The sequence below is a fragment of the Rhodococcus sp. NPDC078407 genome, assembly GCF_044542515.1.
Lineage (GTDB): Bacteria > Actinomycetota > Actinomycetes > Mycobacteriales > Mycobacteriaceae > Rhodococcoides.
In genome coordinates this window covers 1-103349 of sequence record NZ_JBITUQ010000021.1, presented here as the reverse complement: position 1 = coordinate 103349, position 103349 = coordinate 1, and the positions used below count along the sequence as shown (strand labels likewise).

The 103349-nt window shown below is 64.6% G+C and carries 93 protein-coding genes and 1 pseudogene; 50 read left to right on the top strand and 44 right to left on the bottom strand.

Annotation, left to right across the window (positions count from 1 at the left end):
* Window positions 1-133 precede the first annotated feature (133 nt).
* Window positions 134-370 (top strand): phosphotransferase family protein, encoded by a 237-nt coding sequence (locus tag ACIGGF_RS19535; RefSeq protein WP_397522808.1) that lies wholly within the window; start codon window positions 134-136, stop codon window positions 368-370.
* Here ACIGGF_RS19535 and ACIGGF_RS19530 read toward each other — a convergent pair.
* Window positions 322-1560 (bottom strand): polysaccharide biosynthesis protein, encoded by a 1239-nt coding sequence (locus tag ACIGGF_RS19530; protein WP_397522807.1) that lies wholly within the window; start codon window positions 1558-1560, stop codon window positions 322-324. The genes ACIGGF_RS19535 and ACIGGF_RS19530 overlap by 49 nt on opposite strands.
* Window positions 1561-1585: 25 nt before the next feature.
* Here ACIGGF_RS19530 and ACIGGF_RS19525 point away from each other — a divergent pair, with 25 nt between their 5' ends.
* Window positions 1586-3322, top strand: a complete 1737-nt coding sequence (locus tag ACIGGF_RS19525) for a hypothetical protein (protein WP_397522806.1) — start codon at window positions 1586-1588, stop codon at window positions 3320-3322.
* On the opposite strand, the gene ACIGGF_RS19520 is transcribed toward ACIGGF_RS19525, so the two are convergent.
* A complete protein-coding gene (locus ACIGGF_RS19520) occupies window positions 3269-4489 on the bottom strand; it encodes a glycosyltransferase family 4 protein (protein WP_397522820.1) in 1221 nt (406 codons plus the stop codon). The genes ACIGGF_RS19525 and ACIGGF_RS19520 overlap by 54 nt on opposite strands.
* Window positions 4490-4559: 70 nt before the next feature.
* On the opposite strand from ACIGGF_RS19520, the gene ACIGGF_RS19515 reads away from it, so the two are divergent.
* Both ACIGGF_RS19515 and ACIGGF_RS19510 read left to right on the top strand, forming a co-directional pair.
* On the top strand, window positions 4560-5399 hold the full coding sequence (locus ACIGGF_RS19515) for a class I SAM-dependent methyltransferase (protein ID WP_397522805.1): 840 nt from the start codon (window positions 4560-4562) through the stop codon (window positions 5397-5399).
* 9 nt (window positions 5400-5408) lie between these two features.
* Window positions 5409-6287, top strand: coding sequence for an ROK family protein (locus ACIGGF_RS19510; RefSeq protein WP_397522804.1), 879 nt, complete (start codon window positions 5409-5411; stop codon window positions 6285-6287).
* Between the two features lie 67 nt (window positions 6288-6354).
* Here ACIGGF_RS19510 and ACIGGF_RS19505 read toward each other — a convergent pair whose 3' ends face one another.
* The 4 genes from ACIGGF_RS19505 to ACIGGF_RS19490 all read right to left on the bottom strand — a co-directional run bounded on the left by ACIGGF_RS19505 (window position 6355) and on the right by ACIGGF_RS19490 (window position 11348).
* Window positions 6355-8184 (bottom strand): phosphoenolpyruvate carboxykinase (GTP), encoded by a 1830-nt coding sequence (locus ACIGGF_RS19505; RefSeq protein WP_397522803.1) that lies wholly within the window; start codon window positions 8182-8184, stop codon window positions 6355-6357.
* Window positions 8185-8493: 309 nt separating this feature from the next.
* The gene (locus ACIGGF_RS19500; RefSeq protein ID WP_397522802.1) at window positions 8494-8799 is read right to left on the bottom strand and encodes a DUF6802 family protein; all 306 of its coding nucleotides are present in this window, start codon (window positions 8797-8799) and stop codon (window positions 8494-8496) included.
* A 33-nt stretch (window positions 8800-8832) separates the two neighbouring features.
* Complete coding sequence (locus ACIGGF_RS19495) at window positions 8833-10290, bottom strand: hypothetical protein (protein ID WP_397522801.1); 1458 nt, start codon at window positions 10288-10290, stop codon at window positions 8833-8835.
* Window positions 10291-10307: 17 nt separating this feature from the next.
* Window positions 10308-11348, bottom strand: coding sequence for a hypothetical protein (locus ACIGGF_RS19490; RefSeq protein WP_397522800.1), 1041 nt, complete (start codon window positions 11346-11348; stop codon window positions 10308-10310).
* 210 nt (window positions 11349-11558) lie between these two features.
* On the opposite strand from ACIGGF_RS19490, the gene trmB reads away from it, so the two are divergent.
* From trmB to ACIGGF_RS19470, 4 genes are all read left to right on the top strand, one after another.
* Window positions 11559-12317, top strand: a complete 759-nt coding sequence (gene trmB / locus ACIGGF_RS19485; protein ID WP_397522799.1) for a tRNA (guanosine(46)-N7)-methyltransferase TrmB — start codon at window positions 11559-11561, stop codon at window positions 12315-12317.
* Between the two features lie 14 nt (window positions 12318-12331).
* The gene (locus ACIGGF_RS19480) at window positions 12332-13018 is read left to right on the top strand and encodes an NYN domain-containing protein (protein WP_397522819.1); all 687 of its coding nucleotides are present in this window, start codon (window positions 12332-12334) and stop codon (window positions 13016-13018) included.
* Window positions 13019-16090, top strand: a complete 3072-nt coding sequence (locus tag ACIGGF_RS19475) for an MMPL family transporter (protein WP_397522798.1) — start codon at window positions 13019-13021, stop codon at window positions 16088-16090.
* Window positions 16091-16254: 164 nt separating this feature from the next.
* Window positions 16255-18408 carry an MMPL family transporter gene (locus ACIGGF_RS19470; protein WP_397522797.1) on the top strand — a complete coding sequence of 718 codons (2154 nt, stop codon included), beginning with the start codon at window positions 16255-16257 and terminating at the stop codon, window positions 18406-18408.
* Between the two features lie 117 nt (window positions 18409-18525).
* Here the strand turns inward: ACIGGF_RS19470 and ACIGGF_RS19465 are convergent, their stop codons facing one another.
* The 3 genes from ACIGGF_RS19465 to ACIGGF_RS19455 all read right to left on the bottom strand — a co-directional run bounded on the left by ACIGGF_RS19465 (window position 18526) and on the right by ACIGGF_RS19455 (window position 22291).
* On the bottom strand, window positions 18526-20427 hold the full coding sequence (locus tag ACIGGF_RS19465; RefSeq protein ID WP_397522796.1) for a DUF2339 domain-containing protein: 1902 nt from the start codon (window positions 20425-20427) through the stop codon (window positions 18526-18528).
* A gap of 79 nt (window positions 20428-20506) precedes the next feature.
* A complete protein-coding gene (locus tag ACIGGF_RS19460; protein ID WP_397522795.1) occupies window positions 20507-21157 on the bottom strand; it encodes a DUF1707 domain-containing protein in 651 nt (216 codons plus the stop codon).
* 21 nt (window positions 21158-21178) lie between these two features.
* Entirely contained in the window at window positions 21179-22291 is a 1113-nt protein-coding gene (locus ACIGGF_RS19455; protein WP_397522794.1) for a glycosyltransferase, read from the bottom strand.
* Between the two features lie 110 nt (window positions 22292-22401).
* Here ACIGGF_RS19455 and ACIGGF_RS19450 point away from each other — a divergent pair, with 110 nt between their 5' ends.
* A complete protein-coding gene (locus ACIGGF_RS19450) occupies window positions 22402-22791 on the top strand; it encodes a MarR family transcriptional regulator (protein WP_397522793.1) in 390 nt (129 codons plus the stop codon).
* A gap of 2 nt (window positions 22792-22793) precedes the next feature.
* Here the strand turns inward: ACIGGF_RS19450 and ACIGGF_RS19445 are convergent, their stop codons facing one another.
* Genes ACIGGF_RS19445 through ACIGGF_RS19430 form a run of 4 tightly spaced genes read right to left on the bottom strand, consistent with a single transcriptional unit; the run spans window position 22794 to window position 26037 of the window.
* The gene (locus ACIGGF_RS19445; RefSeq protein WP_397522792.1) at window positions 22794-23015 is read right to left on the bottom strand and encodes an autophagy-related protein 2; all 222 of its coding nucleotides are present in this window, start codon (window positions 23013-23015) and stop codon (window positions 22794-22796) included.
* A gap of 37 nt (window positions 23016-23052) precedes the next feature.
* Complete coding sequence (locus ACIGGF_RS19440; RefSeq protein ID WP_397522791.1) at window positions 23053-23712, bottom strand: response regulator; 660 nt, start codon at window positions 23710-23712, stop codon at window positions 23053-23055.
* Entirely contained in the window at window positions 23709-24860 is a 1152-nt protein-coding gene (gene macS / locus ACIGGF_RS19435) for a MacS family sensor histidine kinase (RefSeq protein ID WP_397522790.1), read from the bottom strand. The genes ACIGGF_RS19440 and macS overlap by 4 nt, the downstream gene beginning before the upstream one ends.
* Before the next feature lie 4 nt (window positions 24861-24864).
* Window positions 24865-26037 carry an AI-2E family transporter gene (locus ACIGGF_RS19430; RefSeq protein WP_397522818.1) on the bottom strand — a complete coding sequence of 391 codons (1173 nt, stop codon included), beginning with the start codon at window positions 26035-26037 and terminating at the stop codon, window positions 24865-24867.
* A gap of 142 nt (window positions 26038-26179) precedes the next feature.
* On the opposite strand from ACIGGF_RS19430, the gene ACIGGF_RS19425 reads away from it, so the two are divergent.
* The 3 genes from ACIGGF_RS19425 (at window position 26180) to ACIGGF_RS19415 (ending at window position 29457) form a co-directional block, all read left to right on the top strand.
* Complete coding sequence (locus ACIGGF_RS19425) at window positions 26180-27655, top strand: adenylate/guanylate cyclase domain-containing protein (protein WP_397522817.1); 1476 nt, start codon at window positions 26180-26182, stop codon at window positions 27653-27655.
* A gap of 9 nt (window positions 27656-27664) precedes the next feature.
* Window positions 27665-28795, top strand: a complete 1131-nt coding sequence (locus ACIGGF_RS19420; protein ID WP_397522789.1) for a YbhN family protein — start codon at window positions 27665-27667, stop codon at window positions 28793-28795.
* A gap of 110 nt (window positions 28796-28905) precedes the next feature.
* On the top strand, window positions 28906-29457 hold the full coding sequence (locus tag ACIGGF_RS19415; protein ID WP_397522788.1) for a YceI family protein: 552 nt from the start codon (window positions 28906-28908) through the stop codon (window positions 29455-29457).
* Window positions 29458-29550: 93 nt separating this feature from the next.
* Here ACIGGF_RS19415 and ACIGGF_RS19410 read toward each other — a convergent pair whose 3' ends face one another.
* Window positions 29551-30729: an IS30 family transposase gene (locus ACIGGF_RS19410; protein WP_397522816.1), complete on the bottom strand. Its 1179-nt coding sequence runs from the start codon at window positions 30727-30729 to the stop codon at window positions 29551-29553.
* 294 nt (window positions 30730-31023) lie between these two features.
* On the opposite strand from ACIGGF_RS19410, the gene ACIGGF_RS19405 reads away from it, so the two are divergent.
* The 11 genes from ACIGGF_RS19405 (at window position 31024) to ACIGGF_RS19355 (ending at window position 40810) form a co-directional block, all read left to right on the top strand.
* A complete protein-coding gene (locus ACIGGF_RS19405; protein ID WP_397522787.1) occupies window positions 31024-31407 on the top strand; it encodes a DUF3054 domain-containing protein in 384 nt (127 codons plus the stop codon).
* Window positions 31408-31556: 149 nt separating this feature from the next.
* On the top strand, window positions 31557-32873 hold the full coding sequence (gene nhaA / locus ACIGGF_RS19400) for a Na+/H+ antiporter NhaA (RefSeq protein WP_397522786.1): 1317 nt from the start codon (window positions 31557-31559) through the stop codon (window positions 32871-32873).
* A gap of 218 nt (window positions 32874-33091) precedes the next feature.
* Window positions 33092-34339 carry an APC family permease gene (locus tag ACIGGF_RS19395; RefSeq protein ID WP_397522785.1) on the top strand — a complete coding sequence of 416 codons (1248 nt, stop codon included), beginning with the start codon at window positions 33092-33094 and terminating at the stop codon, window positions 34337-34339.
* A 31-nt stretch (window positions 34340-34370) separates the two neighbouring features.
* Window positions 34371-34733: an ArsR/SmtB family transcription factor gene (locus ACIGGF_RS19390; RefSeq protein ID WP_397522784.1), complete on the top strand. Its 363-nt coding sequence runs from the start codon at window positions 34371-34373 to the stop codon at window positions 34731-34733.
* Window positions 34730-35809, top strand: coding sequence for an ACR3 family arsenite efflux transporter (gene arsB, locus ACIGGF_RS19385; protein ID WP_397522783.1), 1080 nt, complete (start codon window positions 34730-34732; stop codon window positions 35807-35809). Before ACIGGF_RS19390 ends, arsB begins: the two co-directional genes overlap by 4 nt.
* Window positions 35809-36231 (top strand): arsenate reductase ArsC, encoded by a 423-nt coding sequence (locus tag ACIGGF_RS19380; RefSeq protein WP_397522782.1) that lies wholly within the window; start codon window positions 35809-35811, stop codon window positions 36229-36231. The genes arsB and ACIGGF_RS19380 overlap by 1 nt, the downstream gene beginning before the upstream one ends.
* The gene (locus ACIGGF_RS19375) at window positions 36228-36644 is read left to right on the top strand and encodes a low molecular weight phosphatase family protein (protein WP_397522781.1); all 417 of its coding nucleotides are present in this window, start codon (window positions 36228-36230) and stop codon (window positions 36642-36644) included. Before ACIGGF_RS19380 ends, ACIGGF_RS19375 begins: the two co-directional genes overlap by 4 nt.
* 5 nt (window positions 36645-36649) lie before the next feature.
* Window positions 36650-37705: an ArsO family NAD(P)H-dependent flavin-containing monooxygenase gene (locus tag ACIGGF_RS19370; RefSeq protein WP_397522780.1), complete on the top strand. Its 1056-nt coding sequence runs from the start codon at window positions 36650-36652 to the stop codon at window positions 37703-37705.
* Window positions 37702-39018 (top strand): FAD-dependent oxidoreductase, encoded by a 1317-nt coding sequence (locus ACIGGF_RS19365; RefSeq protein WP_397522779.1) that lies wholly within the window; start codon window positions 37702-37704, stop codon window positions 39016-39018. The genes ACIGGF_RS19370 and ACIGGF_RS19365 overlap by 4 nt, the downstream gene beginning before the upstream one ends.
* 155 nt (window positions 39019-39173) lie before the next feature.
* A complete protein-coding gene (locus ACIGGF_RS19360) occupies window positions 39174-40085 on the top strand; it encodes a fumarylacetoacetate hydrolase family protein (protein WP_397522778.1) in 912 nt (303 codons plus the stop codon).
* Complete coding sequence (locus tag ACIGGF_RS19355; protein WP_397522777.1) at window positions 40082-40810, top strand: TetR/AcrR family transcriptional regulator; 729 nt, start codon at window positions 40082-40084, stop codon at window positions 40808-40810. The genes ACIGGF_RS19360 and ACIGGF_RS19355 overlap by 4 nt, the downstream gene beginning before the upstream one ends.
* Here ACIGGF_RS19355 and ACIGGF_RS19350 read toward each other — a convergent pair.
* The 3 genes from ACIGGF_RS19350 to ACIGGF_RS19340 form a co-directional block, all read right to left on the bottom strand.
* Window positions 40795-41541 (bottom strand): sulfite exporter TauE/SafE family protein, encoded by a 747-nt coding sequence (locus tag ACIGGF_RS19350; RefSeq protein WP_397522776.1) that lies wholly within the window; start codon window positions 41539-41541, stop codon window positions 40795-40797. The genes ACIGGF_RS19355 and ACIGGF_RS19350 overlap by 16 nt on opposite strands.
* A 31-nt stretch (window positions 41542-41572) precedes the next feature.
* Entirely contained in the window at window positions 41573-43234 is a 1662-nt protein-coding gene (locus ACIGGF_RS19345; RefSeq protein ID WP_397522815.1) for an NTF2-like N-terminal transpeptidase domain-containing protein, read from the bottom strand.
* A 107-nt stretch (window positions 43235-43341) separates the two neighbouring features.
* Window positions 43342-45171: a penicillin-binding transpeptidase domain-containing protein gene (locus tag ACIGGF_RS19340; RefSeq protein WP_397522775.1), complete on the bottom strand. Its 1830-nt coding sequence runs from the start codon at window positions 45169-45171 to the stop codon at window positions 43342-43344.
* Window positions 45172-45260: 89 nt separating this feature from the next.
* Here ACIGGF_RS19340 and ACIGGF_RS19335 point away from each other — a divergent pair, with 89 nt between their 5' ends.
* The 3 genes from ACIGGF_RS19335 to ACIGGF_RS19325 all read left to right on the top strand — a co-directional run bounded on the left by ACIGGF_RS19335 (window position 45261) and on the right by ACIGGF_RS19325 (window position 48394).
* Complete coding sequence (locus ACIGGF_RS19335) at window positions 45261-45806, top strand: hypothetical protein (protein WP_397522774.1); 546 nt, start codon at window positions 45261-45263, stop codon at window positions 45804-45806.
* Between the two features lie 133 nt (window positions 45807-45939).
* The gene (locus tag ACIGGF_RS19330) at window positions 45940-47544 is read left to right on the top strand and encodes an ABC-F family ATP-binding cassette domain-containing protein (RefSeq protein ID WP_397522773.1); all 1605 of its coding nucleotides are present in this window, start codon (window positions 45940-45942) and stop codon (window positions 47542-47544) included.
* Window positions 47545-47608: 64 nt separating this feature from the next.
* A complete protein-coding gene (locus ACIGGF_RS19325) occupies window positions 47609-48394 on the top strand; it encodes an alpha/beta fold hydrolase (RefSeq protein WP_397522772.1) in 786 nt (261 codons plus the stop codon).
* 170 nt (window positions 48395-48564) lie between these two features.
* Here ACIGGF_RS19325 and ACIGGF_RS19320 read toward each other — a convergent pair whose 3' ends face one another.
* A complete protein-coding gene (locus tag ACIGGF_RS19320) occupies window positions 48565-50253 on the bottom strand; it encodes an AMP-binding protein (protein ID WP_397522771.1) in 1689 nt (562 codons plus the stop codon).
* Between the two features lie 104 nt (window positions 50254-50357).
* Between ACIGGF_RS19320 and ACIGGF_RS19315 the strand changes: the two genes are divergently transcribed.
* Complete coding sequence (locus tag ACIGGF_RS19315) at window positions 50358-50831, top strand: DUF3995 domain-containing protein (RefSeq protein WP_397522770.1); 474 nt, start codon at window positions 50358-50360, stop codon at window positions 50829-50831.
* Here ACIGGF_RS19315 and ACIGGF_RS19310 read toward each other — a convergent pair.
* Genes ACIGGF_RS19310 through ACIGGF_RS19290 form a run of 5 tightly spaced genes read right to left on the bottom strand, consistent with a single transcriptional unit; the run spans window position 50828 to window position 56160 of the window.
* Window positions 50828-51949, bottom strand: coding sequence for an ABC transporter ATP-binding protein (locus tag ACIGGF_RS19310; RefSeq protein ID WP_397522769.1), 1122 nt, complete (start codon window positions 51947-51949; stop codon window positions 50828-50830). The two genes, ACIGGF_RS19315 and ACIGGF_RS19310, sit on opposite strands and share 4 nt — an antisense overlap.
* Before the next feature lie 11 nt (window positions 51950-51960).
* Window positions 51961-52845, bottom strand: coding sequence for a carbohydrate ABC transporter permease (locus ACIGGF_RS19305; RefSeq protein ID WP_397522768.1), 885 nt, complete (start codon window positions 52843-52845; stop codon window positions 51961-51963).
* The gene (locus ACIGGF_RS19300) at window positions 52845-53795 is read right to left on the bottom strand and encodes a carbohydrate ABC transporter permease (RefSeq protein WP_397522767.1); all 951 of its coding nucleotides are present in this window, start codon (window positions 53793-53795) and stop codon (window positions 52845-52847) included. The genes ACIGGF_RS19305 and ACIGGF_RS19300 overlap by 1 nt, the downstream gene beginning before the upstream one ends.
* Window positions 53792-55144, bottom strand: a complete 1353-nt coding sequence (locus tag ACIGGF_RS19295; protein WP_397522766.1) for an ABC transporter substrate-binding protein — start codon at window positions 55142-55144, stop codon at window positions 53792-53794. The genes ACIGGF_RS19300 and ACIGGF_RS19295 overlap by 4 nt, the downstream gene beginning before the upstream one ends.
* On the bottom strand, window positions 55141-56160 hold the full coding sequence (locus ACIGGF_RS19290) for a sugar-binding transcriptional regulator (protein ID WP_397522765.1): 1020 nt from the start codon (window positions 56158-56160) through the stop codon (window positions 55141-55143). The genes ACIGGF_RS19295 and ACIGGF_RS19290 overlap by 4 nt, the downstream gene beginning before the upstream one ends.
* Window positions 56161-56276: 116 nt before the next feature.
* Between ACIGGF_RS19290 and ACIGGF_RS19285 the strand changes: the two genes are divergently transcribed.
* Together ACIGGF_RS19285 and ACIGGF_RS19280 are read left to right on the top strand one after the other, a co-directional pair.
* Window positions 56277-57299, top strand: coding sequence for an NAD(P)-dependent alcohol dehydrogenase (locus tag ACIGGF_RS19285; RefSeq protein ID WP_397522814.1), 1023 nt, complete (start codon window positions 56277-56279; stop codon window positions 57297-57299).
* Window positions 57296-58771 (top strand): mannitol dehydrogenase family protein, encoded by a 1476-nt coding sequence (locus ACIGGF_RS19280; protein ID WP_397522764.1) that lies wholly within the window; start codon window positions 57296-57298, stop codon window positions 58769-58771. The genes ACIGGF_RS19285 and ACIGGF_RS19280 overlap by 4 nt, the downstream gene beginning before the upstream one ends.
* Here the strand turns inward: ACIGGF_RS19280 and ACIGGF_RS19275 are convergent.
* Both ACIGGF_RS19275 and ACIGGF_RS19270 read right to left on the bottom strand, forming a co-directional pair.
* On the bottom strand, window positions 58755-59420 hold the full coding sequence (locus ACIGGF_RS19275; RefSeq protein WP_397522763.1) for a potassium channel family protein: 666 nt from the start codon (window positions 59418-59420) through the stop codon (window positions 58755-58757). The two genes, ACIGGF_RS19280 and ACIGGF_RS19275, sit on opposite strands and share 17 nt — an antisense overlap.
* Window positions 59413-60726: a TrkH family potassium uptake protein gene (locus ACIGGF_RS19270; protein WP_397522813.1), complete on the bottom strand. Its 1314-nt coding sequence runs from the start codon at window positions 60724-60726 to the stop codon at window positions 59413-59415. The genes ACIGGF_RS19275 and ACIGGF_RS19270 overlap by 8 nt, the downstream gene beginning before the upstream one ends.
* A gap of 286 nt (window positions 60727-61012) precedes the next feature.
* Between ACIGGF_RS19270 and ACIGGF_RS19265 the strand changes: the two genes are divergently transcribed.
* Window positions 61013-62281, top strand: coding sequence for an EAL domain-containing protein (locus ACIGGF_RS19265; protein ID WP_397522762.1), 1269 nt, complete (start codon window positions 61013-61015; stop codon window positions 62279-62281).
* A 16-nt stretch (window positions 62282-62297) separates the two neighbouring features.
* On the opposite strand, the gene ACIGGF_RS19260 is transcribed toward ACIGGF_RS19265, so the two are convergent.
* The 3 genes and pseudogenes from ACIGGF_RS19260 to ACIGGF_RS19250 form a co-directional block, all read right to left on the bottom strand.
* Complete coding sequence (locus ACIGGF_RS19260; RefSeq protein WP_397522761.1) at window positions 62298-63497, bottom strand: mandelate racemase/muconate lactonizing enzyme family protein; 1200 nt, start codon at window positions 63495-63497, stop codon at window positions 62298-62300.
* Window positions 63498-63569: 72 nt separating this feature from the next.
* Window positions 63570-64522: pseudogene (locus ACIGGF_RS19255) on the bottom strand (2-hydroxyacid dehydrogenase).
* On the bottom strand, window positions 64522-65868 hold the full coding sequence (locus ACIGGF_RS19250; RefSeq protein ID WP_397522760.1) for an enolase C-terminal domain-like protein: 1347 nt from the start codon (window positions 65866-65868) through the stop codon (window positions 64522-64524). The pseudogene ACIGGF_RS19255 and the gene ACIGGF_RS19250 overlap by 1 nt, the downstream one beginning before the upstream one ends.
* Window positions 65869-66154: 286 nt before the next feature.
* Here ACIGGF_RS19250 and ACIGGF_RS19245 point away from each other — a divergent pair, with 286 nt between their 5' ends.
* From ACIGGF_RS19245 to ACIGGF_RS19235, 3 genes are read left to right on the top strand one after another with little or no spacing between them, the layout of a single operon-like run.
* A complete protein-coding gene (locus tag ACIGGF_RS19245) occupies window positions 66155-67753 on the top strand; it encodes an aldehyde dehydrogenase (NADP(+)) (RefSeq protein ID WP_397522759.1) in 1599 nt (532 codons plus the stop codon).
* A gap of 31 nt (window positions 67754-67784) precedes the next feature.
* Window positions 67785-68711, top strand: a complete 927-nt coding sequence (locus tag ACIGGF_RS19240) for a 5-dehydro-4-deoxyglucarate dehydratase (RefSeq protein ID WP_397522758.1) — start codon at window positions 67785-67787, stop codon at window positions 68709-68711.
* Window positions 68711-69979, top strand: coding sequence for a glucarate dehydratase family protein (locus tag ACIGGF_RS19235; RefSeq protein WP_397522757.1), 1269 nt, complete (start codon window positions 68711-68713; stop codon window positions 69977-69979). The genes ACIGGF_RS19240 and ACIGGF_RS19235 overlap by 1 nt, the downstream gene beginning before the upstream one ends.
* On the opposite strand, the gene ACIGGF_RS19230 is transcribed toward ACIGGF_RS19235, so the two are convergent.
* The 4 genes from ACIGGF_RS19230 to ACIGGF_RS19215 all read right to left on the bottom strand — a co-directional run bounded on the left by ACIGGF_RS19230 (window position 69980) and on the right by ACIGGF_RS19215 (window position 74406).
* Window positions 69980-70633, bottom strand: coding sequence for a TetR/AcrR family transcriptional regulator (locus ACIGGF_RS19230; RefSeq protein ID WP_397522756.1), 654 nt, complete (start codon window positions 70631-70633; stop codon window positions 69980-69982).
* Entirely contained in the window at window positions 70630-71475 is an 846-nt protein-coding gene (locus tag ACIGGF_RS19225) for an SDR family NAD(P)-dependent oxidoreductase (RefSeq protein WP_397522755.1), read from the bottom strand. The genes ACIGGF_RS19230 and ACIGGF_RS19225 overlap by 4 nt, the downstream gene beginning before the upstream one ends.
* Entirely contained in the window at window positions 71472-72962 is a 1491-nt protein-coding gene (locus ACIGGF_RS19220; RefSeq protein ID WP_397522754.1) for a flavin-containing monooxygenase, read from the bottom strand. The genes ACIGGF_RS19225 and ACIGGF_RS19220 overlap by 4 nt, the downstream gene beginning before the upstream one ends.
* 91 nt (window positions 72963-73053) lie before the next feature.
* Window positions 73054-74406, bottom strand: coding sequence for an MFS transporter (locus ACIGGF_RS19215; protein WP_397522753.1), 1353 nt, complete (start codon window positions 74404-74406; stop codon window positions 73054-73056).
* A 62-nt stretch (window positions 74407-74468) separates the two neighbouring features.
* Between ACIGGF_RS19215 and ACIGGF_RS19210 the strand changes: the two genes are divergently transcribed.
* Window positions 74469-75032, top strand: coding sequence for a TetR/AcrR family transcriptional regulator (locus ACIGGF_RS19210; protein WP_397522752.1), 564 nt, complete (start codon window positions 74469-74471; stop codon window positions 75030-75032).
* 49 nt (window positions 75033-75081) lie between these two features.
* Here ACIGGF_RS19210 and ACIGGF_RS19205 read toward each other — a convergent pair whose 3' ends face one another.
* From ACIGGF_RS19205 to ACIGGF_RS19195, 3 genes are all read right to left on the bottom strand, one after another.
* Window positions 75082-76266, bottom strand: a complete 1185-nt coding sequence (locus ACIGGF_RS19205; protein WP_397522751.1) for an MFS transporter — start codon at window positions 76264-76266, stop codon at window positions 75082-75084.
* Between the two features lie 97 nt (window positions 76267-76363).
* Window positions 76364-77905 carry a SulP family inorganic anion transporter gene (locus ACIGGF_RS19200; RefSeq protein WP_397522750.1) on the bottom strand — a complete coding sequence of 514 codons (1542 nt, stop codon included), beginning with the start codon at window positions 77903-77905 and terminating at the stop codon, window positions 76364-76366.
* A 12-nt stretch (window positions 77906-77917) separates the two neighbouring features.
* Window positions 77918-78073, bottom strand: coding sequence for a hypothetical protein (locus ACIGGF_RS19195; protein WP_397522749.1), 156 nt, complete (start codon window positions 78071-78073; stop codon window positions 77918-77920).
* An 89-nt stretch (window positions 78074-78162) separates the two neighbouring features.
* On the opposite strand from ACIGGF_RS19195, the gene ACIGGF_RS19190 reads away from it, so the two are divergent.
* Window positions 78163-79872, top strand: a complete 1710-nt coding sequence (locus ACIGGF_RS19190; RefSeq protein WP_397522748.1) for a ribonuclease J — start codon at window positions 78163-78165, stop codon at window positions 79870-79872.
* Window positions 79873-79884: 12 nt separating this feature from the next.
* Here the strand turns inward: ACIGGF_RS19190 and ACIGGF_RS19185 are convergent, their stop codons facing one another.
* Window positions 79885-80289, bottom strand: a complete 405-nt coding sequence (locus ACIGGF_RS19185) for a MerR family transcriptional regulator (RefSeq protein ID WP_397522747.1) — start codon at window positions 80287-80289, stop codon at window positions 79885-79887.
* 301 nt (window positions 80290-80590) lie between these two features.
* Here ACIGGF_RS19185 and ACIGGF_RS19180 point away from each other — a divergent pair, with 301 nt between their 5' ends.
* A complete protein-coding gene (locus ACIGGF_RS19180) occupies window positions 80591-81772 on the top strand; it encodes a glycosyltransferase family 87 protein (protein WP_397522812.1) in 1182 nt (393 codons plus the stop codon).
* A gap of 8 nt (window positions 81773-81780) precedes the next feature.
* Here the strand turns inward: ACIGGF_RS19180 and ACIGGF_RS19175 are convergent, their stop codons facing one another.
* Window positions 81781-83271, bottom strand: a complete 1491-nt coding sequence (locus ACIGGF_RS19175; RefSeq protein ID WP_397522746.1) for a SulP family inorganic anion transporter — start codon at window positions 83269-83271, stop codon at window positions 81781-81783.
* A 149-nt stretch (window positions 83272-83420) separates the two neighbouring features.
* Between ACIGGF_RS19175 and ACIGGF_RS19170 the strand changes: the two genes are divergently transcribed.
* Together ACIGGF_RS19170 and ACIGGF_RS19165 are read left to right on the top strand one after the other, a co-directional pair.
* Window positions 83421-84488, top strand: coding sequence for an acyltransferase family protein (locus ACIGGF_RS19170; RefSeq protein WP_397522745.1), 1068 nt, complete (start codon window positions 83421-83423; stop codon window positions 84486-84488).
* Between the two features lie 48 nt (window positions 84489-84536).
* A complete protein-coding gene (locus ACIGGF_RS19165; RefSeq protein WP_397522744.1) occupies window positions 84537-85430 on the top strand; it encodes a LysR substrate-binding domain-containing protein in 894 nt (297 codons plus the stop codon).
* 58 nt (window positions 85431-85488) lie between these two features.
* Here ACIGGF_RS19165 and ACIGGF_RS19160 read toward each other — a convergent pair whose 3' ends face one another.
* From ACIGGF_RS19160 to ACIGGF_RS19145, 4 genes are all read right to left on the bottom strand, one after another.
* Window positions 85489-85653 (bottom strand): hypothetical protein, encoded by a 165-nt coding sequence (locus tag ACIGGF_RS19160; RefSeq protein ID WP_243595268.1) that lies wholly within the window; start codon window positions 85651-85653, stop codon window positions 85489-85491.
* A complete protein-coding gene (locus ACIGGF_RS19155; RefSeq protein ID WP_397522743.1) occupies window positions 85650-85988 on the bottom strand; it encodes a hypothetical protein in 339 nt (112 codons plus the stop codon). The genes ACIGGF_RS19160 and ACIGGF_RS19155 overlap by 4 nt, the downstream gene beginning before the upstream one ends.
* Before the next feature lie 292 nt (window positions 85989-86280).
* Window positions 86281-86676, bottom strand: a complete 396-nt coding sequence (locus ACIGGF_RS19150; RefSeq protein WP_397522742.1) for a universal stress protein — start codon at window positions 86674-86676, stop codon at window positions 86281-86283.
* Entirely contained in the window at window positions 86673-87668 is a 996-nt protein-coding gene (locus tag ACIGGF_RS19145; protein ID WP_397522811.1) for a 2-hydroxyacid dehydrogenase, read from the bottom strand. The genes ACIGGF_RS19150 and ACIGGF_RS19145 overlap by 4 nt, the downstream gene beginning before the upstream one ends.
* A 338-nt stretch (window positions 87669-88006) precedes the next feature.
* Between ACIGGF_RS19145 and ACIGGF_RS19140 the strand changes: the two genes are divergently transcribed.
* Genes ACIGGF_RS19140 through ACIGGF_RS19110 form a run of 7 tightly spaced genes read left to right on the top strand, consistent with a single transcriptional unit; the run spans window position 88007 to window position 95377 of the window.
* Window positions 88007-89584: an ABC transporter substrate-binding protein gene (locus tag ACIGGF_RS19140; protein WP_397522741.1), complete on the top strand. Its 1578-nt coding sequence runs from the start codon at window positions 88007-88009 to the stop codon at window positions 89582-89584.
* Between the two features lies 1 nt (window position 89585).
* The gene (locus ACIGGF_RS19135) at window positions 89586-90515 is read left to right on the top strand and encodes an ABC transporter permease (RefSeq protein WP_397522740.1); all 930 of its coding nucleotides are present in this window, start codon (window positions 89586-89588) and stop codon (window positions 90513-90515) included.
* 8 nt (window positions 90516-90523) lie between these two features.
* A complete protein-coding gene (locus tag ACIGGF_RS19130) occupies window positions 90524-91510 on the top strand; it encodes an ABC transporter permease subunit (protein ID WP_397522739.1) in 987 nt (328 codons plus the stop codon).
* Window positions 91507-92532 (top strand): ABC transporter ATP-binding protein, encoded by a 1026-nt coding sequence (locus ACIGGF_RS19125; protein WP_397522738.1) that lies wholly within the window; start codon window positions 91507-91509, stop codon window positions 92530-92532. Before ACIGGF_RS19130 ends, ACIGGF_RS19125 begins: the two co-directional genes overlap by 4 nt.
* Window positions 92525-93520, top strand: a complete 996-nt coding sequence (locus tag ACIGGF_RS19120; protein ID WP_397522737.1) for an ABC transporter ATP-binding protein — start codon at window positions 92525-92527, stop codon at window positions 93518-93520. Before ACIGGF_RS19125 ends, ACIGGF_RS19120 begins: the two co-directional genes overlap by 8 nt.
* A gap of 11 nt (window positions 93521-93531) precedes the next feature.
* On the top strand, window positions 93532-94257 hold the full coding sequence (locus ACIGGF_RS19115) for a TSUP family transporter (protein ID WP_397522810.1): 726 nt from the start codon (window positions 93532-93534) through the stop codon (window positions 94255-94257).
* A 46-nt stretch (window positions 94258-94303) separates the two neighbouring features.
* Window positions 94304-95377 (top strand): SDR family oxidoreductase, encoded by a 1074-nt coding sequence (locus tag ACIGGF_RS19110; RefSeq protein WP_397522736.1) that lies wholly within the window; start codon window positions 94304-94306, stop codon window positions 95375-95377.
* 41 nt (window positions 95378-95418) lie between these two features.
* Here ACIGGF_RS19110 and ACIGGF_RS19105 read toward each other — a convergent pair whose 3' ends face one another.
* Window positions 95419-96831 (bottom strand): xylulokinase, encoded by a 1413-nt coding sequence (locus ACIGGF_RS19105; RefSeq protein WP_397522735.1) that lies wholly within the window; start codon window positions 96829-96831, stop codon window positions 95419-95421.
* Window positions 96832-96921: 90 nt separating this feature from the next.
* Here ACIGGF_RS19105 and ACIGGF_RS19100 point away from each other — a divergent pair, with 90 nt between their 5' ends.
* The 5 genes from ACIGGF_RS19100 to ACIGGF_RS19080 all read left to right on the top strand — a co-directional run bounded on the left by ACIGGF_RS19100 (window position 96922) and on the right by ACIGGF_RS19080 (window position 101672).
* Window positions 96922-97572: a TetR family transcriptional regulator gene (locus tag ACIGGF_RS19100; RefSeq protein WP_397522734.1), complete on the top strand. Its 651-nt coding sequence runs from the start codon at window positions 96922-96924 to the stop codon at window positions 97570-97572.
* Window positions 97573-97711: 139 nt separating this feature from the next.
* The gene (locus ACIGGF_RS19095; protein ID WP_397522733.1) at window positions 97712-98869 is read left to right on the top strand and encodes an acyl-CoA dehydrogenase; all 1158 of its coding nucleotides are present in this window, start codon (window positions 97712-97714) and stop codon (window positions 98867-98869) included.
* Window positions 98870-98874: 5 nt separating this feature from the next.
* Complete coding sequence (locus ACIGGF_RS19090; RefSeq protein ID WP_397522809.1) at window positions 98875-99723, top strand: 3-hydroxybutyryl-CoA dehydrogenase; 849 nt, start codon at window positions 98875-98877, stop codon at window positions 99721-99723.
* 114 nt (window positions 99724-99837) lie between these two features.
* Complete coding sequence (locus tag ACIGGF_RS19085; protein WP_397522732.1) at window positions 99838-100632, top strand: SDR family NAD(P)-dependent oxidoreductase; 795 nt, start codon at window positions 99838-99840, stop codon at window positions 100630-100632.
* 146 nt (window positions 100633-100778) lie between these two features.
* The gene (locus ACIGGF_RS19080; RefSeq protein ID WP_397522731.1) at window positions 100779-101672 is read left to right on the top strand and encodes an SDR family oxidoreductase; all 894 of its coding nucleotides are present in this window, start codon (window positions 100779-100781) and stop codon (window positions 101670-101672) included.
* Window positions 101673-101753: 81 nt separating this feature from the next.
* Here ACIGGF_RS19080 and fabG read toward each other — a convergent pair whose 3' ends face one another.
* On the bottom strand, window positions 101754-102512 hold the full coding sequence (gene fabG / locus ACIGGF_RS19075) for a 3-oxoacyl-ACP reductase FabG (protein ID WP_397522730.1): 759 nt from the start codon (window positions 102510-102512) through the stop codon (window positions 101754-101756).
* 58 nt (window positions 102513-102570) lie between these two features.
* A complete protein-coding gene (locus ACIGGF_RS19070; RefSeq protein ID WP_397522729.1) occupies window positions 102571-103248 on the bottom strand; it encodes a hypothetical protein in 678 nt (225 codons plus the stop codon).
* Between the last annotated feature and the right edge of the window lie 101 nt (window positions 103249-103349).

The window sequence follows — 103349 nt, the reverse complement described above, 5'->3', positions numbered from 1 at the left end:
TCCCCCCACCCCCCCCCCCCCCCCCCCCGGGCGGCGGGGGGGGGGGGGGGGGGGGGGGGGGGGGGGGGGGGGGCCCCCCCCCCCCCCCCCGCCACTGGTCTATGCGGAGACGAGGCATCGCGCAGAATGTGGTGTGGCCGAGCAGATGGTCGACGCTTGGCGAGGTGCCCGAACACCATCCCCGACGTGCGTGGTTCATGGCGATCCGAGTGCGGAGAATGCGATCATCGACGAGCGCGGCCGCTGTGTGTTGATCGACTGGGACGAGGCGCGCGTCGATCAGCCCCACTACGATCTGCCGGCAGGTCCCGCCAAACCCGATTACGCCAAGTCCTTGGTGCGGGACTTCATGCGTCCGGCCCCCCGTTGATCTCCGCGCAGCACCAGTGCACACACGACCACCATCGTGACCGCCGCGGTGACGGCAGCGACGGTGACGAATTGAGCGAGTGTCGACGCCACGAACAGCAGTAACAGCACCTCGGCGGCGAGGGCGAACCACGCCACGAAGGCGAGGTGGGTGCGCTCACCGGCAATGGCCCACAGCAGCGCGCTCTGCAGCACGGCCAGACATGCACCCTGCAGTACGAACAGCCAGACATAGTTCTGCACACCCGAATACGTGTCACCGACCACCAACGGCAGCAGCGGCGACGCCAACGCCCCGCCGATGACCAATACCGTGCCCAGACCGGCGACGACACTCAGCGCCGATCGCACCGCAGACGCAGAATGCAGCGGGTTCGCCATTCGCGGATACAGCACCACCCCTACGGCCTGCGGTAACCAGAAGGCCGCCTTGGACGCAACGGCCCCGACTGCGTACAACCCGGCCTCGTTCGAGCTGAGCAGAGCCCGGGCGAGCACCAAGTCCAGCGCCGACATCGCAATCAACACCAACTGCACCTGCGAGGCCTGCAGCACGGCCAGAACGGTGACCTTTGTTTCCGACACCGAGTTCACCGGCACCCCGGCAGTCAACCGGGCACCCAAGGCGACCGCCCCGATGCCCGCGGCCGTGGCCAGCAGAACCGAACCCGGACCACCGCCGAGCACCAACACCACCACTGCCGGTGCGACCTTGCCGAAACCGGCTGCAGCCAGGACGACACTCAGAGCCCCGAATCGCCCACGTCCCTGCAACAAGCCCTGTTCGGCGGCCAACAGCACCAGCACCGGTGCCGCGATGACCGCCGACAGCGTCGCCGCCATCGAGACGTCCATGGCAGCGGACAGAGCGGGAGCAAGCGCCACCGCCAACACACCCACCACCGCGGCACACCGGTACCCGACGGTCCGCAATTCCCGAGAACTGCGACCGCGCACCACTTCCCGGGCGACGACGGACTGCAACGCCAACGCCGGAACCGCGAGAACCAGTTGCGCGGCAAGCAGACTCGCGAATTCTCCGTAGCCCTCGACACCGAGCATCCGACTCGCGAGCACCTGCAGCAGATACGCCGCAACGTTCGCGAACATCGAACCCGCCGTCACCATCCCCATCCCGGCGACCGACGCGCCCGCTGTGTGGTCTGCCTCGGACGAGGCGCGGAAAGACATGTGCCCACGGTATAGGGTGCCGATCATGGCGTCGTCGAGGTCGAGCTGGACGCCGCCGCTGTACAGCCTGCTGCTCGCCGTCGTGATTCTCGGACCACTTCTCGGCCCCGGGTATCTCCTGCTGCGCGACGCCGTGAGCACTCCCCGTTCCTACTTCACCGACTCCGCCTGGGGAATCGCCGACGCGGCGGCGCGGGCCGTCCCGCAGGACGCCGCTATCGCTGCATTGTCGACGGTGTTCGACGGTGGCCTGGTCGTCAAGACAATCCTGCTGCTCGCATTGTGGATGGCCGGCTGGGGCGCGGCGGTCATGGCTCGTGCGGTGTTGCCGACGGCTCCACTGCCCGCCCTGCTCGTCGCGTCGACGGTGGCCGTGTGGAACCCGTACGTCGCCGAGCGCCTGCTCCAGGGTCATTGGAGTCTGCTCGTCGGATACGCAGCCCTCCCATGGACGGTGGTCGCTGCACTCGCGGTCAGGCAGGGCCGTTCCTGGTGGGCCCTCGCAGCGTGTCTCGCCGCTGCCGGGCTCACGCCCACCGGTTCGTTGCTCGCCGCAACCATCGCTTTGGTGGTGCTCGCCCTCCCCGGGGGTGCCCGACGCGGCCTGCGCGTGGTCGGCACCCTCGGGCTGGCGGCGGTGGCATCGGCACCGTGGCTGGTGGCGACGGCGGTGTCCGGCAGTGGCGTCGAGCAGGCGGATCCAGCTGGGTGGGCCGCATTTGCGGCGCGTGCGGAGCCGAGCCTGGGTACGTTCGGCTCGTTGGCCGGCCTGGGCGGTATCTGGAATTCGGATGCTGTACCCGCTTCTCGCACCGGCCTTTTCGCTGCGATGGGCACTGCGTTACTGCTTGCGGTGGTTGCGTTGGGGGTGCGGCCGTTGATGAGGCGTCGACGGAACCCGGTGATCGTGGGTCTCGGTGTCGTTGCCCTGCTTGCCATTGCGGTCCCTGCGTTGGCAGCAACGGGACCGGGGTTGGCCGTCGCCCGCGCCGTGGGTGAGACCGTCCCGGGTGCCGGTCTGCTTCGCGACTCCCAGAAATGGGTTGCGTTGGCGATGCCGATGTACGCGTTGGCCGCTGCGGCTGCGTTTTCTCCCCGGCGTCGAGCGAATCCGGTGCGACCAGCCGCGCTGAGCGCGGTCCAGCGCACCCGATTCGGCAGCGCCGTTGCGATCCTGGCCCTGCTGATCGCGTTGCCGGACCTGGCCTGGGGCGTCGGCAACGCGCTAAAGCCGGTGGCGTACCCAGCATCGTGGCAGGCGGTCTCGGCCGAACTTGATGGTCAGAACGGTGACGTTGCCGTACTACCCGCCGGCATGTTCCGCCGCTTTCCCTACAGCGGCACGGCCCCGGTCCTGGATCCGGCCCCGCGCATGCTGCCACTGGACGTACTGCAGACCGGTGAGCTCATCGTCGCGGGCGGCACGGTGCGAGGCGAGGGGACCCGCGCCACCGCAGTCGAGAACGCTTTGCTCGCGGGCGAACCCTCGGACGTGATCGCGGATCTGGGTGTCGGCTGGGTGTTGGTGGAGAACACCACCCCCGGCGAACTCGGCTCTTCCGCGCAAACACTCGAGCCGCTGGACATCGTGTACTCCGACGAGCACCTGACGCTCTACCGCGTACCCGATCCGGCATCCACCGACAGTCGCTCGACCACGGCCGTCGCCATCGCCCACCTGGCCTGGGCACTGCTGCTTCTCGGGGGACTAGCGGTAGGACTGCTGGGCCGCATCCGAGCGCGGCGCACCCACCAGCCCTGACAACCACCCGCCCTGCGTCGTCGCGTCGAGCACCGAATAGACACCTTCGGCGCACTGTTCCCAGGAGAATTCCGCTGCGCGCACTCGCGCCTTTTCACCCAGACGGGTTCGGGCTTCGGCGTCCTGCAGCAGTTCCGACACGGCAGCGGTCAGACCGGCGACGTCCCGATCCTCTTCGCCGTCGGAATCCCCGCCCACCAGAACACCGGTGACGCCGTCGATGATGGAATCGGTGAGGCCTTTGGAACTTCGATAGCCGACGGTAGGCACGCCGTGCTGAGCTGATTCGACGACCGCGAGACCCCATCCCTCCTTGCGCGAGGGCATCACATGCACCCACGAACGGCCGAGCAGCTCGTGCTTGCGATCCTCGTCGACGTGCCCGTGGAAGGTGACGTACTGCTCGATCCCGAGTTCGCCCACGTAGTCGCGCAGGTTCTGCTCCCACCAACCGCCGCCGATGACGTCGAGGTGGATGTTCGGTATCCGGCCCCTCAGTGCGGCGACGACGTCGAGAGCGTCCTCGATCTGCTTGTGCGGAACCAACCGAGACAACACCGTGAGCGACGGGTGGGGGGTGCGGGTGCTGTCGTCACCCTCGGGGACCGATGGCGGGATCTCGTCGGCTCCGTTGCGCACCACGGCGATGCGCTCGCGGTCGACACCCAGGGCCACCAACTCGTCCGCGGACGGTAGCGACACCGTCAGATACTGGTTGCGGCGGTGGACCCGGGGAGACACCGTCGATTCCAGCCACCAACCGAGCTTGGCCATCATGGGACCGGCGACCGGCCACTGCTCGCGATGACAGTGATGCACCAGCAGCGTCACCGGCACACCGAGCGCGGCGCGTGAGAAGAAGGGAATGCCGTTCTGGGTGTCGATCACCGCGTCGGGTGCAATGCCTTTGAGCGGGCCGAATCCGAGCCGCCCGGCAGCAATGGCAGCCAGCGCGCGGGGATATACCGACAGGCGGCCACCACCGCGACTGATGCGAATGCCGTCGACGATCTCCTCAGCGGGAGCACCGGGATACGACGCCGTCCTCAGCGTGACGCGGACGCCGCGTCGAGCCAGACCTGCGCCCACCTGCTCGAGGTATCGCTCGCTGCCGCCGCCCTGCGGGTGCCCGGTATCGCGCCAGCACAGCAACAGAACCTCGCGCACAGCTCGCTTCACCCAATTTCCGCATGCTCGTCGATTACCGCTGCCACAGTAACCGCTAGGGTTCGTTTTCGTGACTTCCGCCGTGACACGTCTGTTCGCCTCCCGCGCGACCCTGCGCCGCTCGGTGAGTCTGCTGAAGGACTTCGGCCACGAACAGAGCGCTCCCGACATCTTCTACGGGGCCCTCGCACGCGATTCCGTCGAGCTGATCGGCGACCTGCACCGAGGCCTGACCGGCACCGATATGGCTGCGGCCACGGTGCTGGACGTGGGCGGTGGACCCGGCTATTTCGCCGAGGTATTCGGGGCGAGCTGTGCGCGCTACCTACCCGTCGAACCCGACGCCTCCGAAATGCATGCGGCGGGACTGCAGATCCCCGGTTCGGTGCGCGGCTCCGGCATGGCACTGCCGTTCCGGGACGACAGCGTCGACATCTGCTTCTCGTCGAACGTCGCCGAGCACGTGCGCGAGCCGTGGACCATGGCCGAGGAGATGCTGCGAGTGACCAAGCCCGGCGGGTTGACCGTGCTGTCGTACACGATCTGGTTCGGCCCGTTCGGTGGCCACGAGACTCGGCCCTGGCACTATCTCGGCGGCGAGTACGCTGCCCGCCGCTACACCCGCACCACCGGGCACGAACCGAAGAACCGCTTCGGCGAATCACTGTTCGACATCAGCGCTGCAGACGGATTACGTTGGGCGCGAAGCACTCCCAACGCGACGCTGCTGGCGGCCTTTCCGCGGTACCACCCGCGTTGGGCATGGTGGATGATGCGCGTGCCGATACTCCGCGAGTTCTTCGGGAGCAACCTGGTGCTCGTCCTGAAACCAAGCGAATCTCCGATGGGTCATTCCGCAGGCTCCACTGATCCACAAGGTCATTCCGCGGGCTCCACTCCCGGCGCCTAGTCTGGATCGATGACGGCACTCGCACTCGACATCGGCGGCACCAAGATGACGGCGGCGCTCGTCGGCGACGACGGGCGGCCCGAGAAGCCGGTGACGATGCCCACCCCGGAGTCCGGGGTGTGGCCGGCGTGCGCGTCGTTGCTTCGCAAGATTGCTCCTGGGCAGCACATCGACCGCATCGGCGTCGCCTGCTCCGGGCCGGTGAATCTCGAGACCGGGTCGGTTGCACCGATCAACATCGAGGAGTGGAAGAACGGCTTCGGCCTACGCGATCACATCGACAAACTCTTCCCCGACGCCGACATCCGACTCGCGATGGACGGCAGCGCAGCGGCATTGGGCGAGCACCGTTTCGGTGCCGCCGTCGGGGTACCGGACGTGCTGAGTCTGGTGGTGTCCACCGGCATCGGCGGTGGGTTGGTGTTGGGCGGGAAGATCGTCGCCGGTGCCAGCGGCAATGCCGGTCACATCGGCCACATCGTCGTACCGGGCTCCACGACCCCCTGTGCCTGCGGCGGTATCGGCTGCGTCGAGACCGTCTCGAGCGGGCCGTCGGCGGTGCGATGGGCGCGCGAGCAGGGCTGGCCGGGGAGTACCGGTGTCGAATTGGCCGCAGACGCCGCCGCAGGCGAAACGCGCGCCACCACCGCGCTGCAGCGCGCCGGCGTGGCCCTGGGTCAGGCAATTGCCTCTGCCGTCGCGCTGACCGATGTGCGGATGGTGGTGATCGGGGGCGGCTTCGCTCAGGCCGGCCCGCCGCTGTGGAATCCGATTCAGGAGTCGATCGGACTACACGCCCGATTGAAATTCCTCGAAGGCCTCCAGGTGGTACCCGCCGCTCTGGGCGGTCTCGGCACCCTGCACGGCGCAGCAGCACTCACTGCCTGAGATCTTGCGTCCCGGAAAGCCAGAACGGGGCCCACCCCTCGGTGAGCCCCGTTCCGTGTCGTGAATACTACGCGCCCAAACGCTGCTTGAGGGCGTCGAATTCGTCCTGAATTCCGGTGGGCAGCTTCTCGCCGACGAAGTCGAACCACTCCTGGATCAAGGGGATTTCGGCCTTCCACTCGTCGGTGTTCACTGCTAGCGCCTCGGCCACGTCGTCGACGGTGGTGTCGAGGCCGTCGATATCGAGGGCATCGGCGGTGGGAACGACACCGATCGGCGTCTCGGTGCCCGCGGCCTTGTGCTCGATGCGCTCGACGATCCACTTGAGCACGCGCGAGTTCTCACCGAATCCGGGCCACAGGAAGCGCTTGTCGTCGCCGCGGCGGAACCAGTTGACGTAGAACACCTTCGGCAGCTTGGACTCGTCGGCGTTCTTGCCGAGGTCGATCCAGTGCTGGAAGTAGTCGCCCACGTTGTAGCCGAGGAACGGCAACATCGCCATCGGGTCGCGTCGAACGGTACCGACGGTGCCCTCGGCGGCGGCGGTCTGCTCGGAGCCGACGGTGGCTCCCATGAACACTCCGTGCTGCCAGTCGCGAGCCTCGGTCACCAACGGAACGGTGGTCTTGCGACGTCCACCGAACAGGATGGCCGAGATCGGCACACCCTTCGGATCGTCCCACTCGGGAGCCATCGACGGGCACTGAGCCATCGGCACGCAGTACCGCGAATTGGGATGAGCGGCATCGGTTCCGGACTCGGGCGTCCAGTCGTTGCCCTTCCAGTCGATCAGGTGATCGGGCTTGCCTTCGAGGCCTTCCCACCACACGTCTCCGTCGTCGGTGAGACCGACGTTGGTGAACACCGAGTTGCCCTGATCGATAGTCTTCATCGCGTTCGGGTTCGAGTCCCAGTTGGTGCCGGGCGCGACGCCGAAGAAACCGAACTCCGGGTTGACCGCGTACAGGCGGCCGTCCTCGCCGAAGCGCATCCACGCAATGTCGTCACCGACGGTCTCGGCGCGCCATCCCGGGATGGTCGGCTGGATCATCGCGAGGTTCGTCTTGCCGCATGCGGACGGGAATGCCGCGGCGATGTAGTAAGCCTTGTCCTCGGGGGAGATCAGCTTGAGGATCAGCATGTGCTCGGCGAGCCAGCCCTCGTCGTGGGCCATGGCCGACGCGATACGCAGCGAGTAGCACTTCTTACCCAGCAGCGCGTTGCCGCCGTAACCGGAGCCGAAGCTCCAGATCTCGCGGTCCTCGGGGAAGTGGGTGATGTATTTGGTGTCGTTGCACGGCCACGGTACGTCGGCCTGACCCTCGGCGAGCGGTGCACCGAGCGAGTGCAGCGCCTTGACGTAGAACCCGTCCTCGCCGATCTTGTCCAGTGCGGCCTGGCCCATGCGGGTCATCACCCGCATGGAGATGACGACGTACTCGGAGTCGGTGAGCTCGACGCCCAGCTTGGGGTCGGTAGCGTCCAACGGTCCCATGCAGAACGGCACGACGTACATCGTCCGACCGCGCATGCAGCCGCGGTACAGATCGGTCATCAACGTCCGCATCTCGGACGGATCCATCCAGTTGTTGGTGGGACCGGCGTCGATCTGTTCCTTGGAACAGATGTACGTACGCGATTCGACGCGGGCGACGTCCGACGGGTCGGAGTTGCCGAGGAACGAATTGGGCTTCTTCTCGTCGTTCAGACGGGTGAACGTTCCCGCCTCGACCAGCTTGTCGGTCAGGCGCTCCCATTCGGCGTCGGATCCGTCAGCGAACACCACGGAATCCGGTTCGGTCAGTTCGGCTACCTGGGCTACCCAGGCAAGCAGTTCTTTGTGTCGAGTCGGCACATTGTCTGTGCTGCTCAAACCGGGAATGGTGGCTGAGGTCATCTAACTCTCCTGGGGTTAGCCGGAACCGGGAAGAATCCGCACGATCGCTGTGGGCAAGCGCGCACGAGTAGATCTCGGTTTTCCCCTCTCGGCGGGGCGCTGCTCGGCCGTTCGAGCTGCAGTACACCATGTTACTGGGTACGGCAAGCCGAGGACCGAGCGCCGGGTGTCCTGATCACCAGGTTAACGCCGAGCGACCTGAATCCAGAAACAGGGTGTTGTCCGATTGGTCACAAGACCGATTCAGAACAGGAAAGATTCGCGCAAGAAGGCTGTGAGCAGGGGCGATGTTCGGTGCACCCAGTCGCGCTACAGCTCTCCTGATTCGGTCATTTCACCCCGGCCGATACCGTTCGCCTCCCGAAAAATTTCCCAGGTTCGGTATTGCCCGTCACGTCCGACGGCGGTGAACTTATCTGTCACACCATCCCCGTCGACGTCGGTCGCCACCGTGATCCCGGCGTCGCTGTGCCGCACGGATGTCTCGTAGTGGCCGTCTGCATCGAGGTCGAAGAGGTCCGCCGAGACGCGGGACGCATCCGCGCCGTCGAGCTCGTCTTGTGCCACGTCCTCCATCGGAAACCCATCCGCTGCGAAACCCTCCACCGCGATCATCGCCGCCCCCACCTCTGTCCGCCCGACCTGCACCTACCGACTTCGACGCACCAACACATCGAACGGTTCCACAGGTACTTGGAATCGCTCGAGCCCCCGCTCGAGTACGAACAGATCACGATCGCATGCAGACAACAGCGTCGATCGATGGTCGGCGAGTCTGCGCAACTCGACGTCCACCTCGGCAAGCTCGGCGTCTATTCGGGCGGCGGCGTCCCGATCCGCGTCCGCGACGGCAGCCGCCAGAGCGGATTCTGCTTCGAGAATGCGGGAGAGCATCTGCTGTTCCACCACAGATTTGACCCGGGCCAGGGATTCCTGCGTCCAACCCCGTGCGTGTGCCCGATCGGCCAACAACGACCGCGAGCGCGTCAACCACCATGCGAGGGCCCCGCCGAGAACGAGAGTGATCACGGTGCTGAGCACCGTCCATGCCGGCATCAGCGCCAGCGGGGACACCACCAAGCGCCCGAGACCCACACCCGCCGAGGCCCCGACCACAATCATGATGGCGTCTTCGATGCCGCGACGCCGAGACGGTGCCCCTATGTCGAGCGGTGCATCTCCCACGTTCGACTGGGTCGTCGTCGAGGTGATCCCCAGATCGGACTCCACTGCTCGCAGGCCCGCGGTCAGCGCCGCGTGCGCCCGACTGCGCGCACCGAGAACGGACTCGGCGACATGCGCGGGGAGATGCTTCAGCTCCGGCCGGCGGGCCCGATCGATCGACTGTCTCAACCCGACGCCGAGTTCGCGCACATCTTCACCCGCGGCATGGAGTGTCTCCACCCGGACCCGCTGAATCCGGTTGCGCAACAGCGCACGCCGATCACCACCAAGGTTCTCCCGTTCCCCGACGAGCGCGGCTCGCCGCGCTCGAAGCGGTGCGGACTCGCTCCCCCCGTTCACTGCGCGAGCCTTCGCGACGATCGTCGACCTTGCTTCGGATGCGCAATGCTGCACCGCTGCAACATATTTGCGCTGCGCTCCGAGAGCCGCGGAGCCCAGCAGCAGCACTTCGAGCCGATCCGCCACAGCCCCCAGGCCCGATTCGGTCCACAGCGCCGCGTCGTCACTTTCTCGCCCCGCCCGCGCCAGCCGGACCGAGGTCGGGTGAAAACTGCACTCCACCGCGCGCGGAACATATTCGGCAACGACGTCACCGTCAGTGACAACCACCTCACGCCAGCGCCTGTGCACGTCGATCTTGTTCACCACGAACACGACCGGCGTGGATTCGAGTGCCCGACGCCATTGCTCTACGTCGACACGACCGATCGGAGCCGACGCGTCGACGACGATCAGTACGACGGCCGAATCTGCTGCCGAATCCGTGAATTCGATGCCCCGGAACCGGGAGAGCTCTCGGCGCAGTTCGGACTTCCCCGACCCGGCCGTGCCCGTGAGATGAACCCCGGCGGGTCGAGATTCCCGCGCCAGTGCAATCGTGTCGAGAGCATCCGAATTCCAGCGCCGGAGAATACTTTTCATGTCCTCCGACAGCGGCGTCATCGCGGCAGCATCCGCACGTAACCCCGACACAGCGCGAGTGCCGAGCGACGCACGTCCGCATCACCGGCCGCGGTCGCGCGCTGCTTCCACAGAGCTACCTGCTCCTCTACGACCTGCTGCGAACCGGTCTCGATCGGGATCCCCAAGCTCAGCGCTGCACACCGCATGTCCGCAGCCACTGCCTCGTCGGACGCCAGGTACAACTCGACGGCACCGCGCACCTTCCGATGTCGAGCGGCGATCTGCTGCAGATTCCGGTGCAGGTCAGCGTCGCGGCTCGCTGCCGCCGCCGACACGGCCGTCGCCACCGCGGCCAGCATCGGAGCCACACCGGAGGCCTCGGCCAGTTCGCGCAGCGCATCACCGTCGGACGCGTCGGTCCGCTGTCGCAACATGTCCACGAGCAGGGCCACGCCCCGCAGTTCGATGGACTCGATCAGCGCTTCTCTGCGCCGCGTGGAGAGCGCGATGTCGGCGGCGAAGAATCGATCCACGGTGAGCAGGTCTGCCGAGCCGACCTCACTCGCAGCGACGGCGCGCACGTCGGCCAAGACCAGGGTCACGCCCTTGCTGCGCAGACCCGCTGCAATGGAACCCATCACCGGCACCACCGTCCGCGTGAGCTGTTCCGAGGCCGCCGTGGCCGCTACCGCAGGATCGTCGAGAGTGTCCGCTTTGGTGAGTACGACGACGGTGCCGTCCCGTGCGCCCGCGGAAGAAGTACCGAGGAAAGCAGTGTCGACCGGCGATACGCCGCCGGCGATAACGAAGACGAGAACATCGGACTCGGCGCTGTCGACCACACCGTCCTCGCGCACTCGAACATCGAGGCCGTCCGCGTCGAGACGCGTCGACTCGAGCACGGCGACTATCGCGGACTTCCCCACTCCGGGGCGGCCCGTTACGCGAACGGTCAAAGGCCTGAGCCGAGACCCCACCGCGACGTCGACGGCCTCTCGCGCGTCGTCGTCGATCGATACTTCGCTCGAGCTCGCAACGGTGTGGTCACGTAGTCGGCCCAGACTTGCCTCGCTCATCTTCGCTCCCCCCAGAACGCCCGTCGTCTACTCCCCGGACGCGGCCAACAGCCCCCTGCTGCGGCACCGATTCTGGCACAGGAAGGCGTCGTACAGCCCGTCGAAGGGAATTGCACCGTTGTAATTCGTGGGGTTCATTCCGTCCCTGATCAGCGGTAGAGCAAGAAGTCTCAACTTCAACTCGAGACCCACCTGTCACACGCCCCGCCGATGCGCGACAATGGACAGGTGAACGAGCCCCAGGACACCTCTGTCGACACCGAGGAGAACGCAGTGCGCACCCAGGAACGGGGCTCACGGCTGTACCCGCGAGTGACGAGCTTCCGCTCTCGGCGCGGGGCGCTGACCGACGCTCAGCAGAGCACCTGGGACAGTCTGTGGCCGCGGATCGGCCGCGACGTCGCCGACGAGCAGATCGACATCGACGCCTGGTTCGGCCGCGGCGGTCCGGCGATTCTCGAGATCGGGTCGGGAACCGGAACCGCCACTACGGCGATGGCCACCGCGGAGCCGCACGTCAACCTCATGGCCGTCGAGGTCTACCGTCCCGGCCTGGCGCAGACTCTGCAGCAGATCGAGCGAGAAGGCATCGAGAACATCCGGTTACTGCGCGGTGACGCGATGGACGTGCTCGAGAACATGCTGTCGTCGGAGTCCTTGACCGGCGTTCGTGTCTTCTTCCCCGATCCCTGGCCCAAGGTGCGCCACCACAAGCGTCGTCTCCTACAGGGCCCGACGTTCGCGATGATCGCCGATCGTCTGAAGCCGGGCGGCGTTCTGCACGTGGCCACCGATCATGCCGAATACGCTGAGTGGATTGCCGAGGCCGGGAACGCCGAACCCGGCTTGACCGTTCTCGATTGGGAATCGCCGATGACACACGAGCGGCCGGTGACCAAGTTCGAGGGCAAGGCACAGCAGGTCGGCAGCTCGGTGACGGAATTGATCTGGGGAAAGAAGACAGCATGAGCGTCAGTACAGACATGCCCGACACCGTGGTCGACCCCTCCGAACTCGGCTCCATCGGTGAATCGCGCCACAGCAAGCGCGTCCTGCTGGTCTGGGACGCACCCAACCTGGACATGGGTCTGGGCGCAATTCTGGGTGGCAGACCCACCGCCGCCTACCGTCCACGGTTCGATGCGCTGGGCCGTTGGCTGCTCAGCCGCACCGCCGAGCTGTCCACCTCGGGCACCGCGAACCTCGAGCCCGAGGCAACGGTGTTCACCAACATTGCACCCGGCAGCGCCGACGTCGTCCGCCCCTGGGTCGAAGCATTGCGTAACGTGGGCTTTGCGGTGTTCGCCAAGCCCAAGGTCGACGAAGACAGTGATGTCGACGCCGACATGCTCGACCACATCGACTTCCGCAACCGTGACGGCGGCCTCGCCGGGGTCATGGTCGCGTCCGCCGACGGTCAAGCGTTCAAAGGACCGCTGGAGGCCATCGCAGCAACCGGAGTGCCCGTCCAGATACTGGGCTTCCGGGAGCACGCAAGCTGGGCTGTCACGTCGGACATCCTGGAATTTCTCGATCTCGAGGATATTCCGGGCGTCTTCCGTGAGCCACTGCCACGGGTGAGTCTCGATTCCCTCCCCGACGAGGGCGCGTGGCTGCAGCCCTTCCGACCGCTGTCCGCCCTGCTCGTCGGGCGCCAAGGAGTTTCTTAAGTGTTCGCCAGATGGGGAGACATCGTCTACCGGCTGCGGTACACCGTTATCGGTGTCATGGTGGCCGGACTGCTGGGCTTCGCTGCCTATGGGCTCGATCTCAACAGCCATCTCAGTCAGAGTGGATGGGACGATCCGACCTCGGAATCGGCCCAGGCTGCCCGTCTGGCGGATACGACGTTCGGTCGCGACAAGCAGGGTGACGTCATCCTGCTGTACACCGCGCCCGAGGGATCGACGATCGACGACCCCGAGTTCCAATCCAAGATCATCGCCAATCTCGACTCACTCGCCGCCGACCATCCGGGCCAGATCGAGAAGGTCAACGGCAGCTACTTTCGGACGGCGACCGCTCCGAACCTCGCCGCGCTCGGCACCACCGACAAGCAGAACGCCATCGCCAGCGTCGCCATCGAGGGAGCCAACGACACCGAGCTGACCAACAATTACCAGGCCGTCAAGGACGCCTTCTACATCGACGGCGTCGACGTCCAGGTCACCGGCCTACAGGCCGTCGCAGGCGCACTGCAGTCGACGATGGCCGGCGACATCCAGCGCATGGAGCTGCTCGCCATCCCCGCCGTCGCGGTGCTGTTGTTCTTCATCTTCGGCGGCGTCGTCGCAGCCGCGCTTCCTCTGATCATCGGTGGCCTGACGGTCGTCGGGGCCAACGGCATCGTCAAGGTGTTCACCAACTTCACCGAGGTCAACTCGTTCGTCGCGCCGGTGGTCTCACTCGTGGGCCTCGGATTGGCCATCGACTACGGGTTGTTCATCGTGTCGAGATTCCGAGAAGAGCTGGGCGACGGCTACTCGACACCACAGGCCGTGCGTCGCACCGTCATGACAGCCGGCCGAACCGTGGTGTTCTCCGCGACGATGATCGTCGCCTCGCTCGGCGGCCTCCTGCTGTTCCCGCAAGGCTTCCTCAAATCCGTCGCCTACGGGTCCATCGCCACCGTCGCGCTCGCAGCGCTGACGGCCATCACCATCCTGCCCGCAATGCTGGCGATCCTCGGCCCACGAGTCGACGCACTCGGTCTGAAGTTCATGCGCAAGACCAAGTCGAGCGAAGAGATCGAGAACGGCATGTGGGGCAAGCTCACCCGCTGGGTGATGCGAAACCCCGTCAAGGTCACCATTCCCATCGTGCTCGGACTGGTGCTCCTGACACTGCCCGTCGGCAACATCAAGTTCGGTGGCATCAACGAGACCTACCTGCCTCCCGACAACGTCACCCGTGAAGCGCAGGGCGAGTTCGATTCGCTCTTCCCCGGCCAGCGGACAGAGCCCATCAAGCTCGTCATCGAGGACGCGCAGGGGCCCACTCTTGCCGCGATCACCACTCAGGCCAACAACGCTCCCGGGCTCGTCGAGCCCTTCTCCCCGGTCGGTGCCAGCAAGGACGGCATCATCGTCTTCAAGGCCGGACTGGTCGATCGCAACGACTCCAAGCCCGCGATCGACTTCCTGCGCAGCATCGACGTGCCGGAGGGAGCAACGGTACTGGTCGGCGGCACACCCGCCATCGAGCAGGACTCGATCAGCGCACTCATCGACAAACTGCCGTTGATGGCCGTCCTGGTGGTGTTCATCGTGACACTGCTGATGTTCCTGACGTTCGGATCGTTGGTGTTGCCGATCAAGGCGGTGCTCATGACCGTCCTCGGCCTCGGTGCCACCATGGGCATCCTGACGTGGATCTTCATCGACGGCAACGGTGCTGGGCTGATGAACTTCACCCCTGGCCCCATCATGGCTCCGGTCTTGGTGTTGATCATCTCGATCGTGTTCGGGTTGTCCACCGACTACGAGGTATTCCTGCTCTCCCGAATGGTCGAAGCACGCGAAAAGGGTGCCAGCACAAGCGAAGCCATCCGCATCGGAACCTCGCATACCGGACGCATCATCACCGCCGCCGCCCTGATCCTCATCGTCGTCACCGGGGCGTTCGCCTTCTCCGATCTGGTGATGATGAAGTACATCGCCTACGGCATGATCGCCGCCCTCATCATCGACGCGACGCTGATTCGAATGTTCCTCGTGCCCGCCACGATGAAACTGCTCGGCGACGACTGCTGGTGGGCCCCGCAGTGGATGAAGAAGATTCAGCAGAAGCTCGGACTGGGCGAAACGATTCTCGAGGACGAACTGCTCCCCATCGCGGACGTGCCCGAACTCGCCCTCGCCGGGGGCGCGCCGTCCACCACGGTCGCCCCGCCGCTCCGTCCGGCACCGCGCCGCAGCGAACCACTCACCGAGCCCATTCCTGTTGTCGCACCGCATGGTTCGGGACCCATTCGGGCCACCCACGCCGCGAAAGAAGAGTCCAGGCGCAGCGTCACGGGGCGTCCGGCAACACCACCCGAGCCCACTCCGGCCGCGCCCCCGGCGCAGCAAGCTCCTCGTATGAGCCCGGGTCGGCAGACACCCCCACGTCCGGCCGTCGAACCGGAACCGACACAGGCCGCAGAGGTGGTTCGCCCTGTGCCCCCGGTCGATCCGATAGCCGCTCCCTCGTCGGCTCAGCCTCCGAGTGCACCGCGTTCACCGGTCTCGCCACCCAGCCGCACTCGCCCCGCTCGCGCACCCCGAGCAGAGGAACCGGATTCACGGTCGATCGAGAGTTGGCTGGCAGATCTGCGAGCGCCCAGCGCCTCGCCGCCGAGTCGACCCAGCGCGCCCGTCAACGGCGCGAACAACAACGGCCGCAGCGACGACGCCTCGGCAACAATCGGGTCGGGACAGAACGGGTCCGCACATAATGGATCGGAACAGAACGGGTCGGGACAGAACGGGTCGGCACAGAACGGGTCTGCCCGAAATGGTCGCAGCAGCAACGGGTCCGAGCACCGCAGCACCAATGGGGCCGAGCGCAATGGCAGCAACGGGGCCGAGCGCAACGGCAGCAACGGGTCCGAGCACCACGAGTCCGAGTCTCCGAGGCCCTCGGGTCGGCGGGCTGCGCCGACCACCGAAGGTGGCGACAGCGGCCGTCATCGCGGCGGCGAGAACGGACAGGTCCTCAGCGTCAGCGAATTGCTCGCCAGGGAACGCAACCGTTCACGCTGATCGAGACGTGACCCACCTGTAGGCAACCCACCTCGACAGGTCGTTGCTCAGGCTGCACGCCTGCCCCCCTGGTCGTTACGCAAGCTACACTCCTGCCTTGTACTGGGGCGGCGTTCACTCGCGGGGCGGTGACGCCGCGTGCACCGAGGGGGAGTTACACACACGTGTTCGTTCGATGGGGAAGCTTCGTCCACCGTCTTCGGTACAGCGTTCTGGGGATCATGGTGGCCGGGCTGGCGATCCTGGCCGCCTATGGCTGGGATCTACCGGAGCATCTGAGTCAGAGCGGTTTCGACGATCCGACGTCGCAGTCGGCCGCAGCCAGCGATCTCGCGAACGACACGTTCGGGCGCGACACCCAGGGCGACGTGATCGTCCTCTACACCGCCCCGGAGGGCTCGACCGTCGACGATCCCTTGTTCGGCGCAGCGATCACTCGGAATCTCGATTCGCTGGTGGCCGACCACCCGGACCGCATCGCGAGAATCAACGGTAGTTACTTCCGCACTGCCGAAGCCCCCGTGCTCCCAGCTCTCGGCACCGCCGACAAGCAGCATGCGATCGCCAGCATCGCGATCGTCGGTGCGAACGACACGGAGCTGACCGAGAATTTCCAGGCCGTCCGAGATGCCTTCTACATCGACGGCATCGACGTGCAGGTCGCCGGACAACAGGCGGTGGCTGCCTCCCTGCAGTCGACGATGACCGACGACATCCACCGCATGGAAGTGCTCGCCATCCCCGCCGTCGCGGTGCTGCTGTTCTTCGTTTTCGGTGGCGTCGTCGCAGCCGCGCTCCCCCTCGTCGTCGGCGCGCTGACGGTCATCGGAGCCAACGGCATCGTGAAGCTGTTCACCCACGTCACCGAGGTCAACACGTTCGTCGCACCGGTGGTGTCGCTGGTGGGGCTGGGTTTGGCCATCGACTACGGACTGTTCGTCGTCTCGCGTTTTCGTGAGGAACTCGGCGACGGCAGGTCGACGACCGATGCCATCCGTCGAACAGTCATGACAGCCGGTCGCACAGTGGCGTTCTCGGCCACCATCATCGTCGCGTGTCTCGGTGGACTGCTCCTGTTTCCGCACGGGTTCCTGCGGTCGGTTGCACTGGGTTCCATTGCCACCGTTGCTCTCGCGGCGCTCAACGCGATCACCATCCTGCCGGCCATTCTGTCCGTCCTCGGCCCTCGCGTCGATGCACTCGGCCTGAAGTTCATGCGCAAAACCAAGTCCTCGGAGGAGATCGAGAACGGCAAGTGGGGCAAGCTAACGCACTGGGTGATGCGCAATCCCATCAAGGTGGTCGTCACCATCGTTCTCGGACTTCTGGTTCTGACGTTGCCCATCGGCAATCTCGCCTTCGGCGGAATCAACGAAACGTATCTGCCACCGGACAATCCGACGCGAGTGGCGCAGGAACAGTTCGACGAGTTGTTCCCCGGCCAACGCACCGAGCCCATCAAACTCGTCATCGAGAACGCGCAGGGTGCCACACTCGGGGCGATCACCACGCAGGCGAACAACGCGCCCGGCCTGATCGAGCAGTTCACCCCGGTCGGTGCCAGCAAAGACGGCATCATTGTCTTCAAGGCCGGGTTGATCGACCGCAACAGCAGCGCATCCGCCATCGAATTCCTCCGCAGCATCGACACTCCCGACGGTACGACGATGCAGGTCACGGGAACGCCTGCAATCGAACGAGATTCGATCGATGCCATCGTCGACCGTCTACCGCTGATGGCGGTGCTGGTCGTCCTCGTCGTGACCGTGCTGATGTTCCTGACGTTCGGATCTCTGGTACTGCCGATCAAGGCGGTACTGATGACGACACTCGGGCTCGGGTCCACCATGGGCATCCTGACGTGGATCTTCATCGACGGTCACGGGGCCGGGTGGATGAACTTCACACCCGGGCCGATCATGGCGATGATCCTGCTGCTGATCGCGGCAATCGTGTTCGGGCTTTCCACCGACTACGAGGTGTTCCTCCTGTCCCGGATGGTCGAAGCCCGGGAAAAAGGTTCCAGCACAAGCGAAGCCATCCACATCGGTACGGCCCACACCGGACGGATCATCACCGCCGCGGCCCTGATCCTCATCGTCGTCACCGGAGCATTCGCGTTCTCCGATCTGGTGATGATGAAATACATCGCCTACGGCATGATCGCCGCCCTCATCATCGACGCCACCGTCATCCGAATGTTCCTCGTGCCCGCCACCATGAAACTGCTCGGCGACGCCAGCTGGTGGGCGCCGGCCGGCATGAAGCGTATGCAGCGAAAGCTCGGACTCGGCGATGCTGCTCCCCATGACGCGTGAATGAACCACTGCACGGCCCAGACGCATGCAATGTGCCATCGACGCAGACCGCGTAGGTGCGTGAATGAACCACTGCACCGTCGAGACGTATGCAGTGGTCCATTGACGCAGCGGGGGTCAGGAGACAGCCGCACTCTCCCTGTCCGCGAACACCTTGGCGTATCGGGTGCCGGCGATCAGCAGCATCAGTCCCACTGCAATGAAGGCGATGACCCGGAAGAGTCCGTCCAGGGCAACGAGGTCGAAGAGGAACAGTTTCGCAATGGCTGCAGCGGTCAAGGACAGTCCGGCCAGCAGGGCCAGATGAGCGTGCGCGGCGCTGCGCAGACCGAAGGCCAGGAGCGCGAAGGCCGCGATCATCCACTCGATGGTTGCCGCGGTGTGACCCGCAGTGAATCCTGTTGTATCGCCACCGATTCCGATGCCGAGTGTCACCGTTGCCGCCGTCAGACCGTAGAGCGCGAGCACTCCGGAAACGATGGCGAGGGTCTGCATACCGTCGTCGACCAGTTTCAGTTCGGCCAGCACGTATACGAAAGCGAACGCCGTTGCTGCGAGCAGGATTCCACCGGTGACGATGCCCGCATTGCCGACAGCGAAATCCGAGTCCAGCAGGGCACGCGGCGGGCAGACAGAGACGAACATCAGCGCACCGATCACACCGAATCCGCTGCCGATCAGGTACGCAAGTGTCGAGCGGGTGCTGTGGGCCACCGCGAGCAGAGCGAGGGCGACGGCGAACAGCACTACCGGACGGATATCGAGGGTCGTCGACTCGACTGCGGCCTGCAGCGTGGCCAGCGCACTGATCACCGCGACGGTGATGCGGGCGTGGGCGGGCAACCAGCTCACCAGGATCACGATCGCCAGTGCTGCCGCAGCAAGGACCAGCTGAACAGCGATGGTCGCCGAGCGATCGAAGATGGTCGCGGACACCAGCACCGGCAAGGATGTGAGAGCGATCATCACCGTCGCGACCACATCGGAGACGTTGCGACGCAACAACTCCAGCGACATGCCGATGCCGAAGGCGGCCACCGACACTACGACCAAGAGTAGCCAGAGATCGCCGGTGGATCCGGACAGGTCAGCACTCGCGATCGCTGCCAACACCGCACCGACGAGGGGAACGGTCCGAACAACCTGCAACAGTGGCCAATTCCGGCCGATCTGGGCGGGGAAGCCGGCGACGTAGGTTGCGATGAAGAACGCGATCAGCGACAGGGTGAGTCCGTCGGTGAGTACCGGGCCGCACACCGCAACACCGGCCAGTATCAACACTGCCATCGGCTGCGACTTCCACTGCACCGCCAGAGCCGTTCCGGCAGCAGCAATTCCGAATGCCACGATGAGCCCGATGACAGGGTCGAGCCAGCCGTACAGGACGGACGTCGCCAGCACGTCGAGATACAGGCCCGCGATCCCGGTGGCAGCGAGAGCAATTCCGCCGACGCGTCCACCGGAGCGCCCGAACACGCGGACACCGGCACCGACGAGCGCGAGCGAGAACGCCGCTCCCGCAGCCACTCGTAGTGGTGGGCCGAACCACCCGGCCTGTGCCGCGAGCACCAGCAGCATCACGACCCCGACGAGCGTGACGCCTGCACCGGCGACGGCCAAGAGACGGCTGATGACCCCGTCGCGCTGCCACCACGGTTCGCGAGGCGGGGCCGGCGGGCGAGGCGCGACGACCGGTCCCCTGGGTGGTGTCGGGTACGGAGCGGCAGGCTGCGTCGGAGCCGATGCCCGACCCGCCGGCTGACCCATTGCCCGATACATCGGCGGCCCGTAGTTCTGCGGCGGAACGGAAGGCTGAACGAAATGCGGCACAGCAGGGCCAGGAGCAGCTGGGGTCGACGCAGCGGCCTGACGAGGGGCAGTGCTCGCGGTACCGAGTTGTGATTGCAGATTCTGCAGATCGACGGCCACCTGACGCATGTGGTCGCCCAGGGAATCGAAGCGGCTGGCCAATCGCGCGACGAGTTGCGGATCCAGCCCGGAGTTCTGGGAAGAAGTCATGGGATAGATACTGCGAGCGTTGCGGGCGAAAAGCGTGAGTAGTGCTACTCGGATCCCTCGAGTAGAACAGCGGGGACAGCTAGCCGAACATTCGACGAATCGAGCTACCGAAGGGATGCTTGGCGGTCACCGAACCTAGGCGGACCTTGCCCGAGACGACGAGATGCAGCGGACCGTACGGCGGACCGGTGCGGACCTTGTTGGTAGCGCTACCCGCCACTGTCTCGACCCGGTTGAGATCGACGGTCGCCTCGGTCGGCACGATCAATGTCACGGTGCTGCAGTAGTCGTCGACGTGTATTTCGACCACCTGCGTCGACATGACCGCCTGGGTGAAATCGAGTGTCACCGTGGACATGCGGGTGGCGACGCGCAGGCTCGGCGGCACGTTCCAGGGTCCCTTGCGGGTGACTGTGGACATGGTGCCGCGCAATGTGTCCGACGCTCCGCCGCCGTGCCCCCAATGCTCCTGAACGACGCGACGCGGGGCCGGTTGCGGGGTGGGTGCGGCGAAGGGTTTCGGTGCCGGGCGATGTTCCTCGGCGATCTGCATCCCGGGTAGGTCGGCGAGAACCGAGTTCAACTCACCGCGGGTCTTCGACGCCAATGCGGTGTCCATTCGCTCGGTGAACTCGCCGAGCGACAGCATGCCCTGGCCCACGGCGCGCTGCAGGAGCTCTCCGACGTGTTCACGTTCGGCATCGGACACTCGCAGATCCCTTGCCTCCATGGATTCAGGGTAGCGAAGATTTCAGGCCGCGCGACCGCCGAGAACCGACAGCATTCCGGACACCGACGCGGGCCAACCGAACTGTTCGGCGCGCAGCCTGGAGGCGACGCGGCGGCCGTCGACGGGCAGTTCGAGTACTCGTTGGATTTCGGCGGCAAATCCGTCGGCGGTGTTCTTCGACGATCCGCCGCAGTGCGGGGTGACGATCTGCGCCAGCGCCGAGGTCTCGGAGACGACAACGGGGGTGCCCGCGGCGAGCGATTCCAGCGCAGCGAGCCCGAACGTCTCGTGCGGTCCGGGTGCCAGCGCGATGTCGGCCGAGGCCAGCAGGGCCGCGACGGTCGATCGGCCGTCGACGAAACCGAGGAAGTCGACGGGTAGACCGCGGGCGCGCCGTTCGAGACCGGCCCGTCGTGGGCCGTCGCCGGCGATGATCAGCCGTGCACGCGTACCCGCATCGCAGAGTGCAGCAAGCGCGTCGATACTTCGCTCGACGTGCTTTTCCACCGACAGTCGACCGCAGTGCACGAGCAGCCGATCGGCGCTGCCGAGCCACGCGGATCGTTCGTCCGCACGCCGACGACGCGGGTGGAAGAGGTCGAGATCCACGCCGAGCGGCACTCGGTGCACGTTGCGAACGCCGATGCGGTCGAATTCCTGTTGCGCGAACTCGGTGGTGCACACCACGGCGTCGTACTGGTCGGCGGTGCGGCGATTGGCGAGGTCCGCGATCGGACGGGCGCAGCGCATCGGCATCGTCTGCGCGAGCAGGCGGTCCAGGCGTTCGTGGGAGATCATCACGCTGCGAACGTCGCGGCGCGCGGCCCAGGCACCCATGCCGCGCAGCGTCAGGCGGTCCGACACCTCGATGACGTCGGGTCGCAGTCCGGCCGCCACCGAGGACATCCGACGTGGATCGGCCACCCGATATCCGCCGGTGAACGGGATCTGCGGTGCTGGCACCTCGATGCGCACCACCCCCGACGGCAGCAGCATCTCGCTTCCGCGATCTCCCGGCACGATCAGGGTCACCTCGTGACCGTCCGCGACGTACCCCGCTCCGAGCTGGTCGACGGCCGTGCGCAGACCGCCGGACCGCGGGCCGTAGAAGTTTGCCACTTGGACGATGCGCACCCGTTCAGTCTTCCCATCCCGACGTCCACCGGGTGCCGCAGCGATGGACAGTGGCCGAACCCTCGCCGAACTCCAGTGTGGGGATCACTACCAGCGGGTAGAGACAGAAGATGCGAGTGACACTGCAATCCACCGGAAACGCCCCGGCCGCCGAGGTCTGGGAGCGCTATATGGAACCGACGGTATGGAAGACCTGGGCTCCACAGATCATCGGCGTCGAGTACCGCGGGGAGCGGCTCACTGCCGACACCACCGGCCGAGTGCTGGGGCCGTTGGGATTGCCGATCGACTTCCGGGTGCATTCGGTCGACGAGCGTTCGTGGACGTGGGCCTGGTCGGCATGGTTCCAGAACCACGCCATCGGGGTCGACCTGACGCACGGTGTCGTCTCACGGCCCAGCGGGACCAGGGCGTGGCTGACGATCGACGGTCCGACGCCGCTGGTGCTGCCGTACGTGCCGGTCGCCAAGTTCGCGCTCGGCAAGCTCTGCGCGCAGTAGCGCTACTCGGACCGCGTGACGGTCTTCTCGTCGGATTTGTCGGCCACCTCGGTGGGTTCGGGCGTCGGTAGAGAAGGATCCTCGCCCGATCCGTCCAGATGGCCGTCGAACTCGTCGATCGCCTCGTCACGCTCGGCACCGGTCTGATCGAGATCGGCATCGGTACCCTTCGTGTGCTTCGCCGGGTCGACGGTGGTGTCCACTGCATTCTCGTTGTCGGTCATGGGACGCAGAGTGCCCCTCGGGTACCGCCGTTAATCCTCACAGCCCCTTTTCGATGGCGTAACGGGTCAGCTCGACGCGGTTGGCAAGTTGCAGTTTTCGCAGTGTCGCCTGCACGTGGTTCTCGACGGTGCGGTGGCTGAGAGTGAGCCGCGTTGCAATTTGTTTGGCGCTGAGCCCCTTTGCGACCAGACGGAGGACCTCGGTCTCCCGGTCGGTCAACGTCGGGCGCGTGTCGGGTTCGACTTCGGGCGACGACGACATCCGCCGGAACTCCCCGAGGACCAAACCTGCGAGACCCGGAGTGAACACGGCCTGCCCCGCCGAGGTCGCGCGGACGGCGTCGAACAGTTCCTCCGCCGATGCACTCTTGACCAGGTAGCCCGTCGCGCCCGCCTTGATCGCGTCGAGCACATCGCTGCGTTCCGCGGAGGCGGACAGTACGAGAATTTTCGTCTGCGGCGATGCATCCAGGACGGCCACGGTGGCGTCGGCACCGTTGCCGTCGGGCAAATGCATGTCCATCAGGACGACGTCGGGAGTGGTGGCTCGCGCGCGGCGCCCAGCTGCGGCTACGCCGTCCGCGGTGGCAACGACCCTGAATCCGGCAGTCTCGAGATCGCGGGCGACGCCGTCGCGCCACATGGGGTGATCGTCGACGACCATCACCGAGATCTCGGCATTCGTCTCCTCTGTCATACCGGTCCCTTCGCTCGCGGAATTCGGATCTCCCATTCGGTCCCCTCGCCCTCGGCGGTATCGAGCAATGCAGTGCCACCGAGAGATTCGACGCGGCCCAGGATGGACTTCGATACGCCCATTCGTCCTTCGGCTTCGGCGGCGGCAAGCCGTCCGGCCGGGATTCCGTGGCCGTCGTCACGGATGCTGACGATCAATTCCCCGTCGACGTCCTCGAGCAGAACGTAGGCCTTCGCACCCGCACCTGCATGCAGCTCGACGTTGGACAGTGCCGTTGCGACAACAGCGGCCACGTCCTCGGCCACCTCGGATTCCACCAGAACAGGATCGGCGGGCGTCGAGACCGAGATCGATGTGCCCGCCTGAGTGCGCAGCAGTGCCCTGATGTCGACGATCGAGCCGGTGTGATCGCCGCGCGGAGCCGCTTGTTCCGAGATCAGCACTCGCAGAGCTACTTCCTGCTCACCGGCCAACTCGGCGAGTTCGGCTGCCGGCCCGCCTAGTTCGAGACCACGTCGTCGCACCAGTGCCAGTACCTGCAGCACTCCGTCGTGCACCTGCCGGGCCAGCCGTTCTCGCTCTTCGGTGATCGCGGCCGATCGTGCTGCGCGACGCAACTCTTCGTGGGCGCGCCGGGCGGTGTTCGACGCCATTCCCAGCGCCAGTCCGGCCGAGAGCAACACCGGGGCGGTGGCGTCGGACCAGAGGTCGGTGTCGAATCGGTCGCGGACGAGAGCGCTGACCACCGACATCAACACTCCCGAGGCGATACCTCCCTTGGGGCCCAACAGGATCGCGGCGGAGATGACGGCGTTGGTGGCCCACAACGTGGTCGGCAGGGTCTGGCGGGTGCTGTACCAGTCGTAGTCGGCCACCAGTCGCGTCGACACCATCAGTGCGACGACGATGATCTGATCGGCGAGCACCACCTGCCATCGCGGAATCGTCGCACGCGCGAGCATCAGCGCCGAAGCGCCGGACCATACGGCCATCAGAGCCACCAACACCCAGCTCAAGCGCGGGTTGGTGTAGTTGTCGACGGTCGCGGCCTGGTAGCTGACGGCGTAGATCAAGGTGACCAGACGAAAGGCCTGGGAGGCCCGCCACAGTGGGGTGTCGGGGTCGGTCGTGGTGATCGGCGTGCGCACCCGATCAGCCGTCCTTGTCGGTGCCGGGAATCTTCAACTCCCCCTTGGGTAGTCGCTCCGGCTCGGTGGAACCCGGGGGCGTGTGCGGGTCGCTCGGTTCGGCCGCGTACAGCGGGTCGGTAGGTTCGAGTTCCTCGTAGACCTCCTCCGGATCGTCGGCCAGCAGCGACCGCACCGCGGTGTTGAGGACCGCGACGATCGGTACCGCGAGCAGGCCTCCGACAATGCCGGCGAACAGTATTCCGACGGTGATGGACAGCACCACCGCCAGTGGGTGCAGCCGCACGGCGCGGCCGAGCAGGAGTGGTTGCAGCACATGACCTTCGAGCTGCATGACGGCCACCACGATGCCGAGGGCGATCAGCGCCGTGAGCAGGCCCTTGGTGACGAGCGCGATGAACACCGCGACGAACCCGGTCAACACGGCACCGATGATCGGGATGAACGCGCCGATGAACACCAACGACGCCAGCGGGAGAGCCAGCGGCACACCGAGAATCGCGAGACCGGCACCGATACCGATCGCGTCCGCGGCGGCCACGGCAACCGTCGCGCGGACGTATCCCACCAGAGACCCGAACCCCTGAATGCCGGCGGTGCGGATCTTCCTGCGCGCCGTCGTCGGTGCCAGACGGGTGACGAACTGCCAAATCTGATCGCCGCCGTAGAGGAAGAAGATCAGGATGAACAGTGTCAGCGCTGCGCCGGTGAGGATTTCACCGATCACGGTTGCGGTCGTCAGCGCTCCGCTGGTGACGGCTTCCTGGTTGTCCTGGATGACCTTCACGACGTTGTCGGTGGCCTGCCGAATCTGGTCCTCGCTGATGTGCAGCGGACCACTGCTGAGCCAATCCTCGACGTCGTTGATCGATTGGGTGAATTGATCACCCACCTGCGGCAGACCTTCGATGAACTGCTCGACGATGAACGTCATGATTCCGGCGACGACGCCGATGCTGGCGATGATGACGACGACCACCGCGAGGGCCCGCGGCACTCCGCGTCGCTGCATCCAGTCGACGACGGGCACCAGCATCGCCGAGGCCAACAGCGCGAGGCCCAACGGGATGACGACGGTGCTCAATTGCGCCACCGCATAAGCGAAAGTGACAAATCCGGCGAACAGGACAAGCAGTCGCCAGGTCCATTCCGCCCCGACCCGCACCAGCGGGTGCACCGAATCCGCCGCCGAAGTGGGGCCCGGGGACGCCCCCGTACCTTGCGCCCGCAACTCGTCGGTGCTCACCCGCTAAATTTAACCCGTGCTGGCATCTTTCCGAGCGGTCTCGCTCACCCTGAAGAGTCGCTGGCCGCTCTATATGCTCTCGATGCTCATCGCCAATGTCTTCGGTGCGGTCCTGGTGTTCGCCTTCGTGCGCTACGGCCTGCCCATCCCCGAATCGGATTCGATCGTCGCCGACCGCGTCCGCAACGTGTACATCTTCGGGGCGTACCTGGGTGTTGCCCTGGTGGTCAGCCTGATCTACGCGTACTTCCTCCTGCGCTCGGTGATCAGGTGGCAGCTTCGCGGTGGCCCACCCACCCGCAAGGAACAGATGACGACGCTGCACGCGCCGTTGCGTCAGGCGATCGTGCACCTCATCCTCTGGATCATCGGCGGCGTCATCTTCGTGCTGCTGACCATCGCGGAGATGCCGTCGCTGTCGATCGCCGTCATCGTCACCGTCGGCATGGCGGCCACCGTGACCTTCGGATTCACGTACATGCTCGGCGAGCGGATCCTGCGACCCGTGGCGGCAATGGCTCTGAGCGAGGGCCGCTTCGACCGGACGATGACCCCCGGTGTGGGCACTCGCATGGCCATGACGTGGGGGCTGGGCACGCTGATGCCCGTCATCGGCATCATCCTGCTGTGCGCCACCCAGCTGACGACCGATCTGGTGTTCTCCCCCAATGCGCTGGCCGTGGCCATCATCCTGCTCAGCGTCCTGGCCATCGTGCAGGCGTTCGTGCTGTCGATGCTCACCGCGAGCCAGATTTCCGACCCCATCAGCCAGCTGCACAGCGCGATCGAACGCGTTCAGCGCGGCGAAACCGACGTCGAGGTCGACGTGTTCGACGGCTCCGAGATCGGCCGCCTCCAGGTGGGCTTCAACAGAATGATGGAGGAATCGGCCGAACGACGCGTCCTGCGCGAGCTGTTCGGCCAACACGTCGGCGAGGACGTGGCCCGTCGGGCATTGCAGTTCGGTACCGAACTGGGCGGCGAGACGCGATTCGTGGCGGTGCTGTTCGTGGACATGGTCGGCTCCACGGCCACCGCCTCCGAGCGCCCACCGAGCGAGGTCGTGGTGTTGCTCAACGAGTTCTTCCGCGTTGTCGTCGATGTGGTCGGGCGTCATCACGGGTTCGTCAACAAATTCATGGGCGACGCGGCCCTCGCGATCTTCGGTGCCCCACTCGACCGTCCCGACGCGCCCACCGCCGCTCTCGCCGCCGCCCGTGAACTGAGGTTCGCTCTGAACGAGATCACCGGTCTCGACATCGGCATCGGTGTCTCCGCGGGGCTGGCCGTCGCCGGCAACATCGGAGCCTCGGAGCGCTTCGAGTACACGGTCATCGGAGACCCGGTCAACGAGGCGTCGAGACTCACCGAGCTGGCGAAACTGCGTCCCGGACGCGTCCTGGCGTCGACCTCGGCCCTGTACTTCGCCGACGACGAGGAACAGGAACAGTGGGAGTTGGGAGACCAGGTGCAACTGCGTGGTCGACGACGGGCGACCCACCTGGCCTGGCCGGTGGACTTTCCCGACGTGACTTCCGCCTCCGGTTAGTCTGACAAGGTGCCCGACCCCAGCTCCACTCGCGGACCCGCAGTACGGCGGCCGCGGAACCGACTTCGGTGGGTCAAGTGGATCGCCGGGATCGCTCTGGTGGCACTGCTGGTGGGTGAGGCAATCTACCTGTGGCCGCGCCTGCACGAATCCTGGACCGCCGTCCGTGAAATCCATTGGGGCTGGCTGGCGGCCTGCGTCCTCGCTCAAGCCGTGTCGCTCAGCGCCTATGGCCGAGTTCAGAAACAACTGCTCGACGCGGGCGGGGTGAAAGTACGTCAGCGAAAGTCTGTGGCTGTCATCTACGGCAGTACCGCGATGGCGCTCACTCTCCCCGCCGGCCAGGTCTTCTCGACGGCCTTCACCTATCGCGAGACACGCCGCTGGGGCGCGAGCCCGGTCGTCGCATCCTGGCAGCTCGCCATCTCGGGCGTCATCGCCGCGGCTGGACTGGCCGTGCTCGGCCTGGTCGGCGGAGTGGTCGTCGGAAGTTCGTTCAACACGTTCACCGTGGTGCTGCCGATTGCCGGAGTCATCGCGATCATCGTCGCCGTCCGCTACATCTCGAACCATCCTCAGTCGATCAGGACCGCCGCACGCTGGGGCCTTCGCCGCTACAACGCGCTCCGAAACCACGATCTCGACGCCGGGGCCGAGGGCATCGACAAGATCATCGGTCAGATTCAATCCGTTCAGCTCGGCAAACGGGACGGCGCACTCACGCTCTCGTGGTCGGCCGTACATCGACTCGCCGACGTGGCGTGCCTGGCCTTCGCATGCTTCGCCGTCGGCGCGGATCCGCGGCTGTCCGGCTTGCTGATCGCCTTCGCTGCGGGCAAGGCCGTCGGATCCGTTCCGCTCGCGCCCGGCGGTCTGGTGATCGTCGATGCCACCCTCATCGCATTCTTGACCAGTGCTGCGTCGATCACCGCGTCGCAGGCCGTCGCCTCGGCCCTGGTCTACCGCGGGGTCAGCTTCATCCTCGTCGCGATCGTCGGGTGGATCGTCTTTCTCGTGCTGTTCCGTAAGCACCAACACGCCGATCTCGAATTCGACATTGCGCTCGAACAGCAGGAGACCGACGACATGCGTCGCGCCGAAGGCCAACGCGAGTCGAAGGGCGATCCCGAGCCCGCATAGCTCGTGCAGGCCCGGTGGCATCCGTCACTTCCCGTTCATCAGGAATATAACCGGACCCCGGTCCGCTTGTGTACTATGATCGTTGAACCGTCAAGCAAACAGGAGACATCATGACCACCGCCATCGCACTTCCCGAGCTCACCGCAGGCACCTGGGCCATCGACGCAGCCCACTCCACCGTCGGATTCACCGTCCGCCACCTGGTGGTCAGCAAGGTCCGCGGCCGCTTCCAGGCGTTCACCGGCACCATCACCGTCGCCGCCGACGGCACCCCGTCCGTCGACGCCGAGATCGACGTCACCTCGATCACCACCGACAACGCGCAGCGCGACGGCCACCTCAAGACCGCCGACTTCTTCGAGGTCGAGAAGTTCCCCACCGCAACCTTCAAGTCCACCTCGGTCAAGGCCGATGGCGGAGACTTCATCGTCACCGGTGACTTCACCCTCCACGGCGTCACCAACTCCATCGACATGAAGCTCGAGTTCAACGGCGTCAACGCCGGCATGGGCAACGGACCGGTCGCCGGCTTCGAGGCCAGCACCGTCATCAACCGCAAGGACTTCGGCATCAGCATCGACATGCCCCTCGAGGGCGGCGGCGCAGTCGTCGGCGACAAGATCACACTGAACCTCGAAATCGAAGCCGGCCTGCAGGCGTAATTCCGCACTGCTTCACCCCGCCCCTGGGGAGGTCGACCGAACGGCCCGTACCTGCGCGCGGCGGATTCTAGGGGTCCTCGCAACACCTGATGGTCAGATGCCTGTCAGTAGATCACGTAAACGCTCGGCTGGAGTTTTCCAGCCGAGCGTTTTGCGTGGACGGGAGTTGAGGCGGTGGGCAACGTTCTCGAGGTCGGTGGCGCTGTACACGGACAGGTCCGTGCCTTTGGGGAAGTACTGGCGTAGCAAGCCGTTGGTGTTCTCGTTCGATCCGCGTTGCCATGGTGAGTGTGGATCGCAGAAGTACACCGGCACCCCGGTGGCGACGCTGAACTGCTTGTGCGCTGCCATCTCGCACCCTTGGTCCCACGTCAGTGAACCGCGCAAATGCGTTGGAAGAGAACCGATCAGAGGAACCAGAACGTCCCGGACCTCCTCTGCAGTGTGCCCGCCGGGGAGGTGACCGAGAAGCAGGTACCGGGTAGAACGCTCGACCAATGTCACGATCGCCGACTCCGATCGAGTACCGACGATCAGATCACCCTCCCAGTGCCCGGGCACGGAGCGGTCGGCGACCTCCGCCGGCCGCTCGGAGATCATCACCATCGCATCGACGAATCGTGAGGTGCGCTGCTCGGGTGAGCGGTGCTGTACGCGGCGAGTACGTCCGGTGCGCAATGCGGCAGCAACTTCTCGGCGTAGTCCGCCGCGCGACTGTACGTAGATGGCCTGGTAGATCGTTTCGGTGCTCACACGCATCGCCTTGTCATCAGGGAAGTCGACAACTAGAGCGTGGCAGATTTGCTCGGGCGACCACTGCAGGGCGAGTTTGCCGGCGACGTAGGACCGGAGCGAACCCTGTGCCACCAGCTTCGCCGGTTTCGGCCGGGCACGCGAGATAGCCCACAGCCGATGTGCCCGGTGCGGGTGGTACTCGTCGGCGATGCCGTAGGTGTCGATCTCGCGTTTGACGGTCGAGGCCGCCCGGCCGAGGCGGCGTCCGATCTCACGCAGCGAACACCCGGCTCGACGCAGGTCGGCGATCTGTTCACGGTCGGTCACCGTCAGATACCGAGGGTGCAGTGTGGACTCGATGCGGGCCAGCGACGGCCTCTGAGCAGCGGTGACGAACGTTGTCATACCGGTTTTGTAGTCGATACGTCGACCATCCGGGTGCAGGCGCGCACCACCGATCTTGCGGATGCCCCCGTCCCAGTCCTGCGCGGTCCGGAGGTGGACCCCGACCTCCCGAGCAGCCTCGCGCCGCGAGATTCCCGACGAGCGAAGTTCCTCGTATCGTCCCCGACCCGAATGCTCGGCCCGGCCGCTCTTTCCGCGCCCTTGCACACCCGCCTGACGAACCCACCCGAAGGCAGTGTTCCGGTTCACCCCGACACAGCGTGCGGCCGCGCTGACATTCCCGTCCTCACGGTCCAACGCCTCGAAAAACCGCACCTTCAACCCAGCACATGCCACGATCCCCGCAACTCCCTCAAATCGAGGGTGTTGCGGGGATCGTTAGAACCCGCCCGCACAGGTACGGGCCGTTCGTTGTCGGTGTCTACAGTGGTGCGCGTGAAGTTTCGTTCCCCAATAGTTGCTGCCGTCCTCGACCTGGTGATGGTCGTGCTGTTCGCTGCGATCGGTCGACGCAGCCATGCCGAGGCCACTGCGCTATCCGGCCTGTTCCACACCGCGTGGCCGTTCGTCGTCGGTGCTGCCATCGGCTGGGTCGTTGCATTTGCCCTGTACCGCAACAAGTTCGACGCTTTTCTGATCGTCCCGACGGGCATCATCGTGTGGGTCATGACCGTCGCCGTCGGCATGGTGCTGCGTGCACTGACCGGGCAGGGAACGGCCGGAGCTTTCATCGTCGTCGCGACGTTGTCCACCGCAGTGTTGCTGTTGGGCTGGCGTGCGCTCGCCCGATTCGTGCCCAGCGTCCGCTGACTGCGAGTTCGTCGAGAACGCCCTCGGCGCGATAGGATCGTCTACGGTGCGCCGGGAAGTCTGGTCGGCAACAACTCTGTGCTGCGCGTCAACTGCCCGACCTCTGGTTGGCTCGCAGCTCGACGAAGCTACCGAAAGGCGCTGTCACAGTGACAGATTCATCAACCCCCAAGACGCGATTGCCGCTGTTCTCGCGCGGTTCCTGGTCCGAGGCAGACCGCGTCGCGCAGATCCTGCGCAAAGAGACGGTGGGCGGCGCACTACTGCTCGTCGCCACCCTGGTCGCATTGATCTGGGCCAACTCTCCGTGGTCCGCGGCCTACGACTCGCTGATGGATACCCGGGTCGGCCCCTCTGCACTGCACCTCGATCTGACCCTCTCGACATGGGCGGCCGACGGGCTGTTGGCGATCTTCTTCTTCGTGGTCGGACTCGAACTCAAGCGTGAATTCGTCGCGGGCGATCTTCGCGATCCCGCACGCGCAGCTCTCCCGGTTGCCGCGGCTGTCGGCGGAATGGCAGTTCCCGCAATCATTTTCGTGTTGATCAACCTGGGCACCGGGGACGGCGCTCTGCTCGGCTGGGCGATCCCCACCGCAACCGACATCGCGTTCGCCGTCGCGGTCCTGGCCGTCATCAGCACCCACTTACCGACCTCGCTCCGGACGTTCCTGCTGACGTTGGCCGTGGTGGACGACCTTCTGGCCGTCAGCGTCATCGCCATCTTCTACACCGACGACATCAACTTCATCGCGCTCGGCCTCACACTGATTCCGCTGGCCCTGTTCGCCGTCGCCGTGCAGATGCGTGTCCGCTCGTGGTGGATCCTCATCCCGCTGGCGGTCGTGACATGGGTGTTGATGCACGAGTCCGGCGTCCACGCGACGGTCGCGGGTGTTCTCCTCGGCTTCGCCGTTCCGGTGCTGCGCAGCAAGGCCAATGGCGGCCCCGAGGCTGGACCGGGGCTTGCCGAGCACTTCGAGCACAAGATTCGGCCCATCTCTGCAGGTATCGCGGTGCCGATCTTCGCTTTCTGTGCAGCCGGCGTGACCGTCGGCGGGTTCTCCGGCCTGGCCAGCGCCCTGACCGATCCGATCGCCATCGGCATCATTGCCGGCCTTGTCGTCGGTAAGGCAATCGGCATCTTCGGCACCACGTATCTCGTATCCCGATTCACCCGGGCCACCCTCGACGCCGGGCTGAAGTGGCTCGACGTCTTCGGCGTTGCCATGCTCGCGGGTATCGGATTCACGGTGTCGCTGCTGATCGGCGACCTAGCCTTCGGTGAAGGAACCGAGCGCGACGACCACGTCAAGGTGGGTGTGCTCACCGGTTCCATCATCGCGGCCTCACTGGCCGCAGTCATCCTGCGCACCCGCAACAAGGCATACCGCGACATCCACATCGAGGAAACCCGCGACGACGACCACGACGGAATTCCGGACGTGTACCAGCAGAAGGAGTAGGCATACCCCGATCATGTGATCGACGGTTTGTCGGCGGGTCAGGATAGGTTCCGACCATGCTTTCGGGGGACAGCGACCGAAGGGGTGGACTGCATCGAAAGTGATGCCGTCCGCCCCTTCGGTGTCCGGCCCTCGCCATCGGAAGGAACAAGCCGCACCTGCTCTCGGTCCGGCTGTACCTCTACAGTTGTCGCCGTGAACGAGAACCGACTTCGGCCGTGACACAGCCGCTTGCCCGTCGACTCGGACTGTTCGACGCCGTCGTCATCGGCGTCGGCTCGATGGTCGGAGCCGGAGTGTTCGCGTCGTTCGCCCCCGCGTCGGCGGCAGCAGGTGCGGGCCTGCTCATCGGTCTTGGCATCGCCGCGGTCGTGGCGTTCTGCAACGCCACCTCGTCTGCTCAGCTCGCCGCTCAGTATCCGACGTCGGGCGGCACGTACGTCTACGGCCGTGAGCGGCTCGGCGAGTGGCCGGGCTTTCTCGCCGGGTGGAGCTTCGTCATCGGCAAGACTGCGAGCTCGGTGGCCATGGCGTTGGTGTTCGCGGCCTATGTCGCCCCAGCCGGGTACACCGAACTCGTTGCAGTCCTTGCTATTACGGCCCTGACCGCGGTGAACTACTTCGGCATCACTCGCACCGCGACGCTGACGAAAATCCTGGTCGCCGCTGTGCTGACCGTCCTCATCGTCGGAGTGGTACTCGGCCTCACCGGCACGTCCGAGCCGCCCATCACCGGACTCGGCTCCTTCACCGCAGACGGGTGGTACGGCATTCTCCAGGCGGCCGGCCTCCTGTTCTTTGCCTTCGCCGGTTATGCGCGCATTGCGACCCTGGGCGAGGAGGTCATTCGACCCGAGCGGACCATTCCGCGTGCCATCGTGTCCGCTCTCGGTATCGCGTTGCTGGTCTACGCGGTGTTCGCGCTGACACTGCTGTCGGTTCTCGGCCCCGATCTTCTTGCCTCGTCGTCTGCCCCACTGGTCGATCTCGTCGCGGTGTCGGGCCATTCGTGGGCGTCGCCCCTGATGCGCATCGGTGCGGCGATGGCCGCGCTGGGTGCCCTCCTCGCATTGATCGCCGGCATCGGTCGTACGTCGCTGGCGATGGCCCGTCACGGCGATCTGCCGTCGTATCTGACCGCGGTCCATACCCGCTACTCGGTCCCCCACCGGGCCGAGATCACTCTGGCAGCGATCGTCTGCATCCTGATTCTGCTGGTGGATCTGCGGGGTGCCATCGGCTTCTCGTCGTTCGGAGTGTTGCTGTATTACCTGGTGGCGAACGTAAGTGCCTATACCCAGAACACCGAGAACCGGCGATATCCCAAGGTTCTGCAGATCGTCGGCAGCATAGGGTGTGTGGTGCTGATCGGGACGTTGCCGGTGTCGTCGATCGCAATCGGAACCGTCGTGGTGTTGATCGGCATCCTCTACCGTGTCGGTCGGATTCGGCGACTGTTCATTTGACGCCTGATTCGGTAGCCGTCAATATAGACAAATGTCGAATCAAGACCTACCTGTCGACGGTGAATGCTGCTCACCGCTGACCCGTGAGCCCCTCACCGCGGACTGGGCCGGAGATTTCGCCCGCATGTTCAAAGCGCTAGGAGATCCCGTCCGACTGCGGCTGCTCAGCCTCGTCGCCAGTCACGCCGGCGGGGAAGCATGCGTGTGTGACATCTCCCCCGCATTCGACCTGTCCCAGCCCACGATCTCTCATCACCTCAAGGTCTTGCGCGAGGCAGGCCTGCTCGACTGCGAACGACGCGGCACGTGGGTCTACTACTCGGTGATTCCCGCAGCCCTGCAGCAACTTTCCGCAGTGCTGAACGCTGCAGAATCAACGGAGGTCATGGCATGAGTACGACAACCGATACTGCCGTCGTCGGCAAGCTCTCCACTCTCGACCGGTTCCTGCCCGTGTGGATCGGCGTGGCGATGGTCGTGGGTCTGCTCCTGGGACGCTTGATCCCCGGAATGGACGACGCGCTGTCCACCATCTCCATCGACGGCGTCTCGCTTCCGATAGCCATCGGGTTGCTCATCATGATGTATCCGGTACTCGCCAAGGTGCGCTACGACCGGCTCGACACCGTCACCGGAGACAAGCGACTGCTGATCGGCTCGCTGGTGCTCAACTGGGTCCTCGGTCCGGCCCTGATGTTCGCTCTCGCATGGCTTTTCCTGCCCGACCTCCCCGAATACCGAACCGGCCTGATCATCGTCGGACTGGCTCGATGCATTGCGATGGTCATCATCTGGAACGACCTCGCGTGCGGAGACCGCGAAGCCGCTGCGGTCCTGGTGGCGATCAACTCGGTGTTCCAGGTGTTCATGTTCGCGATCCTCGGATGGTTCTACCTCTCGGTACTGCCCGGATGGTTGGGCCTGGACCAGACGACGATCGAGGCGTCGCCGTGGCAGATCGCCAAGTCGGTCCTCATCTTCCTCGGCATCCCACTGATCGCCGGATTCGCCTCTCGCTTCTTCGGCGAACGCGCCAAGGGCCGCGCATGGTACGAGGAGAAGTTCATCCCCAGGATCGCCCCGTGGGCCCTCTATGGCCTGCTCTTCACCATCGTCATTCTCTTTGCGCTGCAGGGTGATCAGATCACGTCACAGCCGTTCGACGTGGTGCGTATCGCGCTGCCACTGCTGGTGTACTTCGCGGTGATGTGGGGCGGCGGTTACGCCCTCGGTGCTGCGATGGGTCTGGGCTACGAACGCACGACCACCCTCGCGTTCACCGCTGCAGGCAACAACTTCGAGTTGGCGATCGCCGTCGCCATCGCGACGTACGGCGCGACATCCGGGCAAGCCCTCGCCGGAGTCGTCGGACCACTCATCGAGGTGCCGGTGCTGGTCGGGCTCGTCTACGTCTCACTCGCTCTCCGTAAGCGCTTCTCTCCCAACACCACAACGACAAAGGCGTTCTGATGAACCACACCCCCAGCGTTCTCTTCGTCTGTGTCCACAACGCCGGCCGATCTCAGATGGCCGCCGGATTTCTGACCCACCTCGCCGGTGACACCATCGAGGTGCGCTCCGCCGGCAGCGCTCCCGCGGACACCATCAACTCCGCGGCGGTCGAAGCCATGGCCGAACTCGGCATCGACATTTCCTCGCAGTCACCGAAAATTCTGACCCCGGAGGCCGTCGAGACGTCCGATGTCGTGATCACCATGGGCTGCGGGGACGCGTGCCCGGTGTTCCCGGGAGTGAGCTATCGCGACTGGGCACTGGCCGATCCGGCAGGCAAAGGCGTCGAGGCGGTCCGTCCGATTCGCGACGAGATCAAAGGTCGAATCGAAGAGTTGATCGCCGAACTGGTTCCAGCGAAGCAAAGTTCGGCGTCATGACGACACCCAGCGTGCTGTTCGTCTGCGTCAAGAACGGCGGCAAGTCGCAGATGGCGGCCGGTCTGATGCGCAAGGCTGTCGGCGATTCGGTGGAGGTGCACTCGGCGGGAACAAAGCCGAGCGGAACGGTCAATGCACTCTCGGCCGAGGCCCTCCTCGAAGTCGGAGTCGACCTGTCCGGTGAACAGCCGAAGTCGATCGACCCGGAGTTGTTGTCGCGCATCGACTACGTGATCACCCTGGGGAGCGAGGCGAAGGTCGATCCCATCGACGGTCCCACCTTCGAGAACTGGAACACCGACGAGCCGTCCGAACGCGGTATCGACGGGATCGAACGGATGCGTCTGGTGCGCGACGACATCGCCGCTCGTGTGGAGAAACTCGCATCTCGATTGCGCGGCACCGACGGTTGAGTCGTATGAGTTCGGAGGTAGTGGTGATCGGCGGCGGTCAGGCAGGACTGGCCGCCGGTTACTACCTGCGACGAGCCGGGCTCGACTTCGTCATCCTCGACAACCAGACCCATGCCGGAGGCTCCTGGCAGGACTACTGGCCGTCGCTGCACCTGTTCTCGCCGGCCGAACACTCACGACTACCCGGTTGGCCGATGCCTTCGTGGCCCAACGGGTTTCCTCCGGCTTCGCACGTCGTGGACTACCTGCGGGCATACGAGAAGAAGTACGAGTTGCCGGTGCGCAGGCCGGTCGAGGTGCGGTCGGTGCACCGTACGCCCGGCGGCTACCGAGTGGATACCGACGGTGACTCATATTGCGCCACAACGGTAATGAATGCCACCGGGACATGGTCGCGACCGTTCTGGCCCAGCTACCCCGGTGTCCGAGAGTTCTCGGGAACGCAACTGCACGCTGCCGACTACCGGACGCCCGATCTGTTCGCAGGCAAGCGCGTGGGCATCGTCGGTGGCGGGAACTCGGCTGCGCAAATCCTTGCCGAGATCTCCACCGTGGCAGAAACGTTGTGGTACACCAACCGTGAGCCCAGATTTCTACCCGACGATGTCGACGGCCGAGTGCTGTTCGATGTCGCCAGCGATCGGGCTCGTGCTCTTGCCGACGGCGAAGCGGACTCCGGCGGGGTTGCCGGTCTGGGAGACATCGTGATGGTCCCGCCGGTGAAAGAGGCACGGGATCGCGGGGTTCTGCATGCTCGGCCGATGTTCACCGCAATCACAGCCGACGGCGTCACCGACGGACGGACGACGGAAGAGCTGGATGTGATCCTGTGGTGCACCGGTTTTCGCTCCGCTCTGCATCATTTGCGGCCACTGCACCTGCACACCGACGGGTCGGGAATCGTGCTGGACGGCAACCATGTTCGAGACGAGCCGAACCTGCTTTTTCTCGGCTACGGCGACTGGACCGGCCCGGCGTCGGCAACGCTCATCGGTGTCGGCCGCACAGCGCGTGCAGCCGTTGACACTGTCATTCGAAGAAGAAGGGTAGATCAGCCATGAACACATACCCCGTAGTGGTGGTCGGAGCAGGGCCCATCGGCCTGGCCGCCGCTGCACATCTGACCGAAACCGGTTCCGAAGTAGTCGTTCTCGAACGCGAACCGTCGGCCGGATCGACAGTGTCCGAGTGGAATCACGTTCGCCTGTTCTCCCCGTGGTCCGAGGTCGTCGACCCCGCTGCCGCCCGTCTGCTCGAACCCACCGGCTGGACTGGACCGGACGGTGACACCTACGCCACCGGACGCGAATGGGTGGAGCAGTATCTCGCACCCCTGGCCGCCGTTCTCGGCGATGCCGTTCGAGTCGATTCCGAGGTGGTCGGTGTAGCCCGCCGTGGACGCGACCGGGTGGTCGACGCCGGCCGCGACACCGAACCGCTGTCGGTGCACATCCGCCACTCCGACGGCAGCGAGGAACGCGTCCTCGCCCGCGCGGTCGTCGACGCGTCGGGCACCTGGGGATCACCGAATCCACTGGGCAGCGAGGGACTTCCGGCGATCGGCGAGAAGGCCGCCGCAGACCGGATCGACTACCGGGTACCCGACTTGGCCGACCCGGCGACTCGATCGGCATTCTCAGGCAAGCACGTCGTCATCGCCGGTAGCGGCCACTCCGCTCTGACCGCGATCATCACCTTCGCCGAGCTCGCCGCGGAGGAGCCAGGTACGACGCTCACCTGGGCCGTGCGTCGAGGCGTCACCGCAGAGGTCTTCGGCGGCGGGGAAGCGGACGAACTCGCCGCTCGCGGCGCTCTCGGTCAGCGCGCCAAGAAGGCGGTCGACGACGGCTTCCTCACCGTGGCCTCCGGCTTCCGCACCGAAACCGTTGCGACGAAGGGTGATCGGCTCGAGCTGATCGGCGACACCGGTGCCCGCATCGACAACGTCGATCGCGTCGTCGCACTCACCGGGTTCCGCCCCGATCTGTCCTGGCTGTCCGAGGTTCGCCTCGATCTCGACCCCACCCTGCAGGCACCGAAGTTCGTCGCGGAGTTGGTCGACCCCAACATGCATTCGTGCGGATCGGTGTCACCACACGGCGTCGAGGAACTCACCCAGCCCGAACCGAGCCTGTACCTGGTGGGAATGAAGAGCTACGGCCGCGCACCGACATTCCTGGCGATGACCGGATACGAGCAGGTTCGCAGCATCGCAGCCGAACTCGCAGGCGACCACGAGGGCGCGCGGAAGGTGGAGCTGACGTTGCCCGACACGGGAGTATGCGGTGGCGCAGGGCTGTTCGACGAGCCCGACGCCCCGTCGACCGGTGGTTGTTGCGGTGTCCCCCGAGAAGCCGACGCACAACTGATCTGACGCAAGCCGTTCGGGGCGGCGTCGGCGAGGTCGACGCTGTCCTGGGTCCTACTTCGTGCGCGGTGACATCCCACCCTTTCGGAACGATCGTTCCGACGCTAACATCGAACCGCGCTGCGCGGAACACTCGTTCCGTCTTCGAAAGGAATCACGCGATGAAACTGCGACGGATACGGACGGCCGACGGGCTGCAGGTGCAGACCTCGACTACAGGTGAGTCCTGGCAAACGACACTCGACCGGTCGGCGCTGGGCGGGCGGGTTTTCGATCCCGAGTGGGAACTTGCTCGCGCCGATGAACACCTCGAGCACAGTGAGCTGGTGCTGCCGTTCCAGCCGGCCTCGTTTCGAGACTTCATGCTTTACGAACAACACGTTCTCGACGCAAGCCGAGGACTGATTCAGCGCTTCCATCCGAAGCAGGCGAAGGCCGTCGCCGCTGTCGAAGCGCTCACTCGACGCACTTTTCCTCTGCTGCGCCCCAAGCCCCTGTTCTACACGCAACCGATCTACTACATGTCGAACGCGCTCACCTTCGTTCCCTCCGGGACTGCGATCGCAGCGCCCTCCTACTCACGAGCGCTCGACTACGAACTCGAAATCGGATTCGTCCTGGCACGGCCCTTGTTCGACGCCACCCCAGACGAGGCTCGCGATGCCATCGGCGCGTTCGTCGTTCTCAACGACTTCAGCGCCCGCGATGTCCAGCGCTCCGAGATGGTCAGCGGATTCGGACCACAGAAGTCCAAGCACTTCGCGACCTCACTCTCCGAGGTGGCCGTCACCGCCGACGAGATACTGCCTGCCATCGACTCCTTGCGTGGGACGGTCGTGATCGACGGCACCACCGTGTCCACAGTGTCGAGTGCCGGTATGCAACACAGCATCGGGGACGTCCTGGCGCACGCCTCCCGCAGTGAGGTACTCCGACCCGGCGAGTTGTTCGCCACCGGCACCTTGCCCGGCGGAAGCGGAATGGAATCCGGGCACTGGCTGACATCCGGGTCCACCGTCGAACTCAGCATCGACGGGATCGGCACCATAAGCCACGTCATACTCGGTTCGTGACGTTTCCTACCCCCGAGGACCCGCCTGCTCGCTCGAAACGGGAGGCCAACCGCGCCGAACTACGGACTCGGTTGCTCGACGCAGCCGAGGAACTGTTCGCCGACCGCGGCTACTTCGGCGTCGGTGTCCGCGATATCACCGACAGCGCACACACCCGCTTGGCGTCGGTCAGTGAGCAGTTCGGGGGCAAAGAGGGACTGTTCCAGGCCGTGCTGGCGCGACGCATCCGCCCCCTCAACGAGGATCGGCGCGTCCACCTGGCGGCGCTGCCCACGCGTGGAAGCCGGGCGAAACGTCTTCGCGCGCTGATCGATGCATTCATCGAACCGATGCGCGCTCGTGCCGGTGATCCCGGGTGGGACAACTACTTTCGGCTCATCGCCCAACTCTCCAACTCCGGGAATCCTATCGGGCGTCTGATCGTCGACGACTTCAACGCCATCGCCACCGACTTCATGACCATCATGAGCGCACTGTTCCCAGAAGCGACCGAAGTGGCGATCCACGACGCATACCTGCATCTGGTGGCCGCCGCGATGCACACCTACTCCAACAACCTCCGGCTCGACAGTCTCACCCAGGGCCGTATGCATGCTCGCGATATGGACGAACGCCACAACGCCTTGGTGCGCTTCGCCGAGGGGGGCATCACCACGACGGTGACTCGTTCTGGGTCGGACTCACCACTGCAGCGTCGCGAAGGGGTCACTCAGCCGAAGGCCTGATACCCCAACCATCCGGCGAGACCGAGCCCGAGAATTCCGACGCCGACTCGAAGCACGATCGGCGAGATCACCTTGACGGTCGGGGGTCCGCACGCACCTCCGGCGAAACAGCCGATCGCCAGTGCAAGAGCGGCCAGCCAATTCACCTGGCCCGAGAACGAGAAGATGATGGCGGCAATGAGATTGGCGATGCCGAGGAAGAAGCTCTTCAGAACGCTTGCACGCCAAAAGGTGTCTGCGGTGCAGATCAACGCCAGCGCGAGGAAGATGACGCCTGCTCCGGCACCGAAGTAGCCACCGTAGATCGCCACGGCGAACAGTGCGAGAGGGTAGAGCGTCGGAAACTGCCTGTCGCCCGACAGCTTTCGGATCTTGGGCTGCAGCAGCAGGGCGATGGCCGCCATCGCCACCAAGAACGGCACCACCGCCTCGAACGAACCGTCCGGGGTGACCAGCAACAGAATCGCACCGGTGCTTCCGCCCAGAGCCGAGTAGATCGCATATCGAACGAGCTGTTTGCCGTCCTTGGCCAGTTCGGCCGACGAACTCGCTGTTGCACCGACCCCGGCCGCAACCAACGCCACCGTATTCGTCACGTTTGCCGACACCGGCGGCAGACCCACCGCCAACAACGCGGGATAGGACACGAGCGACGCGAGCCCGGTGACGAACCCGATGAGGCCGGCGAAGAACCCGGCCACCACCAGAAGTCCGAAATCGAGCACAGTCACCGAATAAAACTACCGTGCCTAACGATCATGCTTATTCGACGGGGTTCGCCATCTCCTGCAACAACCGGCTCGTCATGCGCACTGCCTGATCTCCGCCGTCCGCGTCCTCGATGTACACCGCGAACGCGACGTCACCACTGGTGGCGAGCACGAAGCGATCGTCGCCACTCTCCCCGGCGAATCCCTGCACACCGTCGAACGTATCGAGACCACTGCTGCTCGACGAGTCGGCGAGTATGCCGCGCAACCGGTTTGCCGCATCCGACCCAATGGCCTGGGACTCCCGATTCGCAACGGCAGTCTGACCGGCGACGATCGTCGGAACCGGAGCGCTGCCGCGGGAGATCGCGGCCGCCATTTGCGCGAGCCCGAACGGCGTCACCGTCGCCTCGCTTCCGGAGTTCGTGGACACGGTCCTGATGCCGTCGATCGCGCTGCGACTGTCGGCGGGAGCTCCGGTGTAGGCATCGAGCCCGGGCATGGAGTAGCTGATCCCGAGACCCAGCCGCGCAGCCGCATCCTCGGCGCTGTCGTCACCGCGATCGGACTGCACTGCTGTCACCAACTCGGAGGCGGTGCCGGCCGGGTAGGAGCCCGCGAACACGACGTCGCCCTGCTCGTTCGCGTAACTGTTCTGTGCGGCAGCCAGAATCGCACCGGTCGAGGTGGACAGCGCGACAATCGACGCCGACGTCCCCGCCATCACAACGGCATTCTCGGCGGCCAACTGAACGCGAGGGTCGAGTGTCGCGTGCAGGTCCGGGCCGCCGGGTCCCTGGAAGCCGACGCGTCGTTCACCCGTTCCGTCGATCGTGTAAGTGTCGACGGCCCAACCTGCGGTCGCGTCACGCCCGGCCTGCCAAGCGGAACGCAGCGAATCGAGCACCGGGGATGTGATTCGACGATCGTCGACGATGAGCTTGGGCTCCGGGGAAACAACCACTCCCGGCACGGCGCGCAGGTCGTCCTCGAGGACAGCGAAGTCGTCGTCGCGCAGAGTCACTGCGGTGATCGGCGCGCCGCCGGCCGAATTCAGTTCGGTGAGCATCGATTCGGAGGTGATGAGCGGCGCGACGACATCGATGACGTCGGCGAGCTGAGTAGTGGACGCAACCGGATCACTCATCTGCGCCGGGTCGAGCGAAATGGCATTGATGGTCCGCTCACTCATGAGCACGTTGTTCGCGGCGTCGAAGATCAGCGGCGGCGCAGCGTCGGTGCGGGTGTAGCGAACCGAGCCGCCCGAGGTCATATCGGGCACGAGGGTGGCCGGATCCCACGCGATGCGCCAGCCGACGCTGAGCTTCTTGGTCGAGCCCTGGGCGTTGTACTTCCAATCCTTGCCCTCGCCGAAGTTCCACGCGGACGCGAGAGTGAAGAAGCCGCTCTCCTCGGAGAGGTCCATGTATTGAGTCAGGTCGAAATCACCGGTCGACGTGCCGCCGGCCGACAGCCCGTCGAACATCTGATTCAACGCGGCCGTCGCGGCATTCGGGTAGGTCGTCAACGCGGCTGCGGCCGCGACATCACGGTTGTCCAGGGCGTCGACGAATTTCGAGACCAGCACCTCGGCCTCGCTCGGTGGGCGATCGACCATCCAGAACACTGCCGAGACCGTCAGTGTCGCCGATGCTGCGACGGCGACGAGGTAGCGACCGCGAACCTTGCGCGGACCCCGACGAACACGACTCATAGAACTCATGAGTCACAATATTCACTGTAGTCACACGAGTAACAAGCACGGGATTCATACGAGCCGGTCACGATTGGGATACGCCGTGGTCGGTGTACCGCAGTTTGCTACCTCAGAAAACGACCCGCAGCCTCGATGGCAGGGGACGAACTACCCGCGTCGTTCACGAAGACCGCGAACGCAAGATCACCCGAGATGCCGACGAACCAGCCGTGCGCCCCCTCGTTGTTCGGCCCGAATTCGGCGGTGCCGGTCTTACCGAGCAAGCCGGGAATGTCGCCCAGCGCCGTAGCCGTGCCACCGGTGATGGTCTCGCGCATCATGGACTCGAGCTGCTCGGTGACCTGCGGGTTCACCGCTGCCGGCTGCATGTTGGCAACGCCCGGCTCTCCCTGAACGACAGTCGGCGGCAGCAGGCCGTTGTTGGCGATCGACGACGCCACCAGCGCCATTCCGAACGGTGACGCGGTCACCTGCCCTTGGCCGATAGCGGATTCGACGCGTTGCGCCGGAGTGTCGGCCGACGGCACCGAACCGGTGACGGTCGTCAAGCCGGCGGTGACGTAGTCGACGCCGAGGCCGTACTGTGCTGCCGCGTCGGTCAGTCCGTTCGGCGGTAGAGCAACGCCGAGCCGGCCCATCGTGGTGTTGCACGATTTCGCGAAGGCAGTACGCAGTGGCACATCGCCGAGCTCGAAATTGTCGTCGTTCGGTATCTGCCTGCCCTCGATGTTCTCCGTCGCCGGGCACGGCAGAACCGTGTCGGGAGTGACGGCACCGGATTGCAGCGCAGCCGAGGTGGTGATCGTCTTGAAGGTGGACCCGGGCGGGTACAGCCCGGTCAGCGCAATCGGACCCTCGGCATCGGCGGCAGCGTTCTGCGCTACGGCGAGAACCTCGCCCGTCGAGGGACGAAGCGCGACGATGGCGGCCTGCTGCGGTATCGACGCCAAGGCATTCTCGGCCTTCAACTGCAGAGCCGAGTCCAGAGTGGTGGCGATATCGTCACCTGTCCCCGCATCGCGTCCGGCGAGCTGCGTGACGGCACCATCGGCTGCGACGGCCTGAACGGCCCATCCGCGATTGGCCGCCTGCTCCTGCTCCCACAGCGTCGTGAAATCGCTGAGCACCGGTGAGACGAGATTCCGATCGGTGGCGAGCAGCCGCGTCTGGGGCGCGAGAGTGACTCCGGGGACGGTCGCGAGCTGGGCACCGATGGGATCGATATCGGCCTGCCGGAGGGTGACAATCGTCGCCGAACTGCCCTGCGCAGCAGCAACAGTCGCAGTGACCGACTCTGCTGTAATGCCCGGAACGACGGATCCGACGAGGTTTGCGACCGCCACGGCATCGGCCGTCGCGTCGACGTTGACAAGGGTGACCACCTGTTGCGACATCAGCTCGACGCCGTTGCCGTCGAAGATGCGCGGTGCGACGAGTGCGTCGGTCGGGGTGAATCGTACGGACGAATCCGCAGTGACCCCGGGTACCAACATGGCCGGGTCCCAGGCGATCTTCCACCCCTGCTGGGTCTCGGACGCAGTCCCCGAGGTCGTGTAGTTCCACTCCTTCGGTTCACCGTCCGGTTCGGCGGTGCCGTCGGTGGTGGTCGAGAAGCGCCAGGCGGCGTCCAAGGCGAACGTGCCTGCATCCTCGTCGGCGTCGACCGCCTGGAAATCAGGCGTGGCCGTCACCGTTCCGCCGCCCGAGAGCCCGTCGTACAGCTCGGTGAGCGCCGCCGTTGCGCCCGCCGGATCAGTGGTCAACGCCGCAGCCTGGTCGATGTTCGCGCTGTTGACCGCGGCCGCGAACTGCTCGGCGACGGTCTGCGGCTGATTCGGCCCGCTCTGACCACAGGCAACGAGCACCAGCGCCAGGACGGTCAGGATGACGGCCGACCTCGTCGATCTTCTCGATGTGCGCACGACGTCGATCATGCCTCAGGCCACCGACGAACCGATGGTAGCGCGAATGCGTATGTTGGTGTAATCATGTAATAACTATTACTTCTTTCGGAGGAGACCTCATGAAACCCAACGGACGCTCGTTCGGCCGCCCCGGCGGCTGGCAACACGCAGACGTTCCCAACGCCGCCGACGCAGCCGACTGGTTCGGCGGCAGGCTCCCAGAGAATTGGTTCGACGGCGACGCGTCCATCGAGGTCGACCGCGAAGAGATCGTCGTAGTCGGCACCCTGCCCACCGAGCCGGACACTTCACCCGCCGCCGTCGAGGGCCGCATCGCTCGCTTTCGGGAGGCGACTCGCGGCGATCGCATGCAGATTGCCGCCGAAGCCGAGAAGCGCTACGGCCGCAAGGTCGCTTGGGGAGTAAGGACCGACTCCGAGGTCGTCCTGTTCACCCACCTGGCTGTTCCGGTCATGACCCGGCTGCGTCAGCCCGAGCGTCGCGTCCTCGATACCCTCGTCGACGCCGGCGTCGCTCGCTCCCGCGCGGACGCGTTGGCCTGGGCTGTGAAGTTGGTAGGCGAACACACGCAGGAGTGGCTGGACGAGCTCCGCGGAGCTATGGAATCGGTCGACGAGCTCCGCAAGAAGGGTCCGACGCTCTAATTCGATTGCGCACCGGCCTGGTTCGGGGCTACCGTGGCCCTTGCCCTGTCGCCAACGGAATCGGAGAGGCCATTGCTCTTCCAAAGGTTCTAGACGCCTGCAGATCGTCCGCAAGCACACCTTTGGAGCATCCATGCCTCATTCATCCTCCCATTCTGTCTCGAACCTGACGTTCTCCTGGCCCGACGGGGACCCCGTGTTCGACGCGTTGTCCGCCACTTTTCCCAGCGGTACAACAGGTCTCATCGGATCCAACGGTGCCGGTAAGTCGACACTCCTGCGATTGCTCGCCGGGGAGTTGACGCCGCAACGAGGGTCCATCTCGATTCCCGGTGCGCTGGGCCATCTACGTCAGGACGTCACACTCGATCCCACGCTCCCGGTGGACTCGGCACTGGCCATCGACTCGGTCCGAGAAGCCCTGCACCGCATCGAATCCGGGACGTCGACCGAGGACGATTTTGCGATCGTCGGGTCTTCCTGGGACGCCGAGGAGCGAGCACTCGCGCTACTGGACAAACTCGGACTCGGTGCCATCGTCGGCTCCCTCGACGACCTGGATCGAGCGGTCGGCACCCTGTCCGGCGGCGAGGCCATGCTGCTCGCTCTCACTGCGGAGCTACTGGCCGAGCCTGACGTACTGCTGCTGGACGAGCCCACCAACAACCTCGATCAGGTTGCGCGAGAACGGCTGTACACGGCCATCGACGGCTACGCGGGCGTGCTGATCGTCTGCACTCACGACCTCGAGCTGCTCGAACGCGTCGAGTCCATCGCCGAGGTGCGGGCCGAACGAAACGGGGTTTCGCGGTTACGCATGTTCGGCGGCAATTACCAGCACTACCGGTCGGTCATCGACACCGAGCAGGACGCTGCACGTGCCACCGTGCGCGACGCCAAGAACGATGTTCGCAAACAGGAACGCGAATTGATCGAGACCAGAACGAAAGTCGATCGCCGAGTGCGATACGGGAAGAAGATGGAGGAGCGCAAGCGCGTGCCGCCGATACTTGCAGGCCGACGTAAGCGGGCCGCTCAGGAATCGGCCGGCAAACTGCAAGGGACCCAACGCGATCGCGTCGACGACGCCCGATCATCGCTGGAGGCCGCCGAGGATCTTTTACGCGACGACCGCGAGATACGCGTCGACCTGCCGGCGACGAAAGTCCATCCTGGACAGGTGGTTCTGACCCACGAAGAGGCAACTGTCGTCGGTCCCGAGCGCATCGCCCTGATCGGGCCGAACGGCAGTGGCAAGACCACACTGTTGCGGGCCTTGGACGCCGCCGGGGCAGCGGTGCCGTGGAAGTATCTGCCGCAGCGCCTCGACGTCTTCGACGAAGCTCGTACCGTCGCCGAGAACGTAGCCGACGTGGCACCACACGCCACAGCAGAACAGATCCGCGGACAACTCGCCCGCTTCCTGTTCCGTGGATCCGACGCCGACGCCATCGTCGGCACCCTCTCCGGTGGAGAACGACTCCGCGCGGCACTGGCACGAATCCTGCTCGCCGAGCCTGCTCCGAAACTACTGATGTTGGACGAGCCGACCAACAACCTCGACATCACCAGCCGCCAACACCTCATCGATGCACTCGAGACGTTCCAGGGTGCGTTGATCATCGCGAGCCATGATCGCCCGTTCCTCGATGCGATCGGGCCCACTCGCACCATAGAACTGGACGCACCCGTCGAAGAATTCGGTGGACGACCGGCCACCCCTCGGGAGTCAATGTGACATTTGGTGGCCTTTTCGGGGGTCGATGTCACGTTGAGTGGACTCCCAGGGTCAGAATCGGAAGGTGGAGTACGCCTCGAATGCAAGCGATGGAACGCAGATTGCATACACAGTGGTGGGATCGGGACCGCCGCTGTTGATGGTGCACGGCAGTTTTCTGACGCACACGATCTGGCGGACGTTCGGATACGTGAAGGCGTTGCGCGGAAGTCGACAGCTCATTCTGATCGACAGTCGCGGGCACGGCCGCAGCGACAAGCCGCATACTCCCGACGCATACGCGATGACCAACATCGTCGGCGATCTGACGGCGGTGCTGGACGCGGTGGGCGTGTCCGCTGTGGACTATCTCGGTTACTCGTTCGGGGCCCGGGCCGGTTTGGCGTTGACCGCCGCCACCCCCGACCGTGTGCGATCACTGGCTGTCGGCGGCGGTAGTCACGGCGCTCAGGCAGGCGCGTTCGATCGGCTCTTCTTCCCCGGGTGCGCGGACGTGTTGGAGCAGAGTGGCATGGAGGGGTTCCTCGAGGCGTGGAGCAGTCACCGTATGTTTCCGATCGACTCCGGGACTCGAGCGGTGTTCTCCGCCAACGACGCCCAGGCCATGGCGGCCTACATTCGGGCATCCGACGCCGATTCCGGCCTACCCGACGAGGTGTTGCAGCACTTCACTCAGCCATCGCTGTTCTACGTCGGCAGCGAAGACCGAATCCGGCTGGGCGACACCCGAACTGCCGCAGCTCTTGTGCCCGACTCCGAATTGCACATCATTCGCGGATTCGACCATGCGACGACGATGGCCGCCTCCGAAGAGGTACTCGCACACCTCGAACGGTTCTGGGACAACTGAGCTCAGTGTCCACAATTCACCCTCAGCAACGGAATTCCGCCTCCCCCACCGAATAGTGGACACCCACCCCACCTATGCCAACCGAACCCGCCCCACAACTGAGCTCAGTGTCCACAATTCACCCTCAGCAACGGGATTCAGCCTCCCCCACCGAATAGTGGACACCCACCTCACCTCTTCAGCGCCGGGAACTGGTCGTCCCGCCACTCCCCCTCCAACGGCCCGACGGCAGCGTCCTCGCGGGCGCGCAATTCCACTCGGCGGATCTTGCCGGAGATCGTTTTCGGTAGCTCGAAGAACTCGATACGTCGAACGCGCAGGAACGGTGCCAGGTGCTCGCGGGCGTACTTCAGAATCTCGAACGCCGTGTCCTCGTTGGGTTCCCAGCCTGCAGCCAATGCCACGTATGCCTTGGGGACGGCCAGCCGCGTCTCGTCCGGGGCGGGCACGACGGCGGCTTCCGCCACTGCGGGATGTTCGATGAGTACGCTTTCGAGCTCGAACGGGGAGATCTTGTAATCGGAGGCCTTGAACACGTCGTCGGTGCGGCCGACGTAGGTGATGTAGCCCTCGGAGTCCCGCGATGCGACGTCGCCGGTGTGGTAATAACCGTCGGCCATGACAGCAGCATTGCGTTCGGGGTCACCGAGATAGCCGGTCATCAGGTTGAACGGATTCTGGGCCAGGTCGAGGCAGATCTCGCCTTCGTCGGCGAGTGCACCGGTGGTGGGGTCGACGATCACGACCGGCACGCCCGGCAGTGACCTACCCATGGAGCCGGACTTCAGTACCGCCCCGGGCGTATTGGCTACCAGCGCAGTGGTTTCCGTCTGCCCGAATCCGTCGCGGATGTTCAGTCCCCATTCCCGCTGGACCGTGGAGATCACCTCGGGATTGAGCGGCTCGCCGGCACCGATCGCTTCACGCAGCGACCCACCGCCGCCGGCCAGATCGGCTTGAATCAGCATGCGCCACACCGTCGGTGGCGCACAGAATGTCGTCACCTCGGCCCGGCGGATCTGCTCGAGCAGCGCTTTCGCGTCGAATTTGCCGTAGTTGTAGATGAAGATGGTCGCTTCGGCAATCCAGGGCGCGAAGAAGCAACTCCACGCATGCTTGGCCCAACCGGGCGAGCTGATGTTCAAATGCACGTCGCCCGGACGCAGCCCGAGGAAGTACATGGTGCTCAGATGGCCGACGGGATAGGAGATCTGCGTGTGTTCGACGAGCTTGGGCTTGCTGGTCGTCCCCGAGGTGAAGTACATCAACAACCGGTCATCAGGGGCAGTGACGGACTCGAACGGCCGGGCCTCGACAGATCGCGCCTCGGCATAGTCGACCCAACCATCACAGGACGACGTGGCGATCCGCAGGTAGTCCCCGGGCACGTCGTCGAATTTGCCGGTGTCCGAGGGGTTCACGATCACTGCGCGAGCGTTGCCGCGTACCACGCGGTCGGTGAGGTCTGCCGATCCGATGGCGGTGGTCGTCGGCATCAACACCGCGCCGAGTTTCATCACCGCCAGCATCGACTCCCACAGTTCCACCTGATTACCGAGCATCAGAATCACCGAGTCCCCACGGCCGATTCCCTGCTGCTCGAGCCACCGGGCCACCTGGTCGGAGCGGCGCGCGATGTCGTCGAAGCTGTACTTGGCCTCGCTACCGTCCTCCTCGACAATCCACAGCGCAGTGCCGTCGTTGCCCCGGGCGATCGCGTCGAACCAGTCGACAGCCCAGTTGAACGTCTCGCCGAACGACGGCCACTCGAAAGTTGCTACGGCACGGTCGTAGTCGCCGTAGACGTCGAGCAGAAGATCTCGAGCGTTCCTGAACGCCGTGTATGCCGAGTCGGCCATGCTTCCTCCTACGCCTGTGATGCCCATCACCGACACCGTAGGGGAGATGAACAAACCATCGCTACCCCTGAACGGGGGTGCCACATCGGCTAGCCTCGATCAGCGTGGCCATCAGATACTTCGCCATCGCATGTGCACTGGGAATCGTCCACGCAGGATTCTCCGGCTACTGGGCGGTGGGCGGCCGATGGATGCTGAACACCGTCGGATCCTTCGCCACGGAGTGGGTCGAGCGCGACCCGCAGACGGCCCGAACTGCCCTGCTGGCGCTCGCGCTCGTCAAACTCGGTGCGGCAATCCTTCCCGCTCTGGCCTACATGAACCGACCGCGCCTGGCAGCACAGAACCGGACCCGGTTGCCGAAGTTGGTGCTCGGCATATCCTGGCCCGGCTCGATGCTGCTGATTCTGTGGGGCGGAGCGTCGTTCATCGGAGCGGTGATCGGCTTGATCGCCTCGGACGAGAACCGAAGCGTCAAGTACGGGCACCTGTTCTTCGACGGCATCTTCCTACTCTGGGGTGCCGCGCTCCTGACTGCCCTGATCCTCGCCCGTCGCAGCCCCTACGGTCAGCGCTAGATACGCTCCCCCGTTTCCGGGTGGAACAGATGGATCGAACCCTCGAGACGCGTCAGGCCGATGCTCTCGCCGATTCTCGCCGGGGCACGCACGGCCGACCGCGCAACCAGCGACACCGGTCCCCCGTCGAGTCCCTTGACCTTCGGATCGTCGAGGTGCGCGTAGAGGTAGGACTCGCTGCCGAGTTCCTCGATGAGATCGACCTTCCCTGCAAAACCACTGCCCTCGAAGCCTTCACCGCCGCCCGGCACGATGCCGAGCTGCTCCGGACGTAGCCCGACAGTGACGTTGTCGAGGCCCAGGCTCGCGAGCTTGGTCAGCTCGTCACGCTCCAGCGGAAGAAGGAACGAGCCGATCTGCACTCCGCCGGACCCGATGGGAACCGTCATCAGATTCATGGCCGGGGAACCGATGAATCCGGCGACGAATGCGTTGACGGGATTGTCGTACAGGTCTGTCGGAGAGGCGAACTGCTGCAGTTTGCCGCCGCGCAGCACGGCGACGCGATCGCCCATCGTCATGGCCTCGACCTGGTCGTGGGTAACGTAGACCGTCGTGGTGCCGAGCCGACGCTGCAACGCTGCGATCTGCGTACGGGTCTGCACCCGCAGCTTCGCGTCGAGGTTGGACAGCGGTTCGTCCATGCAGAACACCTGCGGCTCACGAACGATGGCGCGGCCCATGGCAACTCGCTGACGCTGACCGCCCGAAAGCTTGCCGGGCTTGCGGTCCAGGTATTCGGTGAGGTCGAGAACCTTCGCGGCCTCGGCCACCTTCTTCGTCCGCTCTTCGAGGGAGACACCACGCATCTTGAGTGCGAAGCCCATGTTCTCCCCGACGGTCTTGTTGGGGTAGAGCGCGTAGTTCTGGAACACCATGGCGATGTCGCGGTCCTTGGACGGAACCCCCACCATGTTCTTGCCGCCGATTTCGATTGCGCCGCCGTCGATCTCCTCGAGACCGGCGAGCATGCGCAGGGCGGTGGACTTGCCGGAGCCGGACGGTCCGACGAGGACGACGAACTCACCGTCCTCGATGTCGAGGTCGAGGGAATCGACGGCGAGCGAGTCGGCACCTTCGTAGACGCAGGATGCCTTCTTGTACGTGATTGCAGCCATGAGAGAATCTCCTATTTGATGGCGCCGAAGGACAGGCCGCGCACGAGCTTGTTCTGCGCGAACCATCCGGCAAGGACGACGGGGAGTGCTGCGAACGTCGCAGCGGCGGAGAGCTGGGCCCAGTACAGGCCCTGGCCGGTGATGAATCCGACGAGGTACACCGGAATCGTCTGGGCCTGAACGGCAGTGAGGTTGACGGCGAAGAAGAACTCGTTCCACGAGAAGATCACACAGATCAGTGACGTCGCCGCGATGCCCGGGGACACGAGCGGCAGGATCACCTCGCGCACCGACGTCCACAGCGATGCTCCGTCCATGCTGGCGGCTTCGAGCAGTTCGGACGGCACCTCCATGAAGAACGAGCGCATCATCCACACGGCGATCGGAAGATTCATCGCGGTGTACAGAACCACCAGGGCCCAGATGTTGTCGAGCATGCCGATGTCGCCGACGATGACGTACAGCGGAACGATGACGGCCACGACGGGCAACATCTTGGTGGAGATGAAGAAGAACAACACGTCCTGCGTCTTCTTCACCGGCCGCAACGACAGCGCGAAAGCCGCCGGAACACCCAGCAGCAGAACGAAAATGGTCGAGACCACCGTCGCGAACGCCGAGTTCAGCAGCGTGGTGCCGATGCCACTTTCGAGGACGCCCCGGTACTGATCGAGCGTGGGGGTGAAGATCAGCTTCGGCGGGTTGGAGTAGGCGTCGGCCTCCTGCTTGAAGCCGGTGATCACCATCCAGAGCACCGGGAAGAAGAAAGCGATGCCGGCCACCCAGGCGACGAACGACCAGATCGTGCCCGGTCCCCGCCTGCTCTTCTTGCGAATCTGCTGGCCGTCGGAGGTCTGCGTGACGGCCTTCTTCTTGCTCGTGGTTGCCGTACTCATCACGCCGCCTCCTCGTTTGCGCTGAAGCTCTTGAAGATCAGTCTCAGCGCCAGGGTGCTGAGGATGATGGTTGCCACCACGGTGACGACGCCCATGGCCGCGGCCTGACCGATGTCGAAGCCGAGGAAGGCACGTTGGTAGATGTAGAACGGCAGGTTGGCCGACGCCACTCCCGGTCCGCCCGAGGTCATCATGTAAACGGCATCGAACGTGTTGACGAGGTAGATGGCACCGAGAATCGTGCCCAGTTCGATGAATCGGCGCAGGTGCGGCAACGTCAGCTCACGGAAGAGCTTGAACGGGCCAGCCCCGTCGACTCGCGCCGCCTCGGCGATGTCCTTGGGCATGGACTGCAGCCCGGCGAGGATCAGCAACATCATGAACGGCGTCCACTGCCACACCAGGTTCGTCATGACCGCCGCCAGCGGGAACCTCGACACCCAGTCGATCTCACCGACTCCGAACGGACTCAGCGCGAAGTTGATCAGACCGAAGACGGGATCGAACATCGTCGTCTTCCAGATCAGCGCGCCGGCCACCGGGGTGACGAGGAACGGGGTGATCAGCAGCGTGCGAATCAGGCTGCGTCCGATGAACTTTCGATCGAGCAACAACGCGAGAGCCAGACCCAGGACCACCGAGATGACGACGGTTCCGACGATCATGATCACGGTGTTCATCGCGACCTCGCGGAACTGGCTGTCCCGGAACACGTCGATGTAGTTGTTCAGGCCGTTGAACTCACGCGAGCCCGGACGCACGAGGTTCCAGGACTGCGTCGAGTAGTACAGAGTGAACAGGAACGGGATCTGGGTGACGATGATGGCGAACACCAGCGCCGGCAGCAGCGGTCCGCGTCGACGCCACCCCTCGGCCTTGGAGATCGTTCTCGGTCTCGGTACGAACTTCTCCGGTTCGGCCGGAGCCGTCCGTTCTTCGGTGGTGGTCATCCCTGGTCCTCCTGGTACGTCTTGCCGACCACTTCGGCGTATTGCTGCGCTTGGTCGAGCGCCTCGTCGACGCTGATCTGTCCGGCGATCGCGGCACTGATCTGTTGGCTGACCCGGGTACCGAGGTCCTGGAACTCCGGAATGGTCAGAAACTGGACTCCGGTGTACGGAACCGGCTCCACGGTGGGGTCGTTCGGGTCGGCACTGTCGATGGAGTCGAGGGTCAGCTGACCGTAGGCTGCCGACGCCTCCGCGTACTCGGGGATCTCGTAGGTCGAGAGACGGCTTCCGGGAGGCACACGCTCCCAACCGAGTTCGTTGCCGACCTTGTTCAGGTACTCCTTGCTGGTCATCCACGAGACGAACTTCCAGGCGTCGTCCGGATTCTCGGACGTCTTCGGGATACCGAGGGCCCAGGAGTACAGCCACCCGTTGTCGCCCTTGGCGGCCGACGGCGCTTTGGCGTAACCGATCTTGCCGACGACGTTCGAGGACGACGGATCCTCGAGCACCGAGACGGCCGATGTGGCGTCGTACCACATGGCCGTATTGCCCTGCGAGAGTTGCGTTCCGCACTCGCTGAAACCACTGGTGGCCGCGCCGGCCTGGCCGTGTTCACGCACGGTGTCGACGTAGAACTGCACGGCTTCGCGTACCTCGGGACTGCTGAGCTGAGCGTTCCAGTTCTCGTCGTACCAGCGGCCGCCGAATGCGTTGATGACCGTGTTGAGCGGCGCGAGCACCTCTCCCCAACCGGGCTTGCCGCGCAAACAGATTCCGGAAAGTCCCGGGCTGTCGAGCGTCGCGGCGGCGTCGGCCACCTGCTGCCACGTCGGCTCCTCCGGCATCGTGATGCCGGCGGCCTCCATCAGATCCTTGCGGTACATCAGGAACGAGGATTCACCGTAGAACGGCACCGAGTACATGCTGCCCTCGTACGAGAGTGATTCCTTCAGCGTCGGGATGAAGTCATCCTGGTCGTACCCGGGTGTGGCGTCCGCGTACTCGGAAAGATTGGTCAGCCAGCCGTTCTCGGCCCACTGCGGGGTCTCGAAGTTGCTGATCATCACCACGTCGAACTCGCCGCCGCCGGTCGCGACCGAGGCGGTGATCTTCGCCCGGGCCTCGTTCTCCGACAGCGACACGAACTTTAGGTTGATGCCCGGGTTCTCCGCCTCGAACGCGGGCGCAAGCGAGATCGCATCGGACATCTGCGAATTCGAGACGATCGCAACGGTGATCGTGGTGCCGTCACCGTCACCACCGAACGAGCCGGCACCGGCGCATCCGGAGAGCACCAAGGTTGTCGCGAGCGAAGCCGCGGCAACCGCTTTCGGTAGAACTTTCACTGGGATACCTTTCCATTCGACGCTGAAGTGGATCGATCCACGAGCCAACGCGCACTTTCGATGTCGGTGACCAAGATCGACGCCAGACCACCGCGTAGTGCACCGAGCAGCGCTTCGTGTTTTCGTTTTCCGCCGGTGACGAGCACGGCCCGATCGCACGCCCGGATGGCGTCGAGCCCCACCGACACGGTTCGGCCGGGGAGCGACCCGCCGGTGTCCTTGCCGTCGGCGTCGTAGAACCGGCCGCCGATCTCACCCACCGCGCCGAGGCGGCGCAGTTCGTCGAGCACCTCGAGGTCGATGAAGCTGCCCTCGAACAAGGTGGTGGACGTGGAAACGGGACCGATGCCGTACATCATCACATCGGCATCGGTCCCGGCTCTGAGGGCGCGAGAGATCACGGAATCCTGCTCCAGCGCAACGACAGTCGCCTGATCGGCGTACAGCGGCGCGTTGAGCCGGATGGGCGTCGCTTGCAGATACGCAGCGCACCGCCCGAGCGTGTACTCGACACCGGTTTGGTAGTCGGCCGAGGTGATGGAACCGTCGAGTTGCACCACCGCAGCACATTTGGTGGACCTGGTCTTGAGCGAACTGGCGACCGCGACTGTTTCGGGACCCCAGGTGAAACCGAGAACGTCCTGATCCTTCAATCGACGCGAGAGCAATGTCGCTGCAGCGCGGCCGAGGGATCCGTAACCGGAGTCCGTACCGTCGATGACGTCCGAGACCACCAGCACCTCGGTGAGTCCGTACTGCGCTTCGAGCGCTCGCTCGATGTCTGCGTGCACCGTGCCCTGCAGATCGTCGGGGACATTGATCTCGATCGTCACCAAACCCTGGGTGCGGGCCCGCGCCACCAACCGCCCGGCAGTGGGACGCGAGACGCCGAGCTTGACGGCGATCTCGGCCTGAGTCGCGCCTTCGAGGTGGTACATGGTGGCGGCGCGCAGGGCCAGGCGCAGATCTTCGCCCGACCGCGCGGGCTTTGCCCCGCCGGGCTCCGATCCGTCCATGACGCCTCCCCATCCAGTGAGCAAATGCTCAACTCGTGTTCATCTGCTCACTAAGCTAACATTAAGGTGTGATCTACACAACACCCCCTCGCAGTCAACGACCCGTGCCACAGTCCATGCAGGCCAGCGTGCTCACCGGTGTGCAGGAGATACGAATGGAAGATCGGCCGGTGCCCACACCGGCCCACGACGAAGTACTCGTCGAGGTCACCGCGGTCGGAGTATGCGGTTCCGACGCGCACTACTACCGCGAGGGTCGCATCGGCGAATACGTCGTCGAGGGGCCCCTCGTACTCGGGCACGAGGCGGCGGGCGTCATCGTGGCCGTGGGCTCCGGGGTGTCCGACACCCGCGTCGGGCAGCGCGTCTCCATCGAACCGCAGCGGCCCGATCCCACCAGCGCGCAGTCACGTGCGGGCCGCTACAACCTGTGCCCGTCCATGGAGTTCTTCGCGACACCGCCCATCGACGGCGCGCTTGCGGAGTACGTGTTGATCCAATCGACGTTCGCACACGAGGTTCCCGACACCATCTCCGACGAAGCCGCGGCGCTGTTCGAGCCCCTGTCGGTGGGCATCGCATCGGTGCAGAAGGCACAGATCTCGGCCGGTTCGAGTGTGCTCATCGCGGGTGCGGGTCCCGTCGGTATCGTCACCGCGCAGGTCGCACGCGCCTTCGGTGCCACCGAGGTGATCGTCACCGACCTCGACGCTTCCCGCCGCGCCAACGCCGAGAAATTCGGCGCCACCCGGGTGCTGGACCCCGCGACCGAGGACGTGCGTGCCCTGACGGTCGACGCCTTCATCGACGCCTCCGGCGCAGCGCGCGCGGTGTTCGACGGCATCCACGCGGTCCGGCCCGCCGGCACGGTCGTCCTCGTCGGCATGGGCGGATCGGACTACCCCCTGCCGATCTCGCTGATCCAGAACCGAGAGTTGGTGGTCACCGGCGTCTTTCGCTACGCCAACACGTGGCCGATCGCACGCGAACTGGTGGCGTCGGGCATGGTGGATCTCGACGCGATGGTGACGTCGCGGTTCGGACTCGATGGCGTCGAGGATGCACTGAACGCCGACAAACAGCCCGGAAGCATCAAAGCCGTAGTGATTCCGGGACTTCCGAAGGAGACGAACGCATGAAGTTGAACTCGCACAACCTCGCCGACTTCATCGAGGACGTCGGAGTTCCGACGTACGACCGGTCCGAGGTGACGGTGGGCATCGTGCATTTCGGCGTCGGCGGCTTCCACCGAGCGCACCAGGCGATGTACATCGACCGTCTGCTGCAGCAGGGGCAAGCACTGGATTGGGGAATCTGCGGCGTCGGAGTACTGCCCGGCGACCGTCGAATGAACGATGTCATGCAGGCACAGGACTGCCTGTACACGTTGGCGCTCAAGCATTCCGACGGCACCTGGGACACCCGCGTCATCGGCTCCATCGTCGAATATCTGTTCGCGCCGGACGATGCCGAGGCAGTGATCGAGAAGATGGCGGCCGATACGACGAAGATCGTCTCGCTCACCATCACCGAGGGTGGCTACAATTTCTCGGCGACGACGGGCGAGTTCGACGCGAACAATCCGGCCATCGTGGCCGATCTGGCCGACGGTGCCGTTCCGGCAACCACATTCGGACTCGTCACCGAGGCCTTGGCCCGGCGCAGGGGACGTGGCCTCGAGCCGTTCACCATCATGTCCTGTGACAACATCGAGGGCAACGGTCACATGGCGCAGTCGACGTTCACGACGTTCGCGCGCCTGAAGGATCCGGCGTTGGCCGACTGGATCGAAGCGAAAGGCGCGTTCCCCAACTCGATGGTCGATCGCATCACTCCGGTCACGACACCGGAAGTGACCGAACAGCTTTCGCTGCGATACGCCATCGACGATCAGTGGCCCGTCGCAGGTGAGCCGTTCACGCAGTGGGTGCTCGAGGACAACTTCACTCTCGGTCGTCCGCCCCTGGAGGATGTGGGCGTGCAGGTGGTCGAGGACGTCACGCCCTACGAGCTGATGAAGCTGCGGTTGCTCAACGCCAGCCATCAGGCGCTCGCGTACTTCGGCTACCTCAGTGGCTATCGCCTCGTCCACGAGGTGTGCCAGGATTCATTGTTCGCAGACTTCCTTCTGGCCTACATGGACGAGGAGGCGACGCCGACGCTGCAGCCGGTGCCCGGCATCGATCTGACCGACTACAAGCGCACCCTGATCGAGCGGTTCTCCAACCCCGAGATTCGCGACACCGTCGCTCGTCTGTGTGCCGAGTCCTCGGACCGGATTCCCAAGTGGCTCTTGCCTGTCATCCGCAAGAATCTCGAGAGCGGCGGCGAGATCACGCGCTCCACCGCCGTGGTGGCCAGTTGGGCTCGCTACGCCGAGGCCGTCGACGAATCCGGTGAGCCCATCGAGATCGTCGACCAGTTGAAGGATTCACTGGTGCCCATCGCACGTAGTCAGCGCGAGAACCCTACGGCGTTCATCGAGAACCGCGCAGTGTTCGGGGATCTTGTCGACAACGAGCGCTTCGTCACCGAATACACGAAGCAACTGGCATCTCTGCAGGAACACGGAGCACGAGCGACGGTGGAAGCGCTCAGGTCGACTCACTGAAGCGTTCGGCGTCTCGCACCTGACCGGAGACGATGACGGTATCGCCTGCGCCGATGACCGTGTCCGCGGTGGCGTAGGTGAATCCTTCACCCTGACGCTTGACTGCGACGACGGTGACGCGGTGTTTGGTTCGGATCTGACTGTCGCCCAGCCTCTTCCCGATGATCGAGGAAGGAGGCGAGGTCTTGATCATGGCGAAACCGTCGTCGAATTCGATGTAGTCCATCATTCGGCCACGCACGAGGTGGGCGACGCGCTTGCCCATGTCGTGCTCGGGCCGCACCACATGATGCACGCCGATCTGGGTGAGAATCTTGGCGTGCGCGTTGCTGATCGCCTTGGCCCAGATGTTGGACACCGACAGGTTGATCAGCGCGGACGCGGTCAACAGACTCGCCTCCAGATCCGATCCGATGCCCACGACGGCGCGGTCGTACTCGTGCACCGACAATTGACGCAACGACTCCTCGTCGGTGGTGTCGGCAACCGCGGCGTGCGTCAGTCTGTCCGAGACACGTTGCACCACAGCCTCGTCGGTGTCGATACCGAGAACCTCGACACCCTGCCCCATCAACTCCAGGGCCAGCGACTTACCGAAGCGGCCGAGACCGAGGACGACGACGACTTCGGAGGACGGTTTCTTAGCCAATGAACGGCCTTTCCGTAGGAAGCGTGTAGCGCCGACCGCGGTCGCGGGCAGCAAGGGCGCTGACCAGAGTGATGGAACCGATGCGACCCAGGTACATCAGGACGATCAGAATCACCTGACCCCAGCCGGGCAACTGTGCGGTGATTCCCGTGGACAGACCCACGGTGGCGAATGCCGACACGACCTCGAACAGCAAGACGTCGAGGTCGAAGTCCGTGCCCGCCAGCAACGCAACGACCGGGAGCATGACCAACGCGACGCCGATCAGTGCCACGGTCAGCGCCTGCCGCTGAACTCGCGCGTCGATCCGACGGTCGAACACCGTCACCTCACGGTCACCGCGGATCTCCGCCAGGATGACGAACAACAGGAGTGCGAACGTGGTCACCTTGATGCCACCCGCCGTGCCGCCGCTGCCGCCGCCGATGAACATCAGAACGTCGGTGACCAACAAGGTCGCATTGTCGACATCGGCGTAGTCGACGCTGTTGAAACCTGCGGTGCGCGGCATGACGCCTGCGAAGGTGGCCACGAGCATCTTGTCCCAGAAGCCGAATCCGCCCAGCGTTCTGGACCACTCGAACAACATCACCACGGTCGGTCCGAGGATGAGGAGAACGCCGGTGACCGTCAGGGTCATTCGAGTGTGCAGCGACCACCGAGGAGAAGACCGACGGCCCCGCGCACGTGAGCGAACCCGTCGGGCGACCTCGAAGAGAACCGGAAACCCGATTCCGCCCAGCACCACTGCGATCAACAACGGAACACAGATCCACGGGTCGGTGGCGAACCCGATCATGTTGTCGCTGAACAGGGCGAAGCCGGCATTGTTGAACGCCGAGACAGCATGGAAGATCCCCAGCCACAGTGCACGCCCGAGGGGCTCGTCGTAGCCGAAGAAGAAGCGCGCAGACAGCGCGATCGCGACAGAGCCTTCGATGACGAGGCTGGTCCTGAACACACCGACGACGACGCTCTTCACGTCGCCCAGACCCGAGGTGCGGACCTCCGCGGCCGCATTGAGTCGGCCACGCAGGCCGATTCGATCGGCCAGAACCAGACCGACCAACGACGCGATCGTCATGATCCCGAAGCCGCCGATCTGAATCAGTCCGAGAATCACGCCCTGCCCGAAACCCGACCAGTACACCGGGGTGTCGACGACGATCAAACCCGTCAGACTGACCGCCGACGTGGACGTGAACAACGCCTGCAGAAATCCCGGCTCGTTCCCGGTCTGGGTGGAGCCCGGAATCATCAGCACGCCTGCACCCAGCACGATGGCCAGCGCGAAACCTGCCGCCATCACCCGAACCGGCGTCGGTCGAAAGATTGCAGACCATCGCGATGTTTGGCGAGCGTCCGTCACTCGGGAGACCCTACTGTGCGTTACGCGCACTGTGTGGCGAAGCCCGCGGGTCGTTCCGCAAGCTCCACTCCTAGGTGCCGCCAGGGGCACCCAACCGCGCCACTGCTCACGGCACGAGCCCACCCGGTGGTGATCTGCACGTCGTCGGGTCGAACGGCGACCAGGCGGGTAACGTCGGAAACGATCCGAAACTCATTGTTCGATCGCGAAAAAGGACACCTTCATGCCGGACGACGCTGTGCGTGAGCGTTCCTCGCACGAGGCGATTTCCTCTGCCCTCGCCGATGTGCACGCCATCCGCCCGGTGTTCCAACCCGTGATCGAACTCGGCTCCGGAACAGTCCTCGGATACGAGGCTCTGGCGCGCTGGCCCGAGTGGCCCTTACTGGACCTGGATTCCGTGTTCTCGACGGCGGCAGATCTGGGCGTGGTGGACGATCTCGATTGGGCGTGCCGCACCGGTGCGGTCGACGCAGCGCTCGCTGCAGGGATGTCGCAAGAACTCTGCTTGTTCGTCAACGTAGAACCCCACACCGCGACCGGACCGACCGACGCCGCCAAACGTGCGTTCGCAGCAGCCGAAGGCCGATTTTCCGTGGTGCTCGAGTTGACAGAGAGGTCTCTGCTGGCCGATCCCGCTGTGTTGTTGGCCGTGGTTGCCGACGGCCGGCGGGCAGGATGCCGCATTGCTCTCGACGACATCAGCGTGCATCCGGACACGGTCACCATGCTCGAGTTCGTCGCACCGGACATCATCAAGCTCGACCGTTCGTTGGTCCAGCAAGATCCGAATCGCGCGCAGGCGCGTGTGATCGCCGCGGTACGAGCGCATTCCGAGGCGACCGGGGCAACTGTTCTGGCAGAGGGCATCGAGAACGACGAACACCTCGCCCGCGCTCACTCGCTCGGGGCGGCACTGGGCCAGGGATGGCTGTTCGGAAGGCCCGGTCCTTTGCCCGAGTCGGTGCGGACCGCACCGGGTGCACTGTCGATTCTGAGCGAGCCCGTTGCGAACTCCGGTCTGGTCCCGAACCTGCCATCGGATCTGTTCGAGCTCGTGGCGCCGTCGATCGGTACCAAAGCCTTCATCCGCGCCATTTCCCGTCAAATCGAGGACCACGCCCGCGATACCAACGATTCGCTGGCCCTCATGTCCACCTTCCAGCACACGCGATGGTTCAGCCCGCCCGTCGCTGAGCAATACGCGCGGCTGGCCACCAAGCACGCATTCGTCGCGGCCGTGGGCGTCGGTTTGGGAGGGGAACCTGCCCCGGGTGTGCGCGGAGCAGATCTCGACCCCACGGAGGAGTTCACCCGAGAGTGGACGATCACCGCGGTAGGTCAGCACTACTTCTCGGCGCTCATCGCCCGCGATCTGGGCGATACGGACTGCGCGGACGCGGACCGTCGATTCGAGTTCGTGCACACGCACAATCGGCAGCTCGTCGTCGCCGCAGCCAGATCGCTCATGCGCCGCATCATTCCCGTGTGACCGCGGCTGGTATCGGCTAGCGCACCACAACCTTCGCCACCGTCCAGGCACGACCCTGCTCGCTCAGCGTGAAGCCGAGACCCGGGCGCGCGGACAGGTGCATGCGTCCGTCCCGGGTCTCGAGGTGCTCGTCGAACAGCGGGTCCAACCAGTCGAAGTGCTCCACCCACGTCTGCAGGGGATACACCGCTGCAAGGTGCAGGTGAATCTCCATGGCGAAGTGCGGAGCCAGCTGCAGATCGTGGTGCTCGGCCAACGTCGCCAGTTTCAGGAATTGCGTGATCCCGCCGATGCGAGGCGCGTCGGGCTGCAGGATGTCCACCGATCCGGCCTCGATGAGCCGCACGTGCTCGCCGACGCTGGCCAGCATCTCTCCAGTCGCGATGGAGGTGTCGAGGCTGCGAGCGAGCTGTGCGTGCCCCTCGGCATCGTAGGCGTCGAGGGGCTCTTCGATCCAGACGAGATCGAATTGCTCCAGTATCCGACCCATGCGCTGCGCAGTCGGGCGGTCCCATTGCTGATTGGCGTCCACCATCAGCGGGACATCGTCACCGAGGAATTCTCGGACCGCGGTGACGCGGTCGATGTCGGTGCGCCAATCCGGCTGCCCCACCTTGATTTTGATGCCCCCGATGCCGTTTGACAGCGACATCGCAGCGTTCTCGATGACCTCTTCGATCGGCGTGTGCAGAAATCCGCCGGACGTGTTGTACGTCTGCACCGAATCACGCGCCGAGCCGATCAGCTTGGCCAGTGGCAAACCGGCCCGCTTGGCTTTGAGATCCCACAGTGCGATGTCGATTAAGGCAATCGATTGCGTGGCAACGCCGCTGCGGCCGACCGAGGCTCCGGCCCACACCAGCTTGGTCCAGATCTTGCCGATATCGTTCGGGTCCTCGCCGATGAGAACCGGAGCAACTTCCTGGGCATGCGCAAACTGGGCCGGCCCGCCCGCACGTTTGGAGTATCCGAAACCGATTCCCTCATGGCCCTGTTCGGTACGTATCTCGGCGAACAGGAACACCACCTCGGTCATTGCCTTCTGCCGGCCGGTGAGCACCTTGGCGTCGCTGATCGGATTCTGCAGCGGTAGCACGATCGAGGACAGCGTCACCTCGGCGATACGGTCGATGCTCGCGGCCCCCGGGGCGAGTGCCACGATCGCCGCATTCGGTGCAGTGAGGCCGCTGGTCGGTTTGCCTGTTCCGATGGTCATCTACAACTCCTGAAATCGTCGATTACGTTGATTCGCAGCCTATTTCGACGAACAATGCCAGTCCAACACCATTTACCGGCGAATCGATGCCGCCAGTGCATCGATGTTCGACGCGATATCGGCGACCCGGCCCACGAACGTGTGATGCGTGACGCCCGACGAGTGGGAGTCATCAGCACGTTGTCGAGATCGCGGAACGGCAAGGAACTGGGTTCGCCCACCCCGTCCGGGCCCGGGTAGCTGTACCAGACATCGATGGCGGCTGCGGCAATCTCGTTACGCGACAACGCGTCGAACAGTGCCTGTTCCTGTACGAGAGGACCACGACCGACATTGACGAGTACCCCGTCACCGCCGAGCCTGCCCAGCTCTTCGGCACCGATCATGCCGCGGGTGTGCTCGTTCAGCGGCGCGGATACCACCAGTACATCCGCGAACTCGGCAAGCTTTCGCAAATCCCTTGCATCGGAGACCCACTCGAGCCCATCACCCGAAGCCCGACCGCTCCCGGTGACCGCAGCACCGGTTGCTCCGTACGCCCGAAACAGCTGCCAGGTTCGCTTGCCGATGTGCCCGAACCCGACGAAGCCGATGCGGGCTCCGCTCAGCGACAGCGGTTGCGCGATGCTCGGGTCGTAGACGGCAGTGGCGAACACCCCCGCACGAAGTGCACGATCCTGCTGCAGGAACTTGCGGCGCAGCAACACCGTTGCCGCGACGACGTACTCGGCGATCGACTGCTCGTGGTGAAAGGTGTTGCACACCTGCACGTCGGGGCCCAATCCAGAACGATCGACGTTGTCCGTTCCGGCACCGGCAACGTGCACCATGCGCAGTGTCGGCGCTGCAGCACCCATTGCTGCACTGAACTTGCCGCCGACGTACACGTCCGCGTCGCGATGTTCTTCGATGATCCGACGTTCGTCGAACGGGACGCACCAGATCACTTCTGTTTCGGCGGGTAGGTTCGCCTCGAACTGCTCGCGGTGCGGCAGCATGTTTCGATCGCCGACGACGATCTTCATCAGCGCACCAGGGCCGGCCGTTTGCTGTCGAACGTCCATCCTTCGATCAGGTACTGCATACCGATGGCGTCGTCGCGGGAGCCGAGACCTTCCTTCTGGTACAGCTCGTGCGCCGCATCGATCTGCTCGAAGTCGAGTTCGACGCCCAGGCCCGGCTTGTCGGGCACCGTGAGATAGCCGTCCTCGATCGTGAACGGCTCCTTGGTCACTCGCTGCCCGTCCTGCCAGATCCAGTGCGTGTCGATGGCGGTGATCGTCCCGGGCGCGGCCGCCGCAACATGGGTGAACATGGCCAGTGAGACGTCGAAGTGGTTGTTGGAGTGCGAACCCCACGTCATACCCCACGCATCGCACAGTTGAGCAACGCGGACCGAACCGGCCATAGTCCAGAAATGCGGATCGGCGAGTGGGATGTCCACGGCACCGGACCGGACGGTGTGGCCCATCTCCCGCCAGTCGGTGGCGATCATGTTGGTGGCGGTCTGCAACCCGGTGGCGCGCTTGAACTCCGTCATCACTTCACGTCCGGAGAAGCCGCCCTCCGGCCCGACGGGGTCTTCGGCGTAGGCCAACACGTCGCGTAGTCCACGACAGGCCTCGACCGCATCCTTCAGTAGCCAACCACCGTTGGGATCCAACGTGATTCGAGCCTCCGGGAATCGCTCGGCCAGTGCGCGCACCGCGGCGGCCTCCTCGGCGGCGGGCAGCGCACCGCCCTTCAGTTTGAAGTCCTGGAATCCGTAGCGCGCCTGCGCAGCCTCGGCGAGGCGCACGATCGACTCGGGATCCATGGCCTTCTCGTGCCTGATGCGCATCCAGTCGTCGGCACCGTCCGCCTCGTCGCCTGCACCGCGGTAGGCGAGGTCGGTCTTGTTCCGATCGGCCACGAAGAACAGATAGCCCAACGCTTGGACCTTCTCACGCTGCTGGCCGTCTCCCAACAGTGCTGCGACGCTGACGCCGAGGTGTTGGCCCAACAGGTCGAGCAAGGCCGATTCCACCGCGGTCACTGCGTGGATAGCGACACGCAGATCGAAGGTCTGTGCGCCGCGGCCGCCGGAGTCACGATCGGCGAACGCGCGACGCATCTCGGCCAGCACTGCGTTGTAGCGGCCGATCCCCTGGCCCTCGACCAGCGAACGAGCGTCCTCGAGGGTCTGGCGAATCGCCTCTCCACCCGGCACTTCGCCCACGCCGGTGCGCCCGTCCGAGTCGGTGAGCACCACCAGATTGCGGGTGAAGTACGGGGCGTGGGCTCCGCTGAGGTTCAGCAACATGTCGTCGTGTCCCGCGATCGGGATCACGCGCATCTCGGTGACGACGGGTGTGCTGGTGTGGACGTTCATGTCCGGCCTTTCTCGTACGCCATCGGTGACTCGGCTCACACGAGCGTAAGAGTGTCCATTGATTCCTGTCCAAGACCATCTGCGCATCAATCGATGCAGTCACGGTATCGGCGACCACAGGACAGACTCATCGGGCCTGGCAGTGAGATCGATACCACGACTGCATCAAAAGCGACATTATTCGACTTGGACATGTATCGATAAGCCTCCTACCGTGGTGAGCTATGAGCCAGGTCACGGTCTGGCGTCAGCGCACGTACCGCACCACAGCCTTAGGAGTCACCCCATGACAGCGTCGACGACACAGTCCACCAACCTCACCGGCCGGATGATCATCGCCGGCGTCCCGGTCTTCGGTGGCGGTACGCACATTCACGGCATCGACCCCAGCACCGGCGCACATCTCGAACCTGCCTACGGCCACGGAGATGAGGGCGACGTCGAGAAAGCCTGTGCCGCAGCAGCCGAAGCATTTGCCGATTACCGCGCCACTTCCTCGGAGACCAGGGCACAATTTCTCGAGGCCATCGCGGACAACATTGCGGCCCTCGGCGACACGCTGATCGAGCGCACCGTCGCCGAGTCCGGACTGCCAGTGGCTCGCATCACCGGCGAGGTCGGTCGCACCACCGGACAACTGCGCCTGTTCGCCTCGGTCCTGCGCGAGGGCAGTTGGAACGGTGCCCGCATCGATCCAGCTCAGCCCGAGCGCTCACCGCTCCCCCGCGCCGACATCCGCCAGCGGCAGATTCCGCTGGGACCGGTTGCAGTGTTCGGGGCCAGTAACTTCCCGCTCGCCTTCTCTGTCGCCGGCGGCGACACCGCCTCCGCCCTCGCGGCCGGATGCCCGGTGATCGTCAAGGCGCACGACGCGCATCCGGGAACGTCCGAACTGGTGGGACGCGCCATCACCGACGCCGTCGCCGCCACCGGAATGCCCTCGGGCACATTCTCTCTACTGTTCGGCTCCGGCAGAGGACTCGGCACCGCCCTGGTCACCGACCCTCGCGTCAAGGCAGTCGGATTCACCGGATCGCGTTCGGGTGGAACGGCTCTCGTCGCCGCCGCAGCTGGTCGTCGTGAGCCGATCCCGGTGTACGCGGAGATGAGTTCCATCAACCCCGTGTTCGTCATGGACGGCGCACTCGCCTCCCGCGGAGCCGAACTCGGCCGCGCTTTCGTCGCGTCGCTGACGATGGGCTCGGGTCAGTTCTGCACCAACCCCGGTCTCGTCATCGCCGTCGACGGCCCGGGCCTGCACTCCTTCTGCGAAGCGGCCGCTACCGCCGTCGCCGGCGCTGCGCCGACCACGATGCTGACCCCGAATATCGCGTCGAGTTACGCAGACGGGGTGGCCACGCTGTCCAACTCGGTCACCGAGTTCGCCCGAGGCATCGAGACCGACGCCCCCAATGCCTGCCGCGCAGCGTTGTTCGAGACCGATGCCGATACATTCCTCACGTCCGAGGCCGCGCAGGCCGAGGTGTTCGGTGCCTCGAGTCTCATCGTTCGCTGCACCGACGCACAGCAGGTTCGCGACGTTGCCGCACTGTTGGAAGGTCAGCTGACCGCCACCGTCCATGCCGACGAGTCCGATCACGCCGATGCAGGCAAACTGCTCTCGGTTCTCGAACTCAAGGCCGGCCGCATCCTGTTCGACGGATGGCCCACCGGCGTCGAGGTCGGCCACGCCATGGTGCACGGCGGCCCATTCCCCGCCACCTCCAACTCCCGCACGACGTCGGTCGGATCGCTCGCCATCGAGCGCTTCCTCCGCCCTGTTTCCTACCAGGACGTGCCGACATCGTTGCTACCCAGCGCAATTGCCGACGGCAATCCCGACGGTATCTTCCGCCGGATCGACGGCCAGCTCAACCGAGACTGACTCACCCCACCTAATTTTCGAGGAGATTTCCATGCTCGACGGCGTCCTGTTCTTCCCCGTCACCCCGTTCACCGCTTCCGGTGAGGTCGATTACGACCTACTGGGCGCTCATATCGCGAAGGGTGTCGACGCGGGACCCGGTGGAGTGTTCATCGCCTGCGGCACCGGCGAATTCCACGCCCTCGAACTCGAGGAGTTCGGCACGATCGTGCGTACCGCGGTCGACGTCGTCGCGGGTTGTGTTCCGGTCTACGCCGGTGCGGGCGGTTCCGTCGCCCAGGCCAAAGCGTTCGCGGTGGCTGCGAAGGCCAACGGAGCGGACGGCATCCTGCTGCTGCCGCCGTATCTGGTGACGATGCCGCAGGCCGGTCTGGTCAACTACACCAAGGCCGTGGCCGCCGCGTCCGATCTGCCGCTGATCGTCTACAACCGCGGCAACGCGCGCTTCACCGAAGAGTCTGCCATCGAGGTAGCGCAGCTGCCCACCGTCGTCGGATTCAAGGACGGCACAGGTGATCTCGATCAGGTCGGTCGCATAGTCCGCGCCGTTCTCGATGCCCTGGAGCCCTCGGGCAAGCCCTTCCAGTTCTTCAACGGCCTACCCACCGCCGAGGTCTCGCAGCAGGCGTACCGAGCGATCGGTGTCACGCTGTACTCCTCCGCGACGTTCGCCTTCGCCCCCGAACTGGCACTGGCGTTCTACCGGTCTCTCGACAGTGGTAACGAGAAGCTCACTGCCGCATTGCTTCGCGAGTTCTTCCATCCGCTCGTGCGCCTGCGCGACAAGGTGCCGGGTTACGCCGTCTCCCTCATCAAGGCCGGCGTGACGATGGAGGGTATCGAGGCAGGGCCCGTTCGCCCGCCGCTGGTGGACATCAGCGCACCGCATCTCGAGGAGCTCACCGCTATCGTTGCCGCCGGCCGGGCCGTGCTCGCAGACGAGCTCGCGGTGCACTGATGCGGGGACCGGTTCTGATCACCGGCGCCCGGATCACTCCGATCGCCTTCGTCGATCCCCCGTTGCTCAACACGGTCGGGGTGCACCAGCCCTACGCGCTGCGCGCGATCATCCAACTGGACACCGGTAGCGGCGTCGTCGGGCTCGGTGAAACATATGCCGACACTGCACATCTGGCTCGGCTCGAGGCGGCAGCGCAGGCCATCACCGGTCTGGACGTGTTCGGTCTCAACGCGATTCGAGACGCCATCGACACCGTTCTGGGGACGCTGTCGATCACCGGTGGCGACGGCGTCGCGGGAATGGTCACCACCGCCAGCACCACCGACAGAGTATTCTCGCCGTTCGAGATCGCCTGCCTGGACGTGCAGGGCAAGGTACTCGGTCGGCCGGTGTCCGATCTGCTCGGCGGCACAGTTCGGGATTCGGTTCCGTTCAGCGCGTACCTGTTCTACAAGTGGGCAGCGCATCCCGGCGCACAGCCCGACGAATGGGGCGAGGCCATCGACCCGGCCGGACTGGTACGGCAGGCCCGAAAGATGATCGACGAGTACGGCTTCGAGGCCATCAAGGTCAAGGGCGGTGTCTTTCCACCCGACGAGGAGATAGCCGGAATCAAAGCGCTGCGGGAGGCGTTCCCGGAGCTGCCGCTGCGGCTGGATCCCAACGCCGCGTGGACGGTCGACACGTCGATCCGCGTCGCCTCCGAGCTGGACGGCGTCGTGGAATACCTCGAGGACCCGACACCCGGGCTCGACGGGATGGCCGAGGTCGCGCGGGAGGCGAAGATGCCTCTGGCGACCAACATGTGCGTCGTGGCCTTCGATCACCTGAAGCCTGCCGTGCTGAAGGACTCGGTGCAGGTGGTGCTGTCCGACCATCATTACTGGGGCGGCCTGCAGCGCTCGAGGTTGCTCGCCGGAATCTGTGACACTTTCGAGATGGGCCTGTCGATGCACTCGAACAGCCACCTCGGCATCAGTCTGGCCGCAATGGTTCACCTCGCCGCGGCGACGCCGAATCTCACCTACGCCTGTGACACCCACTGGCCGTGGAAGCACGAGGACGTCGTCGTGCCAGGAGTGTTGAACTTCGTCGACGGCGCGGTGGCCGTTCCCACCGGGCCCGGTCTCGGCGTCGAGATCGACGAGGACGCACTGGCGACACTGCATCAGCAGTACCTCGACTGCGGTATCCGCGACCGCGACGACACGGGATACATGCAGAGCATCGATCCGAACTTCGAGAACACCTGCCCGCGTTGGTGATCAGCTCCGACTCTGCAGCGGTTCGACGATGTTGGCGAGCATCGTCGCGATCGTGGCGACAACCATGCGTCGTTCCGCGGCATAACCACTCTGATACCAGGTCATCGCCGTGTGACTGATAGCGCCGATGGCGGCGGTGGCGAGCAGGTCGACGTCCAGATCGGGACTCGACGGCACGTCGCCCGCGAACGTGCGGAGATAGCCGAGCAGCAAAGTTCCGAACTGCTGCATCACCTCGAGGTACGTCTGCTCCACCCGCTGGCTGACCCCGAGCACCTCGAGCCACACCACGCGGGCGAGGTGCGGATCCTCGACCGCTCGAAAGAACGGTTCGAGCAACTGCTCGGCAACGGCCTTCAGACCACTGTCGGGGTCGAGCTCCGCCATCACCTCCGCTACCGAGTTCGTCAGCTGTGCAATACATTCCGAGTAGACGGCGAGGAGAAGGTCTTCGGTCTTGTCGAAGTACTGGTAGAAGTGGCGATCGGCGATCTTGGCCTCGCGACAGAGCCCGCGGACGGTAGCGGCTCGGTACCCGGTGCTGCCGAACACCCGAAGTCCTGCGTCCATCAACTGCTTCCGCCTGCGATCATCGCGGTCGGCGGCACTCTCACCGCCATAGGCACGACCGGAGGTGTCGGTCACCGCGCTCATGGCCGTCGGGCATCCAACTCGGCTGTCAAGCCGATCAATCTGGCGTCTCGCTCCATCTTGGCATCCAGGATCGGATTGGCTATTCCGCGCAGCATCGAGATTGGAATCCATCGCCGGGGTACGGCGATGCGCGGAGCTCGGCGTCCGATCCCTCGCACAGCCACGCGGGCGAGCTTGTCCGGTGTGATCGGTCGGACCAGCGGAGTGGGAAAAGCTCGGGCGATCATCTCGGTCGCGACGGTGTCGCCGCCGAATGCGACCTCGGCGATGGGTGTGGCCACCCACCCCGGGTACAGCACTCCGGCAGTAGCTCTCGTGCCTGCCAATTCCAGACGCAGGGCACGGCCCAGTTGTTCGACGGCCGCCTTCGATGCCGCATACGGCGCATTGGCCAGTCCGTTGAGGTAGGCGTAGGTGGACGAGGTGAGCAGCACGTACCCGCCGGACTCGACGATGTGTGGCAGCGCCGCTCGCACCGTGTTCCACACCCCCTGCAGGTTGACGCCGATCACCCGCTCGAAAACTCCGTCGTCGATAGACCGCACCGTCGATGCCTGTGCACCGCTCGAGATTCCGGCGTTGGCCATCACGATGTCGAGGGTGCCGAATCTGTCGATCGCAGTGGCAACAGCCGCGTCCAACTGCGCCCGCACAGTGACATCGGCGTAGGCGATCGCCACGCGCTGGTTGCCCAGTGCCGCCGCCACCGATTCGAGGTCCGTCGAGACCATGTCGACAAGAACGATCGAGGCACCGCGTCGATGCAGGGCCGACGCGACGGCGGATCCGATGCCTCCTGCTGCTCCGGTGATCAGTGCTACCCGGCCCGAGAAGTCCTTCATGCCGATACCTCGTCACGTGTAGCGGGCACGGTCGGTGCCATGTGGAGGTGATGTTCTTCGGGCCGAAAACGCTTGGCCCAGCGGCGGAACGTGAAGCTGAAGCCGGGGAACATGGCGACGACGTGACCGGATTTGGACTGGTACCAGCTGTGGCAGCCGCCGTCCTTCCAGACGGTGCCCTCCATCTCACGGTGGATCGTGTCGCTGTATTTCTGCTCTGCATCCGCGGTGACCTCGATGGCCGTTGCCCCCGCCTTTCGGACGGCGTCCACGGCCCGCACGATGTACTCCATTTGCGCCTCGATGAGGAAGATGGCTGAGGTGTGCCCGATTCCGGTGTTCGGTCCGGTGACGACGAACAGGTTGGGGAAACCTGGAATCGTGGTGCCGAGGTAGGCACGGGGGTACGGATCCCATACCTTGGACAGAGCCCGTCCGTCGCGGCCGATCACGGGATACGAGATGACGCCGTCGGTGGCGTCGTATCCGGTGGACCACACCAGAAGGTCGACGTCGACCTGTTCGCCTGTGGTGGTGACTATCCCGGTTTCGGTGATTTCGGCGATAACGTCGTTCTTGTCGTGCAGAGTGACGTTCGTCTGCCCCAACGCCGGATACAGGGTGTTCGACAGCAGCACTCGTTTGCACCCGATGGTGTAGTCCGGGGTGACCTTCGCCCGAAGCTGGGAGTCCGGAACCTGGGTTTCGATGTGCTTCAGGGCAGTACGCTGCGCCACGGCTTTCAGCATTCGCCGCGAGTACTTGAACCCGATGATGCGAGTCTCGAGACTCCAGTAGATACCGGCCCGAACCAACCGTCGAACAGGCTCTATTCGCAGCATCTTTCGCTGCAGCGGCGTGAATTCACGATCGTTGCGCGGCATCACCCAGTGCGGGGTGCGCTGAAAGACGTGCAACGTCTCTACGTCGGGTTGGATTGCCGGGATCACCTGCGCCGCGCTGGCACCGCTGCCGACGATGGCCACCCGCTTGCCGGTGTGATCGTAGGAGGTGTCCCAGTCGTTGGTGTGGAACTGCTTGCCGCGGAACTTCTCTCGACCCGGAAACGGCGGAATCACCGGGGTGCTGAGTGGGCCCGACGCGTTGACGACGAACTTCGCCGCGTACTCGCCGCGCGAAGTGATGATGGTCCAGTGGTCTCCCGCCCATTCGATCTTCCGGACGTCGGTATCGAGATGCGTGCGTGCCGGCAACCCGTTCGATTCGAGTACGTGATCGGTGTAGCGCTCGAGTTCCTCGCGTTCGGCGAACATGCGCGACCATTCGAAGGGCTCCGACGCGATCGAGTACAGCGGACTCTGGACGTCGACGGCAGCACCCGGGTAGCGATTCTGCTTCCACGTACCGCCCAGGAAGGGTCGTCTTTCGAGGATGACGAAGTCGTCTATCCCTCGACCGAGCAGAGCTTTGGCGGCGCACTGACCGCCGAACCCGCTACCGATGATCACCGCTGTGTGGACGTGCATGCCGTCTGACCCCCCACGTGAGCCGCATCCGATGATGCGCATCATCACTTTAAAGTGATGATGCGTGATTCCACAATGGTGAGAGTGTCGGTCACCACCCTTTCTCGACCGAAGCTGTCGATGCCGTCCTGAACAACATCGCGAATCCGGCTGCTGCCACCAACGCCGCCACCATCACTACGTAGGACGCGCGCTCGTCCCCCGACACCGTGGTGGCTGCGGTCGCGGCCGAGAGGCCGACTGCTCCGCCGAATTGCTTGGCCGTGTTCATCAGTCCGGACGCTGCCCCAGCTTCTTCCTGCGCTACGCCCGAGGTCACAACGGTCGCGAGCGGAGTGTTCATCAGCCCTCCGCCGATTCCGATGACGAGCGAGGGGCCGAGAACCGCCTGCGCGAAGTCCCCTGTCGTCGACCACCCGATCCACCACACACCCGCTGCTGCAACAAGCGCTCCGACGGTGATCAGAACACGGGCACCGACTCGGCCGAGCAGTCGCGGCACCACCGCAAGATTCACCACCAGCAGCGACACCGTCAGCGGTAGGAACGCGAGCCCGGTCTCCACCGGGGAGTACCCCCAATCGCGCTGGAGGCGGAAGGTCAGGAAGTACCAGATGCTCACCTGAAAGCAGATCGCTGTCAGCGCAGTGGCTGCCGTTCCGAGGGCGATATTCGGTCGAAGCCACAAGCTCGACGGGATCAGCGGGACAGCGCTCGACCTGTCTTGCCGCACCCAGGCCACGGTCAACGCCACACTCAGCGCGACCGCTACGAGAACCGGTCCCGTAATACGACCGCGCTCGGCAAACAGCGACAACGCATACACGGCCGACCCGAATGCCAGGATCGACGCGGCGACGGACGACCACCTCACCCTCGCCACGGGAGTCGGCCGCCTGGAAATCAGGACTCGGGACGCGACCACCACAAGCACACCGATCGGCACGTTGATCAACAGAACCGAACGCCAGGAGGAGAATTCGGTCAAGGCTCCGCTGACGACGTTGCCGATCCCGCCGCCCGCCACACTGACCGCCGTCCACAGTGCGATCGCTCGCGTCCGATCAGGTCCTTCTCGGTAAGTAACGGTCAGCAGTGTGAACGTGGCCGGAGACAACGCGGCGGCTGCCAGACCCTGGCCGATGCGGGCCACAACCAGCATCCACCCGGTTACGGCCAGACCGCCGAGGATGCTCGCACCGGTGAACGCGACCGTGCTCCACAACAGAACGCGCGCAGCGCCCATTCCGTCGGCCACTCGGGCGGCCGCCAACAGTGCGCCCGCGAACGCCACGCTGTACCCCATGGCGACCCACGACGTCATGGCGACACCCAGGCGCAGGTCCTGCTGCATGGACGGGAGGGCGACGTTGACAACCGATACATCCACGACGACGACGAGTTGCGCTACGGATGCCACCCACAGCGCACGATGTGAGCCCATCGCTCCCCCTTTGATACATGCGTATAACTGATACGAATGTATCAAACGGACGGAGCGCGCGAATGACCAACGAACAACGGACGACGCAGATCCTCGACGCGGTCGAACGCCTCCTCGCCCGCGGTGGCCTCGAGGCGGTCACGATGCGCGCCATTGCTACCGAAGCGGGTGTGTCACTCCGGTTGGTGCAGTACTACGGAAGCAGCAAGGACGAGCTGCTGCACTCCGCGCTCAGACGCCTGTCCTACCGCAGCGTGGAGCGGTGGCAGCACGCGTCCTCCGTAGGTGAGCACTCCTCGATCGAGACCTTCCTCCTCGAAGCGTTGCCCACCGACGACGAGAGCCGCTCGCTCCACCGCATCGGCGTATCGCTCGAATTGCTCTCCATCACAACCGAATCGCCGGTGGCCGATGCGTACCGCGCCCACCTGTCGGCGATTCACGATCATCTGGTCGATCTCTACCGAACCCGGTGGCCCGAATCGAGCCGAGTTCGGGCGACCGAACGTGCCACGCAGTGCATGGCCTTCATGCACGGGCTCGGGTCCCTGGTGATGGCCGGTCACACGACACTGGACCTAGCGCGCGCGTCGATCGCGGACTTCCTGGACCGATGGTCGGAGTGACACGGTCCCTGTCTTACGCCGCCGCTTGCCCGCCGGATCACAAGAAGTGTCACGTGCTCGATGGTCCGTCGGCTCGGGAGCCGAGCTTCGGAACCGGCGTCAACACGGCCGCAACTCCCACCAGGGCAGGGATCACGGCCAGTCCGAGCACCACTGGAACGTATCCGCCGAACACGTCGTGTCCCAGCGACAATGCCAGCGGGCCGAATGCCGTTGACCCCACACCGATCATCGTTGCCACACCTCGTATTCCGCCGATGTGCGCGGTGCCGAAGTAGTGCGCGTACGCCGCCGCCTCGATGGCACGCATCGAGCCCGCCGCACACCCCAGGATCAGTCCGTACACGATCGCCATGAAGCCGGGTGCTACCAGCGGGATCGACACCAGAGCTGCGCACAACAAGGCCATCGATATCGCGACCCCGAGCTTCGGAGCCATCGAATCGGCCAACGCTCCGAGAGCCAACGTGCTCACCAACCCGGCAACCGTCTGCGGGATGAAGTTGGCTGCTGCAGCGGTGGCGCTCAATCCCTGCTCGCCCAGCAGAGACACCTGGTGAAAGTTGACCGCTGTGCTGAGCATTCCGGATGCGGCCAGACCTGCTGCGATAGCCCAGAACATCGGTGTTCGGAGAGCCTTCCGAGTGGTCCACACGTCCGTTTCGTCGGCAGCACCCGATGTGCGCTTGTCGGCCGACGCTGCGGACACAGGTTTCACTCTCCCTGCCGACCGCAGCCCTATCAGCGCTACCGGAACAACGATCAGCCACACGGCAATTCCCTCGTACCGCCATACGGCATCCACGCCGTAGCTCGAGACGAGGCGCTCGAGAAGCACCGGTGCCAGTGAGATTCCCGCTGATCCTGCCGCGGCGGTTATGCCGAGCGCCAGTCCGCGGCGCTGCGTCACGTGGACCGCGACTGCGGTGGTGGCGGCGAGTCCGAGTGCGCCCTGGCCGACCATTCGGATGCCGACGAACCCTGCCGTCAGCCCGAAAACGTCAGCCGCGAAGCTCAATCCGACGAGGACGGCACCGAAGATCAACCCGAGAACGGTCATGACTGCGCGAACGCCGTACCGGTCGAGCGCTCTGCCCACCATCGGCATCGCCGACGCTCCGGCGAGCGTACCGATGAGGTAACTGAGCGACAGATCAGTTCGGGTGATACCCAGTTCCTCGATGAGGGGATCGGTGAACACCGAGATAGCAGCCGTCTGACCAGGAGCGGTCATGATCGATGCGATACTCGCCATGGCCACTATCAGCCACGGCGAGCTCGATTGGGTCCCGCTCCCGGGGTTGGTTGGAAGAAGACGCACGGGGTTCGTTTCAGTGCCCGCCGGACAGCTGACCGGTCAAACGAACGTGCCGCTCGGCCGAAGCCGCGTTCAAACCGATGATCTCGGCGTGCTTGCCTTTCGCCTCGTACTTGGTGGTGATGGCATCGAGTGTTGCGACGGTGGACGCATCCCAGATGTGGGCACCGCTGAGGTCGATGATCACGTTCTCGGGATCGTCGATGTAATCGAACTGGTAGATCAGATCGTTGCTCGACGCGAAGAACAGCTCACCGGTGACGAGGTACACACGGGTATCCACCAGGCCGTCGTTGTTCGTGTCTTCTTCCGACACCTTGGTGACGTTGGTCAGGTGCGCGACTCGGCGGGCGAACAGCACCATCGCGGTGACGACGCCGACGACCACTCCGTAGGCCAAGTTGTGGGTGGCGACAGTGACGACGACCGTCGCCAGCATCACTGCCGTTTCACTCTTGGGCATGCGGCGCAACGTCTTCGTGTGAATACTGTGCCAATCCATCGTGCCGATCGCGACCATGATCATCACGGCCGCGAGAGCGCCCATCGGAATCAGCGCAACGACATCGCCGAGACCGACCACGAGGATGAGCAGGAACACACCGGCGAGGAACGTGGAAATGCGCGTCCGGGCACCCGAGGCCTTGACGTTGATCATCGTCTGGCCGACCATCGCGCAACCACCCATACCGCCGAAGAAGCCGGTGATGACGTTGGCCGCGCCCTGTCCCCAGCTCTCGCGGGTCTTGTTCGAGTGCGTGTCGGTGACATCGTCGACCAGCTTCGCGGTGAGCAACGACTCGAGCAAACCGACGATGGCCATAGCAAAAGCGTATGGAGCGATGATGCTCAGCGTCTCCAGATTCAACGGCACGTCGGGGAACAGCAGTGCCGGCAAGCTCGACGGCAACTCGCCCTCACCGCCGACGTTCGGGACATTGAGCGCGAAGACCACGGTAGCGACGGTCAGCAGCACGATGGCCACCAGCGGAGCAGGCACGACCGAGGTGATCTTGGGTAGCAGGAACATGATGAGCAGACCTACGGCGACCAGCGGGTAGACCAGCCATGGCACCCCGATGAGCGATGGGAACTGCGAGGTGAAGATCAGGATGGCCAAGGCATTGACGAAGCCGACCATGACGCTGCGCGGAATGAAGCGCATAAGCTTCGCGACACCGAGCACGCCGAAAACCACCTGGCAGATGCCGGCCAGGATGACGGTGGCAATGAAGTGGTCCAAGCCGTATTCACGCGCCACTGGGGCGATGACCAGCGCAATAGCACCTGTAGCTGCGGAGATCATCGCCGGGCGACCACCGAGGAAGGCGATGGAGACGGCCATGGTGAACGACGCGAACAGACCCACTCGTGGATCGACGCCGGCGATGATCGAAAACGCAATGGCCTCGGGGATCAGCGCCAGCGCGACGACGAGGCCGGCCAGCACCTCGGTCTTGAGCAGGCGAGGGGACCTCAGGGCACTCATGACGGTCGGAAGGCGGTCATCGACCTCCTCGACCTGCGGTAGAGCGTGCTCAGCTGAGTGGCTCATCGTTCTCCGTTCTCATTTGTTGTCGGTTCTTCTGTACTTCTCGGCGGCGCACAGCGCCGCGCAAATTTCTGGTGGGCGCATCGCTGCGCCCGCAGGCTTGTTCTCGTGGAGCCCGATGGGCATCACACGTGCCGCGCGCACGCGCGGAATGAAGAGGAACTGATCCATACTCTGACGCAAGAGTAGAGTTGAAGCAAATCAACAGTGTTCGGACCGGGGTCGACACCAGGTCGGAGGCCCCCCGTAGCGTAAGCAGCATGTCGAGATCACCACGCAACCGCAGATCCCCCGCCGCACCCCGAAAGCGATCCTCCTCAGCGCTGTCGGCAGGGCACCTTCGCGTGATCGCGACCGGCGGTCTCGGCGAGATCGGCCGCAACATGACCGTCTTCGAGTTCGACGGAAAGCTGCTCATCGTCGACTGCGGCGTGCTGTTCCCCGAGGAGCACCAGCCCGGCGTCGACGTCATCCTCCCCGACTGGAGTTGCATCCGAGATCGCCTCGACGACGTCGTCGCGATCGTCCTGACGCACGGACACGAGGACCACATCGGCGGCGTCCCGTACCTGCTCCGCGAACGTGGCGACATTCCCGTCATCTCGTCGCGGCTGACGCTGCATTTCCTGGCAGCAAAGTTCGAGGAGTTCAAGGTCTCCACGAAGTTGATCGAGGTCGAAGCGGGGCAGACGCGTCAGGAAGGCCCGTTCGAGCTCGAGTTCATTGCCGTCAACCACTCGATTCCCGACGGTCTGGCCATTGCCATTCGCACCGACGCAGGCCTGGTATTGCACACCGGCGACTTCAAGATGGACCAGTTTCCGCTCGATGGTCGGATCACCGACCTCCGTAGCTTCGCTCGCCTCGGCGAGGAAGGGCTCGACCTACTGCTCGTCGACTCGACCAACGCTGAGGTTCCCGGGTTCATGGTCTCCGAGCGTGATCTGGTCCCGGCCATCGAGAAGGTGTTCCGTGAAACAACGGGACGCGTGATCGTGTCGAGCTTTGCCAGCCACGTACACCGCATCCAACAGGTACTCGACGCCGCGCATGCGCAGGGACGCAAAGTGGCGTTCGTCGGTCGGTCGATGGTGCGCAACATGACGATTGCGACAGACCTGAACTACCTCGACGTACCCGACGGACTCGTGGTGGACCTGCCGAAGCTCAATCGTCTTCCGGCCAACAAGATCACGCTGATCTGCACGGGGTCGCAGGGCGAGCCACTGGCCGCACTGTCACGCATGGCGTCGGGCGAACACCAGATCAAAGTGGGCGACGGCGATACCGTGCTGATGGCCAGCAGCCTGATCCCCGGTAACGAGAATGCGATCTACCGTGTCATCAATGGTCTCGTCGACAAGGGTGCACGCGTGGTGCACAAGGGAAATGCGAAGGTGCACGTCTCCGGCCACGCCAGCGCAGGCGAACTGGTCTACTGCTACAACATCCTCGAACCCGCCAATGTGCTTCCGGTACACGGTGAGTCGCGACACCTGCGCGCCAACGCCGATCTGGCCATCAGGACCGGCGTCCCTCGTGATCGAGTCCTGATCGCCGAGAACGGAAGCGTCATCGACCTTTTCGACGGCGTCGCGCAGATCACCGGCTCGGTCCCCATCGAACTCGTCTACGTCGACGGCAGTGCTGTCGGCGGCGTGACGGAGGATTCGCTGGCCGAACGTCGCCTGCTTGCGAACGAGGGCGTGCTGACCGTCATCGCGATCGTGGACCCCGATACCGGCCTGTTGGTCGACGACGTCGACTTCATCGGACGCGGATTCGCGCACGAGGCCAACGCTTTCGACTCGTTGGCCAAGGCGATCGGCAAGACCCTCACCCGCGAGAGCGACGTCAAGGTTGCTTCTCGCGAGAACATCGAGAAGCGCATCGTGCAGGAATCGGCCCGCTGGGCCAAGCAGACCCTGGGCCGTCAGCCCCTCATCGTCCCGGTGGTCGTCGACGGATAGGTCTCGGTTGCCCTAGATCTGAGCAGCCGCACCCCGCGCCGACAACAGATCGGTCAGCTCCTCGGCATAGGCGAGCTGGCGACGCAAGGTGCGGCAGCTCTCCTCGGCCTTGGTGTGGCATTCGCGTACGAAAGCCGCGGCCGACGACCGGGAGTCGTCGGTCGCGTTCTCGTCGGCCAAAATGTCCAAAGACTCCAGTAGCTGCTTCATCTCGGCCAGCGTGAAGTCGAGTGGTTTCATCCGCCGAATGACGAGCAGGCGTTCGACGTCGGACTCGGTGTAGAGCCTGAAACCGCCGACGGTCCGAGCAGAGGGCGTGACCAGCCCCACATCGTCGTAGTGACGAACGGTGCGGATCGACAGCTCGGTTCGTTGAGCCACCTGCCCGATCTGCATGTGCATGTCGCCGTCGGTCATGTGCCGCCTTTCCTCGCCCCCGTCGTGCCCGATTCCCCAGTCTCGCTGGAGCCCGTGGCAGATCTGCCGCCCGCCATGGCTGCTCCACTCTAGTCGCGTCCTCCACACACCCCTCGACCACCGCGAATGGGCACGAGGCCAAATCTACTGTTACGTTAGAGTCTTATTGACGATTCGGCGACGCCGTACCTCGGGCCGATCGCCACCATCCTCGATGGACACAGAGCAAGGAGAAGGCTGCGTGCCCTGGGCAAGTTCACCGAAGTCATCGCCGGATTACGACGCCGGCAGGCGTCGACCGATGACCATCGTCGCTGTCGCCGCGGGTACCACCCTCACGATCGCAATCGTCGCGGTCCTTCTCGTGCGAGCAGTAACCGTTCATCAGATCGACCTTGCGGTGTTTCAGGACGCCGGGGCCGCATATCTGAACCGAACGCCGCTGTACTCCGAGGACTTCCCCACACGATCCGGGTTGCGCTTCATCTACGCACCCATCGCCGCAGTGTTGTTCGCGCCCTTGGCACTGCTCGCAAGCGTTCCCCTTCAGATGGTCTGGACTGCTGTGAACATTGCGCTGGTCTGGTGGGTTCTGACATCGGTGCTTCGAAAGCTGGGCATCGCTCGACCCGCTCTCGCGGGATCCGCTGCGCTCGGCGTTGCTCTTCTGCTCGAGCCGGTGCGGTCGAACTTCGGATTCGGCCAGATCAACGTCATCCTCATGGCACTCGTCGTTGCGGATTGCACCGGCGCGATTCCGCGTCGCCTTCGCGGAGTCGGCATTGCACTCGCCGCGTCCATCAAGATCACGCCGGCCGCGTTCGGGCTGCTCCTGCTGGTGCGTCGAGATTTCGCATCGATTGCCCGCGCGGCTGCGGCGGTCGGAGTCATTGCTGCGGTGGGATTCTGGTTGCTGCCGGGCGCATCTGTGTACTTCTGGCTCACCGAGTTCTTCGCCACCGAGCGTGGCGGCGGCCACGGATTCGAGCGCAACCAAGCTTTCACCGGAGTGTTGGCCCGTCTCGGTGCAGAGGGCATGCTCAAGGACGCATTGTGGGCCGTGTTCGCGGTGATCGTGGTTGCGGCTGCGGCGTGGTCGGCCCGACAGTTCGTACGAACGGGCGAGAACATGGTTGCGTTGGCCATCGTGGCCTTGGCGTCATTGCTCGCAGCCCCGTTCGCAGTGTCACATCACTGGGTCTACAGCGTCCTACTCATTCCACTCGCGATTGCCCCGCAATACCGTACCTGGCGACCCATGCTCGTGGCATCGATTGCCGTGTTCGCTGCCGGACCTCACTCCGTACTGTCCGGCATCAACTCCGGCACAGGAACATTCGAGTTCGTCTGGCGGCAGGCAGTAGGGAACGCACAGTGCTTCACCGCTATCGCGCTACTCGTTGCAGCGGTTCTGCAAGCACGTTCTCGAAACATTGTGTTCGACGCCGCTCCGCAAAGGATTCCGGCAGGATCCACAGCGTGAGGTGCCGATCAGTGATCGGCACCCAGGTTGCCGCTCAACCGATCACGACGCTCGGTCGACGGAGCGTTCAACCCGACGATCGTCGCGGTTTTGCCTTTCGCCGCGTACTTCGTGGTGATCGCATCGAGAGTCGCCACGGTCGACGCGTCCCAGATGTGCGACTCGGACATGTCTATCACCACGTTCTTCGGGTCTCCGACGTAGTCGAACTGATAGACCAGATCGTTGCTCGACGCGAAGAACAGCTCACCCTTCACCGCGTACACGCGGGTGTCCTCGTCAGGATGTGCCACGTCGACCACCTCGGTCAGGTGTGCGACTCTGCGAGCGAACAGCACCATCGCCGTGATCACTCCGACGACGACACCGTAGGCGAGGTTGTGGGTGATCACGGTGACCGCAACGGTTGCGACCATCACCAGGGTTTCGCTCTTGGGCATGCGGCGCAACGTCTTCGGATTGATGCTGTGCCAGTCGAGGGTGCCGACCGACACCATGATCATCACTGCGACCAACGCGGCCATCGGAATGAGCGCGACGATGTCGCCGAGACCTACCACCAGGATCAGCAGAAATACGCCGGCAAGGAATGTCGAGATTCGTGTGCGCGCGCCCGAGACCTTGACGTTGATCATCGTCTGACCGATCATCGCGCAGCCGCCCATACCGCCGGTGAACCCGGTGACCAGATTGGCCACCCCCTGGCCCCAGCCCTCGCGTGTCTTGTTCGAGTGCGAATCGGTGATGTCGTCGACGAGCTTGGCCGTCATCAGCGACTCGAGCAATCCGACGAGCGCGATGGCCAGCGCGAACGGAGCGATGATCGAGAGCGTCTCGAAGGTGAAGGGGACGTCCGGGATCAGGAACGCCGGCAGCGAGGACGGCAATTCGCCCTCGTCCCCGACATCGGGAACGCCCAGTGCGAACACGATGGTGGCCGCCGTGAGCAGAACGATGGCAATGAGCGGTGCCGGCACGATCGAGGTGAGCTTGGGCAAGAAGAACATGATCACCAGTCCGACGGCAACCATCGGATACACCAGCCACGGCACGCCCATCAGGTACGGCAGTTGCGAGGTGAAGATGAGGATCGCCAGAGCGTTGACGAATCCGATCATGACGCTGCGCGGAATGAATCGCATCAGTTTGGCGACGCCCAAAACGCTGAGCGCAACCTGCAGAATGCCGCCGAGAATCACTGCTGCAATAAGGTAGTCGAGACCGTACTCGCGCGCGAGCGGAGCGACGACCAGCGCAATTGCTCCGGTGGCGGCGGAGATCATCGCGGGCCGACCACCGACGATCGAGATGGTCACCGCCATCGTGAACGACGCGAACAGTCCGACGCGCGGATCCACCCCGGCGATGATCGAGAACGAGATGGCCTCGGGAATCAATGCGAGCGCCACCACAAGGCCTGCGAGAATTTCAGTCTTCAGTCGCTTCGGAGAGCGCAGCGCGCCCAGTACCGAGGTGTCCTCCACGGCGGTGGCAGGCATCTGGTCAGCGTGCGACACGACGAACTCCATTCACATTCGAAACTCGAGGAAGTGCGGCCGACTGGGATCGCACCTGCACCCACTCCGCCGAGCAAACCTACTCTCACTGGAGGGAAGGTTGCCAATCGGCACGGCTGCGCAGCTCCGACGTGAGCTACGAGATCTCGGTCGGTCGCTCCCCCGACGGTTCCGATACACCGAGCGCCGAACGCCACTCGTCCAAGCGGGTCGAGTGGGTGGACGTGGCAAAAGGCGTGTGCATCGCCCTCGTCGTAGTACTCCACACCGTGAACTTCATGGTGACCAGACAACAAGCCGAGACCTGGTGGTTCGGGGTCAACGCCGTCCTCGAACCCGTCCGAATGCCACTGTTCTTCCTGGTCGCCGGGTTGTTCGCTGCCAAAGATCTCGACCTCTCTTGGAAATGCCTCTGGCGCAAGCGGATTGCAACCCTGCTGTACCTCTACGTGCTGTGGATGCTGCTCCGCTTCGCGCTGTTCTCGTGGTTTCCACAGATCAGCGGGACGAACGAAGCGTCCAGTGCGGTGAATCTGTTGACCGGCCTGTTCGACCCTGCAAGTGGTCTGTGGTTCCTTTACGCCCTGGTCGTCTACGTGTGCGTGGCGCGTCTGACGAGACGCGTGGATCCGCGCCTACAGGTGCTCTTTGCAGGAATCACGTCCGTCGCCGGCCCCTCGCTCGTCGCGGATGTCAGTTGGACCTGGGTCAAGATCGTCTCGTTTCTGATCTTCTTCCTCATCGGGATGCACTTCAGGGCTCTGGCGCTCGGCGTAGCCAAGGCGACCAGCACCTGGTCGGCTGTGTTGTGGCCGGTCGGATTCGTCTCGATGTACTACCTCGCCCCACTCTCGCCCTGGCCGGCACGGTCGTCGGTCGTGGAAACGGCGATCAGCGTGGTCGGCGTCGTGACCGGAATCGTCGTGTGCGCTCGAAGTCAGCGTTGGCGTCTTTCTGTACCCCTTCGCCGTCTCGGTTCACTGAGTCTGCCCGTCTATCTCCTGCACGAGATCGTCCTCGGCACCATCGTCACCGCCGGCATGGCGTCGGGCATGGAGTTGAAGCAATTCTGGGTCGCTCCACTCCTCGTCACGGCCGTTGTCCTCGCCCTGTCGGTAGTGATCGGCTCATCCGTGCAGAACCGGACCTGTTTGTTCCGGCTTCCTCGTCCGTGGCGGGCTCCTCGTGCGCTAGTTTGATGTGCAAAGGTACGGCCGAGCACGCCGCGCGATGCAAGGAATGAATCGATGTTTTCGCTCAACAGATTGTCATGCTTCATCGCCGTCGCCGAGGAGCTGCACTTCGGCCGTGCCGCCGAACGGCTGCACATGACGCAGCCGCCGCTGAGCAGGCAGATTCAACAGCTCGAGAGCGAAGTCGGCGTGCAGCTGATCGACCGCACGAGCCGGTCGGTGACCCTGACGGCCGCGGGATTGGCTTTCCTTCCCGAAGCCCGACGCATCCTCGATCTCGCCGAGGGCGCATTGCTGACGGTGCGACGCGTCCCCACCGGAGACCTGGGGACCGTGGTCGTCGGATTCACTGGCGCATCGGCGCACGCAGTGCTGCCACAGTTGCTGGACGCCGCACGCGAGAAGCTTCCGGACGTGAAAATTGTGCTGCGCGAGATGGTCTCGGCGGTGCAAATGGAATCGTTGGCCGTCGGCGATCTGGATCTCGGGTTGGCCAGGCCGCCACTCAAGCGACCGGGCATCGCGTCGCGGCCAGTGCTGCACGAGTCCCTGATCGCAGCCATGCCTCACGATCACCCTCTTGCCGAGAAGGACGAGCTGTCGGTGGAGGACTTCGACGACCAGCCGATCATCATGTACTCACCCGTCGATGCCCGGTACTTCCACGAGCTACTGATCAGTACTTTCACCATCGTCGGAGTCACCCCGCGCTACGTGCAGTACGTGACCCAAGTCCACACGATGCTGGTGCTCGTTCGCTCCGGCATCGGATTGGCATTGGTACCGGAGTCGGTGTCGACGATGCGGCCGGAAGGTGTTGTGTTCCGGCCGGTTCGGACCGTGAAGGAACGCCCCGTCGAGCTCGACGCCGCCTGGCGCGTGGACAACGACAACCCGGCACTGCACCGCTTCATGACCGACGTGCTGCCGACGCGGGAGTGGTCGTGACGCGACGCTGATCGAGGTCCGGCAGCTGCGACGCGAATCTTCCGGCGTTGCCTGGGGGTCACTCTTTCGGTATGGACACGTCCTTGCCTGCTGCGATGTCACGCAGCCACTGCGGTACTGGGTCCTTGTCGTACTCGCGGAGCGCGATCGAGGCTTGCGCGGCGGCAGAGCGGACCTTCATCGACCGGCCGCGGCGTGCGGGGCGGTTCTCTGTGGTGGTCATCGCGGGTCCTCCGTGTCTGTTTCGGTTCCATTGTCGCTGCTGCAGCCGCTTTCTGCCAGGACGTCGTCAGATTCGGTCACGATGTGATCGGCGATGACCCGTAGTGTGCGGCGGTCGGTCTTGGCGATGAACGGTGTTGTGGCGACGGTGCCGAATACTTTCCATCCGAGTGCGGCTTCGTCATCATTTTCGCTGACGGTCCGCTCGAGGCACCAGGTGATGCGTTGCCAGGATTGGGAACGGTTGTCCGCCCGAGTGCGCTGGCTGACGGTTCCCACCACGCCGACGACGGCGAGCAGACCGACGATGAGGGTGATCCAGGCTTGTGCTGGCACTGACCGGGTTCCTTTCCTGCGGCAGGGTCAACGCGTGGCGGGTGACCCACCACGCTCTCCCGTGAGCAAGAAGGACCGTAGCCCGACCCACCGACACGCAATCCAGTTCCAGCACCACTGAGATTCGCGAAACCGCTACGCGAGATTTCTGGAGAGATGAATCAGCGCTTAGCCACCGGAAGCTTCCTGCCGATGCGTTTCCAGGCAGCGCGCTGCAAACGTCAACAGCTCACCGGCATCCTCCGCCGCCAACCTCACTACCGAATGCACGAACGCAGGCCGCCCGACCGAACTATCGCGGCGACCCCACCGGCGGCTTGACGGCCGTCACCGGGCAGTGCGCCTCGAGGAGAACACGCTGAGAGATGCTGCCCATGAACAACTTTCCCACGGGCGATCGGCGGCGGATACCGATGACGACCAGCTGTGTCTGTTCGTCGAACGACAGGTCGATCAGATTGTCGGCGTGCGAGCGACCGGCCTCGTTGTCGTGGACTTTGGTCGTCACACCGATCGCCGCTACCTCGTCGCGAGCGGATTCGACGGTGGCACCGAACTCGGCGGCGGCTGCGCTGTTATCCTCGGCGACGATGATCAGATCCGTTCCACGCATGTGCGCCTCGCGAAAAGCGAAGGGCAGCGCGCCTTTTCCTTCGATAGTCGGCGAGTAGCCAACGACGACGGTCACTGCGTCACCGGCGTGACGAGGGTGCCGTCGGTCAGGAAGCGATCGAGGTTCTCGAGCGTGAGCGCTTCCATCGCGGCGCGCGTCTCCACCGTTGCGCTGCCCACGTGCGGCAGCAGCACCACGTTGTCCATCGCAACCAGGGCGTCGGGCACGTTCGGTTCGTGCGCGAACACGTCCAGGCCTGCACCGGCCAACTGCCCGGCGGCAAGCAACTCGATCAGCGCCTCCTCGTCGACGACGCTTCCGCGGGCCACGTTGATCAGATACCCCTGCCGTCCCAGCGCTTCGAGCACGGCGCGGTCGACCAGATGCGCAGTTCCCGAGCCGCCCGACGCGGCGATGATAAGGACGTCGACGTTCTCGGCGAGCGCTGTCGGACTGGCGGCGTAGACGTAGGGCGAGCCGTCGATCTCGTTGCGATTGTGGTACGAGATTTCGCAGCGAAATCCGTTGAGCCGATCGGCAATTGCCGATCCGATTCGGCCGAGCCCGATGATTCCGACGCGTTTACCGGTGACCTGGCGCGTCAGTGGCGTGTTGCCCTCGGCAGGCCAGCGGCCGGCGCGCACAAAACGCTCGGCGGACGAGAGCCCACGCACGGTGTCGATCACTAGACCGACAGCGAGGTCCGCCACACAGTCGGTCAACACGTCGGGGGTGTTGCTCACGGCGATGCCGCGGTCTGCTGCCGCGTCGACATCGGTGGTGTCGTAGCCGACGCCGAAGTTCACGACGGCACCGAGCTGCGGCAAGCGCGCCATCAGCGCAGCATCGACGCCGGTGCGACCGGAAGTGACAACCGCGGTGACCGACTCGCCGTGCTCGGAGAGGAAGGCCTCGCGCTCGTCGCCTTCGGGCAGTTCCAGCGCGTTGTACTCGGTGACCAACGTGTCCATCAGCGACGGCTTGAGCGGTCCGACTCGGAGCACTCGACCGCCCTGTTGCGAATCCAGTTGAGACACAGAGGAACTCTGCGAGCTGACGGTGACCATTGTTCTCCTCGCGAGATGGTGGAACGTGCGCATTTCCTGTACGGTATGCCGCTTCTCGAATACCTGTCCAACACGGAAATAACATGGACCGATACCCAAACGGCATGAACGACACATGGCCGATGCAGGCTTGTCCAGTGTTCCCTACATCCGGCCTGGTCAGCCCCCTACAGATGCGATTCAGGCCTCATCAAAACTGGCTTTGTGACCCACAAAACTGGCCGGAAAGGGCATTTCGTCCGGTTGACGGTGGAGACAGCCCGCTCATACCGTGTGTCTACCGTCACAGATTCGGCTGCAACTCGCAGACGCGGATCCTTTTTCCACTGGAGGCCACCATGAGCCCTGCACTCTTCGTGCAGCAGGGACGGACCCACCGCGTCGCTGCAATTGCTGTTGGCGCACTGTCACTTTCACTGATCGCCAGCGGCTGCACCGTCGCCAACTCCAACAACGGCGGAGCCGCTCGCGCAGACACTCTTCGCATCGTCCTTCCACAGGAGCCGCCCACTCTGGAAGCCTGCGACGTGTCGTTGACGTCGGTCGGAATCGTCACTCGATCGAACATCACCGAGCCGCTCATGGAGCGCAACCCCAGCACCGGCGATCTCGAACCGAAGCTGGCCGACTCCTGGGAGCAGACCTCCGACACCGAGTGGACGTTCGCCATCCACCCCGGCGTGACGTTCAGCGACGGGAGCCCCTTCGAGGCCGAGGACGCCGCGTTCTCCATCGACCGCACGGTCAATTCGGAACTCGGATGCAACGTCGAGGGGTATGTTTTCGGCGACGCGAACCTGGTGGTCACGGCAGTCGACCCGATGACGCTGACAGTACAGTCGCCGGAACCCGATCCCATTCTGCCGCTGCGCCTCTCGTTCGTGGAGATGGTCCCGCGCACCGCAAGCTACACCGAGCGGGTACGGGAGCCCATCGGAACGGGACCGTTCGCGATCGAGCGGTGGGACTACGGCCAAAAGCTCTCCCTGGTACGGAACGAAACCTATTGGGGCCCAACGCCCGAGTACGCCAGGGCCGAATATCAGTGGCGCAGCGAGGGCAGCGTTCGAGCCTCGATGGTGACCAACGGCGAGGCTGAGATCGCCACGTCGGTCGGCCCGGAGGACGGTGCGGGCGACCTCGGGGTCGCCTACCCCAACAACGAAACGACGGCGCTGCGTATCCAGGCCGCCCAGCCACCACTGGACGACATGCGGGTTCGGCAAGCGATCAACTACGCGATCAATCGCGACGGCATCGTCAAGGCCCTCTTCAGGCGACTCGGTTCGCCTGCAGCACAACTGATTTCCAAAGGTGTCGTCGGCTACAACGAAAACTTGACGCCGTGGCCCTACGACATGGACCAGGCGCGCACGCTGATCGACGAGGCACGAGCAGACGGAGTACCGGTGGATACCGAGATCCGCCTGATCGGACGCACCGGACAGTTCCCCAAGATCAACGAGACAGTGGAGGTCATCCAGAACTCGCTGTCCAAGATCGGCATGAACGTGAAGATCGAAATGATGGACGCCGCAGGTACCGCCGAATACCAGGAACGCCCGTTCCCCGACGTCGGGCCGTATCTACTGGTGATTCAGCACGGCAACCAGGCCGGCGACTCGGCCTTCACGGTCGATCAGTACTTCACCAGTGACGGATTCCAGAGTGCCTACGGCACAGCGGACTTCGACAAGCAGATCGCCGCGGCCGGTGCCCTCACCGGTGAAGACAGGCAGGCTGCGTACGCCCAGGTGTTCGCGGACGAACCGAAAGACATCATGCAGATGGCCTACATCGCGCACATGAACGGGGTGCTCGCCAAAGCCGCCTCGGTCGACTACACGCCGAACTCGGCCACGGTCGACGAAATGCACCTCGCCGCGATGACGCGCGCCGATACCGAGAGGCCCTGACATGTTCAGATTCCTGCGCCGACGGATCTACACGAGCCTGATTCCACTGTTCGTCGTACTGCTGGGCGTGTTCTTTCTCGCTCGGCTCACCGGCGATCCCACCAGCCTGTACCTGCCCGAGTCTGCCACCCAGGCGCAGCGCGAGGCTTTCCGCGCAACCAACGGCTTCGATCAGCCGGTGCTGACGCAGCTGATGGATTACTTCAGGGGCGTCGTACACCTCGACTTCGGGCAGTCGCTCCGTACCGGTGAGGACGCGTCGGCGATGGCATTGCGCGCCTTCCCCGCAACGCTGCAGCTCGCCTTTGCGACGATGTTCCTCGCCATCCTCGGTGCCGTGATCATCGGCTGCTGGGCCGCGTACCGACCGAACTCCCTTGCCGATCGCATCTCGAGCCTGTTGTCGATGACGGCGGCATCCATCCCGGACTTCTGGTTCGCCATCATGGGCGTCTACGTCTTCGCCATCGTCTTCGGTTGGCTGCCCACCTCGGGTGTGGACAGCGGAATGCTCTCCTGGGTGCTGCCGATCGCGACTCTGCTCATTCGTCCGCTCGGAGTACTGACACAGGTGGTGCGAGGTGCGATGGTCTCGGCACTGTCCGCACCGTACGTTCGACTCGCGAGAAGCAAAGGGGCAGGCGATCTTCGAGTCGTCACCCACCACGCTCTGCGCAACGCCGCGGCACCGGCGCTGACCGTTGCAGGCGACCTGATGGTCGGCCTCGTCAACGGCGCGGTGGTCGTCGAGGCCATCTTCGGCTGGCCCGGTATCGGAAAACTGATGATCGACGCCATCCTGCAGCGCGACTTCGCTGTTCTGCAGGCGGCCGTGCTGTTGACGGCAGTGAGCATCTTCGTGCTCAACATCGTCATCGATGCCTGCTATGCACTGCTCGACGCCCGGGTTCGCGACAAGGTGAAGGTCTAGGTAAGAACATGTCACTCGACTTCGAAGCACCGAAAACATCCGAGCCCGAGGATGTTCCACCTACTACTCCGGTGGAAGCCCGTAAGGCGTCGGCCCCGCTGTGGAAGCTGCTCCTGCGAGACAGGGTTGCCACCGTAGCCGCCGCTATCCTGGTGCTGGTCTTCCTCACAGCGATCTTCGGCCCCATGCTGGTGGGTGACGCCGCCACCGATCAGGACCTCGACCGCTCCAACCTGCCGCCGTTCACCCTCGACACCGGCGCGATGAACATCCTCGGCACAGATCCACTGGGTCGCAGCATGTTGGCCCGGCTGATCGTCGCCAGCAGAACCACACTCTCGGTAGCCATTCCGGCCGTCATCCTCTCGGCGATCATCGGCTCGTTCATCGGGATGTGGGCCGGTTTCCATCGCGGCTGGCGCGAGACCGCGGCGATGCGCGTCGCCGACGTCATCCTCAGCTTCCCGTCTCTGCTGATGGCCGTCGTGGTGCTCTACGTCTTCTCGCCCAGTGCCGCGAACATCGTTCTGGTCCTGACGGTCACGCGTATCCCGATCTACCTGCGTACCGCCCGCGCCGAGTCCGCCGAGCTACAGAGCCGGTTGTTCGTCGATGCCGCTCGTACTTTCGGCGCGAAGAGCGGCTCGGTGATCAGACGCCATGTCGCTCCGATTCTGCTGCCGACCCTGCTCACCGTCGCCACCCTCGACTTCTGCTTCGTCATCCTCGCCGAATCGTCACTGAGCTTCCTCGGCATCGGTATTCAGCCCCCGGACGTCTCGTGGGGCCTGATGGTGTCGCAGGGCAGGACCTACCTGCAGACCGCCTGGTGGCTCTCCTTCTTCCCCGGCCTGGCCATCGTGTTGACGACCGTCTCGGCCACCGTTCTCGCCGCGTGGGCCCGCATCGCCACCGACCCAGCACAGCGATGGCGGCTCAATGTCCCCCGCTCCAAGCGGTCTCGCCTGATCCCCGCACGAAAGGTCGTCTCATGAGCGCACCGGCAACCAGCGCACGTTCGATGCGAACCGACACCGACAGCGTCGCCCTGGACGTACGCGGACTGACCGTCGATCTGCGGACGCCGTCGGGCATCATTCGCGCCGTCGACCACGTCACCTTCACCGCCCGCCGCGGCGAAACCCTCGCTCTGCTGGGCGAGTCGGGCTGTGGCAAGTCGATGACGGCGCAGGCCATCGTAGGATTGCTCGAGCCGATCGCCGACATCACCGGCGGCTCGGTGGAGATAGGTGACGTCGACCTGGTGACCGCCAAGACCAAGGTGCGACGCACCATCGCGGCCACCGAACTGGCCATCGTCTTCCAGGATGCGTTGACGGCACTCAATCCCGTCTACACCGTGGGAACTCAACTGGCCGAGCCGTTTCGGATCCAACGCGGCATGTCGGCGAAACAAGCCCGCACGGAAGCGATCGCACTGATGGCCCGCGTGGGCATCCCGGAGCCGGAATCGCGAGCCGACTCGTACCCGCACCAATTCTCCGGCGGCATGCGCCAGCGTCTGCTGATCGCAATGGCCGTGGCCCTGAGTCCGTCGGTGCTGCTGGCCGACGAACCCACCACCGCCCTCGACGTCACCGTGCAAGCGCAGATCATGGCACTGCTGAAGGAACTGCGCACCGAACACGACATGGCCGTCGTCCTCATCACCCACGACCTCGCCCTGGTGGCCGAGGAGGCCGACCGAGTGGCAATCATGTACGCGGGCAACATCGTCGAAACCGGGCCGGTGTCCGAGGTGTTCGGCGAACCTCGCCACCCGTACACGAAGGGCTTGCTGGATTCGGTACCCGTCCACGCCGTCCGCGGCGAGGATCTGAAGTCGATCGGCGGTACCCCGCCGGACCTGCATTCCATTCCCGACGGATGCGTCTATCAGGCCCGCTGCCCTCTCGCCACGGAGATCTGCATCAGCACGCGACCACCACTCGAATCCGTCGGTACCGGCCGGATGTCGGCCTGCCACTTCCCGAACGAGGTAACCAGCCATGTCTGAGCAACTGCTGACCGTGCGCGGACTGAACAAGACCTTCGACGTCGGCCGCGGCAAGCTCCGCGCCCTCGACGCCATCGACCTGGACCTGCGGCGCGGCGAGACCCTCGGGCTCGTGGGTGAATCCGGTTGCGGTAAATCCACTCTCGCGCGCACGCTGATGATGCTCGAGCGACCAGACTCGGGCACTGTCGCCTTCGACGGAACCGATCCGTTCGCCCTGCGCGGCAAGGAGCTCCTCGCGTGGCGTCGGCGAGTACAGATGGTGTTCCAAGACCCGTACGGTTCACTGAACTCGCGCATGACGGCAGGTGACATCATCGGCGAACCATGGCGAACCCACAAGGGCCTCTACAAGACCCGACGCGATCGCTCAGCACGAGTTCGCGAACTTCTGCATCTGGTGGGACTGCGACCGAGCGACGAAAATCGATTCCCACAGGAATTCTCCGGCGGTCAACGCCAGCGCCTCGGCATCGCCCGGGCCCTGGCGCTCAACCCCGACGTCATCATCTGCGACGAACCGGTATCGGCACTCGACCTCTCGGTCCAGGCGCAGGTGCTCAACCTGCTCAACGACCTGCAGAAGGAACTCGGCATCTCCTACGTGTTCATCTCCCACGATCTGTCGGTGGTCCGACACGTCGCCGACCGCGTCGCAGTGATGTACCTCGGCCGCATCGTCGAATCCGGTGCTACCGAGGCAGTATTCGACCGACCGGTCCACCCGTACACCGCAGCGTTGATGTCGGCCGCACCCACACTCGACGCGTCGAACCGCGGGACGAAGATCCTGCTGAAGGGCGAGGTACCGTCGCCGCTGAATCCGCCGTCGGGATGCCGATTCCGCACCCGTTGCTGGAAGGCGACCGAGCTGTGCGCCAGTGAGGCGCCACCGGTGGCGCTCGACGCCGACGAGGCCGATCACATCGCCGAATGTCACTACCCCCTCGCCGCAGGCACTCTCGACCTCGTTGCTGCCGGGACGTGATGGCGACACACCTGAGCGTCGCCGGCTTCGTAGTCGTCGCAGTTGCCATCTTCTTCGCGTCGGCGATGCAGGCGTCGATCGGATTCGGCATGGGCATGCTCGCAGCGCCGATCGTGGCCATCGTCGACCCCGGCCTCATCCCCGCGACGCTGATCATGCTCGCGGTAGTCGTCAGCGTGCTCGTTCTGATTCGGGATCGCACTGCCCTCGATCTTTCGGGAGCGGGGTGGGCACTCGCGGGTCGCCTTCCCGGTTCGGCGGTGGGTGCACTTCTGCTGGTCCTACTGCCCGAGCGCGGCCTGGCCATACTGCTCGCGCTGGTGGTGTTGGGCGGCGTCGCACTGACGTCCTTCGGCTGGGTCCCGTTGCCGCACAGACGAAATCTGGTGGTGGCCGGGGCCGCGTCGGGAATTCTCGGGACGGCAACCTCCATCGGCGGACCGCCGATGGCCCTGGTGTGGCAACGCAACACCGGAGCCGAACTCCGCAGCACCATGAGCTGCTTCTTTCTCGTCGGCTCACTCATCTCGCTGGCGGTACTGGCGGTGGCTGGTGCTGTGGACGCCCATACGGCCACACTGTTCCTGTTTCTGGCCCCGGCGACGATTCTCGGTTTTCTGCTCTCCCGGGTGGTCAATCGACTTCTCGATCGTCGACGCCTGCGCATCATCGCGATCACCGTCTCCGCTGTCGGCGCACTCGTTCTCGTCGGGCAACAAGTACTTGCCCTGACATGAGGGCGGTGTCACGTGTCGTATCTGCCGCACCGGGTACGCCGGCACGATGACTACGAACACCACTCGCGCGTTGATCGTCGGTGCCACCGGCATTTCCGGGCAGGCCCTGTGCCACGCCGCGCTCGACGCAGGCTGGACCACCTACGGCCTGAGCCGCAGCGGCAGTACTCCCGTCGACGGCGTCGTGCCGGTTGCGGCCGACCTGCTCGATCCGAAGTCCTTGCAGGATGCGCTGAACGACGTTCGCCCCGAACTCGTGTTCTTCACCGCGTGGATGAAGAAGGACTCCGAACAGGAGAACATCGACGTCAACTCGGCGACGCTACGCAACGTGCTCGATGTCCTCGGACCACTCGAGTCGGTGAAACACGTCGCGCTGATGACCGGCCTCAAGCACTACCTCGGACCGTTCGATGCCTACGGCGAGTCGGTGATGGCGGAGACGCCCTTCCACGAGACCGAGGACCGGCTCGACACCCCGAACTTCTACTACGCGCAGGAAGACGAACTGTTCGCCGGAGCCGACAAGTTCGGGTTCGGCTGGAGCGTGCACCGCGCGCACACCATTTCCGGGTTCGCCGTCGGCAACGCGATGAACATGATGCTGACGTTGTCCGTCTACGCGTCGATCTGCAAGGAACTCGGCGAGAAGTTCGTCTTCCCCGGCTCCGAGACGCAGTGGAACGGACTGACGGACCTCACCGACGCGGACCTGCTCGCCGAGCAGATGGTGTGGGCGGCAACCGAGGACAACGCGCACAACGAGGCATTCAACATCGCCAACGGAGACGTCTTCCGCTGGCGCTGGCTGTGGCCGCAGTTCGCCGCGCACTTCGGCGTCGAGCCGGAGGGTTTCGACACCGAACCGCGTCCCCTCGAACCCCGCATGTCCGACGCGGCAGCCGCCTGGAAGCGCATCGCCGAGAAGCACAATTTGGTCGAAAGCGACGTCTCACGCCTGGCATCGTGGTGGCACACCGACGGTGACCTCGGCCGCGACATGGAATGCCTGACCGACATGAACAAGTCGAAGAAGGCCGGGTTCCTCGGCTTCCGATCCACCCCGGATGCCATCGCCTCGGTGATCCAGCGCTACCGAGATGCGCGCCTGATTCCCTGAGTGCCTGCGGCAGTGGTGCGGTTATGTGCCCTCTGCGGCACTCAACCACGCCACTGCGGCTCCGCCGCATACCCGGCGTAGCGCTCTCGCACCGCCGGCGTGGGGTCCGCCTCGTACGTCTGCGATGCGGCCTGCGCCCACGTCGGCGGCTCGCTGGTACCAGCCAACGTCCACGCCGCCTGCCGCGCCGCACCGTCGGCCACGTACTCACCCGGCTCGGGCACGATCACCGGGGCTCCCAGAATCGCCGGGGCCAGAGCCCGGAGCGCGTCGGACTTCGCGCCGCCGCCGATGAGCAGCACCCGCCGCACCTCCACGCCCTGTGCGCGTAGGTAGTCGATTCCGTCGGCCAGGCCGCACAGCAGCCCTTCGACGGCAGCCCGCGCGAGGTGCCCGGGCGTCGAATTGTTCAGTCTCAGACCGTGAACGGCACCGGAGGCATCGGGGAGGTTGGGCGTGCGCTCGCCCTCGAAGTACGGCACCATCACCAGGCCGTCGCTCGTCGTCGACAGAGCCAATCGCGACAACTCGTCGTGATCGACACCCAGCATCCGCGCCGTCGCATCGAGCACCCGAGCGGCATTGAGGGTGCACACCAGCGGCAGTTGGCGTCCGGTGGCGTCGGCGAATCCGGCTACCAGGCCCGAACCGTCGGCCGCCAAGGCCGTGGTCACCGCCGATACGACGCCGGACGTGCCGATCGAGACCACCACGTCACCGGGCTGAGCATCGAGAGCGAGGGCGGCGGCGGCATTGTCCCCTGTGCCCGGGCCGATCAGTGCCCCAGCGGCGGTGTGGCCGATGGTTTCGTTCGGTGCGGCCACTCGGGGTAACAGCGGGTTCCGCCCGCGAAAGCCCAACTGCAACAGGTCTGTTCGATACGCGTTCGAGGCTGCGGAGAAGTACCCGGTGCCACTGGCGTCACCGCGATCGGTGGCCAGGGCGTCCAACCCCGATGCCCCGCCGAGCTGCCAACTCAGCCAATCGTGCGGAAGACACACTGCTGCAGTGCGATCGGCGTTGTCGGGCTCGCTGTCGGCCAGCCACCGCAATTTGGCGACGGTGATCGAGGCCAGCGGAACCACTCCGACTGCGTCGGCCCAGGCCTGGCCTCCGTCCGAGCCCGCCTGCTCACCCAACTCGGCGACCAGATTCTGCGCCGCCTGCGCCGACCGAGTGTCGTTCCACAGCAACGCTTTGCGAACCACGGATCCCGACTCGTCGAGGCAGACCATGCCGTGCTGCTGCGCACCGACCGACACCGCGTCCACGTCGTCGAGCCCGCCGGCATCGGCGATCGCGTCGTCGAGCGCGTCTTTCCACCGCTGCGGGTCGATCTCGGTGCCGTCGGGATGACCGGCCCGGCCCTGACGGACCAGATCTCCGGAATCGGCGTCGCGCACGAAGACCTTGCACGATTGGGTGGAGGAGTCGATTCCGGCAACGAGAGCCACGATGAACTGGTCCTTTCGTACGCAAGTGTGACCTACGACCCTACCCGCGCGAGACCCATGACCGGCCGGACTCGAGCTACCTTCACTGACATGCGCGCAGAACCCGAGGAATCCACCGACTTCAGGCTGACGGTGGCTACCGCGGCCCTGGATCTGTTCTCGGTCAGGGGCTACGACTCGACGACGGTGGACGACATCGCGCTTGCGGCCGGAATCTCGCGTCGCACGTTCTTTCGTCAGTTCCGCGCGAAGGAAGACGTCGTCTTCGCCGATCACGAAATTCTCATCGAGCAGGTCGGTGCCCTGCTGGCCTCCGCCACCGGTGATCCATGGCAGGCCGTCTGCGATGCCGTGCAGCTGGTGTACGAGCGATTTTCGGACTGGAAGGAGATGTCACGACTGCGGTATCAGGTGGTTCACCGAATCCCGGCACTACGTGATCGTGAAATCGTCACCGTGTTTCGCTACGACCGCATCTTCGTCGAGTACCTGCAGCGCGCACTGCCCGAACATCCTCATCTGGAGATCCTGCAGTTCTCCGCGTCGGTGACCGCCACTCACAACTACTTCCTTCGACGAATGATTCGTGACGGACTACCTACGTCCGTCGACGATCTGCGGACAGCGTTGTCGCAGGTACGCGAGCAATTCCTCGGCGAGATCGTTGTCGCGTCGTTCCCACGGGGCACGTCCGTCGCGAAGGTCGTCGACGCATTGGCCGGTCACCACCGACTGACGTAACCAGCAGTTGGCACTGAGTGCCGTCCAGCATGGACCCGTGCTTGAATCGGGAGCCCTGCGGACGTAGCATAGGGACAGCCTTGGCACTGAGTGCCCATTCGGGTAGTGCCGACCCCTACATTCAAGGAGCGTGGCCGACATGGCCGGAAACCCCGACTTCGATCTGTACCAATCGCCCGAAGAGCACGACGAACTGCGCGCGGCCATTCGGGCGCTTTCGGAGAAGGAGATCGCGCCGTACGCCAAAGAGGTCGACGAGGACTCCCGCTTCCCCGAAGAAGCACTCACAGCACTCAACGCCTCGGGCTTCAACGCAATCCACGTTCCCGAGGAGTACGAGGGCCAGGGTGGCGATTCGGTCGCAGCCTGCATCGTCATCGAAGAGGTTGCACGCGTCTGCGGCTCCTCGTCGCTGATCCCCGCAGTCAACAAGCTCGGCACGATGGGCTTGATCCTCAAGGGCTCCGAAGAACTCAAGAAGCAGGTCCTTCCGTCACTGGCCGGCGGCGCGATGGCGTCGTACGCCCTGTCCGAGCGCGAAGCGGGCTCCGATGCGGCGAGCATGCGCACCCGCGCCAAGGCCGACGGTGACGACTGGATCCTCAACGGCTCCAAGTGCTGGATCACCAACGGCGGCAAGTCCGACTGGTACACCGTCATGGCCGTGACCGATCCCGACAAGGGTGCCAACGGCATCTCCGCGTTCATCGTGCACAAGGACGACGAGGGATTCGTCGTCGGCCCGAAGGAGAAGAAGCTCGGCATCAAGGGATCACCCACCGCCGAGCTCTACTTCGAGAACTGCAAGATCCCCGGCGATCGCATCATCGGCGAGCCCGGCACCGGCTTCAAGACCGCCCTCGAGACCCTCGACCACACGCGCCCCACCATCGGTGCACAGGCAGTCGGCCTCGCACAGGGTGCTCTCGACGCAGCCATCGCGTACACCAAGGACCGCAAGCAGTTCGGCACCTCGATCTCGAGCTTCCAGTCGGTGCAGTTCATGCTCGCCGACATGGCGATGAAGACCGAAGCCGCTCGACTGATGGTCTACAGCTCCGCGGCTCGCGCCGAGCGCGGCGAGAAGAACCTCGGTTTCATCTCCGCGGCAGCGAAGTGCTTCGCCTCGGACGTGGCCATGGAGGTCACCACCGACGCCGTGCAGCTCTTCGGCGGTGCCGGCTACACCACCGACTTCCCGGTCGAGCGCATGATGCGCGACGCCAAGATCACCCAGATCTACGAGGGCACCAACCAGATCCAGCGTGTGGTCATGTCGCGGGCGCTGCTCAAATGAGCAACATCAGCCTCGTAGGCGTCATCGGCGGCGGCACCATGGGAGCGGGCATCGCCGAGATGTGCGCTCGCTCCGGCAGTTCGGTGCTGATCCTGGAAACGAGCCAAGCCACCGCCGACGCAGCCGAAGCCCGCCTGGACAAGTCCTTCGCTCGCGCAGTCAAGTCCGGCCGCATCGAAGCCGACGCGGCCGAGAAGGCCAGGTCGGCAATCTCGTTGACGCTCGACATCAACGACTTCGCAGACCGCGACCTCGTGGTGGAGGCAGCACCGGAGATCGAATCACTCAAGCTCGATCTGTTCGGCAAGCTCGATTCCATCGTCAAGCCCGAGGGAATCCTGGCGACCAACACCTCGTCGATCCCGGTCATCAAGATGGCCAACGCGACGAAGCGACCCGACAAGGTCGTCGGCGTGCACTTCTTCAACCCCGTGCCGGTACTGCCGTTGGTGGAGATCGTCGTCAGCCTGGTCACCAGCGAAGAGACCGTTGCAGCGGTGACCGACTACGCCGGAAACACGTTGGGCAAGAAGACGATCCGCGCGGGAGATCGCGCCGGTTTCATCGTCAACGCACTGCTCATTCCGTACATGGTCTCGGCCATCCGCATGCTCGAGTCCGGCTTCGCCAGCGCAGAGGACATCGACGACGGCATGGTGAACGGTTGCGCGCACCCCATGGGCCCGTTGCGTCTGACCGACACCGTCGGCCTCGACGTCACCCTCGCGGTCGCCGAGTCGCTCTACGCCGAGTTCCGCGAGCCGCACTACGCCCCGCCGCCACTGCTGCAGCGCATGGTGGACGCGGGAATGCTGGGTCGCAAAACGGGTAAGGGTTTCTACACGTACTCGTAGTAGCCCCCGTTTCTGCGTGAATGGTCCATTCACCCCCGTCATGGAGGGTGAATGGACCATCGGCATTTCCGGGGAGCGCACACTGGAGCCGTTCCACAAACACAGGGAGGCTTCATGAACATCGATCTCGACGGCCGGACGGCCCTGATCTCCGGCTCCAGCCAAGGCATCGGCCTGGCCATTGCCACCGAGTTGGCCCGCGCCGGTGCACGCGTCGTTCTCAACGGTCGCAGCGAGTCGGCGCTCGATTCGGCCGAGGAACAGTTACTGAAGGATGTGCCCGGCGCGCGAGTGATTGTCGTGGCTGCGGATCTCGCGACGGCCGAAGGGGTAGAGACGCTGGTCGAGAAGGTCCCCGTGGTCGACATTCTGGTGAACAACCTCGGAATCTTCGGAGCCAAGCCCGCTCTCGACATCGACGACGACGAATGGCGACGCTATTTCGAGGTGAACGTGCTGTCTGCCATCAGGCTGATCCGGACGTATCTGCCGGCCATGACCGAATCCGGTTGGGGTCGCATTCAGAACATCTGCAGCGATTCGGCGGTCGTCATCCCCGAGGAAATGATCCACTACGGAATGACGAAGACTGCGCTGCTGGCGGTGACCCGTGGATTCGCGAAAGCTGCTGCGGGATCCGGAGTCACGGTGAACTCGGTCATCGTCGGACCCACCCATACCGAGGGTGTCGACAAGTTCGTCGCAGAACTCGTCGGCGACGAACTCCCCTGGGACGAGGCGCAGGCGCAGTTCATGAAGGAGCACCGGCCACAGTCGCTGATCGGACGCCTGATCGAGCCGAAGGAAATCGGCAACATGATCGTCTACCTGAGTTCGGAACTGGCCTCCGCAACCACCGGGGGTGCCCTACGCGTCGACGGCGGCTACGTCGACTCCATTCTGCCCTGAGTCTCGGCCCCCTTGCACTTCACGGCATCGCAAGGCTCATCCGGTCGCGCCACAGTTTGTGGCCGACCGGATCGGGGCATGCGAGAATCACACAGGATCAAGCAAAGGTTCTACACGCATTTCACCGTATTCGGAGACGATCCATCGTGAGTGATCAGTACACCTTCACCAACCCCGTCACGCAGTACCGTCAGGACGGCTTCCCGGAGCAGCATCAGGATCCGCCCGGTTCGGCTGCAGATCTTCAGCCGCTCGCCGACCATGGTGAGCAGACATACCGTGGATCCGGACGCCTCACCGACCGTAAGGCCTTGATCACCGGTGCCGATTCCGGAATCGGCCGTGCAGCAGCGATTGCCGTCGCACGCGAGGGTGCCGACGTGGTTCTCAACTACCTGCCGTCGGAGGAGAAGGACGCGCAGGAGGTTGCGCAGTTGATCCGGGACGCCGGTCGTACCGCGGTCCTGGCACCGGCGGACCTCACCGACGAACAGGCCGCGCGGGGCATCGTGCGCACCGCTGTCGACGAACTCGGTGGCCTCGATCTGCTGATCAACGTCGCCGGGAAGCAGCAGTTCGTCGAAGATCTGGCCGATCTGACGTCGGAACAGTTCGACCAGACATTCAAAACCAATGTGTACGCGCTGTTTTGGATCATCCAGGAAGCGGTGCCGCACATGCCTGCCGGCTCCACCATCGTCAACACCAGTTCGATCCAGGCGTACACGCCGTCGCCCGGCCTGGTGGATTACGCGACCACGAAGATGGCCATCAACACCATCAGCAAGGCCCTCGCGCAGCAGTTGGCACCCAAGGGAATTCGAGTCAATGTTGTTGCGCCGGGACCATTCTGGACGCCCCTGCAGGCCGCCGGTGGCCAGCCGAGCTCGGCACTGCCGGAATTCGGCCAGGAAACACCGCTCGGCCGCGCTGGGCAGCCCGCCGAAATTGCCGGCGCTTACGTCTATCTGTCGTCTGCCGAATCGGGTTACGTCACCGGCGACACACTGAACGTCAACGGTGGGATGCCGACGCCGTAGTCCGCATCCCCTCTTCTGCGTGAATGGACCATTCACCCCCGTCCGGGCTGGTGAATGGTCCATTCACACGTTCGAAAGACGTCAGTCCTTCGGTCCACCAGCGGCGTAGACGACCTGACCCGAGATGAAGCCCGCACCCTCGCTGACGAAGAACGACGCGAGGTGCGCGATGTCATCGGGATGCCCGACGCGATTGACCGGAATCTGCGACGCCGCAGCAGCTTTGAACTCCTCGAACGGCATGCCGACACGTTCTGCGGTAGCCGCCGTCATTTCGGTCTCGATGAAACCGGGAGCGATGGCGTTGGCAGTGACGCCGAACTTGCCGAGTTCGATGGCGAGGGTCTTGGTGAATCCCTGCATACCGGCCTTCGCCGCGGAGTAGTTGGCCTGGCCGCGGTTACCGAGGGCGGACGTGCTCGACAGGTTGACGATGCGGCCCCACTTGGCGTCGATCATGTGCTTCTGGACCGCGCGGGTCATCAGGAACGATCCACGCAGGTGTACGCCCAGAACGGAATCCCAGTCCTGCACCGTCATCTTGAACAGCAGGTTGTCGCGGGTGATGCCGGCGTTGTTGATCAGCACGGTCGGCGCACCGAACTCGCTTGCGATGCGATCGACGGCAGTCTGCACCGACTCTTCATCCGCCACGTTTGCGCCGATGGCCACTGCCTGCCCACCCGCGGCCTGGATCGCGCCGACGGTGTCACTGCAGGCGGCCTCGTCAAGGTCCACCACAGCTACTCCGAAACCATCTTTGGCCAGTCGCTGCGCTACCGCAGCGCCGATTCCACGGGCACTACCGGTGACGATGGCGGTCTTGATCTGATCACTCACGAACTTCTCCTACGTAATCGGCCTTTACGAACGGTCACCTGTTTCTACCAGGCCCGCGTCACAGCCCACGCACAGCAGCGACGAGTCCGTCACCCATACGGCTGCATGCGTCTTGGGCGGGCGCTACCAACGGTCCCAGTTTGTCGATGAGCTGACTCGGTGTATGGGTGTAGAACGCGTCGCGCGCTGAAAGCCGGTCGAGCGACAGCCCGACTGTGTCGAGGTAATCGTTGTACTTGAATGTCGGTTCGTCGTTACCGCTCGAAGGAATGTCCACCAATTGTGTAGCAGTGCCCACTGAATGTCCGACGATAAGTCCGTGCAGACAAGACGTCACTACGAGGTCCGCGGCTTCGATCGCCCCGATAATGCTCATCGGGGCCGTATTGGGTGCCACGATGGAGAACCCTGCCCGGTCCGCGGCACGGAGCTCGGCTCGGCCTGCCTTCGACATCCAGGTCCGGAAGTGTGGAAGGAATACCTTCGCACGGCGGCGCTGAGGGTGGCGAGGTAGGGCATGGGCGAGTACGCCGGGATCGCCGAACGGTACATTTGACATGTCGCCGAGCGCTTTAGCTGTTGCCGGCCCACGCACAGCGCGGATCTTGCCGAGTCCATCGATCTTGACCCGCATCCAGTCTGGTATTGCTGCGGCGTCGCGAAAGCCGGTTCCCCACACCTGAGCAGATTCGCCGCCGCAGTAGAAATAGAACTCGAGGATAGATCCGATTCCCACCACATCGCAATGCCGTTAAGTTAGCGGCACGCGGAGCTGCAGCCGAGGAGGATGCTTCTCGTGACGCCCGTGATGGTGTGGTCGCTTCGTGTTGTGAAACG

Excerpts from the sequence above, each read along its gene's own strand:
- ACIGGF_RS19530 (WP_397522807.1), bottom strand. The coding sequence starts at position 1,560 with ATGTCTTTCCGCGCCTCGTCCGAGGCAGACCACACAGCGGGCGCGTCG.
- ACIGGF_RS19525 (WP_397522806.1), top strand. The coding sequence starts at position 1,586 with ATGGCGTCGTCGAGGTCGAGCTGGACGCCGCCGCTGTACAGCCTGCTG.
- ACIGGF_RS19510 (WP_397522804.1), top strand. The coding sequence starts at position 5,409 with ATGACGGCACTCGCACTCGACATCGGCGGCACCAAGATGACGGCGGCG.
- ACIGGF_RS19505 (WP_397522803.1), bottom strand. The coding sequence starts at position 8,184 with ATGACCTCAGCCACCATTCCCGGTTTGAGCAGCACAGACAATGTGCCG.
- ACIGGF_RS19500 (WP_397522802.1), bottom strand. The coding sequence starts at position 8,799 with ATGATCGCGGTGGAGGGTTTCGCAGCGGATGGGTTTCCGATGGAGGAC.
- ACIGGF_RS19495 (WP_397522801.1), bottom strand. The coding sequence starts at position 10,290 with ATGAAAAGTATTCTCCGGCGCTGGAATTCGGATGCTCTCGACACGATT.
- ACIGGF_RS19490 (WP_397522800.1), bottom strand. The coding sequence starts at position 11,348 with ATGAGCGAGGCAAGTCTGGGCCGACTACGTGACCACACCGTTGCGAGC.
- trmB (WP_397522799.1), top strand. The coding sequence starts at position 11,559 with ATGCGCGACAATGGACAGGTGAACGAGCCCCAGGACACCTCTGTCGAC.
- ACIGGF_RS19480 (WP_397522819.1), top strand. The coding sequence starts at position 12,332 with ATGCCCGACACCGTGGTCGACCCCTCCGAACTCGGCTCCATCGGTGAA.
- ACIGGF_RS19465 (WP_397522796.1), bottom strand. The coding sequence starts at position 20,427 with ATGACTTCTTCCCAGAACTCCGGGCTGGATCCGCAACTCGTCGCGCGA.
- ACIGGF_RS19460 (WP_397522795.1), bottom strand. The coding sequence starts at position 21,157 with ATGGAGGCAAGGGATCTGCGAGTGTCCGATGCCGAACGTGAACACGTC.
- ACIGGF_RS19450 (WP_397522793.1), top strand. The coding sequence starts at position 22,402 with ATGCGAGTGACACTGCAATCCACCGGAAACGCCCCGGCCGCCGAGGTC.
- ACIGGF_RS19445 (WP_397522792.1), bottom strand. The coding sequence starts at position 23,015 with ATGACCGACAACGAGAATGCAGTGGACACCACCGTCGACCCGGCGAAG.
- ACIGGF_RS19440 (WP_397522791.1), bottom strand. The coding sequence starts at position 23,712 with ATGACAGAGGAGACGAATGCCGAGATCTCGGTGATGGTCGTCGACGAT.
- ACIGGF_RS19425 (WP_397522817.1), top strand. The coding sequence starts at position 26,180 with ATGCTCTCGATGCTCATCGCCAATGTCTTCGGTGCGGTCCTGGTGTTC.
- ACIGGF_RS19415 (WP_397522788.1), top strand. The coding sequence starts at position 28,906 with ATGACCACCGCCATCGCACTTCCCGAGCTCACCGCAGGCACCTGGGCC.
- ACIGGF_RS19390 (WP_397522784.1), top strand. The coding sequence starts at position 34,371 with ATGTCGAATCAAGACCTACCTGTCGACGGTGAATGCTGCTCACCGCTG.
- arsB (WP_397522783.1), top strand. The coding sequence starts at position 34,730 with ATGAGTACGACAACCGATACTGCCGTCGTCGGCAAGCTCTCCACTCTC.
- ACIGGF_RS19380 (WP_397522782.1), top strand. The coding sequence starts at position 35,809 with ATGAACCACACCCCCAGCGTTCTCTTCGTCTGTGTCCACAACGCCGGC.
- ACIGGF_RS19375 (WP_397522781.1), top strand. The coding sequence starts at position 36,228 with ATGACGACACCCAGCGTGCTGTTCGTCTGCGTCAAGAACGGCGGCAAG.
- ACIGGF_RS19370 (WP_397522780.1), top strand. The coding sequence starts at position 36,650 with ATGAGTTCGGAGGTAGTGGTGATCGGCGGCGGTCAGGCAGGACTGGCC.
- ACIGGF_RS19365 (WP_397522779.1), top strand. The coding sequence starts at position 37,702 with ATGAACACATACCCCGTAGTGGTGGTCGGAGCAGGGCCCATCGGCCTG.
- ACIGGF_RS19360 (WP_397522778.1), top strand. The coding sequence starts at position 39,174 with ATGAAACTGCGACGGATACGGACGGCCGACGGGCTGCAGGTGCAGACC.
- ACIGGF_RS19345 (WP_397522815.1), bottom strand. The coding sequence starts at position 43,234 with ATGAGTCGTGTTCGTCGGGGTCCGCGCAAGGTTCGCGGTCGCTACCTC.
- ACIGGF_RS19340 (WP_397522775.1), bottom strand. The coding sequence starts at position 45,171 with ATGATCGACGTCGTGCGCACATCGAGAAGATCGACGAGGTCGGCCGTC.
- ACIGGF_RS19335 (WP_397522774.1), top strand. The coding sequence starts at position 45,261 with ATGAAACCCAACGGACGCTCGTTCGGCCGCCCCGGCGGCTGGCAACAC.
- ACIGGF_RS19330 (WP_397522773.1), top strand. The coding sequence starts at position 45,940 with ATGCCTCATTCATCCTCCCATTCTGTCTCGAACCTGACGTTCTCCTGG.
- ACIGGF_RS19320 (WP_397522771.1), bottom strand. The coding sequence starts at position 50,253 with ATGGCCGACTCGGCATACACGGCGTTCAGGAACGCTCGAGATCTTCTG.
- ACIGGF_RS19310 (WP_397522769.1), bottom strand. The coding sequence starts at position 51,949 with ATGGCTGCAATCACGTACAAGAAGGCATCCTGCGTCTACGAAGGTGCC.
- ACIGGF_RS19305 (WP_397522768.1), bottom strand. The coding sequence starts at position 52,845 with ATGAGTACGGCAACCACGAGCAAGAAGAAGGCCGTCACGCAGACCTCC.
- ACIGGF_RS19300 (WP_397522767.1), bottom strand. The coding sequence starts at position 53,795 with ATGACCACCACCGAAGAACGGACGGCTCCGGCCGAACCGGAGAAGTTC.
- ACIGGF_RS19290 (WP_397522765.1), bottom strand. The coding sequence starts at position 56,160 with ATGGACGGATCGGAGCCCGGCGGGGCAAAGCCCGCGCGGTCGGGCGAA.
- ACIGGF_RS19285 (WP_397522814.1), top strand. The coding sequence starts at position 56,277 with ATGCAGGCCAGCGTGCTCACCGGTGTGCAGGAGATACGAATGGAAGAT.
- ACIGGF_RS19280 (WP_397522764.1), top strand. The coding sequence starts at position 57,296 with ATGAAGTTGAACTCGCACAACCTCGCCGACTTCATCGAGGACGTCGGA.
- ACIGGF_RS19270 (WP_397522813.1), bottom strand. The coding sequence starts at position 60,726 with ATGGCGGCAGGTTTCGCGCTGGCCATCGTGCTGGGTGCAGGCGTGCTG.
- ACIGGF_RS19265 (WP_397522762.1), top strand. The coding sequence starts at position 61,013 with ATGCCGGACGACGCTGTGCGTGAGCGTTCCTCGCACGAGGCGATTTCC.
- ACIGGF_RS19260 (WP_397522761.1), bottom strand. The coding sequence starts at position 63,497 with ATGACCATCGGAACAGGCAAACCGACCAGCGGCCTCACTGCACCGAAT.
- ACIGGF_RS19250 (WP_397522760.1), bottom strand. The coding sequence starts at position 65,868 with ATGAACGTCCACACCAGCACACCCGTCGTCACCGAGATGCGCGTGATC.
- ACIGGF_RS19245 (WP_397522759.1), top strand. The coding sequence starts at position 66,155 with ATGACAGCGTCGACGACACAGTCCACCAACCTCACCGGCCGGATGATC.
- ACIGGF_RS19240 (WP_397522758.1), top strand. The coding sequence starts at position 67,785 with ATGCTCGACGGCGTCCTGTTCTTCCCCGTCACCCCGTTCACCGCTTCC.
- ACIGGF_RS19235 (WP_397522757.1), top strand. The coding sequence starts at position 68,711 with ATGCGGGGACCGGTTCTGATCACCGGCGCCCGGATCACTCCGATCGCC.
- ACIGGF_RS19230 (WP_397522756.1), bottom strand. The coding sequence starts at position 70,633 with ATGAGCGCGGTGACCGACACCTCCGGTCGTGCCTATGGCGGTGAGAGT.
- ACIGGF_RS19225 (WP_397522755.1), bottom strand. The coding sequence starts at position 71,475 with ATGAAGGACTTCTCGGGCCGGGTAGCACTGATCACCGGAGCAGCAGGA.
- ACIGGF_RS19220 (WP_397522754.1), bottom strand. The coding sequence starts at position 72,962 with ATGCACGTCCACACAGCGGTGATCATCGGTAGCGGGTTCGGCGGTCAG.
- ACIGGF_RS19215 (WP_397522753.1), bottom strand. The coding sequence starts at position 74,406 with ATGGGCTCACATCGTGCGCTGTGGGTGGCATCCGTAGCGCAACTCGTC.
- ACIGGF_RS19210 (WP_397522752.1), top strand. The coding sequence starts at position 74,469 with ATGACCAACGAACAACGGACGACGCAGATCCTCGACGCGGTCGAACGC.
- ACIGGF_RS19205 (WP_397522751.1), bottom strand. The coding sequence starts at position 76,266 with ATGACCGCTCCTGGTCAGACGGCTGCTATCTCGGTGTTCACCGATCCC.
- ACIGGF_RS19200 (WP_397522750.1), bottom strand. The coding sequence starts at position 77,905 with ATGAGCCACTCAGCTGAGCACGCTCTACCGCAGGTCGAGGAGGTCGAT.
- ACIGGF_RS19195 (WP_397522749.1), bottom strand. The coding sequence starts at position 78,073 with ATGGATCAGTTCCTCTTCATTCCGCGCGTGCGCGCGGCACGTGTGATG.
- ACIGGF_RS19190 (WP_397522748.1), top strand. The coding sequence starts at position 78,163 with ATGTCGAGATCACCACGCAACCGCAGATCCCCCGCCGCACCCCGAAAG.
- ACIGGF_RS19185 (WP_397522747.1), bottom strand. The coding sequence starts at position 80,289 with ATGACCGACGGCGACATGCACATGCAGATCGGGCAGGTGGCTCAACGA.
- ACIGGF_RS19180 (WP_397522812.1), top strand. The coding sequence starts at position 80,591 with ATGACCATCGTCGCTGTCGCCGCGGGTACCACCCTCACGATCGCAATC.
- ACIGGF_RS19175 (WP_397522746.1), bottom strand. The coding sequence starts at position 83,271 with ATGCCTGCCACCGCCGTGGAGGACACCTCGGTACTGGGCGCGCTGCGC.
- ACIGGF_RS19165 (WP_397522744.1), top strand. The coding sequence starts at position 84,537 with ATGTTTTCGCTCAACAGATTGTCATGCTTCATCGCCGTCGCCGAGGAG.
- ACIGGF_RS19160 (WP_243595268.1), bottom strand. The coding sequence starts at position 85,653 with ATGACCACCACAGAGAACCGCCCCGCACGCCGCGGCCGGTCGATGAAG.
- ACIGGF_RS19145 (WP_397522811.1), bottom strand. The coding sequence starts at position 87,668 with ATGGTCACCGTCAGCTCGCAGAGTTCCTCTGTGTCTCAACTGGATTCG.
- ACIGGF_RS19140 (WP_397522741.1), top strand. The coding sequence starts at position 88,007 with ATGAGCCCTGCACTCTTCGTGCAGCAGGGACGGACCCACCGCGTCGCT.
- ACIGGF_RS19135 (WP_397522740.1), top strand. The coding sequence starts at position 89,586 with ATGTTCAGATTCCTGCGCCGACGGATCTACACGAGCCTGATTCCACTG.
- ACIGGF_RS19130 (WP_397522739.1), top strand. The coding sequence starts at position 90,524 with ATGTCACTCGACTTCGAAGCACCGAAAACATCCGAGCCCGAGGATGTT.
- ACIGGF_RS19125 (WP_397522738.1), top strand. The coding sequence starts at position 91,507 with ATGAGCGCACCGGCAACCAGCGCACGTTCGATGCGAACCGACACCGAC.
- ACIGGF_RS19120 (WP_397522737.1), top strand. The coding sequence starts at position 92,525 with ATGTCTGAGCAACTGCTGACCGTGCGCGGACTGAACAAGACCTTCGAC.
- ACIGGF_RS19110 (WP_397522736.1), top strand. The coding sequence starts at position 94,304 with ATGACTACGAACACCACTCGCGCGTTGATCGTCGGTGCCACCGGCATT.
- ACIGGF_RS19100 (WP_397522734.1), top strand. The coding sequence starts at position 96,922 with ATGCGCGCAGAACCCGAGGAATCCACCGACTTCAGGCTGACGGTGGCT.
- ACIGGF_RS19095 (WP_397522733.1), top strand. The coding sequence starts at position 97,712 with ATGGCCGGAAACCCCGACTTCGATCTGTACCAATCGCCCGAAGAGCAC.
- ACIGGF_RS19085 (WP_397522732.1), top strand. The coding sequence starts at position 99,838 with ATGAACATCGATCTCGACGGCCGGACGGCCCTGATCTCCGGCTCCAGC.